Here is a 113,408-nt window from a genome sequence, read left to right on the forward strand (position 1 = left end):
CGAATCCATCCTCGAGAAAGTCGCTCGCGGTCGCGTCGCATTAGCAAAAGTCAAATAATTTGGAGACACACCACTAGTTGGCGATCACGGCCAGCGGTACCAGCGCCAGAGCCGCGGCGTCACGAACACGAGGAGCACTGCTAGGGCCGTGACCACAACCTGGCCGACGCGACCTGCCGTCACACCGTCGGTTAAATCGTGCGGCGGGTAGTTCACGACGGCGTTTGCCGCCGCATCCAAAAGCAGCGTTGTGGCCCCGATCAGCAGTCCGACACGTCTACGTCGAACGATGAGAATCGCTGCGAGCGGATCCAGGACGACGAGCGCAACGAAGAACCACGCGATGGCTGTGGGTACGCCCGGATAGGGGTCTCCTCCTCCGCCGACCAGTTGCACCAGATGAACCACCGTGCCGTAGGTAAAGACGGCAGCGAACAGGTATGTCACTACCTCGACGTGCCGTGGGGCTGATCGCACGAGAACGACGGTACCGTCCATCTACAGTCAGTTCATGCCCGCGTCGCATCGACCCCGAGTCCTGATCGGCATCTCCGGTTGGACGTACGCGCCGTGGCGAGGTGATTTCTATCCGGCGGGCTTGGCGCATCGCAAGGAACTCGGGTACGCATCGGAACACTTGACGTCGATCGAGATCAACGGCACCTTCTATGCGATGCAGAAGCCGTCGAGCTTCACCAAATGGCACGCCGAGACGCCGGACGACTTCGTGTTCTCCATCAAAGGCGGTCGCTACGTCACCCACATCAAGCGGCTCGTCGGCGTCGAGGCGGCACTCGCGAACTTCTTCGCCACCGGAGTGTTGACGCTGGCCGACAAGCTCGGACCGTTCCTGTGGCAGTTGCCCCCGAACCTCGAATTCGACGCGCAGAAGATGTCGGAGTTCTTTTCCATGTTGCCTCGGACCGTCTCTGCTGCAGTCACTCTGGCCCAGTCTCGCGACGACAAGTTGGCCGAGGATCGAGTGTTGTTGCCGCCTCCGTCGTCTCGGGTCCTGCGGCACTGTGTGGAGGCCCGGCATCAGAGCTTCGCCACCGACGAGGCCGTGCACTTGTTGCGAGAGAACGATATTGCGTTCGTTGTCGCCGACACTGCCGGCAAGTACCCGTACATCGACACTCCGACAGCAGATTTCATGTACGCCCGCCTGCACGGCGACGAGGAGCTCTATGCCAGTGGCTACACGGATGCGGCGCTCGATCGGTGGGCCGCGAAGATCTCGGACTGGACGGCCACGGGCCGCGACGTCCACGTGTACTTCGACAACGACATCAAGGGATATGCACCCTTCGACGCAATGAAACTGATCGAGCGAATCGGTAGGTGAGTATTCGGCTCTCTAGCTCCCTTCGTAGATGTGTGGATAGTTCAATGTTCTCGACCTGGCGCAGTCAGCGCCTCTGCCACACGCGACAATCCCTTTGCGGAGGCCAGCACCGTCGCCACCTTCTCTCTCAGGGCATCGCCCTCGAATGTCTCCGCTCGTCCGCCCACGCTGATCGATGCAACGACCGCACCGTCTCGCCCGAGGATCGGTGCTCCGACGGCCGCGACGCCGGTGAGGTAGTCCGAGTTGCTCAATGCGTACCCCTGCGATCGGATCTGTTCGAGGCGTGTCAGCAACTCGTCCGGCGCGGTCGGTGTTCGATCCGTGAACGCGGGTAGGTCCTCGGTGAGCCAGCGGTCGCGAATCCGAGCGGAGAACGCCAGCATGGCCATCGGGCCTGCGGTGGCGTGATACGGGAGAACCGAACCGATCGAAATACCCGCGACCACAAGGGGGTTGCTACCTTCATGGCGATCGATGCAGACGGCTCCCTCGTCCGCAGGGACCATGAGATACGCGGTGTCGCCGAACTTTTCGGCAATCTCCGACAGGTACGGTTGCGCGGCACCGCGGATGTCGAGTTGGGTCAGCGCCGACGACCCGATCTCGAACACGGGCATGGCGATTCGATACGAGCCTTCGGACGTTCGATCCACCCAACCGGCATGGATCAGAGTGGTCATCAGTCTGTGCACGGTCGTCTTGTTCATTCGACTTGCCGTTGTCAGGTCGTTGAGCGTCCACACGGGATGCGTCGTATCGAAGTGATCGAGCAACGTGCAGGCTTTGACGACGGCGCCGACGATGTCGCGGCCGGCGTGGGTATCGGACTCGGTGGGAACTTCCACGTGTTGTTCCTTCCGGTCGGGTCAAGCGTCGACGCCATCCTACGAAGCGATCGGAACCGGTGAGTGCACCGACCGGTATTGACTTGTGATCCGAGCCACTCTAAATTCGGAATACGTTCCGCATTACGAAATGGATGGTGCTCATGACCGCGACACTCAGAGATGTGACCGAACAGGGCCTGGTCTACGCCCCGGGCGTCTGGGACGGACTGACGGCGAAGCTGGCCGAACAGGCCGGATTCTCGGCCCTGTGTGCCTCAGGCTTCGCCGTGTCGGCCGCCCTCGGACTCCCCGACGCCGAGCTGTACACGATGACCGAGAATCTGCAGGCCGTTCGCACCATCGGCGAAGCGTCCTCGCTGCCGCTGGTCGCGGATATCGACACCGGCTACGGCAATGCTGTGAACGCGGCTCGGACCGCAGGCCGATTCGCCGCCGCGGGCGTGCAGGGCGTCTTCATGGAAGATCAGCTCTCGCCCAAGAAGTGCCCGATCTGCGTGGGCGAGCCGGTAGACCTCATCAGCATCGAGGAAGCGTCGGGCAAGGTGCGGGCCGTCCGGGATTCGCTGCCGGACCACGTCCTGATGATCGCCCGGACCGATTCGCGCGGCGACGACGCGATCCGACGCGCCACCGCCTACGTCGACGCCGGTGCCGACATGATCATGCCGGTCACGAAGACCTTCGAGACCGCCGACGAGTGGGCTCGCTGTCACGATCAGGTGGGCGTCCCGCTCATGGCGACGTTGACCGCGTCGACGTGGACCGAGCGCGAGTTCACCCCAGAGGTGTTGCAGCAGATCGGCGTTCGACTCGCTCTCCTGCCCACTCAGGTGCTGATGGCTGCCACCGGAGCCGCTCGTGAGGCTCTGCGCCGACTCGCCGGCGGCGAAGCTCCGGCCGACGTGAGCGCCGACGCGTTGCAGCACCACGAGTTCATCGATCTCATCGGGTTCCCGGAAGTCGAAGCAGCGCAACGTAAGTACCTCCCCGCCGACGCGAAGGTGTGATCGGAATGAGCTCCGACGCACTGACGATGGTCGAGAAGATCCTCGGCCGAACCTGTGATGCCGATGTGGTGCACAACGGGGAGAATCACGCTGTCCGGCCCGCTCGCATGATCGCCTACGACTTCCCCGGCTACACCGACGTGATGTTCCGGCAGATGCGCGAGGACTTCGGCATCACCGAACTCGACGACCCATCCCGGTACGTCGTCTTCATCGATCACATGCTCACCAAGAAGAACGCCAAAGAACAGGAGGTGCACCAGGTCACGCGAGATTGGTGCGAGTTCTACGGCATCGAACTGCACGAGGGACGTGGCATCGGCCACCAGCTCACTGCCGAACTCGGACTCGCGACGCCCGGAGACTTCCTCGTCCACTTCGACGGGCACATCAGCGGAATCGGTGCCTTCGGCGCACTCGGCTGGGGCATCCGGCGCGATCTGATCGAGGCCTGGGTGACGGGACAGCTGTATGTCGACATCCCGGCCACCACGCGGTTCGATCTCGTGGGTGAATTCGGCCCCGGCGTCGACAGTCGCGATCTCGTCCACACGATCATCGACCTGGTCGGTGCGGACGGGTGTGCCCACCAGGTCATGGAATTCGGTGGTCCCGGAGCGCGGTCGATGAAGATCGACCACCGCCAGGGACTGTGCGGAATGGCGATGTTCACCGGAGCGGTCTCGGCGATCTTCGAACCCGACGAACTGTCGCTCGCCTACGCGCATGACGTTGCCCGGCAGGCGTTCACCCCCGTGGTCCCCGACGAGGGTGCCGCCTACGCGGCCCGTCACACCATGGACCTGTCGACCATCGTTCCGCAGGTGGTGCAGCCCGGTTCGGCTCGCGCAGCCAACACGCACACCGCTGCCGATCTGGCCGGAATCCCGATCACGAAGGCATTCATCGGATCCTGTGCCAGCGGCCGTATCGAGGACCTGCGCGCAGCCGCTCTGGTGCTCGACGGGCGAACCGTCGCTCCCGGCGTCGAGCTGAACGTTGTGCCGACCTCCCAGAAGGTGCACGATCAGGCCGAAAGCGAAGGGCTGCTGGATATCCTGCGGTCGGCCGGCGCACACATCGCGGTGTCGAGCTGCGACTTCTGCTTCGGATACCAGAAGCCCCTCGCGGCCGGCGAGAACTGCATTTCCACCGGGGTGCTCAACATCTCCGGGCGAATGGGTAGCTCCGACGCCAACATCTACATGGGTTCGCCCTTCACCGTCGCGGCCAGCGCCCTCGCCGGGACGATCGCGCAGGTGGGGTCGTGAGCGCGTACCCGCCCCCGCCCGACGTCATCGACGGTGCGGTCGCGTGGATATTCGGTGACGACTTCGATATCGATCTCGTCGTGGGCGTGGCCAACATCAAGTCCTACGACCCCGACCACCTGCGGTCGGTCTGCATGACGGCCTACGACCCGGATTTCGTCGATCGAGTTCGACCCGGAGACATCATCGTCGGCGGGCGGAACTTCGGCTACGGACATCCGCACTATCCGCCGATGGTGGCGCTACGCAACCTGGGTATCAGTGCCGTTGTGGCGGAATCGTTCTCGCCCGGATTCTGGCGTGGCGAGACCTTCAACGGTATGCCCCTGATCACCGTTCCCGGAATATCCGACGCGGTGGCCGTCGGTGACGATGTCAGACTCGACTGGCGTCGGGCGGAGGTGTCGAAGCAGGACGGCACCACGATCACCGGCCATCCACCGAATGCCCGAACCGTCGCCGTCATCGAAGCAGGCGGCTCGTACGAACTTCTTCTCACCGAACACCGAAGCACGCAACCACTCACAGAAGGATCAGCGCGATGACGAACACCGAACACTCCCGCGCAGGAGTCGCACCGCCCAAGGCGGACACCACCACTGCGCGTCGAGCTGCGATTGCCGGAGGTGTCGGTACGCTCATCGAGTACTACGACTTCGCGGTCTACGGCTTCCTCGCCGTCATCATCGCGCCGCTGTTCTTCCCATCCACCAGCCCCGGCGTGTCGATTCTCGCGACCTTGGCCGTATTCGGCGTCGCCTATGTCGCCCGTCCGCTCGGCGGAATTTTCTTCGGTCGGCTCGGGGACCGCAAGGGTCGTCGGCACGCTCTCGTCATCACCGTGGTGTGTATGGGTGTGGCGTGCGGCATTCTCGGACTGCTGCCGACACACTCGAGTGTCGGGGTGCTGGCCCCCGTTCTGCTGGTGATCATCCGGCTCGCCCAGGGTTTCTCGGCGGGCGGTGAGATCGGCGGTGCCGCAACCTACATCGCGGAGTCGGCACCGCCGAACCGTCGTGGCTTCTTCGGTTCCTTCACGCCGGTGGGATCGACACTCGGCTTTGCCGTCGCCGCGGCCGTCGTCGGGCTCGTGGCTCTGATCACGACCGACGAGCAGATGTCGTCGTGGGGATGGCGCATCCCATTCCTGCTCGCTCTGCCCCTGGCGTTCGTGTGTCTCCGTGTGCGGCTCGAGCTCGAGGACAGCCCAGAGTTCGAGGAGATGGCAGCCAAGAACGAGGTCGCCAAGAGCCCGTTGAGTGACGTAGTGAAGAAGCAACCGTGGTCGGTGCTCCGCGTCGTCGGTATCGCCATCGCGATGAACGGATCCGGATACATCGGACTGACCTACTTCAGCGTGTATCTGATCAACGACCTCGGGTTCTCGAAGGACTCGGTGTACTGGACGTCAGCGGTGGCAATTGCGCTGGCCTGCGCCACTTTCCCGCTGAGTGGAATGCTGACCGACAGATTCGGCCGCAAACCGGTACTGCTGTTCGGCTATGTGGCCTACGTGATCATCGCACTGCCGGTGTTCATGATTCTCGGTGCCACGTCGAGCATTTTCATCGTCGGCGTCGTCTACTTCGTCTACATGGTGCTCAACGGTGTGGTGCAGGTCCCGGCCTTCCCGCTGTTCACCGAACTCTTTCCTCGGGCAGTTCGCTACACCGGAGTGTCGTTGGGCTTCAACATCGGAACGATCGCGGCAGGCGGAACGGCCCCCTACGTAGCGGCACAGTTGGTAGAATCGACCGGCAATGCCATGTCTCCGGCGTACTGGGTCATGGGCGTGTGCGTCATCGGTGTAGCTACGGTGCTGACCATCAAGGAGACGGGCCACAGCAAGCTTCCTGTGTGACGAGCCGCTCTGCTGTGAGCAGAGATCCGATCAGGCTGGTCGACGGCGGCGAGGACCGCATCCCCGGCACACTGGGTGCATGAAGCTATTGGTCCTCGGCGGCAGCGACTTCGTGGGGCGAACTGCCGTCGAACATGCTCTCGATCTGCAGTGGGATGTCACGGTCCTCAACCGCGGACGAGCTCGTCCGAATCCGCGGGCCACCGCACTCCGCGGGGACAGGCGAGTCGCAGGCGGACTCGATGCACTGCGGAAAGGGCAGTGGGACATGGTGTTCGACACATGGTCATGGGAGCCGAGCGTCGTCGAGCAGTCGGCGGCGATGCTCGCCGGTCGAGTCGATAGCTATATCTACGTCTCGAGCCGATCGGTGTACGACGCGCCGCGAGCGGGAGCGACGGAGACCTGGCAGACGGTGCAGGGGCCTGGCGAGGACTACGCGCGGCAAAAGTTGGGCGGTGAGCGAGCGGCAGTTGGGGCTTTCGGTGATCGAGCGCTGCTGGTCCGGCCCGGGTTGATCCTTGGTCCGTACGAAAATGTCGGCCGACTTCCGTGGTGGCTGAACAGAATTGGGCAGGAGCGGGTCCTGCGGAGTGACCCGAACAGGTGCGCCGGGGAGGTGCTTGCGCCCGGTCCGGTCGGTCTGGCACTGCAGTACGTCGATGCCCGAGATCTCGTCGGCTGGAGTTTGGATGCAGCCGCCCGGGGGCTCGGCGGTCCGTACGACGTGGTGAGCCGGCCCGGTCACACGACGATCGGCGAGCTGTTGCAGTGCTGCATCGCCGTTACCCGGTCCGACGCTCGCCTGCGCTGGGTCGAACCCCATGTCCTCCTCGCGGCCGGTGTGCAGCCGTGGACCGAGCTTCCGATCTGGATTCCGCCCGGTGCAGATCATGATTCGCTGCATGCATCCGACGTATCGAAGGCATTCGCCGCGGGGCTTCGGACGCGTCCGATTCAGGAGACCGTCGTGGACACGTGGGTATGGCTGCAATCGCTGAACGGGCGGACGCCGCCGAGGGCTGACCGCCCGCCCGTCGGACTCTCCGCTGAGCGTGAGGCGGCAATTCTGGCGGGCCGCGGACTCACGTGAGTGTGCGAGGTGCGCGTAGGGAACAGACGCGCGCGGAATTGCCAGACGCGTTCGGAATCGCCAACGGTTCGGTGTCGAATTCGCGCGCGGATGGCAAACGCGCGCGCGTTTGCGGGGAAACCGGCCCGCTACCCCACTATTCGTCACTCTTGTCCGAACGCTAGAGAGTGATAGACAACGCTACGGAGTGCAGAGTTGTCGTACCGCGCCCTCGATGATCGACGCCCGACGCTGGTGTTCCGCGTCGTCGACGGGTCCGCAATCGCTGCCCGGCGCGGTCATCCACGCCGAGGTGATGCCGAAGATCATGGTGAACAGGTCGTCGACGGTGAAGGCGTCGGATATCAGCCCGTCCTGCTGGGCAACTGCCATGGCGCGTCGTCGCTCGGCCATGACCGCATGGATGTCGTCGGCACCCGCGACCGCCATGCCGCCTTGAAGTTGCGTCCACAGCAGCAGTCGGTGTTCCTCGGGATTCGCAGCGAGGTGCATATATTCGCGTGCGGCGTATCCCCCGAGATCGTCGACGGTGAAGGGAACCGACTCCAGGAACCGCGCGAATCCGTCTTCCACTACGGCCCGGAACAGTGCTTCCTTGTCTCCGAAGTACGCGTACAGGCGTTCCTTGCTCGCCTTCGCCGAGGCCGCGATGCGATCCACCCGTGCCCCGGCCAAGCCGTGCTCGGAGAACTCTGCGCGGGCGGCGACGACGATGCGGGCGCGGGTCGCGCTGGCGTCTGGCTTCATGTCGGCCACCCTACCGCCAACCAACTAGTTCGTTTGACACTCGGTGCCGCATCGCCTACGTTTTCGTCGGGACATTTTTCGGGCCCGAGAATCAACGAGTACGAGTGGGGTAGAAACATGTCGCAGGACTCCGAACACGGGGCGCTGGCCGAGAATCCGAACTACGAGCGCCGGTGGTTGGTGCTCTGCATCGTCGCCATCACACAGCTCACGATCGTGCTGGACGGCACCATCGTCAACATCGCCCTGCCGCAGGCGCAGATCGACCTCGGCATCAGTGACACCAGCCGCACCTGGGTGATCACCGCCTATGCGCTGGCCTTCGGTGCGCTGCTGCTGCTCGGTGGCCGCATCGCGGACTACTGGGGACGCAAGCGGTCGTTCATCGTCGGCATGGCCGGCTTCGCCGTTGCCTCCGCAGTCGGCGGACTCGCCCAAGAGGGCTGGCAGCTGTTCATCGCACGCGCAGGTCAGGGCGTCTTCGCTGCACTGCTCGCACCGGCCGCACTGGCCATCCTGACGGTCACGTTCACCGACACCAAGGAACGCGCCAAGGCATTCGGTGTGTTCGGAGCGATCGCCGGTGGCGGCGCAGCCGTCGGCCTGCTCCTCGGCGGAGTACTCACCGAATACGCGAACTGGCGCTGGTGCCTGCTCGTCAACATCCCCGTTGCGATCGTCGCCATCGCAGCCGCTGTCCCGCTGGTCAAGGAGAGCAAGGCGCACGGAGACACCCGCTACGACCTGCCCGGCGCGATCCTGGTCGCCCTCGGACTTGCCTCGCTGGTCTACGGCTTCACCGAGGCCGAAGACGGCTGGGCGACGGTACCCACCATCTCGTTCATCGCGCTCGGACTCGCACTGTTGGCCGCGTTCGTCGTGGTCGAGTCGAAGTCCGCGAACCCGCTCCTCCCGCTCAGTGTGCTGCTCGACCGCGACCGCGGCGCGGCCTACATCGGCTCGGCCGTCATCGGTGCTGCGCTGCTCGGCGGCACGTTGTACCTGACCTTCTACTTCCAGATCGTGCTCGAGATGAGCCCGGTCATCGCGGGTGTGGCGTCACTGCCCATGACCGGCGGAATCCTGATCACCGCCGCGATCGCCTCGGCGCTCGTTCCGAAGATCGGGCCCAAGCCGATGATGGCCGTCGGCCCAGTGGTTTCCGCGATCGGCCTGCTGCTGCTGACGCAGATCGGCGTCGATACCTCCTACTGGACGCACGTCCTCCCCGGCGTCGTGCTGCTGGGACTCGGCCTCGGTCTGCTGATGGTGCCGATGCAGAACGTTGCGCTCATCGGCGTCCCGGATCACGACGCGGGTGCCGCATCCGCTCTGATCAACGCCACCCTGCAGGTCGGCGGTGCGCTCGGTGCAGCGGTGTTCACCACGGTGTACACCTCGTCCAAGACGTCGTACCTGGCTGACAATCCCGCGCCGACTCCGCCCGCAGGAGTGCCCGCCGAGGCCCTCGCCGGCCAGGAAATCCCGAGCGACGAGGTACTGGCCGCGCTGCCGGAGCCGATCCGCGACTTCGTGCTCGCCACCATCGATCACGCCTTCGCAGCGGAGGTATCGGGCTACGCGTGGGCCTTCGGAACCGCCGCAATCCTGGTCGCGTTGGTGTGCCCGGTCGTGCTGGTGCTGGTCCGCGCGAAGAAGGACGACCTGCCCGTCGGAGACACCCCGGTCCACATCGGATAGTTCCACTCCTGCACAGACAAGAACCCCGCTGCTCACCGTCGAGCAGCGGGGTTCTTCGTACGGTGAATGTCAAGCCCGGTCGGGTTCGATCGCCTCGGCCTGCGCACTGAGAAGCATGTGCAGCAGCTCGGGAGGCAAAGCCATGGGCGGCAGAGCGCCGAGAGCGATGGAGTTCTCTGCCTCGCCGCCCAGCTCGACCACCTCGTCGTGCAGACTTTCCATCTTCTCGTCGAGCTTGTTGGCGCTCTCGGCTGCCTCGGTCAGCTCCGCGAGCAGAGTCTCCGGAATCTGCCCGCGGTACTTGTAGAAGATCTTGTGCTCGAGGCTCGCCCAGAAATCCATGGCGATGGTTCGGATCTGCAGTTCGACGAGCACCGGCTGGACACGGTCGGACATGAACACGGGTATCTCGACGAGCAGGTGCAAGCTCTTGTAGCCGTTGGGTTTCGGGTTCGCGATGTAGTCCTTGACCTCGACGACCCGAATGTCGGTCTGACTGCTGAGCATGTCCGCGATGCGGTACGTATCGGAAATGAAGCTGCAGGTGATGCGAACTCCGGCGACGTCGAAGATGTTCTCGCGTATCGCATCGAGAGTCAGGGAACAGTTCTTCCGTTGAGCCTTGTCGAAAATGCTCTCCGGTGTCTTCAACCTCGACGAGACGTGCTCGATGGGGCTGTACCGGTGAATGTGGGTGAATTCCTGCTTCAAGATGTTGATCTTGGTGATCAGCTCGTCGATCCCGAACTTGTAGCTCATCATGAATCGCGTGAAATCTTGTCTCAGTTGACCCAGATCGACGACGGGCTCACTGTTGCTCATGCCGTCGATTGTCCACGACCGGAGGCTGTGTACGCGCGGCGCGGGAATCGAAGCTGGCATCACTGCACGTAGTGCCCAGTTCAGGCGTGAAAAGCACGATGCCGCAGCGTCCGCACTGATGAGTGCGGTGATGTCCGCGGTCGCACGAACACGCTCGCGACCCGACCAGAACCGACCCGGCGACGAGCCGATGACCGTTGCCGCATCGAGCCGGTGCTCGCTCGGCCCACCGATCTCCGACGCGATACAGAGAGCCGGCTGCGGGCTCGGGTTCGAGTGCCATCGCGTGCGACCGCCTTCGAGAATCCCACCGCGTCCGATTTGGACCGCCCGAAGTGGCTCCGCTGGCCGCATCGCCAACTTCGGGGGCCTGCTCAGGTTAGCAGCAATCGAACGTATGTTCTAACGCGTATGTCAGAACCACGTTTTGCGGCCACCGACTGCGCGCCCCATCGAACCGAGCACCGTCAGAACTGCGCCGACGACCACCAAAATGATGCCGATAGTCGTCAAAATTGAAATGCCGGCGAAATAGCCGATGAGGGCGAGAATAATTCCGAGAACGATCATGACTACTCCTGGTGCCAAGGTGAGCCCGCTACCGACGAGTTGCCGATATGACCGAACCTACTCGGGCGCGTGGAGGATTGCTCACAATTGTCCGGTATTTCCTCAGCCCGCCCGCGCGGCCAAGAACGCCTCCGGGTCGATCAGATCCGCCTGTCCGACGATGGACCCGAGGTCGGCGATGCGTTCGATGCCGGTGAGCACCATCTCCTCCTCGACGGTTCCCTCGGCGTAGCCGTAGTAGCAGGTCGACGTCGTGTGGTTGTGGTCCTTGTCTATTCGGTTGGCGCGCCCCTCGATCTGACGAATGTCGATGGGAGTCCAGCGGGGATCGTGGATCAGCGTCACGCGCGGGGCGAGAGTCGACACGCTTCCTTCGGGGAGTAGTAGCTCGTTGGTGTGCAGATTGATCGCACTGGTGGTGGTCGACACGATGACCGACGCGTCGCCGGTCTGAAAACGTCTGATCGACGCCTCCTGATCGGGACTACTCATACTGCCGTCGACGACCGCGACGTCGAGGCCCTCGTCTCGCAGTGTCTGCGCCAGTGCAGCGACCGACTCGCGATAGAACATCGAGACGAACACCTGATTACCTGCCTTGACCCACGTCCGTACCTGATCGGCCGACGCGGGAATGCGCAAGTACGAACACTTCTGGCGGAATCGCAGGGTCGCGGCGCGGGTACTCGGGTTCTTCTGCAGCACCCGCTTCCCGCCGACGGCCTTCCAGATCGGCAAACCCACTTCCTTGCGGTAGTCCACCCACGCCGAGTTGTACAGCCGCTTCTGTGCCGCAGTGAGTTCCTGGCCGAGTGGCTCGCGCGGCGTCGGCGGCGACGGCCGCGAAATCGACCACGGGACAGTGCCTCCCGACAACCACCCGTGCACGGACGCAATATCGCGTTCGCGTCGAGCAGCGTCCTCGGGCTCCCACCGCCACGTCGTCAACCCCGTCGTCGCCTTGCCTGCCTTGACGGCGAACCCGGATTCGATGAGGAATTCGGCCCACTTCATCGTCACCGCATAGCCGAGATACTCCTCGTCGCCGAGGATCTCGACCCCGCGGCTGCGCTCGACAGCGCGAGCCATGTACGCGAAGTGCAACGGTTGATAGCCGGGAGTGGCAGACATCCACACCACCGAGCGGGCAGCCTCCTGATACCGCCACAGAATCTGCGACTGCTGCGATTCGATGTTCATCAGCGCATGCGATTCGTCGGCGATCACCACATCGATGTCGAACCTGAGCTCGCCGAGCGAGATGGTCCGCTTGTTCTGTGTCCGTTTACGTTTGCCCAGGTCGGTCTCGGGCGGAACCGACAGGAGCTTCTTCGTCGACTGGTAGGTGATCAGCAGCCAACGCTTGCGCTCGGACGGCTCGATGTCTGCCTCACTGTCTGCGATGGTTCGACGCCACCCCGGCAACGCACCCTTGGGTGCGACCACCAGCACCGTGCCGATCTCGGCCGCCGACATCTGCCGAACGGCCTCGCACACCGCCAACGTCTTGCCCAGACCCGTCGAATCCATCTGCGCGAAGTACGGGAACCCGGCCTCGAGCGCGGCGAGATGGCGTCGAACGGATTCGAGTTGGGTGTCACGCGGCTGCATCGCCCGCTCCCGCACCACCTCGTCGCGCCAGTTCTCGTTGGCATCGTCCTCGAGCCAACGCTGCAGGCTGTACGGCATCGACTCGTACGGCTGCAGATACTCCGGCAGCTCGGTGCCGTAGTACGCGAACACCCGCGGTCCGGGATACCAGCGCGCCCCGGCAGCGCCCGCCGCCGACCGATCCTCGAAGGGCACGTCCAGCACCCAGACGCGCTCACCGGGATCGGGGACCCGCAGATCAGGAGCAGCGGACTTGCGAGGCGACGTCTTGCGCGGCGCTGCCCGCTTGCGTGGTGCGGCCTTCTTCGGGGCAGCTTTCGTCGTTGCAGGCTCACCGTTCTTGGCGGCCGCAAACTTTCGGGCAGCGCTGCTCTGCCCGGCCTTGACGGTGCGGGCAGTGGTGGATCGGGCTGTGCGTCTACGAGGTGGCATCGGATCCAGTCTGTCGTACGGTGTGCACGAACACCGTAAAGGAGCCCTGTGACATACACGAACGACCCGCGCGCCGTAGTACTCGTCCACGATCAGGACCCGGCCCTCGCGCGACGCGACATCGGCACCCTCGACGCCGAATTACGCACCAGGGGTTTCCAGTTGGACGTGCACTCCTTCGATCACAGCCCCGATCTCGCGCCGCCGCCGCTGTCCGGCGCGCAGCTGTTGCTCGTCATGGGCTCGCCCGACGCCGCGTACGACGACACGCTGACCTGGCTCGCGCCGGAGATCGCTTATGTGCAGGACGCCATCGACGCGCAGGTCCCTATCCTCGGCGTCTGTTTCGGCGGACAGTTGCTCGCTCGGGTACTCGGCGGCACCGTACGCAAGTCCGAGCATCCCGAGTACGGTTTCGTCGACGTCGAGACGTTCGATCCCGAGCTCATCGCCCCGGGCCCGTGGATGGAGTTCCACGGCGATACATTCATCGCTCCCCAGGAGGCGACGGTGATCGCCCGCAACGAGGCCGCGCAACAGGCGTTCGTCCTCGGACCGCACCTCGGACTGCAGTTCCACCCCGAAATCGACCTCGACACCTACGACGCGTGGGCAGCGGCGTGGGACCGCGACGGCGTCGAACATGCGGTGGACGTGCACGAAATTCGCCGAGCCATCGCAGACGCCGAACCTGCAGCTCGGTTTCGTTGCTCGGCTCTGCTGGACGCATTTCTCGCCCGACCCTCGGCGGTGCCCCGGTAGGGTCGAACGATGACCGAGGCCAGGCCCAGCAACTTCAGCGATCACCAACTCGGCATCTACGCCGCCGGGATGTTCGCGCAGCAGACACCGTCGATCACCACCAACCTGGCGCGGCTGGAGGACCAGGCCGCCGAGAAGCTCTCGCCCGAGGCTCTCGGTTACATCGTCGCCAGCGCGGGCAGTGGCTCGACGGCTCGTGCGAACCGGGCTGCCTTCGACAGGTGGGCCATCACGCCGCGGATGCTGCGCAGCTCGGCTGCCCGTGACCACTCGTGCACCGTGCTCGGCACCGATATGCCTGCACCGCTCATGATCGCTCCCGTGGGCATTCAGACTCTCGCGCACCCCGAGGGAGAGCTCGCCACCGTCCGCGCAGCTGCAGAACTCGCTGTGCCGTACATACATTCGACGCAGGCCTCGCATTCGTTCGAGCAGATCGCCGAGGCAGGCGGAGATGCTCCACGCTGGTACCAGTTGTACTGGCCGACGGACGAGTCGGTGTTGCTGAGCTTCCTGCAGCGTGCGAAGGATTCCGGTTTCAGCGCGCTGGTGCTGACGCTCGACACCACCTTGCTGGGTTGGCGGCCGGCCGATCTCGACCGGGGCTACCTTCCGTTCCTGGCCAACCTCGGCATCGAGAACTATCTGACCGACCCCGCATTCCAGGCCGGGTTGGCGCAGCCCGTCGAGGAGAATCCCGTTGCCGCGGCGATGCATTGGGCCCAGATGTTTCCCAACCCCGGTCTGTCGTGGAAGAACCTGGCGTTCTTGCGTGAGCACTGGAGCGGTCCGATCGTGCTCAAGGGTATCTGCACCGTCGGCGACGCCCGAGAGGCTGCAGCGCACGGAGTCGACGGTATCGTCGTCTCGAACCACGGTGGCCGCCAGATCGACGGTGCCAGGCCGTCGCTCGATGCACTGCCGTCCATCGTCGACGCCGTTGGAGACCAGTTGACGATCCTCTTCGATTCGGGTGTGCGGACCGGGGCCGACATGGCCAAGGCGCTGGCCCTCGGGGCCGATGCGGTACTGCTGGGCCGCCCGTTCCTCTACGGTCTCGCGCTCGGCGGGCAGGAGGGGGTGGCCCACGTATTGCGATGCCTGCTCGCCGAATTCGACTTGGTGACCAGCCTGTCCGGTCATACCGGCGCGGGCGAGCTCGGCCGCGACTCGATCGTGGAGTCCTGATGGAGTGGACGAAGCACGCCATCTGGTGGCACCTGTACCCGCTCGGTTTCACCGGCGCGCCGGTGCACGGCTGGGACGGTGAATCGCAGTCGGACCTGCACCGGCTCAACAGAATCGAGAAGTGGCTCGACTACGCACTCGAGCTCGGCGCGTCGGGCATCGCCCTCGGTCCGATCTTCGAGTCCGAGAAGCATGGCTACGACACTGTCGACTACTACCACGTCGACGGCAGACTCGGTACCGACCAGGACATCGATTCGCTGATCGCCGCGGCGCATTCGCGCGGCCTGAAGGTGATGTTCGATGGTGTCTTCAACCATGTGGCGCAAAGCTTTCCGAAGTTCAAGCAGGCTTTGGCCGAAGGTCCGGACTCCGAGGCCGCCGAGTGGTTCCATCTCGACTGGTCCGGGGATGAGCCGACGCATCGAAACTTCGAGGGCCACGACGAACTGGTGGCACTCGATCACGAGAGTCCGCACGTGCAGCAGTACGTCGTGGACGTGCTCTCGCACTGGCTCGAACGCGGCGTCGACGGCTGGCGGCTCGACGCGGCCTACGCGGTGTCGCCGCGCTTCTGGGCCGCGGTACTACCGAAGGTTCGGGAGAAGCATCCGGACGCATACTTTCTCGGCGAGGTCATTCACGGCGACTACGACCGAATCGTCTCGGCCTCCACTCTGGATTCGGTCACCCAGTACGAGTTGTGGAAGGCGATCTGGAGCGGTCTGAGCGAAAAGAACTTCTTCGAGCTCTCCCATGGTCTGGAGCGCCACAACGGGTGGCTCGACGCCTTCGTGCCCGCCACATTCGTCGGAAATCACGACGTCAATCGCATCGCCAGCGTCATCGAGGACGAGCGACATCTGGTGCACGCGTTGGTGGTTCTGTTCACCGTGGGCGGGATGCCGATGATCTACTACGGCGACGAGCAGGCGTTCCGCGGCATCAAGGAAGATCGCGTCGGCGGAGACGACGAGGTGCGTCCCGAGTACCCGGAGACATCCGAAAATCTCGCGCCGTATGGCTGGCCGGTCTTCCGTATTCATCAGGAGCTGATCGGTGTACGGCGTCGAAACCCGTGGTTGTACTCCGCGCGCACTCAGACCTTGGAACTGACGAACACTGCACTCGTCTTCCGAGCTTTTGCCGACGACGAATCGATCACTGTGGCACTGAATCTCGGCGACGACGCGATCCACTACGCGGTCGAGGGTAACGACGTGATAGCCGGCGAGGCACACCTGGACGGCGGCAGTGTCACGGTGCCCGCGCACGGCTGGGCGATCGTCAGCTGAGCGCACTGGCCGCCTTCGCGTCCACGCCGAGGTGATCGACATGCCACCGACAGTGCCCGTCCGATGCGATCCTTACGGCGGCGTCGAACGCCTCGACCGTGCGGTGGTCGAGAACGAAGATGACGTTCTCGTCGAGGCGATACTCCAGGTAGACGCGTTCGGCCATGGCGGCACAGTAACTTGTCACCGATCTATTCGGGTGTCTATCAGCTGAGCTAGAGAACCGTATCGACTGCAGTGCAGCGGCCCACCGAGGCCGGTGGGTACAGTCGAGCGCGACACGGGGTGCCCCCAGGGGCTGAGAACACACCCGTCGAACCTGATCTGGTTAGGACCAGCGAAGGGAATGTCGTGACGTTCGGTATTCCTATCCTCTCGTGACGGTCCCGACCTCCGACGAGAGGCGAGGCGCATGAAATTCGACGAGCAGACGGTGTTGGTCACCGGCGGTGGACGCGGGCTGGGGGCATCGATCGCCGCGGCGTTCGCCGGTCAGGGCGCACGTGTGGTGATCGATTACCGCAACAGCAAAGATGCCGCCGAAGCGCTGGCGGACCGACTGGGCGAGAACGCGATCGCAGTGCAGGGTGACGTCACCGACGAGTCGGCCGTCGCCGGGCTGTTCGGCACTGCACGTGAACACTTCGGCACCCCGATCACCACGGTCGTCAACAACGCGCTGGCCGATTTCTCGTTCGACGGAGATGCGCGGCCCAAAGCCGACACGATCACCTGGGAGCGTTTCGACGCACAGCTGCGTGGCAGCGTCCGCGCGGCCTTGCTCACCACCCAGGCTGCACTGCCGGGTATGCGCGAGTCGGGATTCGGACGAATCATCAACGTGGGCACCAACTTGTTCCAGAATCCAGTGGTGCCGTACCACGACTACACGGCCTCCAAGGCGGCTCTGCTCTCACTGACACGCACCCTGGCCGCCGATCTGGGCGCGGACAACATCACCGTCAACATGGTCTCGGGTGGACTGCTCCGCACCACCGACGCCAGCTCCGCTACCCCGGCCGAGGTCTTCGAGTTCATCGCCGCCTCGACCCCGTTGCAACGCGTCACCACCCCCGAGGAATTCGCCGACGCACTGCTGTTCTTCGCGTCGCCGTGGGCGCGGTCGGTGACCGGCCAGAATCTCGTCGTCGACGGCGGCCTGGTCAAGAACTGACATGCACCTCAACGCTTTTCTCTACGGTTGCGGCCACCACAGCGCCGCGTGGCGTCATCCCGATTCGCGAGTGGAGGATCTCGGCGACATCTCGTACTACGAGGAACTCGCGCAGCTCGCCGAACGGGGCAAGTTCGATGCGGTGTTCTTCGCCGACGGACATTCGGTGCGCGACCCCGCCGGAGCCGGCACCTGGTTCCTCGAGCCGATCACCGCGCTGTCGGCCATGGCCAGGGCCACCACGCACATCGGTCTGGTCACCACGGTGTCGTCGACGTTCTACACCCCGTTTCATGCTGCACGAATGCTGGCGTCGCTCGATCACATCAGCGGCGGCCGTGCCGGCTGGAACGTCGTCACCTCCATGTTCGACGCCGAAGCGCGCAACCACGGGATGGACGTCATCCCGGCTCGTGAGGAACGCTATGCGCGCGCCGAGGAGTTCGTCGATACGGCTCTGGCGCTGTGGGATTCGTGGGACACCGACGCGTTGACGCTCGATCGAAGCGGACACTACGCCGATCCGGCCAAGGTGCACTCCATCGATCACGACGGCAAGCACTTTCGGGTCGACGGTCCGTTGACGGTACCGCGTTCACCGCAGGGTAGGCCGGTTCTGTTCCAGGCCGGGGCATCGGGTCCGGGGCGTGATCTCGCCGCGAAGTACGCCGAGGCGATCTATGCCGTCGCCTACGATCTCGTTGCAGCGCAGAGCTATTACGGCGATGTGAAGTCTCGTATCGACAGTGCCGGTCGCGACAGCGCGACAGTGGGGATCATGCCGGGGCTGGTGACGTACGTCGGCTCGACGATGGACGAGGCCCGACGCAAGAAGGCCGAACTCGATGAGCTGCTGCCCACCGCACAGTCGCTGGCGATGCTGTCCACCTTCACCGGGCAGGACTGTGCTGCATGGGAACTCGATGCTCCAGTGCCGCCCCTGCCCCCGGCGGCCGAGTTCACGGGACCGCAGGGTCGCTACGAAACGATCCTGCGGATCGTCGAGAAGGATGCCCCCACCGTGCGGGGACTGCTCGGCACCCTCGCGGCAGGCGGCGGCCACGCCACCATGATCGGCACACCGGAGTCCATAGCCGACGAGATGCACTCATGGATCGGCCGCGGTGCTGACGGATTCAATCTGATGTGTCCGCGCTACCCGGACTCACTCGGGGACTTCGTGGACCACGTGGTCCCGATCCTGCAGCAGCGCGGTATCTTCCGGACGGAGTACACCGAGTCGACGCTGCGCGGGCACCTGGCGGGGTGATCGGGGCTAGCGTCGTTCGACCGAGTCGATGAACTCCCTCGTCAATCGAGCGATGTCGTCGGCATGGGAGATCGGTGACCAGTGTCCAGCCGGAATGTCGTTGCGGGTCAGGTCTTTCACCCACTTGCCGGTGTCGTCGTAGTGGTACGGCCGCACTGCGACGTCCTCGGTGTTGACGATGAGGTGCACCGGGATGTCGATGTAGCGGTCGCGTGGATTGCCCAGGTGCGGAATGATGTTCGCGCGGTACAGATTGGTGCCGTTGGTTGCATCTGCCCACAGCGTGGGGTTCTGGGTGACGAGCTTCGGGTCGACTCCCGAGAACTCTTCGAGGAACGCAGGCCAACCCTTGGCGAACTGCCGCTTGATCCGCAGCGTGGACAGCCCGGGGATGTGGAAGGTGACGGTGTACCAGGAAGCTCGCACCTGGGCGAGGACCTGCTTGATGCCGGTCGATGTGGGACGACGAAGCCGTGACTGCGACCACTTGCCGAGGTGATCGAGGTTCGGCCCGGAAATCGATGTGTACGAACGAATTCGGTCCTTCGCCCGGGGCTGAGCAGCGGCCTCCCATACCTCGACGGCACCCCAGTCGTGAGCCAGTACGTGTACTGGAGCGTCAGGGCTCACGGCGTCGGCGACAGCATAGAAATCCGAGGCGAGCCGCGCCAGCTTGTACGCCGACTGCTCGGCGGGTACCGAGCTGTCGCCTGCACCGCGGGAGTCGTAACTGATCACTCGGAAGCGGTCTTCGAGTTGCGGCACGATGTGGCTCCACAGCTCGTGAGTATCGGGCCAACCGTGCACGAGGACGATGGGGTCACCGTCCGGGTTACCGCTCTCGAATACCGCGAGGCGGATTCCCTCGTTGACGACCGTCGTGCGAACCGCGTTGCTGCTCAACAGTTTTTCCGTTCTATAGATCGAGTACGAGGCGACCGCTGCGTGCGCGGGAGACGCAGATGAGCATGTGATCGCGTTGCTCCTCCGGCGTCAACCGTGTTTCGAGGTGCTCGGGTTCGCCCGAAAGCACGCGAACCTTGCAGGTGCCACAGAAGCCCTGCTGGCACGAGTAAGCGATGTTGGGTTTCTGCTGCTTTACCGCCGTCAGCACGGAGGCGTCGGCGGCAACGTCGAGTACAGCTCCGTTGCTGATCAGCTGCACCTCGAAGGGCGTGCCGTCGAGAATCGGCGGCGGGCCGAAGCGCTCGAAATGCAGTGCGGTGGAGGGGCATTGGCCAAAGTCGCGGCGGACGGCGTCGAGCATAGGGGTAGGTCCGCAGCAATAGACGGCACCGCCGGCCGGTGCACGCTCGACAAGCTCACCTTCGGTCGGGTACCCGTGTACGTCGTCGGTACGGATGAACACGCGATCTGATTCCCAGCTCTCGATCTCGTCGAGAAAGGGCATCGTGTCGCGGGAGCGACCGCAGTACACGAATTGCCAGTCCATGCCGAGAATCCTTGCGGCACGGACCATCGCGATGATGGGAGTGATACCGATACCACCCGCGATGAACAGGGCGCTGCCCTCACCGACGAAAGGGAACCCGTTGCGAGGGCCGCGGACGGTGACCTCGGTGCCTGGCTCGAGGCCGTGCATCTCGATGGATCCACCTGCGCCGGTGGGGATTCGGCGCACTGCGATGCGATAGGAGCTTCGGTCGGAGGGGTTGCCGCACAACGAGTACTGCCGGCGACGGCCCGAGGGCAGGTGCAGATCGAGGTGACAGCCGGGATGCCAGATCGGCAACTGCTCGCCCGTCGGCGATGCGAGGGTGAGGGCGGCGACATCGTTGTCCTCGGCGACGATCTCCCGATCGGTGACGACCAGCGTCAATGCGGAGTCGGGATTGTGGCCGGCGACGGCGTCGTCGTACTCCGCACGGGCTGCGGCGTGCATGTACCCGTTGAGGAACGTACCGAGCAGCTGCATCGAGCGATCGGGACGTGCTCGTCCGCGCAGGTCGGGCGGCGCATCCTTCGGGAGCAGTCGAGGGACGCGTCGTGAAGTGAGTTTCACCGCGTCGCGGCCTGCGCGGCAGGAGAGGACGCGAGGTACCGGACGGCCTGCGCGGTGGAGCCCTCCTGGCTGGGGTGGTAGGACTTCTTGAGGTAGCGCGACATGCTGCGACCGACGTGCGTCAGCGCAGGCAAGGTGCCACGGCGGACCGATTTTCTCCACAGCGCAGAACGAGGCTTACGGACGGACTTCGGCGCGGTCTGGAGCTCCGGGTCGTTTTTCATCAGGAAGATGATTCCGCGCATCCAGATGTATCCCATCAACGGCACGACCACGACGAACGTGCGCAGCCGACGAACCTCGCGCTTGTCGAAGTACCGCAACGTGTCGTAGGCGACCGAGCGGTGCTCGACCTCTTCGGCACCGTGCCAGCGCAGTAGATCGAGCATGGTGGGGTGGATGCCTGCACGATCGAGGCCGTCGGCGTTGAGTACCCAGTCGCCGAGGAATGCCGTCACGTGTTCGATCGCGGCGATCAGGGCCAGGCGCTCGACCAGATTGTTCTTGGACCGCAGGCTCGTCACCGAATCGGATCCGAGCACCTTGCCGAAGGTCCACTCCATCTGGTCGGTGAACGGTGTGGGGTCTAGCCCGTTGGCACGGAGGTGCACGAGTACCCCGGTGTGGGCCTCGGCATGGACGGCTTCCTGGCCGATGAAGCCGATGACGTCGTCGCGGAGCTTCTCGTCGTCGATGTAGGGCAGCGCTTCTTTGAAGGTGTCGACGAACCAGTGCTCGCCGGCCGGAAGGATCAGGTGCAGCACGTTGAGAACGTGCGTGGTGTACGGATCGCCCGGCACCCAGTGCATCGGCAGATCACTCCAGTCGAACTTGACGTTCCTGGCTTGCAGCATCACTTCGCCGGGATCCGATGCGACGGTCTTCCGTTGGCTCATCGAGTCCACCTCCTCCACATTCGCACGTGTGGCCGATGCCACAGAGCGCGTTTTAGTATAAACATCAGTTACACGTAAAAGGAACCGTGTCGGTCGCGGATGAGACACTGCTGCGATGACCGACCCCTCCCCAGCGGCTGTTCCCCCGAGCACCGTCCCCGTCACGTGGCCTGCCGAGTGGCCGGCCGAGGTTCGCCGGATCGCCGATGCCACGAACGATGCCCTGGCCGCTGTTGCGGCGCGGGATCCGATCGCGTTCGACGACGCCGTCGAACTACTGGGCCGCTCGGACTCGGCGCAAGCCGGTCACGTGCATGCCGAAATGGTACGCACGTTGCTCGAAGAGGTATATAGCGATGGATTGACCGGCGAGAACGTCCAGGAGGTGCTCGGCCGCACCGTGCGAGGCGCGGACTGGCTGCCGAATCTGGACATCGCCGGGTTCGTCGAGGTGCTCACCGGAGCCCTCGGTGTCTCGGACGTCGAAGAACAGTCGCGCTCGAGGCCCCGTCCAGCGCATGCATTGTTGGTGGTCGCGGATCTACTTGCTGTGCGCCGCAGCCGGGCCGACACCTACCTGCGGCGCGCAGTGGCCGAAATCCACCGAGCCGAGACAATCGAGATGCCCTAGCGAGATCTTCGCCTGTATTGAGCAAGTGCTAGACAGGCGAAGAAAGCGCTACCGATGCAGAATGTTCGCTCCGGCGATGACGGCCCGGACGGCCGACAGGGTTGCGTCGGCCTCGATGGCCATCGACCATTCGCGGCGACCGTCGTTCTCGGCCAGGACGAAGGTGGCGGTCTCGTCGCCGATGATCTGCTGGTGGAACGAGAGGATTTCGATGCGGAATCCGGCGTCGTGGAGCATCGACGTCAACGCCTCGATCGGCCCGTATGTCGTTGCGGCACAAGCGATGATCGTGTCACCGATACCGAAGGTGGCGTCGAACTCGATCTTTCCGCCGCTCGTCTTCGTCCCAGTCCACGATCCGAGCCGAAGAGGTCCGGTGGCGGGCGAGAAGCGGTCGGTGAAATTCGCCCACGACATGTGTTGCCAGGTGATCTCGTCGCGCATCGTGCGCGGCAGGGCACAGCCGAAGCGGGCATGGAAAGGATCTGTGGCGAAAGTGGAAGCAAGTGAATTCATGAGGGTGGTCTTCCGAATGTGAAGGGAGGACCGAGAGAGCACGACGACCCGCAGCGAGGGGTCGGTCCGAATCAGACCCCGCTACGGCGGCGTACTACGAGAATGCGCTTCACGCCTCCGAACCTAGCGGCGACGTGGGCTGCGGCGCAAGTATCGAGTGAATACAGATCTCTAGGACACGAACTAGATGTCCGCATATATCGCACGACTCGTTGTAACTTTGGCCCCATGGACCCCGTGCGTAACCCCTACGCTCCCGGCGCCGGCCAGCGCCCACCCGAGCTCGCAGGCCGAAAGAAGCAGCTCGACGCCTTCGACGTCGTGCTCGAACGCATCACCCGCGGCCGACCGGAACGCAGCGTCGTACTCACCGGGCTGCGAGGCGTCGGGAAGACGGTATTGCTCAACCACCTCCGATCCGCAGCCATCGCCCGCGGATGGGGCACCGGCAAGATCGAGGCACGGCCGGACCAGGAACTGCGTCGACCACTGTCGTCGGCGCTGCACATGGCGGTCCGCGGCATCGCGGCCTCGCATCGCGATCCCGAACGCGTCGACGAGTTCCTCGGCGTGCTCAAGGCCTTCGCTCTGCGCTCCACGGCCGACAAGGGCATGCGGGAGCGGTGGCAACCGGGCATCGACGTCCCGGCGAAGACCGGCCGCGCCGACTCCGGCGACATCGAGATCGACCTCGTGGAACTGCTGCTCGACGCCTCCGCGCTGGCCGGCGACGTGGGCGTGGGGATCGCCATCTTCATCGACGAGATGCAGGATCTGGGACCCGCGGACATCTCCGCGCTGTGTGCCGCCTGCCACGAGCTCAGTCAGGACACCGCGCCGCTGATCATCGTCGGGGCCGGACTGCCGCACCTACCTGCCGTGCTGTCGGCGTCCAAGAGCTACTCCGAGCGACTCTTCAGCTACCACCGGATCGGCCGACTCGAACGAGCCGCGGCCGACCTGGCTCTGATCGCCCCGGCCGATCGCGAGGACGTCGAGTTCACCCCCGACGCGCTCGACGCGCTGTATGCGGCCGCCGACGGTTACCCGTACTTCGTGCAGGCGTACGGCAAGGCGACGTGGGATCTCGCGGCCGACACCCCGATCACCGTCGAGGACGTGCGCGTCGCAGCCCCGACGGCGGAAGAGGAACTGGCCGTCGGATTCTTCGGTTCTCGCTACGAACGCGCGACGCCTGCCGAGCGCGAATACATGCGTGCGATGGCCGAACTGTCGGTGGACGACGGCTCGGTGCCGACCTCTGCCGTGGCGACCGAGCTGGGGCGCAAGCCGGCGTCGCTGTCTCCGGCGCGGGACGGACTCATCAAGAAGGGCCTGATCTACTCGGCCGAGCGAGGAACCATCGCCTTCACAGTGCCGCACTTCGGCCGCTACCTGCGGGCGCAGACCGACGAACCTGCGGCGGTCTGACGGCCGCCTAGTGTGCCCGGTCCCGCTCGACGCACAGCTGCTCGAGCTTGCGCACAGCCTTGGGGTCGGAGCGGTCGACGTTGACGAGCTCCGGGTCACCGTCGTAGAAGTCGATCAGACGCTGATCCATGACCTTGCGCCACAGCGGCGGAACCAGCGCGCAGAAGATCATCACCGCGTAGCCGGCCGGTAGTTGTGGGGACTCGTCGACGGTGCGCAGTGCCTGGTATCGGCGCACCGGATTCGCATGATGATCGCTGTGACGTTGCAGATGGTAGAGGAACAGGTTGCTCCAGAGGTGATCGCTGTTCCAGCTGTCCCGGTGGGTCGGCTTTCCGTATCGACCGCTGCGGCGCTTCTGTCGCAGCAATCCGTAGTGCTCGAGGTAGTTGGCCGCCTCGTACAGGACGATGGCGATGGCCGCCTGGACCAGCAGATACGGCACGATCACCGTGCCGAAGACGGCGATCAGTACGCCGAACAGCGACACACTCATGGCACCGGCGTTGAACAGGTGATTCTTGTGGGTCCACCTCGACATGCCCTGCCGCGCGAGGCGTCGGGACTCGAGCTCCCAGGCCGAGCGCAGACCGTGGACGATCGTGCGCGGCAGAAACTTCCAGAACGACTCGCCGAATTTGGCCGACGCCGGGTCGTCCGGGGTCGCCACGCGCAGGTGATGGCCGTGGTTGTGCTCGACGTAGAAGTGGCCGTAGAGCGTCTGCGCCAGCGTCACCTTGGAGAGCCAACGCTCGCGGAGCTCGCGCTTGTGACCCAGTTCGTGGGCGGCATTGATGCCGACGCCACCGACGATACCCACGGTGATCGCGAGGCCGATTCGCTCGGGAACTCCCAGCGGCCCGTGCGCCCACAGATAACAGGCGGCGACGAGCCCCGCATATTGCAGCGGCAGGAACAGGTAGACGCACCAGCGGTAGTACCGATCGTTCTCCAGCGCGGCGATCGCCTCGTCCGGGGGATTGGTGCGGTCCAGTCCGGCGAACTTGTCCACCAGTGGTAGGGCGATGCCCATGATCATCAGGCCGAGGGTCCAGAACGCCCCGGGGCCGAGGAGTGATACCAGACCCCAGGCCAGGAACGGGCTCAGGGGAATGATCAACCCCAGCGGCCACAGGTAGCGCTTCGGGTCGCGCCACCGCAGCGACGTGCTCGTGGCGGACTCATCACGCATTCTGGATTCTTCACTCCTGTTCGGTGCCGTGCCCCGAGGGACGAGGACATTCGGTAGTGGCGTGTCACAACTACATCGCCCGTCCCACCAGGATAGTTACCCAACCAAATATTTGTAGGTTCTCCGATGGGCCGTCGAACGCCCCACTGCCCTTGTACGGTGACCGAATGAAGCATGTCGAGTCGTCGTTCGTCGGAGTTCACGGAACCCGAATCGTCTACGACGTCTGGACCCCCGAGACCACGTCGACCGGGATTGTCGTGCTGGCCCACGGCCTGGCCGAGCACGCCGGCCGGTACCGGCACGTCATCGAACGGCTGGGCTCGCTCGGCCTCGTCGTCTACGCGCCCGACCATCGCGGACACGGGCGGTCCGGTGGCAAACGGGTGTCGCTGGAGAAGTGGTCCGACTTCACCGACGACCTGCACACGCTGTTCGGCATCGCAGCCGCTGAGCATCCGAATCAGCGCACCTTCCTGCTCGGCCACAGCATGGGCGGGGCCATCGCACTGTCGTACGCACTCGACCATCAGGGCGACCTCGACGGTCTGATGCTGTCCGGTCCTGCAGTGGCTCCCAGCGTGGGACAGCCGAAAGCCCTGGTGGCGGTGGGTAAGATCCTCGGACGTTTCCTACCGGCAATTCCCGTACTGAAACTCGACCCCAAGCTCGTCTCGCGCGACAAGAGGGTCGTCGACGCCTACGTCGCCGATCCGCTGGGCTACCACGGCACCGTTCCGGCGGGCCTGGCCGCAGCGATGCTCGGCGTCGGGGAGACCTTCCCCGCGCGGTTGCCCTCGCTGAAGATTCCCGTGCTGCTCCAGCACGGGACAGCAGACGGATTGGCCGATGTCTCGGGCAGCGAACTCATCGCCGAACTCGCCGGATCCGACGACCTGACCCTGAAAACGTACGACGGGCTGTTCCACGAAGTGTTCAACGAACCGGAGAAGGAGCGCGTACTCGACGACCTCGTCGATTGGCTGCGTCCACGTGTACACACCGGCGCTGTAAGTTCCTGACGGATCTTTTCGAAGAAGGGGGTACGACCATGACCAGGCGAGCACTCGTATTGGGCGGCGGCGGAGTCGCAGGTATTGCGTGGCAGACGGGTGTCCTACTGGGATTGGCAGAATCCGGAGCCGACGTCACCGATGCCGAGATGCTGCTGGGAACGTCGGCAGGCTCCTCGGTGGCAGCGCAGATCTCGAGCGGAACCGCGTTGGCCGAGTTGTTCGAGCGTCAAGCAGACGAAGCGAAGCAGGACCACGAACCGCATGCCGAGGCGACCATCGACGAACTGGTCTCCATGTTGGCTCGGGCGGCTCAGAACTCGGACGGCAGTGCCATCGACACTCGCAGGCGCATCGGCACCGAGGCGCTGGCGGCCTCGACGATCACCGAGCGTGAGCGCAGGGCCATCATCGAACGACGGCTGCCGTCGCACTCGTGGCCGAGACGCGATCTGCGGATCGTCACCGTCGACGCGCTGACGGGCCGGCATCGAGTTCTCGATCGTGGCTCGGGCGTTCAACTGGTCGACGCGGTGGCCGCCAGCTGCGCCATCCCGGGAATGTGGCCCCCGGTCACGATCGGCGATCATCGTTACGTCGACGGAGGTATCCGCGCGAGCGAAAACGCGGATCTGGCAGTCGGTTTCGAGAAGGTGCTTGTATTCAGGGTAGGCGCACTCGACCTGGAACACGATCCCTTCGACATCGAACGAGAACGACTGGTCAAGGGTGGCTCGAAGGTGGAAGTGATTGCACCCGATGCAGATTCGGCGGCCGCGATCGGACCCGATGCCACCGACATCGCGGTCCGATCGGCTGCAGCCGTGGCCGGACGAGCACAGGGCAATGCCATCGCGGAACGCATCGCCGAGTTCTGGGTCTAGAGAACCTCTCTAGCCGAACAGCGCAGCGCCGTTTCCCCAACAGACGGCACGAACCCAGTCGTCGCCGAGGTCGAGTCGGCTCACTGCCTGCAGGGCATGTAGATACGGGTACGGGATGTTCGGGAAGTCGCTGCCGAACAGAATGCGACTCTGCAGATCGAGCAGTCGTGGCAACTCGTGTCTCGGAAACGGTGCGCCCGCCTCGGTGAAGTCGGTGAATGCCATCGTGGTGTCCAAGCGCACCTTCTCGTAGCGATCGGCCAGGTCGAGGAAGTCGACGTACTCGGGCATGCCCATGTGCGCGATGATCAACGGAAGCTTCGGAAAGCGTTGCAGCAGATCGGCAATCTGCTCGGGACCGGTGTAGGCACCGGGTGCAGGACCGGAGCCGCAGTGGATCACCACCGGTATCTGTGCGTCGGAGATCGTGCCCCAGACGCCGTCGAGCAGAGGATCGTTCGGGGAGTAGTTTCCGACCTGGATGTGAGACTTGAAGATTCGGGTTCCGTTGGCCACCGCCTGCTCGACGTAGTCGGCCGCGCCTTCCTCGGGGAAGAACGTCGCCGTGTGTAGGCAATCGGGCGTGCGCGCCGCGAAATCGGCTCCCCAGGAGTTCAGCCAGGCAGCCATCGACGGCTTGTGTGGGTAGATCATCGAGGTGAAGTGCCGTACCCCGAATCCTCGAATGACCTGCAGCCGTTCGTCTTCGGCGAATCGGTACGAGATGGGCCAGACGCTGCCGGTCAGCGGACCTGCGCTGTCGAAGTAGCTCCACACCTTGTCCATCACGTTCTTCGGCATGAAGTGCGAGTGGACGTCGAACAGTCCGGGCAGCGACAGCTCGGTCCAGAAGGCGACGATCCGTTCCGTCTCGTCGACGAGTTCGGCGTCGGAGCGCGGCGGCTCAGCGTGCGACATGGGCGTCGAACCACTCGAGAGTCTTGCCCCAGGCGTCGGCGGCGGCGTCGGCGTCGAACACCGCAGGGCGGTCGTCGCAGTGGAATCCGTGCTTGCCGTGGGCGTAGCGGGTGATCTCGGAGTCGACCGGCGCGGTCGCGGTGATCTCGCGTAGCGTCTCGACGTCCTGGAACGGGATGCCCTCGTCGAGGTCTCCGAAGAATCCGTGCCATGGCGTCTGGAGAGCGTCGCCCACCGAGGCCATTGCGGGATAGCCGAAGCGTCCCTTCGTGATTCCGCCGCCGTAGAACGTCGCTGCCGCACCGAGGGGGCGTCGGACAGCGGTCTGGAACGCGACGGTGCCGCCCATACAGAAGCCGACGATCGCGATGGACGAAGGCTCGAATCCCAGTTCGGCGAGTGCGCTTGCCGCTGCGTCCACGTCGGAGTCCACCTCGTCCGCCTCGAGTTTCCCGATGGCCGCCATGGCCGAATCCATGTCCGAGTAGTCGAGCACGGTGACGCCGTCCTGCCGGTGGAACAGGTGCGGTGCGACTGCGACCCATCCGGCGGCTGCGATGCGGTTGCAAACGTCGACGATGTGGTCGGTGACCCCGAAGGCCTCCTGGATGACGATGACGCCGCCGCGGGCATCACCGTCGGGCCGAACGACGGTGAGGGGAGTGGTGTTCATCCCTCGATTGGAGCACATGCCAGTACGGCATGCCGGTAACCACGGTGCGTTCCGCAGTTTTGTACGGTGGCGGGCAGGGAACGATCCCGACCGAGAGGACAACTCATGCGCGCGGTACAGATCTCCAGCCTCGACGGCCCCGATTCGGTGACCGTCGTGGACGTCGACGAGCCTGCTGCGCGCGACGGGTCGGTGGTCATCGAGGTCCATGCCGCGGGCGTCGCCTTTCCCGACGCGTTGCTCACCCGCGGGCTCTACCAGTACAAGCCCGAGTTGCCGTTCGTACCCGGCAGCGAGATCGCCGGCATCGTTCGGTCGGCACCGCCGGAGTCCGGCTTCTCTGCAGGTGATCGAGTAGCCGCCCTGACGGGACTGAGCGACGGTATGGCCGAGGTCGCCGTCGTATCCCCGGACACGGTGTTCGCGCTGCCCGAGTCGGTGTCCCTCTCCGCAGGGGCAGGGCTGTTGTTCAACGACCTGACGGTGCACTTCGCTCTCCGGGAACGTGGCCGGTTGGCACCGGGCGAGACGGTTCTGGTGCACGGCGCAGCAGGGGGCATCGGAACCTCCGCGCTGCGAATGGCTCCGGTACTCGGCGCATCTCGCGTCATCGCCGTCGTGAGCTCGGAGGCCAAGGCCGATGTCGCGCGATCCGCCGGAGCAACCGATGTGGTGCTCGTCGACGGGTGGAAGGACGCGGTCAAGGAACTGACCGGCGGCCGTGGCGTCGACGTCGTCGTCGATCCGGTGGGTGGTGACCGGTTCACCGACAGCATTCGCTCGCTCGCGCCGTCGGGCCGAATTCTGGTGCTAGGCTTCACCGGTGGAGAGATCCCGACGGTCAAGGTCAACCGATTGCTGCTCAACAACGTCGACGTCGTCGGCGTCGGTTGGGGTGCGTGGTGGATGACGCGCCCGGGCTACCTCGCCACCCAGTGGGCCGAGATCGAACCGCTCCTCGCCGACGGATCGCTCAGCGCGCCGGAGCCGTCGGTCTTCCCGGCTGCCGATGCGGCTGCCGCCATCGCGTCGCTGGAGAACCGCACTGCGGCAGGCAAAGTGGTGCTCGACTTCACGCGGTGATGTGCCGTCGAGCTGCCGGGCGTCGACGCCCGAGTCATTCCGGCAGCTCGACGCCTCTCGCCTCGGCCAGTGCCGCGATCTCGGCGGGGAAGACGTTCTTGAACACGAACGGATCGGTTCCGAGCGCCCAGTTCGGAGCGAGTTCGATGGCGTATCTCTCGAAGTAGCCGAGCTGCTTGGCCACCAGGATCAATTCCTCCGGGCTCGACGTCTTGTACTGCTTGCCCATGCCCACCAGCGCTCGAATGAAGTCCGCCAGGCTGAAATGCGCGAGGGTTGCCGAGAGCATCGGAGCGAACACCGACTGTAGGATCGCGCCGACCTCGACGTCCGAACCCATTTGCGGTGCAACGATTCCCAGCCGCTTGACGGTACCCGCGAGCCGGGTGAAGTCGCCATCGATCACGGTGGCGTGAAACAGATCGAGCAGCAGCGCGCGCCACTGCTCGTCCACCTCGCCCATGACTCCGAAGTCGAGGAACGCCACCCTGCCGTCGTCGAGGACCCACACGTTGCCCGCATGTACGTCGCCGTGGAAGAGACCGTGCAGTACAAGGGCTTCCATCCAGACCTTGGCGGCGCGGCGGACGATGAGCTCGGACTGCTCTCCCGGCTCGTAGCGGTCGAGTGGGGAGCCGTGCATGCGCTCCATACAGATGACGCGCCCGCCGCAGTAGTCGAGAAACACCTCGGGCGCGGTGACGTGGGCGTTGTCGCCGAACGTGCCGATGGCCGCGCGAAAGCTGTCCTGACGCTTGGCTTCCACAGCGCTGTCGAGTTCGGTGAAGGTGGCAGCGTGCAGGTCGACGATGATCGCCGACGCGTTGGCCGTGGCGAAGAACGGAATGAACTTCTCGAGTCCGCGGGCGATGAGGTACGCGATACGCAGGTCGATCTTCATGCGGTGGTAGATGCCTCGCCGCTGCACCTTCATGACCACTTCACGGCCGTTGTCGCGGCGCACGCACAGATGCACCTGAGCGACCGAGGCGGACGAGAGCGGCACGTCGTCGAACGAGGAGAACAGGTCGTCGATTCCGCGGCCCAGATCGGCCTCGATCACCGCGCGCGCCTGCGATCCGGGGAACGGTGGCACCTCGTCGAGGCAGCGCAGGCAGGTGTCGGCGAGGACCTTCGGAAACAGCCCGGGCGAGGACCCCATCAACTGCCCGACCTTGACGAAGGTGGGTCCGAGAACGAAGAAGGCGTCGACGACGGCCTCCGAGGCGTGCAGCGGCCACCCCCGCCGTGGCGCGCGTACCCAACGGCCGATCGCGACGAATTGGAAATACGCCAAGACCGAGCCGATGACGATGAGTCGCAGCAGTTCTCGTACCCCGAAAGTCTTCAGCTCGGGTGCAGGCTTGGGTGTCAAGGGATTGGGGGTCATACGTGCGCCCCTGCAGGTACACGCGCGGCCGTGGCTTCCAGGCGCGCCAACAGTCGATCGAACCGCGTTGCATCGTCGGAGGCGCGTGAGAGCACCAGCGCGCCCTGAATGCCGGCCACGATCTCCTCGGCCAGTTCGGCTGCCGATTCGCCGTGTCCCAGACGGCGCAGTACCGGAGTGAGGGCGTCGATCCAGTGGGTGAAATGCGCTGTGACGCGGCCCGAGAACACAGCACGTTCGAGACCGAGTGTGAACGCTCCGAACAGGCACACCAGGCGATTGGACCGGAAGTATCGCGCGGTCTGCTCGAACATCTCGCGGGTGGTCGACGCGGCATCGGTGCCGTGTCGCAACGGCTCGAACACGTTGTGGTGGAACCACTGCTCGACGTCGTCGAGGACGGCCTCGGCCATCTCCTGCTTTCCCCGCGGAAAGTAGTGGTAGAGGCTGCCTTTCCCCAGGCCGGTCTGTTTGCTGATGACCGCGAGGGTCGACCCGTCGAAACCGTGGTCGCGGAACACCCCTGCGAGTACCGGCACCACGTCGTGGCGATCGCTCATGAGCCGGTACTGTACCAATCGGTACACGCCGGGTGTATTCGGGTTCTCGAGATGGGTCATGCAGTCGTGAAGAGAACTACCGTCCTGGCAGCCGGAGCCTTCCTCGTCGGCGGGGTGACCTATCTGGCCGCCGAAGCCGTCGCCGCGCTCGGTTGGACGGACCGGCCGTACAGCTACGCCCGCAACAACATCAGCGACCTCGGAATCCCCGACATCTCGCCGCTGCACGCGGTGATGAACACCGGCTTCGTCGTCGACGGCACGTTGTTCGTCCTGGCGGGGCTGGGACTGTCGGTGCTCTTCGAGGGCCGCGCGCGGTGGATCGTGGCCGGTACCTCCGTTGTGCACGGTGTCGGCAGCATCGTCGTCGGGCTCGCTCACGCCTCGGTCGACGGGGCATCGACGCCCCATGCGGTGGGTGCAGGCATGGCGATCGTCGGCGGCAACCTGGTACTGCTGGCCGCAGGCCGATACGGCGGCCGCCTCGGTGCGCCGCGCTGGTACACCGTGGGCAGTGCGACTGCAGGAGTGGCCGGCCTGGTGGGGCTGGCCCTGTTTCTCGCGGACACGGGAATCCTCGGCGGCGGAACATTCGAGCGCATCTCGGTCTACACCATCATCGGATGGGAGATCGTCACCGGCGCAACGATTCTGGTCAAGCGCCGCCTATCCGAACTCGGGTGATTCCTTGGCGAGAAAGGCGCGTACGCCCTCCTTGCCGTCGGCCGACTCGAACGCCTCCTCGAACACCGGCAATGACCGTCGTGCCGGCAGGCCCGGGGACTCGCCGAACGTGAGAGCGAGGGCGCGCTTGTTCGCCCGAACAGCAGAGCGGGATTTTCGCGCCAGCGCCTGCGCCAAGCCCAGTGCCACCGACAAGGACTGTCCGCGCGGAGCGACCCGATTGATCAGGCCCCACTCCAGAGCAGTCTCGGCCGAGACGGGCTCGCCGAGCAACACCAGTTCGGCGGCGCGTGCCTGACCGACCCGCCGCAGCGCACGCATGGACCCGCCGCTGCTGGGGATCACACCGAGGTCGATCTCTGGGAGTCCCAGTCGAGCCCCCTCGTCGGCGACGACGAGGTCGCAGCACAGCGCCAGCTCGAGGCCGCCGCCCAACGCGAATCCGTCGATTGCCGCGACCGTGGGCAGCGGCAGATCGTCCAGCAACTCGAGGGTGGCGTTCTCGAGAATGCTCTTGCGGGCGAGCACGTCACCGCCGTCCTGCATCTCGGGCATCTCGGATATGTCCGAGCCGGCACTGAACACCCGGTCGCCGGTGAGAACGACTGCCCGAACCGCGGCGTCGTCGGCCAGCTCGAGAAGGACGGCGCGCAGTCGCCGCGTCGCCGGACGGGTCAGCGCGTTGACCGGCGGGTTGCTCAGGGTGATCTGCGCGACGGCCTCGTGCGGAAAAGTCAGGACGGGAGAAAGTGCGGTTGGCATACTTCAGAACCGTAGAGCGTGCGGCTGACCTGGCGATTGGGAGACTGCCGAGATGGCATGTAGCGTGGTGAATACCCGACGCGGGGTGGAGCAGCTCGGTAGCTCGCTGGGCTCATAACCCAGAGGTCGCAGGTTCAAATCCTGTCCCCGCTACTACGCAAGTCAGGCCCGACATCGATGATGTCGGGCCTGACTTGTCTGTGTTGCCGAGGTGTTCGCGGATCAGGGCTGCAGTCTGAATTGCACGACGGCGGTGACATTTTCGATGGCGTCGTCGAGAGCGGTCATGCGTGCTCTGGCGTCGGGCGCAGAGAGGATGTCGAGTCGATCGGACTGACCCATCGGAATCAGAGCTACCAGCGACCAGATCTTCTCGGCGGCCGAGATCGGCAGGCCCAGGAAGTCCGGAACACCGGGTGTGGCAATGCTTTCCGTCGATTCGAGTCGGCCGATCAGCTCGTAGAGATCCTCGACCCGCGCCCAGGTCGCGTCGAATTCGGTGTCGGCGATCACCGCGGCGGTCTCTTCGTCCGGCCACGCTCGAACGTCGGCCAGTGGGTACGGGTCGTCCGGCAGCCAGGCGTCGATCCTGATCCGTTCACCGCCGACGCATTCGAGTAGATATCGGCCGTCGCCGATGGACTCGTGACCGATGATGTGTGCGGTCGTGGCCACATCATGCCGGACGTCGCCGCCGCCGGCCTCGTGACCACGCGCGATGAGTACCACGCCGAAGCTCGGATCGTCCTGCTTCAGGCAGTCGTGCACCAGAGCCTGGTAGCGCGGCTCGAAGATGTGCAGTGGTAGGCGTTCGCCGGGGAGCAGCACGCTGCCGAGCGGGAACATCGGGGTCACGCTCACGGGTGCTGCAGCGGAACAGCCGCCGGGGTGATCGCCGCAGGCGCGCTCTTCTCGGTCGGGTTGGAGTCCAGGAATTCGTCGAGCAGTCGGAAGAAGAAGTCCGGCTCGTCCAGCTGGGGAAAGTGGCCGGCGTCGGGAAAGATCTCGACGCGACTGTTGGGAACCTCGCGTCGAATGTTGTCGGCGTGCTTGGCGGGAATCATCCGGTCCTTGCCGCCCCAGACGAGCAGCGACGGAATCGACTCGAACTTCTCGAAATGTTGTTTGGCGCTGACGGTCTGACCACGCGGGCCCACCACGGCTCGCGTCGACGCCAGAAACGCGCCGCGGGTGGAGCGGTCTGCGACCGACCGGAACGACCGCCAGGTCTCGGCCATGCTTGGTCCCGGCTCGACCGGCAGACCCCATTTGCCCAACTGCGCCAGCGCACTTTCGGTATTCCTACGGAACCAGTCCGATGCGAGCAGCGGCAACACCAGCTCACTGCCGGGTAGCGTCGCGGCCTTGAGCACCAAACTCACCTCCGGACCCAGGCCACCACTGCTGACCAGGGCAAGGCGATCGACTCGCTCGGGAAAGAGATACGTCAGCTGCATGACGATGCCGCCGCCGAGAGAGTGACCGACCATCGGTGCAGAGTCGATGTTCAGGTGGTCCATCAGGTCGCGAATGGTGGCCGCGTGCGAACTCAGCGAGTAGTCGCCGGTCGGCTTGTCGGACTCACCGTGTCCGAACAGATCGGGTGCGATGACCCGATACCTGTGCGACAGACGTTCCAGCTGCGTGCCCCAGGACTGATGCGATCCGAGCAGGCCGTGCACCAGAATCACGGGTGGGCCGTCGCCGATGTCCACGTATCGCAGGACGTCCTTGTGTAGTTCTACCGACTGCAATTCGTACGATGAACTCATGGTCGACCTCCTCGTCGTGTGATTCCCGGATCGTCGCGTGGCTCAGTGAGCCGTTGGCACAAACGTACAAGCTGAGCCGACACTGCGACAGACCCTCGGTCAGCGTGCGAGGCCTGCACCGTCGAAGGTGTTGGCGATCGTCTCGGCCAACTGCTCGGCCATCGGTTCCCGCAACATGTCGATGTGATCTCCGGAGATGTCGACGAAGGTCAGCTCACCACTACCGACCGTCTGCCACGACCTGAGATCTTTCACGTTCTCTGCTGTGCGAACCACGGTCATCGAACCCGACCACGGTGTCGGAACATGCTTGTTCAACGCCACGTACCCGATGCTTGCGAAGACCAACCATTCCATCGTCGTCGGGTACCGCAGCAACCCGGCGAACCGCATCCGTAGCCAGAGGGCAGCGGTGCCGATGCGGCCGAGGTGGAAGCCCGCTTCTTCGCGCGTTCGAGCCGGCGGAGCAGCCGGAACCTCGGCGCCGCCGGGCAACCTGTCCAGCAGATGCCGAAACAGCCGCGTGTCGAGGAGCAGCAGGTGGGGAGATCCGAGGCCGGAGTCGCGGATCTCCTCCGCCATCGCGATGGCAATCCAGCCACCGAGCGAGTGGCCGACCAGATGGAACGGGCCCTCGGGCTGGACTGTGCGAACAGCGTCGACGTAGCGCGTCGCGGTTCGCCGAATCGTGCGGTCCGGGCGGCCGCGCTTGCCGCGGCCGTGCGCCTGCAGCGCATACACCGGGCGGTCGTCGTCGATGTGTCTGACGAGCTCGAGGAATGCCATCGCACCGACGCCTGCACCGCCGACCAGGAAGATCGGTGCCTTGCTTCCCTCCGTGCGCAGCGGCACGAGCACATCGTGTTCGCCGGTTGTGCGCCGACGCGCATTTGCCGCGTCTTCGAGGCGGGCATCGACTGTCACGGCCAGCGCTCGAACAGTGGTCGCCGCGAACACATCCTCCGGCGTCAGATCGATCTTCAGGCTCTCGCGAAGTTGGGCCAGCATTGCCGTGGTGGTCAGCGAGTTGCCGCCCAGGGCCAGGAAATCCTCGTCCCGGCCGATGGTGTCCAGCCCGATCGCGGTGCGTGCGGCCTCGGCCACGATGTACTCGGTGGGACCGACCGCCGCGCGCTCGACGCGTCGATCGGCGGGCTCGGGCAGTGCACCGCGATCGAGCTTGCCTCGTTCGTTTCGCGGCATCGCGTCGAGCGCGACGATGTGGGTGGGCACCATCCATTCCGGCAGCGTCCGGCGCAGCGACGCTCGGATCTCGCCCACGGAGGGTCGTCGCCCGGAACGGGCCGAGCACACATAGGCGACCAGGTCGGTATCGGTGCCGGAGGTCCTGCCGATCACCGCTGCGTCGCCGATCTCCGGCATGGCGCGCAGTGCTGCCTCGACCTCGGCCGGCTCCACCAGGTATCCGCGCACCTTGACGGCGTCGTCGATGCGTCCGGCCAGGTGCAGCGTCCCGTGTTCGTCGAGTCGTCCCAGATCGCCGGTTCGGTACCGGAACAGACCGTCGCCGAGCGCGGCGAATCGTTGGGAGTCCAGACCGGCACCGCCGAGGTAGCCGTCGGCCAAGCAGCTCGACGTCACCCGTACTTCGCCGATCACGTCGGGTGCACACGTCGAACCGTCGGAGGCGACGACTTCGACGAGCTTGCCTGCGATGGGTCTGCCTGCGGGGAGAAAGCCCGACGGCAGCGCTCGTTCGAGCGGATATTCGCTGTAGGCGACGGCACCGGCCTCGGTGGTCGCGTACCAGTTCACCACCGTGGCGCGGCTGTCGAATCGCCGCCGAAAGCCGTCGGCATCGTCGGAGTGCAGGGATTCCCCGTATGTGATGACCACCCGCAGCGTGGGTGCAGCCCCGCGCCCGGTGGGTCCGTGGTCGGTTGCGGAGACTGCACGCAGCAGCGACGACGAGCAGTGCAGCGTGGTCAGGGAATGCGCGGCTGTCCACTCGACGGTGCTGCTGGGGACACCCGATCTGGGGTCGCGGCAGTGCACTGCCGCACCGCTGAGCAACCCCGCGAACAACGTGTTCAAGCCGGCACCGAAGCTGACCGGAAGCGAGTTTCCGACGCGGTCGTGTGGGCCCAGTGCCAACGCGTTGGCAACCTCGTATGCCTTGGTCAGGCACATGCGGTGGCTGAGGATCACGCCTTTGGCGGTGCCGGTGGATCCGGAGGTGTAGTTGATCACCGCGGTGTGGTCGCCCGACAGCGTCGGCAGCGGAACACAGGAGTCCATGGCGGCTGCGACGGTGGCGGAGTCGATCGCCGTCGCAGCTGCTTGGTCGGTGATCGTTGCGCGGCGCTCGGCGGGAAGCATGGGGTCGAGCGGAACCAGGGGATGACCTGCGGCGACGACGGCCAGCATCAGCACGATCGAATCCGTCGTCGCGTCGGTGTCCACGGCGAGCGGCCGAGAATCGGCGGGAAAGAGTGTGGCGATCTTCCGAGCCAGAGAATAGGCGCGGTGGAGGAGCTCGTCGAAGGTCAGCGAGGTTCCGTCGACGTCGAGAGCGACGGCGTGGGGCAGGGCGTGAGCCACCTCGCGGTAGCGGGTCATCAGGGTGTCGCGGCGCTCTGGCCGGCACAGCGGGGCCAGGGAAAGACGGGTCGGCGCATCGATGTCCTGAATCGACATGATTCTCCTTGCACGAGCCCGACCCGCGATGACGGAGTCGGTTTGTAATCCACAAACCGGCTCGAAGACTGTTTTACCGCATCAAAGGTAGACGCGCATGGCCTTTCTACGCAAGCGGAAAACCGGACATTCCGCAACAATCGGGTGACGTTGCGGAATGCCCGGTCGGTTTCGGACCGGTCCTTACAGGTCCGCGATGGCCTCCAGCGGCTTCGTGCGCGCGGCCCGCACCGCAGGCCACAGCGCCGCCAACACGCCGACGACGGCCGATCCGAGCAGCATCGCCACTACCTGGCCCCACGGCACGGTCATGGTGCCCAGGCCCTCGTCGCGCAGAGTCTGCACGAATCCCCACCCGAACGCGATGCCGAGGACGACGCCCACGATCGCGCCGAACAGTGCGATGAGCAGCGACTCGAGATAGATGATGCGACGGACCTGCGGCCGCTGCATGCCTATCGCACGCAGCATTCCGATCTCCCGACGCCTCTCCACGACCGACAGGGCCAGCGTGTTGACGATGCCGAGCACGGCGATGACGACGGCCAGTGCCAACAATCCGTACAACACGGCGAGCAGGGTGTCGATCTGCTGTCCCTGGCTACCCTTGAACTCGTCGACGTCCTGAACCTGGACGACTATGAACGGCTTGGTCGCGGCTTCGAGGTCGGTTCGCAGCGTGTCCGGGTCGGTACCGGGCGTGGCCTTGACCAGAACCAGGATGTCGGACCGGGTGATGGACGGCGTCACCTCCTGGTAGATGTCGCCCGAGACGATCCAACTCCCGATGAGCGGATTGTCGGTGAACACGCCGGTGACGGTCACGGGGACCGACGCCCCGTCCACGGTGTCGAAGGTGACCTCGGTTCCGACCGTCCATCCGCGTTCGGCCGCTTCGGTTTCCGATACCGAGAATCCGTCGCTGTCCAGGTCTGCCGTGCCCTGGACCATCGACAGCTCCAGCAGTCCCTCGGGAGACCCGTCGATGGCGGCGCCGTACTCCTCCTGGCCGGCGATGGTGACGAACACCGGGTGCAGTACCGCTGTGCGGTCCACGCCGGTCACCTGCTGTGCAGCGGTCGTGGCACCGGTCGGAACGCCGATCGACTGCGGACCGGAGAGGATGTAGTCCGCCTCGACGCCGGTGTCGACGAGTGAGTCGACGCTGGCCTTGGCAGTGGATCCGAGCACGCCGATGACGGTGACGAGCATGAGGCCGAGCATCAGGGCGAAGGCGGTGGCCGCGGTGCGTCGCGGGTTGCGTACCGAATTGGTCCTGGCCAAGCGTCCGATCGCTCCGAACGGACGGGTGATGACGGCACCGAGCGCGCCGACCACCGGCCGTGACAGCGACGGTGCGGCCAGTGCGGTGGCGACTATCAGTGCGACGGCTCCCGCGCCGACTGTGGCAGCGGCCGCGCCGCCGGTCGACTGCGCTCCGATGATCAGTGCGGCCGCGCCTGCGATTCCCAGGCCGACGCCAACGAACGTCCGAGTGCGCAGGGTGTCGCCTGCAGAGGCGAACTCCTCGCGCATCGCGGCGACCGGTGGAATCTTGGCCGCTCGTCGGGCCGGTGCGTACGCGCTCAGCACGGTGACGACGATGCCGACGGCGAAGGCGACGACAACGGTGCGCGGCTCCAGTGCCAGCGGTCCCGACGGCAGGCCCAGGTCGAAGGCGTTGAGCAGTGCCCGTAGCCCGTAGGCCAGCCCTACTCCGCCGACGAAGCCGAGGACGCTGCCGATGACGCCTACGACGAGAGCTTCGAGAACGACCGATCGGCTGACCTGGCCGCGGCTGGCCCCGATGGCACGCAGCAACGCCAGCTCGCGGACTCGCTGAGCGACGATCATCGAGAACGTGTTGTAGATGATGAAGGTGCCGACCAGGAGTGCGATCCCACCGAAGGCGAGCAGGAAGTAGTTGATGAACGACAGTGCCGATTCGACCTCGGCCTGAGTCTCGGCCTGTACGTCCGCGGCGGTCTGGACCTTCAGATCGGGAAACGCCGCGGCGATCTCGTCGCGAAGATCGCTCTGAGTCAGCCCTTGCGCAGCGAGATCGTTGCCCGCGACGTCGATGTACTGCACGTGGGCACCGTCGGTGAACAGCTCGTTCGCCTGGCTCTGCACGAATTGGATTCCGATGTAGCCACCGGATTCGGTTGCTGTGGAATAGATTCCGCTTATCGTGACGTCGGTGATGCCCTTGGACGGCACGAGGACCTGGGTGGCGTCGCCCACCTTCAGTCCGGCGCGCTCGGCACCACCTTCGTTGATCGTGACCTGACCGGGAGCGATGGGAGCCGAACCGTCGACGAAGGTGGTCGGGTCACCGAGTCGTTGGTCGTCGGGGAGGTACGACTCACCGATGGTCGGTGCGCCGCCGGACTGTACGGCGGCACCGTCCGACCCCAGCAGCACCAACTGCCCGCCGACGTACGGCGACACGGCGCGCACATTCGGCAACGCCGAGATCGCCGCTATGTCCTCGTTCGGCACGCCGGAAGAGCGTGCGTCCTCGGGGCTCACTCGAACGTCCGCACCCTGCGCGGTATCGGCGAACAGTGAGGAGAAGGTGCGCTGGAGGGTGTCGGTGAACACGAACGAACCCGCGACGAATGCCGTGCCGAGCACGACTGACAGCACGGTCAGGGCTAACCGAACCTTGTGTGCAGCAAGGTTTCTCAGTGACACCTTGCGCATGGGATTGCCCGACGCGGCCCGACGTGGGGCCTTGTCGGCGACCGAGTGATTGGAGGCCGAGTGCGCCATTATCGGACCGTCTCCAGCTTCTTCATCCGCTCGAGTACGGCGTCTGCCGTGGGCGAGTTCAGCTGATCGATGACTGCGCCGTCGGCGAGGAACACGACGCGGTCGGCGTAACTGGCCGCGCGTGGATCGTGCGTGACGATGACGACGGTCTGCTCGAATTCGTCTGCGGCAGTGCGCAGAATCGACAGCACCTCGCCGGACGAGCGGGAGTCCAGGTTGCCGGTGGGCTCGTCGCCGAACACGATGTCGGGTCGGCCTGCCAGTGCGCGGGCGCACGCCACTCGCTGCTGCTGTCCGCCCGAGAGCTCGCTGGGGCGGTGATCGAGGCGGTCACGCAGTCCGAGTCGGTCGACCACGGTGTCGAGCCATCCCTGATCCGGTGTGCGGCCGGCGATGTCGAGAGGCAGAGTGATGTTCTCGAGCGCGGTGAGCGTCGGCACCAGATTGAAGGCCTGGAACACGAATCCGATTCGATCCCTGCGTAATCCGGTCATCTCCTTGTCGGAGAGTGCCGTCAACTCGGTGTCGCCGATGGTCACCGTTCCCGAGGATGCATTGTCCAAGCCGGCCAGGCAGTGCATGAGCGTGGACTTGCCCGAACCCGATGGGCCCATGATTGCGGTGAATTCTCCGCGAGCGAATTCCACGCTCACCCCGGACAGTGCGTGGACCTGGGTGTCCCCTGATCCGTAAACCTTCGATACGTTGACCGCACGTGCGGCGATGTCGCTCATGGGTGCCAGTGTTCCAGCGTTCTGCGCCCGTCGCTATCAGGGGAGACCGAAGAACACCACACCTATGATGGGCGTCATGCGCATCGGAGCCCACGTCCGCGACAGCAGCGACCCTCTCGGTACGGCCGAGGCGCTCGGCGTCGACCTCGTCCAGATGTTCCTCACCGATCCGCAGAAGTGGAACAAGCTCTCCCCGCACCCTCAGGGCGAGGCGTTGCTGACCGGCGATGTCGACGTGGTGGTGCACTCGTCCTACGTTCTCAACGTGGCGAGCTTGAACAATCGGATCCGTATTCCGTCGCGCAAGGCCGTCGTCGAGCAGGCTGCTGCTGCGGGCGAGATCGGGGCCATCGGGTTGGTCGTCCACGGCGGCCACGTCCGTGAGGGTGAGGATACTGCCAAGGGAATCGACAACTGGCGCAAGCTGTTCGAGCGCCAAGCGGAGCAGGGCGGCTTCGCCGTACCGATCTTCGTCGAGAACACCGCGGGCGGAGACTCCGCGATGGCGCGCCACTTCGACGACATCGCCCGGTTGTGGGACGCGATCGGTGAATTCGGTGCCGGATTCTGTCTGGACACCTGTCATGCGTGGGCCGGGGGCGAGGATCTGGTCGACGTGGTCGACCGAATCAAGGCGATCACCGGACGAATCGATCTGGTGCACCTGAACAATTCGCGCGACGAGTTCGACTCGGCGCGAGACCGGCACGCGAACCTCGGCACCGGAACGATCGACGCCGAGATTCTGACCGCCGTCGCACTGGCTGCCGACGCGCCGGTGATCCTCGAGACTCCGCCCGAGGGGATCGAAGACGACGTCAGGCTGCTGAAGAGCCTGTAGTCGTGAGAGCGAGGTCGTGCACGGCCGCCGACCACAGCCGGATCAGTTCGTCGATGCCGTGCAGATTCGCAGCCCAGGTGATGCGCGCCAGCGCGGTACCTGTACCCGTCATGGTGATCCCGATGTCGATGGCGTGATCGCGGCTGGGCTCCGCCGACGCATCCTCGCGCACGATGATCTGAGCTCCTGCGCGCGAGGCCAGCGCGGGATAGTTGCGAGTCAGTGCGTAGTCGCGGCCGCCGTTCGGCACCGAGCCCAGTCGCCTCGAGACCTCGTCGACGAGGTGCTCGCGGAGAGAGGGAACGGCGAGAGCGTCGGTGCGAAGCGCGGGGAGCCGGACCGGGTGCACCGCACCGGTGTTCTCGAGATCGAGGTCGACCAGCACACCGGCCGAGGAGCCGCGGTGGTTGTTCGCCTGCCACGTGGACACGGCCGAGCCCAGGGCGGCGAGCAGCAGAACGCGGCGGCGGTGTGAGCCGCCGGGCAACGCGAACGTCATCGACGACCGCTCGAATTCCGCGGACTGTTCGGTGAGCAACGGTCGCTCCGCCGGGGTCAGGACGGCGACCCAGTACGGAACCTGTTCGGCTACCTCGGTGCAGAGAGTGCGTCCGAGCTGGGCCGGGCTGATCGTCTCGCGATGCACGAGTCTCAGCGGTGCGAACACGGTCACGACGACGAACCCCACTTCCGATGCAGATTGTCCTAGCCTTACCTAATCTTCCCCAGGCTAGCTCGAGCCGGAATCGCACGCCAGGACGCCCCCGTCGGGATCGGTTCAGTCGGTAACGCGCAGCGCAGGAATGCCGGGAGCGACCGGCAACCTTCCGGTTTCGAGCTCGCCGAGCAGGCCCTCCGACCAGGTCAACAGGCCGGTGACGTCGAGATGATGCGGAGGGTCGCACTCGAAACCGATGAGCCGGTCGTGCCCCTGCCGGAGGAGCGATCCAGCACCGACGCGGTTGCCACGCATCAGATGGGTCAACCCGACGGCGAGTTGGGCGAGGCCCTGCCACAACGGACGCTCGTCGGGCGAGCAGCTCTTCCACGTGCCTTCCAGTACCTCGTGCGCATGGAACGGCATGTTCGCGTCGAGGAATCTCTGCGCTTCGACGAGGGCGGCGGTGGGAGGAAGCCGGAGGTCGTCGGGCACCCGTGGGGTTCCGTTGCCACCGCGCGCGAGGGGCCGCCCGAGACCGTCACGAGGCCTGGCGTTGAGGGGTTTACCGTGCGCATCACGTTCGCGTTCGGCCATGGCGGAAACCCTAGTGTGTGGTGGCCCGCACCGAGCTCATGGCCGCCGAAGACGAGCGCGCGGTGATGACACCCAGTGCTGCCAGCGCGGCGGCAGAGGTCACGACCATCGTGGTGGACACGGCCACCGCGTCGTTTCCGAGTGCGCCGACGATCGGCGCGACGATGGCACCGAGCCCGAATTGAGCTGCTCCGAGGAGGGCCGCGGCGCCGCCTGCGGCCTCACCGTGCCTGGACAGGGCGAGCGCAGGCGCGTTGGGCATCACGAATCCGACGGCTCCGAGCACGAACCAAAGCGGGACGACGAATCCGGCCATTCCGCCGACCCCGGTGATCGCCAGGACCGTCATGACAACACCCGCGAACACGGCGAAGGACAGCGCTGTCAGCACGATCTGCACCGGTGCGAAGCGTCCGAGCAGAAGGACGTTGAGCTGGGACGCCCCGATGAGGGAGATGGCACCGGCGGCGAAGACGATCGCGAACTGCTGCTCGTCGAGGCCGAACTCCTCCTGCAGCACGAACGACGATCCGGCGATGTAGGCGAACAGCGAGGCCATTGCCAGTGCGGCGACCAGGACGAGAACGACGAACTGGGCATCACGCAGCAGAGAGCGGTAGGTGCGCAACACCGGCATGACCCCGCTCGCACGGCGACGCTCGGGCGGCAGCGTCTCGCGTAGCGACACGATCGCCAGTGTCATCAGGGCGACACCCATGATCGCCAGCGCGGCGAAGACGAGACGCCACGATCCGACCAGCAGCACGGCACCGCCGAGCGAGGGAGCCAGCACGGGAGCGACGCCCATGACCAGCATCAGCCGAGACAGGACGGTTGCGGCCGCGCGTCCGCTGAACAGGTCTCGCACGATGGCCATCGCGACCACGGCAGCAGCGGCAGCACCGAGACCCTGCACGACGCGTAGGCCACCGAGAACGGCGATGTTGGGAGCCACGATGCACGCGACCGACGCCAGGATGTGCACTCCGGTGCCGACGATCAGGGGTAAGCGCCGGCCGACGATGTCCGAGAGCGGCCCGATGATCAGCTGACCGAGGGCAAGGCCGACCAGGGTGCCTGCCAGGGTGAGCTGCACGGCGGACGAGGACGTGTTCAGGTCGTCGGCGATGGCCGGAAGGGCCGGCAGATACATGTCGATGGTCAGTGGACCGAGCGCGATGAGCGCTCCGAGCACCAGGATCACCCGCAGGCGTTCCTTCGACGTCGGCTCGGGGGACGTGTTCGTTGCTTGTGCTTGGGCTACGGCTGTCTCGGCTGTTGACGTGTTCGGTGCTTGGGCCACCCGAGGTTCAGCAACCGGGGCACTCGTTCTGTTCCCGGTTGCTGACTACAACTTTCGTGTTCTATGCCACCGCGTCGGACAGTACGGTCAGCTTCTCGACTTCCTCGCTGTTCAAAGCCAGTGCCGGTGCGTCCAGCAGGGCAGGCAATTGAGAAAGCTTGCTCGCACTGGCGATCGGCGCGGTGACGCCCGGTCGCGCGAGCAGCCATGCGAGGGCCACGCTCGACATCTCCGCCGAGCGTGATTCGGCGATCTCGCGTAGGCCCTGCACCACGGCGAGACCGGCGTCCGAGAAGTACCCCGTGGTCAGACGTTCGCGTTGCGTGCCGGCCACGTCCTCGCGGGTGCGGTACTTGCCCGTGAGGAATCCGGCGGCGAGGGAGAAGTAGGGAAACACTCCGAGATCGTTCTCGACGGCCAGATTCTGCAGTTCGCCTTCGTAATCACGGCGGGCGACCAGGTTGTAGTGCGGCTGCAGTGCGATCGGAGCCGCGAAACCGTTGTCTCTCGCGAGGTCGAGCCATTCACGCACGCGCGCCGGGGTGTAGTTCGAGATGGCCACGTACCGCACCTTGCCTGCCCGGACCAATGCGTCGAACGCTGCGAGGGACTCGACCAGCGGAGTCTTCTCGTCGTCGTAGTGCGCGTAGTAGACGTCGATGCGGTCGGTGTGCAGCCGAGCCAGCGACGCGTCTACGGCGGCACGGATGTTGTCCGGGGCCAGTCCTCGGAACTCGGGATGTTGGCTGACCTTGGTGGCGATGACGACATCGTCCCGGTTGCCGCGGGCTCTGGTCCAGTTGCCGACGATCGTTTCGGATTCGCCGCCGGAGTTGCCGTCGGCGAATGCCGAGTACGAATCTGCGGTGTCGACGAAGTTGCCTCCGCCCGCGATGAAGGCATCGAGAATCTCGAAGGACGCAGCCTCGTCGCTGGTCCAGCCGAAAGTGTTCCCGCCGAGAGCGAGCGGAAAGATGTCCAGATCTGAACTACCGATACCAACCACAGACAAACCCCTTACGTTGGCGAACAACTCGACTGTACGAGCAGCGAGGGCTCAGTGCCACGTGTGATCCACCAGCGCGGTTCGAGGACCGAACTTGGGCTTGGTGGCCTTGCCGCTCAGATACAGCAGCCGAACCGCGCGATGCCTGTGCGGTGCCAAGGGTTGCAGATACTCGACCATCTCCGCGTCGTCGATCGGCCTACCCAGCAGCGACCAGCCCACCACCGACGCCAGGTGATAGTCGCCCACCGACAATGCGTCGGGATCCCCGAGGGCGCGTTGCGCGGTCTCGGCCGCAGTCCAGACACCGACGCCCGGGATTGCCCGCAGCCTGCGCTGCGCGTCCTCGGGTGTCATTCCCGACGCCTCTTCCAGGCGCCCGGCCGCACAGGCAGCGCGGACGATGGTCTTGGACCGAGCCGGATCGACGTTGGCGCGGTGGTACTCCCACGACGGGATGCGGCGCCACACGTCGGGTGACGGGAAGACGAACATCGGCTTCGGCGTCGGGCCCGGTGCCTTCTCGCCGAACTTGCTCACCAGGTAGCGCCACGATCCGAATGCCGAAATTCCGTGTACGCGTTGCTCGATGATCGCCGGAATAAGGGCCTCGAGCACCAGCCCGGTTCTACCCAGGCGCAGGTGCGGCAGCTGCCGATGGGCTTCCTGGAGAATCGGGTGCTCGGGCGCGAACGTGGTGGCATCGTCGTTCAGGCCCAGCAGGGCGGGCGCCGCGTCCAGCAACTCGGGTGCGCCGGGGCCCCACGCTCGTACTCGAACGCCGGTCGGCGAGGCCTGGGTCAGGCGGTACGTCACCGGCCCCGAACTCATCCTCGACGTGCGCCAGATCCCGCCGTCCGGCGTCGACTCGTAGGTGGGATCACCGCGGCCCCGACGCAGGGGCGACACCGACATCCGTACGTCGAGCCGTAGCTCGCACGTGACCAGGCGGGCCAGCCCGTCGGAACCGGCGTCGTCGGGCATCGGTTCTTCACCTCCGAACGGTCGTGGCCATGCGGACCGAGTGGGTCCCCTTCATGGCGTCGGTCGACACTTTTGCAGCGCCGACGGCAAGATACATAGTGCCTCGCGGAGCGCAGGAGTACCGCACGGACTCTCTCGCCGTCTCTGGTCAGGTCGACAGCATCAGGAGGATCTTCAGTGGCTCGATCGAGCGCAGCATCGTTCGTCGGAGTCGCCTACGCGTTCGTCGTGGCGATGATGGGTACGACCATGCCGACGCCGCTCTACGCGTTGTACGAGGTCGAATTCGGCTTCTCGGTATTCGTCGTCACGCTGGTGTTCGCCGCATACGCGGTGGGTGTGCTCGGAGCGCTGCTGGCCTTCGGGCGGTGGTCCGATTCGCTCGGTCGACGGCCGATGCTGTTGGCGGGCATCGCGTTCGGCCTGATCAGTGCCGTGGTGTTCGTGACTGCGGACTCGCTCACGGCCCTGGTGATCGGGCGAGTGCTGTCCGGGCTGTCGGCCGGCATCTTCGTCGGAACCGCAACGGTGACACTGATCGAACTGGTACCGGACGCGTGGCGGGATCGAGCTCCGGCGATCGCCACGGCGGCCAATATCGGCGGCCTCGGCCTGGGCCCGCTGGTGGCCGGGTTGCTGGCCGAATACCTTCCGCAACCGCTACGCCTGACGTTCTTCGTCGACATCGGCCTGCTCGCGGTGGCCGCCCTTGCGGTGTTTCTCGCTCCCGAGACCGTTCGGGTCGCAGCGGGGGCACGCCCGCAGATGCAACGACTGTCGGTTCCGGCGGACGTCCGTGGCACTTTTCTGCGCGCGTCGATCGGTGGTTTCGCCGGGTTCGCGGTGCTCGGCCTGTTCACCGCGGTATCGCCGGGTTTCATCGCGGGTGTGCTGCAGATCGACAACCATGCCGTCACCGGCGTCGTGGTGTTCGCGGTCTTCGCTTCATCCGCGACCGCGCAGATATCGATACGCCGGGCCGATCCGACGTCGGCGCAACGCTGGGGTTGCTTCGTTCTGACGGTCGGGCTGGTGGTCCTGGCACTGTCGCTGTTACTGACGTCGCTGCCGGTCCTGGTGATCGCGGCGCTGCTGTGCGGCATCGGGCAGGGCGTGACGTTCAGCAACGGTATGGCCGCTATCGCCGCTGGGCTTCCGCCGGAACGTCGAGCAGAAGTGACTTCGACGTTCTTCGTGGTGCTGTACGTCGCCATCTCGGTGCCGGTCATCGGGGCCGGTGCCGTGGCGAACGCATGGGGATTGGTGACTGCGGGACTGGTGTTCTCCGCGCTCGTCGCAGCGCTCGCGGCGGTGGCGTTCGTGCTGCTCACCCTCGACGGCAGGAAGGCGAGGGCGTCCCACTACGCCTGACCCGGTCGGCGGTGCGCCGGAATCGATTCGCGCTGCCGCGCAGTCGATTGCCAAGTCCACACGGTGTTCGTGCGCGAGTCACCCGGAGTTTGTCGGTGCCCCGAAGTAGGGTCTGAGACCGTGATCATCGTGAGTACGGACGGCTCGTGTCTGCGTAACCCCGGCGGAGCAATCGGGTGGGCGTGGGTCAACCACACGGGGCCGAGCAACTCCGGCGGTGAGCCCTCGGGTACCAACCAGGTCGCAGAGCTCAGGGCCTTGCTGGAGGCGGTGCTGGCCCACCCCGGCCCCGAGCCGCTGTTGATCGAGTCCGATTCGCAGTACGCCATCAAGTGCGCGTCCGAGTGGCTTGCGGGCTGGAAGCGCAAGGGCTGGAAAACCGCGGGCGGTACCCCGGTGCGCAACCTGGAATTGGTGCAGAGCATCGAGCGAGCCATCACAGAACGTGAAGGTCCGGTCCGGTTCCGGTGGGTCCGCGGACACGTCGGTAATCACTTCAACGAAGCAGCCGACGCCTTGGCGGGGGAGGCCGCGCGAGCCGTGGCTGCCGCCGGTTCCCCGGCAACGACAACCCCCGCGAAGACTGCACCAGCCCCGGCAGCTGTTGCCCCTTCCGCACCGGCACCGGTGACACTGCCTACGTCGATGTCCGACGACGCGGTTCCGACGCTGTTCTGATCGCTCATCCTGCTTGACGTCCCTTTGTGACGCGTAGGACGGTGTTCAGCCGCGCGGTTGCATCCGGCTGTTGGGTAGCGGAGGTGCGTGCAGTCGAGATCCCGGATAGCCATCGACGGTGCCGAACTGCTCGCTGCCGCGCTCGTAGGCGGCCCGATACTCGACGACGTCCTCGTGGCTCCGGCCGACGAAGTTCCACCACATGACGATCTGCTCACCGAACGGCGGTCCACCGAGCAGCAGCATCCGCACCGGCTCTCGGGTCGGATTGTGCAGATCGAGCGTCGAACCGCCCGGTTCACGGTAGCCGAGATCGGCTGCGGCGAGGACGGTCTCGTCCATCGTCACGCTGCCCTGATCGACGATGACGCCGTGCTCGAACGTCGGGTCGACGTCGAAGGTGACGCGGGCTCCGGCGTCGAGCACGATCTCGGCTCCGAGGAGTGGGGTGAACGTGGCCACCGGCGAGGTCTCGCCGAGCAGTGAGCCGAGGAACACTCGTGCGGTCAGCCCCTGGCTCGTGTGGGTCTGTGGCACGTAGTGCTCGAAAGTCGGTGCGGTGAAACGAGATCGAGCCGGAAGTGCAACCCACAGTTGCATGCCGTGCAGAATCTCGGTCTGCGGGGTCGAGGTCTCGGAGTGACTGATGCCGTGGCCGGCCGTCATCAGGTTCAGCTCGCCCGGCCGCACCATGGCGTGTGATCCGACGCTGTCCCGGTGTTCGATCTCGCCGGAGAACAGCCAGCTGACGGTCTGGAGTCCGGTGTGCGGGTGCGGCGGCACGTCCATCGGTGAGGTGTCGGGACCGTAGTGGTCCGCGAAGCACCACGCGCCGATCAGTGAACGCTGCCGCTGGGGGAGCGTGCGCCGAACCTTCAGTGCACGTGGACCGCCGAGTGGAACCTCGCGTGGGGTGAGAATCTCGATCGTCATTCGATGCCTGCCTGTGTGTTTCGGAGCCCTGCCTGTGTTCTTCGGAGCTTGGTGCAGAGCCGGTCGAGCTCGGCGAGTTCGACCTCGTCCAGTGCGCCACCGACCAGTCGCGCGATCTGTGTCGCGTGCTTGCGACCGATCGACCTCTGCAGGTCCGCACCTGCCTCGGTCAGGCAGATCACCGTCCCGCGTCTGTCGGACGGATCACTCTGTCGAACAACGTAACCCATCGCCGTCAGCCGGTCGCACATCCTGCTCAGGGACGGTTGGCTGAGGAGGATCTCCTCGTTGAGTTCGTGCAGTCGGAGTGCGCGAGTGGGGCTGCTGCTCAAGGTGAACAACACGTCGTACTCGCGCACGCCGATCGGCTTCCAGATGTCCTCGGCGGTGAAGCGTCGCATCAGCGTCACCTGGGAGCGAAAGAGTGCCTCCCAGGCATCCACTGCCGCTTCGGTTCTAGATCGAGACACGAGCGTTTCGTTTTGCCAGGGTGTCAGCGTGAGTCGGAGGGTTCTCCGGAACACCCTCCGGGCGTCGGGCAGCGAATTCCTTGCGCAGCACCGGCACCACATCCGCGCCCAGGATGTCGAGCTGCTCGAGCACGGTCTTCAGCGGCAGTCCGGCGTGGTCCATCAGGAACAGTTGGCGCTGGTAGTCGCCGAAGAAATCCGCGAACGCCAGGGTCTTCTCGATGACCTGCTGGGGAGATCCGACCGTCAGCGGAGTCCGTTCGGTGAACTCCTCCATGCTCGGGCCGTGGCCGTACACCGGAGCGTTGTCGAAGTACGGCCGGAATTCCGTCACTGCGTCCTGGCTGTTCTTGCGCATGAACACCTGTCCGCCCAGGCCGACGATCGCCTGGTCCGCGCGCCCGTGGCCGTAGTGTTCGTAGCGTTCGCGGTAGAGGTCGATCAGCGCGATGTAGTGCTCTTTCGGCCAGAAGATGTTGTTCGCGAAGAATCCGTCACCGTGATACGCGGCGATCTCGGCGATCTCCGGGCTGCGAATGGAGCCGTGCCAGACGAACGGCGGAATGCCGTCGAGCGGTCGCGGCGTCGAGGTGAACCCGTCGAGCGGGGTGCGGAAGTTGCCCTTCCAGGTCACGACATCCTCGGTCCACAGGCGCCGGAGCAGTTGGTAGTTCTCCAGCGCCAGCGGGATCCCCTGACGGATGTCCTGGCCGAACCACGGATAAACCGGGCCGGTGTTGCCGCGGCCCATGATGAGGTCGACGCGCCCCTCGGCGAGATGCTGAAGCATCGCGTAGTCCTCGGCGATCTTCACCGGATCGTTGGTGGAGATCAGCGTGGTCGACGTCGAGAGAATCAACTTCTCGGTCTGCGCGGCGATGAAGCCGAGCATCGTCGTGGGAGAAGACGGCACGAACGGCGGGTTGTGGTGCTCGCCGGTTGCGAAGACGTCGAGCCCGACGTCTTCGGCGTGCTTGGCGATGGTGACCATCGACCGGATGCGCTCGTGTTCCGTGGGCGTCACTCCCGTCGTGGGGTCGGTGGTGACGACTCCGACGGTGAAAACTCCGAACTGCATGGCGCGCTCCTACCCGAACAAAAATTCATGCGTTTGCATCGATTACGTCCTACAACCGGAGCTCGACGCGGGCTATTCCGGACACGCCGGCCAACACTTCTAGCCGACGTGCGACGCGGTTCCGCTGAGCAGCCGCACGTCGTAGGACTCGGCCACACCGTGCACCTCGGTCGATCCACCGTGGACCGTGTACAGCACCGCGTACGAGGTGAAGGTGACAGGTTGGCCGTCGTCTGAGTCGATGGTGACGCGCGGTAACACGACCAGCAGGTGGGTCCGGTTACCGTCCGAAAGATTGTCGACGACGGTACGAACCTCGAAACCCAGGTCCGATCGGGTGACGTCGGTGGACTCCAGCGTCTGTCCGCTCAGAACGAGCTGCGCCGCCCAGACGCCTGCGGATCGATGGGCATCGACGGTCCCGGTGATGTCGTCGCCGGTGAAGTCGTAGTGATTCGCTGCTGTGAAAGGCATGGTCACAGGCTATTCCTCGGGTCGAAGAAAATCTTCGGAAAAATCTTTCATCCGATACCCATCCACCTCGAGAGGGGCTGCGAATGCACAATGAGACACCCGCTACTGCTGTCGCCCCCGACCGCCGTCAGTAGTGGGTGTCTCCCTTTGTTCGGACACTGCCTAAGCTGCGTCTGTGTCCACACGAGACAGTGAAGCGTCGGCGGAATTGCAGGCCCTGCTAAGGCAGGATCGCAGGGAACTCGCCGCCGGTTTGTTCGCATCCGCCTTCGTCCCCCTCATCGACGATCCGTATCCGATGGTCACCGGGGCTCGCCTGGGCGAGACGCTGGCACGCGACGCAGGAGTTCGCGTCAGCAGTTGGTCGTGGAGTATCGGCCGCAATCCCGACGCCACGCTTGCGCGCCTGATCCTCGAACTCGTGCTGTTGTGGGAACGGGCAGGGCTGGCGTGTCGGGGACTCGCGCTCGACGGCAACGAGGTCGTACTTTTCGCGTACGGCGAGGAACTGCTCCGAACCGGCGGCATCGACGCTGTTCGCCGCGCGCTCGGCTGAGAGAGCCATCTCTCGGGTCGATCGCTTCGAAGGCTGGGCGAGACCGGATTCCCCAGATTTCGGGCGAGCCGAAACGGTGATAGCTACGCTCTCAGGCCGGGGCAGATGTTTTCACAAGGGAGCCCTCATGCACGAAGACTGTCGATTGCCCGAATCGCGGCACGGCGCGCGATCGAATGCGTCCCTGAAACCACGTTCGATGCGGTCTCACGGCAAGGAACGTAGTCGCCACCGCAAACGGTCGACCACGCTCTCGCCGCCGAGGTCGATTTCGAGTATCACCGTTCCGCCGCTCGGACCCCAGCCAAGTGCGGCTCAGGTTCTCCGCCACTGGTTCGCTGCTCCACACGACTTCGACTGGATTTTCGTACACAAGTCGACTCGTCCTCTGCACCGATTGATCCGAGTCGTGTTCGCTAGCTGTGTGGCTCTGTACGCCGCCGTGTCGATGCTGATGTTGGCCTCGCCGAACGGGCCGTCCGGATCGGGTCCTGTTGCCTACGTGATCTTCATCCTGCTTCTGCAGTTCGCCACGATTGTGTTTTTGCTGGTCGGTCCGCTGCCGGACCGGAAGTGGCAGGTGGTGACCTTTCTGGTGTTCGGCGATGTAGGTCTTGCGTCGGTGAGCCTTCTCGACGTCCCCACATCAGCGCTGATCGGCACGTTCCTCTTCGCGTTGACGGGCTCGATGTGCACCTTCTTTCTCGGACCGAAACTGCTTGTCGCCCACCTCGTGTTCGCCAATCTGGTGATCGTCTACATCGGCGCGGCCGCGTATGTGCAGGGTTTGTGGGGTCCGTGGGATGCGATCGCCGCAGTGCTGGTAGCCGGGGGCGCGACGTCGGGTGTCCCGATCTTCGCCCAGATCGCCTGGTCGTTGGTGTGCGAGGATGCACGACAGTCCGAGATCGATCCGCTGACCCGAATGAAGAACAGACGCGGACTGCAGAATGCCATCGAAGATCTGCTGATGGTCGCTCACCGCGAGCAGTTGGCATTCGTTCTCGTTCTGGTCGACATCGATCGGTTCAAGAGCGTGAACGACCGCTACGGACACGACCAGGGCGACGCCGTCATCGTCCTCGTTGCCGACCGTCTCTGCGATCACCTCGGAAAGGTGGGGGTGGTGGCGAGAACAGGGGGTGAGGAGTTCGTAGCCGTCCTCGTCGGCGATGCAGAACAATTGTGTGAACTGGTGCTCGAGGTGAGCGGCACTCTGACGGATCGCTCGGATCCGGTACCGGTCACAGTGAGCGCAGGCGCAGTCGTGATCGCTCCTGATTCCGACGTGTGGACATCAGGGGTCGATGTGGTCAACGACGCGACGCGCGCGGCGGACTCCCTCATGTACCGAGCGAAGGCAGGCGGTGGAAATCGAACGATGCTCGAGACGATGTAGACGGCGATCGGTACGCGACACACGATTTTCGTTGGCTACGATCAAGGAAACGATGTGGCCGGAGCCATGGGAGTACTCGCAGGAGGGCCCAATTCACTGAGCCTGCTGACCAATCGATCGGTGTCGAGACCCGAACATCCAGCGGCGAATTCATCCAGCGAGACGCGGGCGTGGAAGTCGACCCGCACGTCGCGGTCGTAGGCGACGTCCACGAGATTCGCGAACCGCTGAGCGGCGAACTCGTCGACACTCGACAGAGCCGGAACCTCGGTGACGGTCAAGCTCGTTGCCTCCTCGAACATCCGGAGGTAATCGCCCGTCGAACGAGCGGCGCAGCACAAATCGGCAAAGGTGCGACCCCCTACCCCTGGCTGCGGTCCAATCTGGTCACTCCGCAGGCTCCGCTCCTGCTCTTTCTGGTCACTCCGCAGGCTCCGCTCCTGCTCTTTCTGGTCACTCCGCAGGCTCCGCTCCTGCAGACTCCAACTCCCCGACGCGAATCGCGACCCGGTGCCGGCGGAACGGTAATCGACGGGACCGTCGACGCAGATCACCTGGAGATTCTTCTTCAGCTTCTCGATCGTCGGAACGAACGTCGGGTGGAACAGCGGATTGGGCAGCAGGTCGTCGGGGGCGTAGTTGGAGGTGACGACCAGAGTGACCCCGCGGGCGAAGAGGGCGTCGAGCATGCGTGTGATGAGCCGGGCGTCGCCGATGTCGTGGACGTGGAACTCGTCGAAGCACAGCAGTTCGGCCTGCCGGCCGGTGTCGTCCGTCGAGAGGATGTCGTCGATGGCCACGTCGATCGAGAAGCGGTGACGAAAGTACGCAGCGTGCAGGTCGCGGAAGAAGGTGTGGAAGTGGACGCGCTTCTTCGCGGTGGTCGCGGCACCGGCGAAGGAGGCGTCGAGCAGCCAGGTCTTGCCGCGGCCGACCGGACCCCACAGGTAGACGCCCCCGGTGCCGGGGGTCGAGAGTGCGTCGGCGGCCGATGCTTGAGCCCCGTCGAGGGTGAAGTCGGTGTCGAACGTGTGTCGCGGGGCGATCGGCCTCATGGATCGAACCGTACGCCGCCGTCCTCTACTTTTGTAGAGTGGGTGTGTAGGGTCACGATCATGGATCGCCGAACCGCCATCGCAGATGCGGCGCTCGAGGTCATCGCGCGCGACGGCCTGCGCGCACTGACGCATCGGGCGATCGATTCCGCGCTCGACTACCCGGCAGGGTCGACGTCCTACTACTTCCGCACCAAGTCCGATCTGTCGGCGGCGGTTGCCGCCCGCCTCGTCGAGCGTTCGCGCGCGACGTTCGCGGATATTGCCGGCACCGAGAGTGATGTTGCCACGGTCATCGCGCGGTATCTCCACGATGTGCTCACTCATCGCATGATCGAGCTTCGGGCCCGCTACGCGCTGATGCTGGATCCAGCTGTCGCGCAGGATGTTCGGGACATGCTGGCTCGATCGTTCTTCTCGCTCGAACGGGCGCAGGCGTTGTTCACCGAACCCGAGCGCGGAGACGGCCTGGTCTCGCTGTGCGAGGGTCTGGTGGCCGACGTCGTGTTCGGGCGGCGCTCGTCGAATAGTGTTGCAGCGCTACGACTTCCGATCTCCGTCTACCTGCAGGGTGCCGGGAGTTCACTGCGAGGGGCCCAGGTGGACACCGACCTTCCGTAGCCTCGTCGAGCATGCGATTCGGTAGGTACTTGCCCCTGGTGTGCGTTCCCCTCGCGGTGTCGATGGGGTGCGGAACCGACTCGACAGCGGACCGAGCGTTGCCGGAAGAGTCGTTCGATCTGCAGGCGCATCGCGGTGGCCTCGGCTTGGTAACCGAGAGCACCATCGAATCGTTCACCAATGCACTGCAGCTCGGGGTGAGCACCCTCGAATTGGACACTCAGATCACCGAGGACGGCATCGCGATCGTCACCCACGACCGCAAGGTCTCGGACAGTAAGTGCGTCGATACCGGTGCGCTCACACCGGGAGACCCCGAGTTTCCGTATGTCGGGAAGTTCGTGAACACACTGACACTCGCGCAGATTCGCACTCTCGATTGCGGAGCCCTACCGCTCACGGACTACCCGGAGCAACGACGCGTCCCCGGCGCTCGCATGCCGACCCTCACCGAGGTGTTGGATCTGGTGAAGTCGGCCGACGCACCGGGCGTGAAGCTGAACGTCGAGACCAAGGTCGAGGCGGGCAGCCCAACCGAAACCGCTCCGCGCGAGCAATTCGTCGACACGGTTCTGGGGACCGTTCGAGACGCAGGCATGCTGGACCGGATCACCGTGCAGAGTTTCGACTGGGGCGCACTGCAACTGGTCCGCGACGCCGAACCCGAGGTGCCGGTGGTGGCGCTGACCAACGGCGACTTCCTGCAGGTGGGCCAGGACGGGGCGTCTCCCTGGCTGGGCGGGATCGGCATCGACGATTTCGGAGGGGACGCGATTGCCGCCATCGATTCGTTCGGCGCGTCGGCGTACTCGCCCGTGCAGGGGACCCCGCAGAGCGGCAAGGTCGGCGACCCCGACTTCGAGCTCTACGTCACCCAGGACATGGTGGACTCCGCCCACGAGCGCGGAATACGAGTCATCCCGTGGACCGTCGACGATCCCGACACCATGCGTGCACTGATGGACCTGGGGGTCGACGGCCTGATCACCGATTACCCCGACCGGTTGCGTGCCGTCATGAGCGAGCGCGGACTTCCCCTGCCCGAACCCGCCCGATGACGGTCCCCGGTCAGAACGGGTAGTCGACTCCGGTCAACTTCTCGCTGGCGTCCCACAACTGCGCGGCCAGAGCCGGGTTCTGTGCGGTCTTGGTCATGCTTGCCGGGCCCGGTTTTCCGCGCGTCTCGAACAGGGACTTGGGGCCGCTGTACGTGCCGCCACCCGCTACGTCGACTGCGTAGAGCGTGGGACGTGCTCCGGCACTGGCAGATTGCGAAAAGATCTTCAGTCCGATCGGAGCGAGAGTGGACAGGATCTTGTTGCTGCCCAGACCGTCGGGGCTCGAGTACAGCTCGGTGGCCGAGATTCCGGGGTGCGCGGCATTGCTGGTGATCTTCAGTCCGGCCTTGTCGATCCGGCGCTGGAGTTCCAGCGCGAACAGGATGTTCGCAAGCTTGGAGTTCGCGTATCCGCGCTGGGGGTTGTACCCACGCTCGAGCTGAAGATTGTCGAAATCGAGCTTGGGGCCCTGCCGGTGCGCGACCGAAGCGATGGTGGTGATCTTGGCGTCCGCAGCGAGCTTGGGGAACAGCAGGCCGGTCAGGGCGAAGTGGCCGAGGTGATTGGTGCCGAGCTGGAGCTCGAACCCGTCCGCCGTCTCGGTCCGCAATGCAGGCATCATGACGCCCGCGTTGTTGATCAGCACGTCGATCGACTCCGGTGCCGACGCGGCGTACTCACGCACCGAGGCCAGGTCGGCGAGGTTCAGGGTGGCGGTGTCGACGGTTCCGTTGGGTGCCGCTGCCGAAATTTTGGCCGCGGCGGCATCGGCCTTGTCCTTGTTGCGGCACGCCAGCGTCACATGGTCGCCTCGCTTCGCCAACTCCAAGGCGGTGTAGTAGCCGATACCGGTGTTCGCACCGGTGATGACAACGCGTCTCTGCTTGGTTTCGGGCACGCCGCCAGGCTACCGGTCTGTTTTGGACTTTGCCCGTGAGCACAGCAGAAGCCGACGAACATCCGGACTTTCCGGAGTCTCAGGCCCAGTGACTGGGACGCGTCAAGGATTGCGGGAGTCGCGTCGAACCGTCACCGTTCGCCGCATCGATCTGGAACTGCGTCGCGAAGATGCTGCCGCGGAGGTCCGCACCTCGTAGGTCGGTACCCCGGAGGTCTGCGCCGATCAGGTCCGCCAGGCGCAGGTCGGCACCACGCAGGGTGGCCCCGATGAGGTACGTGCCGCGCAGGCTCGCGCCGCGCAGGTCCGCTCCGGCCAGTCGTGCGCCGATCAGGTCGCGGCCGCGGTAGTTCTTCTTCTTGCCCTTCACTTCGGCGCGAACCAGATCGCTTGCCTCGAGCAGCAACTCGTTGATCCGCGACCGCAGACCGGAGACGTCGACCGACAGCAGAACTTCGGGTGCCGACTCGGTCAGCGCGTCCAGTTCTGCGTATTCCCCGGACAGTCGATCGTGCAGTGTCGCAGCCGAATCCCGGTCACGCGCATCCGCCAGGTACCAGAGCAACTCGTGCAGATCACGCATGATCGGGAACACCGCGAACATCTCCGACGAGTTCGACGGCTGCTGCCGCCAGTCCCGTCCAGCGAACGTGGACTGCGACACTTTCTGGCCCGCACCGAAGCAGTCGTACACCGTGCACCCGGGAAAGCCTTTCTCCCGCAGCGTCGAGTGAATGCCGCACCGCGAGTCCTGCCGAAGATTGCGGCACGGCTCACCGGCGGCCTTGTCGACGGCGAAGTCCGAGGACTTCGCGAAGGGCAGAGCGACGCAACAGAGTCCGAAACAACTGCCGCAATCGGCCAGCAAGTTCTCGGGCGCGCGCATGCGTCCACTCTGTCCCTCGACGCGTGGCAGCGTCAAACGAGATTGTTCGCGGTAGTCACTCCGGTCGATCGAGAAGTGCGATGAGCTTTGTCGGCAGGAGCGAAGCCTGGTGCCGTCGAGAATCTCGAGAACGTGGGCGAAGGTGCGCCCGCGAATCCGCCAGCGCGCGCCGACCCAGGCCTGCTCCTCGTAGGTCTCGGGCAGGGCCAGGCACATCCGACGGACGGCGGCTTCCCAGTTCGTCCTGTCGTGCGACATACCGCGCTACAGTATTTCAGCGAGCGGGTAGGTGGGCGAGAAGCACTCGGAAGGCACGATCGATGTGGGAACTCGAGTACGACGAGGTGGTGTCCTCGCTGCGTAGCGCCGGGTGCGTGTTCGCCGAAGAGGAAGCCGACATCCTCGTCGAGTCCGCGTCGACCACGGCAGAGCTGACCGAGATGCTCGCACGCCGCGTCGCCGGCGAACCGCTCGAGCATGTCGTCGGCTGGGTCGCCTTCTGTGGTCGACGCATCGCCGTCGAGCCGGGTGTGTTCGTACCTCGCCGGCGAACCGAGTTTCTCGTCGAATGTGCTGCAGCGCTGCGTCCTTCGGTGTTGCTCGACCTGTGCTGCGGTTCCGGGGCGATAGGCCTGTCGGTAGATGGCGTCACCGAGTTGCATGCTGCCGATGTCGACGCGGTGGCGGTGGAGTGTGCATCTCGCAATCTCGCTGACGTCGGGGGCACGGTGCCGGTCGGTTACGTACATTGCGGCGACCTGTACGACGCGGTGCCGCCGGACATGCGCGGCAGATTCGATGCGATCGTCGTCAACGCGCCCTATGTCCCGACGGGCGACATCGGGCTGATGCCACGAGAGGCGCGTATCCACGAGCCGAACATCGCGCTCGACGGCGGTACGGACGGGGCCGGGATTCATCGTCGTGTCGCTGTCGGCGCGCCGCAATGGCTGGCCCCCGGCGGCCACCTCCTCATCGAAACCAGTGCAGCACTTGCACATTCGACGCTGCGAGCCGTGGTCGACGCCGGATTCACCGGACGAATCGACGAATCCGAGGCACTCGATGCCGTCGTGGTGATCGGTTCGCCACCGAGTCGGTGAGGGTTTCGATCGGGCGCGTGCGTGGCATGCCTGACCTGATACCGACGACGAGAGGTTGTTTCACCATGACGACATTGCTGTTCGCAGTCACCGCTGCCGACCACTGGACCTTGAACGACGGCACGAAGCACCCCACCGGGTACTGGGCCGAGGAGCTCGTCGAGTCCCATCGCACGTTCGTCGACGCAGGCTGGGACATCACGGTCGCGACGCCGGGCGGTAAGGCTCCGGTCGTCGACGAGGGCAGTTTGGCCGTCGATGCCAACGGCGGCGACGAGGAGAAGGTAGCGGATCAGAAGAGCTACCTCGCCTCGATCGAGGCGATCCTGGCCTCGCCCGCAAAACTGGAGGATCAGAAGGCGTCCGACTTCGACGTCGTCTTCGTGCCCGGTGGTCACGGGCCGATGGAAGACCTCGCCGTGTCCGAGAGCTTCGGGGCACTGGTGGTCGACTTCCTCGACTCGAACAAGGTGGTCTCCGCGGTATGTCACGCGCCTGCCGCCCTGCTCCCGGCCGTCCGCAGCGACGGAACCTGGGCGTTCGACGGGTACGAGCTCACCGGATTCACCGACGAAGAGGAGACCCAGGCCGGTCTGGCCGACAAGGCCCCGTGGTTGCTCGAGTCCCGGTTGCGCGAGAACGGCGCGAAGTTCGATTCCACCGATGCGTGGGCACCGAACGTCGTCGTCGACCGAAACCTGTACACCGGTCAGAACCCGGCGTCGACGCGACCCCTCGCGGAGAAGCTGGTCAGCGCGCTGAAGTAGCGAGAGAGGGCGGTCGGCGTTCTGCCCACGGAGAACAACGGACATCGACGGGAACATCACTACTGCTTTCGAAGTTGAGCCCCTATAGCTCAATCCTTTGGAGGAGAAGTGACCGAAATCGTTCGTGTCCCCGTACTTTTTCTGACCGACCCGATCGTCCTGCCCGGAATGGTGGTGCCCGTCGAGCTCGACGAGGCCGCACGTGCCGCCGTCGACGCCGCCCAGGCGAGTGACGGCGGCACGCTGCTCGTTGCCCCGCGTCTCGAAGACCGCTACGCCGCGTACGGCGTCCTCGCCACGATCGTGCAGATGGGACGCCTGGCCGACGGGCGACCGGCCGCCGTCATCAAGGCCACGCGCCGCGCGCACATCGGCCACGGAGTCAGCGGTCCCGGGGCCGCCCTGTGGGTCGAGGCCGAGCCGGTTTCCGACGAGACCGTCGACGATGGCCTGAAAGCTCTTGCTGCCGAATACAAACAGCTCGTGGTGGCGATGCTGCAGCGCCGGGATGCGTGGCAGGTGATCGACTCGGTCAACAAGCTCACCGACCCGGGCGCGATCGCCGACACCGCCGGCTACGCGTCGTATCTCACCGACGTGCAGAAGCGGGACCTTCTCGAGACCCCGGATGTGGCGACGCGTCTGACGTCGCTCATCGAGTGGACCAAGGCTCACCTCGCCGAAGTCGAGGTCAACGACAAGATCTCCGGCGACGTCCGCGAGGGTATGGAGAAGACCCAGAAGGAGTTTCTGCTCCGGCAGCAGTTGGCGGCCATCCGCAAAGAACTCGGCGAGGACGAGCCCGACGGTGCCGACGACTACCGTGGCCGCGTCGAGGCTGCGAACCTGCCCGAGAAGGTGCGCGAACAGGCGCTGCGTGAGGTCGGCAAATTGGAGCGGGCCAGCGATCAGAGCCCGGAGTCGGGCTGGATTCGCACCTGGCTCGACACCGTGCTCGATCTGCCGTGGAACAACACCACGACCGACAACAACGACATCGATGCTGCGCGTGCAGTTCTCGATGCCGACCACCACGGACTCGACGACGTGAAGGATCGCATCGTCGAGTACCTGGCCGTGCGGGCGCGTCGCTCCGAGCGTGGCCTGCAGTCGGTCGGTGGGCGTGGGTCCGGTGCCGTCATGGTGCTCGCAGGTCCGCCCGGAGTCGGCAAGACCTCGCTCGGCGAGTCGGTTGCCCGGGCCCTCGGGCGACAGTTCGTGCGCGTCGCTCTCGGCGGCGTCCGCGACGAGGCCGAGATTCGTGGGCACCGTCGTACCTACGTCGGCGCATTGCCCGGTCGGATCGTGCGGGCCATCGGTGAGGCGGGATCGATGAATCCTGTTGTCCTACTGGACGAGATCGACAAGGTCGGCTCGGACTATCGCGGCGACCCCAGTGCCGCTCTGCTCGAGGTGCTCGACCCGGCGCAGAATCACACGTTCCGTGATCACTACCTCGATCTGGATCTCGACCTGTCCGACGTGGTCTTTCTCGCTACCGCCAATGTGATAGACCAGATTCCTGGGCCGCTGCTCGACCGCATGGAATTGGTGACCATCGACGGCTACACCGAAGACGACAAGGTCGTCATCGCCCGGAACTACCTGCTCCCTCGTCAGATGGACAGGGCGGCAATCACATCCGAGGAGGTGACGGTCACCGACGCCGCTCTGCGCAAGATCGCGGCCGATTACACCCGAGAGCCGGGAGTGCGGCAACTCGAGCGATTGCTGGCCAAGGCGCTTCGCAAGGTCGCGACGAAGTTGGTGGGCACCACGGATGTCCTGAAGGTCGACGAGCCGGACCTGGTGGCGTACCTCGGTCGCCCACGGTTCACCCCAGAGGCGCATGAGCGAACCGAAGTACCAGGCGTGGCAACGGGTCTCGCGGTCACCGGACTCGGCGGAGATGTGCTGTTCATCGAGGCTGCGGCGACCGAAGGTGATCCCGGACTCACGCTCACCGGCCAGCTCGGCGACGTGATGAAGGAGTCCGCACAGATCGCACTGTCCTACGTGCGCTCGCACGCAGCACAGTTCGGCGTCACGCAGGAATCTCTCGATCGCAGCATTCACGTGCACGTTCCGGCGGGCGCGGTGCCGAAGGACGGTCCTTCGGCCGGTGTGACGATGGTGACGGCACTGGTGTCGATGGCTACCGGGCGTCCGGTGCGCTCGGATGTCGGCATGACCGGTGAGGTCACGTTGAACGGTCGGGTGCTGCCGATCGGCGGGGTGAAGCAGAAGTTGCTGGCTGCGCAGCGTGCGGGACTGAAGACGGTGTTCATTCCGGCGCGCAACGAACCGGATCTGGACGACGTACCCGCAGAGGTGTTGGAGGCGTTGGTTGTTCGACCGATGACAGACGTCGCAGACATCCTGGCGCTCGCGCTGGAGCCGGTGAAGGCGACTGCTGCGGCGTAGTACCGCGGTGATCGCCCAGGGAGGGCGGATGGCATCGGCCGCCTGCCCCTCCCGTCGGTCTCGGGTGCCGCGCTTGACCTCGAGCTATGTCGAGGTTCTACGTTGGTGGGATGAGTATGGAGATGACCGCCTGGAATCAGATGTATCGCACGATGAACAGGCCCGACACCCAGTCGTCGTTCTCGAAGGAGACGGCCCGCAGGATTCTGACGTTCGCGGCACCGCATCGCCGCGCACTCGGCGGGTTTCTGGTGCTCAGCGTGGCTCTGGCCGTTCTTGCGGTGGCCACGCCGGTGTTGGCCGGGCGGGTGGTCAACGCGATCGTCGACGGACGAGAGCTGCGCGTGGTGGTGCTGCTGGCACTGGCGATCGCGGGCATCGCTCTGGTGGATGCGGTGGTCGGTCTGATCAACCGATGGCTCTCGGCGAACATCGGCGAAAGCCTGATTCTGGATCTGCGGACGGCAGTGTTCGACCATGTGCAGCGGATGCCGATCGCATTCTTCACGCGAACCCGCACCGGTGCGTTGGTGAGCCGACTCAACAACGACGTGATCGGAGCGCAGCGCGCATTCAGCACCACCCTGTCCGGTGTCGTCAGCAATCTCGTGACCCTGGTGCTGACCTTGGTGGTGATGATCGGAATCTCCTGGCAGATCACCCTTCTCGCACTCGTCCTGCTGCCGGTGTTCGTGCTTCCTGCGCGTCGGATGGGTCGACGCCTCGCGCGGTTGCAACGTGAAGCGGCAGCACATAATTCGGCGATGAGTACGCAGATGACCGAGCGTTTCTCGGCACCGGGAGCAACGCTGGTGAAACTGTTCGGTCATCCCGAGCAGGAATCGGTCGAGTTCGCGGTGCGGGCGGCCAGGGTGCGCGATATCGGAGTGCGCAGTGCCATGGTGCAGACGGTGTTCGTGACGGCGCTGACGCTGGTCTCGGCACTGGCGCTCGCTGTGGTGTACGGATTGGGCGGCTTCTACGCCCTCAGTGGGAGCCTGGACCCGGGTTCGGTTGTGGCACTGTCGCTTCTGTTGGCGCGGCTGTACTCACCGCTGACCGCGCTTGCCAGCGCCCGCGTGGAGGTCATGAGCGCGCTGGTGAGTTTCGAGCGAGTCTTCGAGGTTCTCGATCTCGTTCCGTTGATCACTGACAAGCCCGACGCGAAAGTTCTACCGCCAGGTCCGGTGGCCGTCGAACTCGATGATGTTCGGTTCGCGTACCCGTCTGCGGACAAAGTGTCGCTCGCCTCGCTAGAGGAGGTCGCGACCCTCGATACGCGCGGGGGAGAGGAGGTTCTGCACGGTGTGTCGTTCCGAGCCGAGCCCGGCCAGATGGTCGCGCTGGTCGGTACGTCCGGTGCGGGCAAGTCCACGATCGCGCAGTTGATTGCACGGCTGTACGACGTCGATGGCGGTGCGGTCCGGCTCGGCGGCATCGACGTGCGGGACCTGACGGCCGAATCCGTCCGCGGCACAGTGGGAATGGTGACCCAGGACGGGCACCTGTTTCACGAGAGCATCCGGTCGAATCTGCTGCTGCCGCGGCCCGACGCCACCGACGACGAACTGTGGGATGCCCTCTCGCGGGCGCGGCTGGCGGACCTCGTTCGTTCCCTGCCCGACGGCCTGGACACCGTCGTCGGCGAACGCGGGTATCGACTTTCCGGTGGAGAGCGTCAGCGACTGACGATCGCACGGTTGCTGATCGCGCAGCCTCGGGTCGTCATCCTCGACGAGGCAACGGCATCGTTGGATTCGACGTCGGAGGCCGCGGTGCAGTCCGCGTTGGCCGAGGCTCTGGAGGGTAAGACGTCGGTGGTCATCGCGCACCGGCTGTCGACCATCAGAGCTGCGGACGTGATCCTCGTGATCGAGGACGGGCGAGTCGCCGAACGCGGCACACACGACGAGCTCCTCGCGGCGGGAGGCCGCTACGAGGAGTTGCACCGGACGCAGTTCGCACAGGCGGAGTGACCCTTATGAAGCGGCCGGGAGCGCAGCCTGCGGAGTGACCTCATGAAACCGGGAGCGCAGCCTGCGGAGTGACCTCATGAAACCGGGAGCGCAGCCTGCGGAGTGACCTCATGAAGTTGGGTCCGGGACCACGGTCGCTGGATCGTTGTCGGTTGCGGCGGCGAGCATCGGTGTGAATCCGTCGATCGCGTAGTCCAGCGACAGCGGGCTCGAGTAGCCGAGGGCAGAGGGTAGGTCCGTACTGAAGGAGCCGATGTAGACGGTGCGGTCCTGCTGAACGACGTCGAGGGCGGCGAGTAGTGGGTTGGTCTGCAGCTGCTCGCGGCCCTGGCCGGCGATGACGAGGACGTCGGTGTCGAGTCGGTCGAGGTTCTCGGGACTGATGGTCTCGGAGGCGTCGGGAATCTCGAAGCCGAGGTCGGTGAAGAACAGCGCGCGGATGTCGTCCTTGCCGAGCAGGAGGTAGCTGCCGTCGTCCATGACGAAGGCGAGAGACAGTGACTTACCGGTGAATTGGGGGTTCTCGGCTTCGGTGTTTGCGAACTTCTGCTCCAGCTCGGCCGTCTGGTCCTGGGTTTCCTGCGACTTGCCGAGGGCTTCGCCGACCACGGCGAACTCCTGCTGCCAGGTCGATGCGGGTACGTCCTCGTAGCCGCCGATGTCGGCGATCGTGGGGGCTATTCCGGAGAGGGTGTCGTACTGGCCCTGGTCGATGAAGGAGTACGGGCCGAGGATCAGGTCGGGTGCTTGCGCCGCGATCTGCTCGAGCTCGAGGTCGGTACTGCCGACTTCGGGAATCTCGGTGCCGCCCAGCGCCTCCTGCGCCCAGGGGCGCTGCCGGTAGTCGTAGCTCAGGTTGCCGCGCGTTGCGACGGGCTTGACGCCCAGCGCGAGTGCGAAGTCCTGTTCGTTGAACCCGATCGTCACGACGCGGGTTGGCTCGGTGTCGATGACCGTCTCACCGAATCGGTGATCGATCGTGACCGGGAAGCCGGCGGCGCTACCGGGGCTACCGGACGCGTCGGTGTCGGCGTCGGACGAACAGCCGGCTGTCAGTGCCAGAACGGAGGCACCGGCGGCGACGAGCTGGACGGTCTTCTTCATGTGGTCTCCTCGCAACAGAACTTAGCGAGGTTAGCCTAACCGACCCTTTGAAGCTGTGATCATCTGCCAGGGGTCGGGTTACCCGATCAGCAGTTGGACGTAGCCGGTACTCCGGCGAATCGCTGGTCGATCCACTCGAGCGCCTGAGGCAGGCCGAGCACTGCAGCAGTCAGGTGATCGTTGCTGGGTACCTTCACCTCGGTCACCAGGACTCCGGCGCGGCAGTAACGGGCAATCGTGTTGTCGATGGCGCTGACCGGGATCAACGCATCGGACGGGCTGTGCCACTCGAAGTACGGTGCCTTCGGTACGCCGGGGTACAGCTCGACGCTGTTGTCGTTGACTGCGGCGATCGCTTCCGGGCTGCTGATCAGGTCCAGCGTGCCCGCGACCTCCATGGCACTCTTGCCCGCGCCTGCCGCGATGATGTCGTTGGTGCACCCGTTCTGGATCTGGCTCTCGATCTGCTTACCGAGCGGGTTGAGCTGAGAGCTGATCGGGATGCGGGTGGGGTACTCGCGCTCGATACCGAGCGCGGCAGCGAACGCCAGACCGAACATGGGGTGCGGGGCGAAACCGAGATCGCGGGCCATACGCTCGAGGTTCATCGGAGCACCACCGTTCGCGCTGCCGACGATGTTCAGCTCGGGTGCGTAGTCGTTCTGAAGCGCAGCTGCCCATGCCGTGGCCATTCCGCCGCCGGAGTAGCCGGCCAACGCAACCGGGCTCTGCTGAACCTGGATGGGATCGAAGCGCTGAGTGGCGCGAATGCTGTCCAGTACGATCTGCCCGCCGAGCTTGGCGGCACCGTAGGCGCTGTTGGGTCCGAGGTGATCGGCGATCACGACGGTCCAGCCGCGCTGCAGTACTGCATTCAGAGCGGGAGCTTCCCGAATCTGGAGATTGGGGTCGCTCGACCAGAGCGCTTGTGAAGGTGCACATTCGAGACCGAGAGCATTGATGATGTGTTGGTAGGAAAGCACCGGCCCATTCGGCGCTTTGTTTTGCGGAACCAACACGGTATTGATTGCGGCGATGGGATCGCCGGCCGAATTGGTGGAGCGGAAATTCAGCTGCCACACGTCGACGCCGAAGAATCCGGGGGGCGGGGGCATCGGGCGGCTGGAGATCACGTCGCCCGGTGCCAGTGCGTCGAGATCCACAGGCGGAGAGTAGAAGCCGTCCGCGATGGGCGACGGAAACAACGGCGCCGCAGCTGCTTGACCTGCGCCGACGAGTGACGAACACAGAACTGCAACCGCCGTCATGCTGACAGCGCCTGCCAACTTGAGAACCCGCATGTGAAAACCCCTCCGTGCCTGAACCGAAGCGACGAGCGCTGCGGCGATCTGGCAAGCCCCCGTAGAGCCGGCCCGCAAACCGTTATAGCTGATGATGCGTGACTTGTTTCGCTCCCCCGGAAACGATGGGCGCAACGGTACGCATCCGCTCATTTTATGGCAACCGAACGTTACCTATCCTCGTTTCTTCGATCGGATTCAAGTTTTTCGCCCGAGGCATTCTCGTCATTCCTCACGCACCGCCTTCGGTTCCTTGTCCGGGCGCAGGCCGCGCCAGCTCGGGTGTCGCAGATGGCCGGATTCCGTGGCCTCGTAGAACCGCACCTCGCCGACGAGTACAGGCTCCACCCATACCGCTCCGTTCCGATCGGCCGCGGGCAGCACCGAGGAGAAAGGACTGTCCGACGCCTCGAGGGGGGCGAGGAGGGCAGCGAGGGTATCGAGCGCACGGTCGTCGAACCCGGTTCCGACGCGTCCCACGTAGCGCAGTCGGTCCCCGTCGGGAATGCCCATCAGTAGTGAGCCGAACCCGCCGGAACGACGACCCTGCCCCCGACGCCACCCGCCGATGACGATCTCCTGGGTCCGCCAGTTCTTGAACTTGATCCAGGTGTTGGCGCGTTTGCCGGGTTGATAGATGGAGTCCGTTCGTTTGGCGACGACGCCTTCCCAGCCCCGTTCTCTGCTTTCGGCGATGGCGTCCGCAGCGGTCCCGGTCAGCCGCGGCGGCACCAGTACCGAGTCGAGTCCGGTGGTGAGTAGTTCGAGCAGTCGTCGTCGATCCGAGTACTTCTTGCGCAGCAGTGACGTGCCGTCGAGGTGGAGCAGATCGAAGGCGATGAATCGGATGTGGTCACGGGTGGCGTTCTGCAGTTTCTCGAAGCTGCTGACGCCGCTGTCGTCGAACACCACGACTTCTCCGTCGACGACGGCGTCGTGATCGGCCAGATCGTCCGCCAGCGATTGGAGTGCCCCGAACTTCTCGGTGTAGTCGTTGCCGCTTCGCGTCCGCAGCGTCATCGAACCGTGCGTCAGTTCGGCGACGATCCGGAACCCGTCCCACTTGCCCTCGAACGACCACTCGTCGTCCGGAAGATCGAGGATGTCGCCGGCGGTGGCGAGCATCGGTGAGATGTTCTTGGGCGTGGGTTTATCCGGCGTGGGTCGGTCGGGGGTTGCACTGGTGTCGGGTGCTTCTTTCATCAGGTGCATCAACCACTGGCTGCCCTTGGTGCGGATCAGCGCGAACCGCCCGCGCGCCTTCTTTCCGTGCAGGACGACGATGACCTCGTCGTCTCGCCACTTCTCGAGTTCGTAGGTTCCGCTGTCCCAGATCGAGACGTCACCGCCGCCGTACTCGCCCTTGGGTATCCGACCGGAGAATGTTGCGTATTCGAGTGGGTGGTCCTCGGTGTGTACCGCCAGCCGGTTCTGCTTCGGGTCCACCGGGAGGTTCTTCGGGACGGCCCACGAGACCAGGACGCCGTCGTGTTCGAGTCGGAAGTCGTAGTGCAGCCGTCGGGCATGATGTTCTTGAATCACGAATGTGTCGTTGTCGCCCTGGGGTTCGGTGGTGGTCGGTATCGGCTCGGGGGTCTTGTCGGCGCTGCGCATGCTGCGGTACTTGACGAGTTTGTCCGTGGTGCTGCTGATTTCGGGGTTCTTCTCTGCAGAGTCCATGGCGGGGTCGAGATCGGCGAGCAGATCGCCGATGTCCGCGAAGCGCTCCAGGACCTCCTCGAACCGAAGCTGTTGCAGGCCGGTCGCTTCCAGCTCGCCCCAGGTGCGTGGTGCTGCGACGGTGGGAAGTGTGCGCCCGCGTAGCGAGTACGGTGCGACCGTCGTCTTCTTGCCGTTGTTCTGGCTCCAGTCGACGAACACGCGCCCGGTTCGTTTCGCTTTCGCCATCGTTGCCGTAACCCTGTCCGGTGATCGTTCTTCGAGCAGGGTGGCAACACGTTTGGCGACGGTGGACGCGCCGGAGGTCGACAGCGGTTTCTCCAGCGGGACGTACAGGTGAATACCTTTGCTGCCGCTGGTGACCGGATATGCGGTCATGCCGATGTCGCCGATCAGATCCCTTATCTCGCAGGCGACTTCGGCGCATCGGGCGAGATCCACGTCGTCGCCGGGGTCGAGGTCGAAGACCATGCGGGTGGCCGGTCCGGGTTCGGTGCCGTCGAACCGCCACTGTGGCACGTGCGCTTCGATGGCCGCTTGTTGACCGAGCCATGCCAGATCGGCTGCAGTGGAGAACAGTGGGTAGGCGACGACGCGGTCGGAGTGTTGCATCGAACGCCGATCGAGCCAGTCGGGTGCAGACGCGGCGAGGTTCTTCTCGAAGAAGGAGGACTGATCGACGCCGTTCGGCCAGCGCTTACGGGTCACCGCGCGGCCCACGAGGTGAGGAAGCATCGCAGGTGCGATGGTGGTGTAGTACTCGATGATGTGGCTCTTGGTGGTGCCGGTTTCGGGGAACAGCACTTTGTCGAGGTTGGTGACGGAGACCTTCCGTCCTTCGATCTCGAGCGTGGCCATCGTCTCAGGTTAGTGGCCGACGTCAGAACCTGCGGGCAAGTTGTGACAGGCTCGATCTCATGGCGACGATCAGTGTCTCGGTGCAGATGCCCGAAAATCCGCAGGGCGCGTGGGACAAGGCTTCCGCGCTCGATCGGTTCGACGAGTGGATGACCATTCACGGTGGGTGGTGCAGCCCACCACCCAAGAAGGTCGGCAAGGGCACCGAAGTCGAGTCGCTGGTGAAGGTGAAGGGTTTCAAGAACACGATCAACTGGACCTTCACGCAATACGACGAGCCCAAGCTGATCGAGATGTCCGGCCGCGGCAAAGGCGGGGTGAGAATCTCGCTGACCGTCCATGTGCGTGAGGCCGAGGGCGGATCGGAGCTGACGCTCGACGCGAAATTCGGTGGGGGTGTGCTGTTCGGTCCGGTGGGATCGGTGGTGGCGCGCGCTCTCGATACCGATGTCAAGAAATCCGTTGCGAACCTGGCGGCGTTGAAGTGATAGTTCTTCGCTGAAGTAGCTGCACGACAACCTCTTCCAGCCCCGCACCGTTGTTTCGGTGCGGGGCTGGTGTCGGTTTCGATGGTTATGCGATGTGGGGGCCTGCTCGGGCGTGGGATTGTCTGGGTTGTCGGTAGGGGTCGACGGTTGCCGGTGGGATGAACCAGGGGTGGCCATCGGTGCCGATGAACACTTCCCAGTCGGAATGGTGCATGAGTCGGTGGTGGAATCCGCAGAGCAGGACGAGGTTGTTCATGTCGGTGGGGCCGCCGTCGCCCCAGTGCCAGATGTGGTGTCCTTCGGTCCAGGCGGCAGGTTTCCCGCAGCCGGGGAATGCGCAACCGTGATCGCGGGCGGTGAGGGCTTTGCGTTGTTTGGCGGTGACGGTGCGTGCGGTGCGGGCGAGGTTGATCGGGGAGCCGTGTTCGTCCATGACGATGGCAGTGAGGACACAATCGCAGGCGAGTTGGCGGGAGGTGTTGCGGGAGAGTGGTCCCATCCACGGGAGCCAGCCGACCGTGGTGCCGTCGCCGAACAAGTCGCGATACGCGCCGCGATCAGCGGCAGCACCGCCCTCACCGCCAGTGCCGCTGCCGCTGCCGTCTTCGTGGTCCGGCTCGGTTGTTGCGTCAGGGGTGATGGGGTGTCCGGTGTTGATGTCGACCGGATCGACGGTGTCGGTGTCGGATTCGGCTGCTACGCGTGAGTTTTCGTCGTCGGTGATGTCGTCGGCGTCGGCACTGTCTCGGAGGTCGGTGAGATCGCGGAGGCTGATGTGCAGGTTGAGGTGGGGTCGTTCACCACCTTCGATGGGCCGGTCGCTCGAGGCGAGGTATTGGTCGAGGATGTGCCCGAAGGCGTCGGCTCTGCGCCTGGCGGGGCTGCGATCGTCTTGGGTGCCGTCGGCTGCCGGTCGGGGTTCGGTCAGCGGTGAGAGTGCGGTGAGGAGTTCTTCTCCGGTGATCGCATCGAAGTCTCCTTTGAGTACCAACCGGCCGTTCAAGGTCTTGGAGGCGAAGAATTCGTTGCGGTCGGTGTCCTCTGGAGGTGGTTTGTTGCCGCCGAATCTGTCGTTGAGTTTGGTGATCGCTTCGCGGATGCGGCCGGTGCGCGCTTGGGGTCCGGTCGCAGCGGTGATCATGGCTTTACGGGCGATGTCCAGCCCGGCTTGCGGCAGGTTCTTCGGGGGTGTTTCGGCGAAGGTCAGAATCAAGGCTGCATGGTCGATGGTCATGACGCCGGTGTTGACGGCGTCGGCGATGTCGGGGAAGTTCTTCAGTCCGCGGCCCAGGGCGACGATCTTGTTCGCTTTGGAGGGCGAGAGCAGGGTGGTGGAGGTGAGCCAGCCTGCGGGTCCGGGGAAGCCGAGTTTTTCGCGGGAGACGCGGGTGTCGATCTCGCCGACGAGGGCGATCCGCCGGGCTTCGAGCAGTTGGATTTTGTGGGAGACCGCAGCAGCGTCGGCGAGGAGTTCGCTCTCGCTCAGTTGCCAGATCGCTGCGGTCATGCCATGAAGTGTATCGAACGTGCGTTCGATAAGCAATGATGATCAAATCGAAAACTATTGCGCTGCATAACTATTCGCCAAAGAAAGCCTGTCGGAGGCGTGTGATAGGAGCGGCTGCGCGCGTTTCGGGATGATGGTCGCCGCAGTCCCGGTCCCAGTTCCGATCACGAGCAACGCGGCAAGTATCTCGACGTCCCACCTGAAGTCGACGAACAGCGGTGCTTAACTCGAGCGCATCGGCCGGCCTCCTGCGCCGTCATGAACGGCCGACTTCGCGGCACGGGCGTCCCACGAGCCGGTGGGGGAGCGTCCCGCACGTTTGTCAGCTGCGCGAACGGAAATGCCCCAAGGTGACGGTTATGCCTCGCGTGTCCGCGATGTCGTCGGTGGCGAGGCTGATCGTCGTGCAAGTCCTGAGCGGAGAGCGAAACCGTGGCGCGTCGAAACTTCAGCCAATAGGGCTAAATCAGAACAGACCCCTACCGCTGTCGAGTCTTTCGCAACCACCACAGTCCCGCGATGGGGAGTATCACCGGGATGAAGACGTATCCGGATCCGAAGTGCGACCACACCGTTGGCTCCGGGAAGTCCTGGGGCTGGATGTAGCTGAGGGTGCCGATGCCGATCACCCCGACGAGTTCGATGATGCAGGAGACCGTCACCACTCGTCGCGATGCTTCGGTTGCTCGGGCCAGTCCTACCGTGGCGATGATGTAGACCACCGCCGCGAAAGCCGACAGCAGATACGCCACCGGTGCGTCGTCGAATCGTGTGGTGAGCTGCACGATCGAGCGTGAGGTCGCGGCGACGGCGAACACGGCGTAGACGGCGATGAGGAAGCGCCCGAATCCGGTGCGCGTCGCTTGCTGGAGGTTGTCAGGCATATCCGGCCCAAATCTGACTCAGGCGCAGCACCATGGCCGCGAGGGTGAGGACGGCAACGAGGAGCACTGCTGTGCCGCCGCGGGAGCGGTCGCCCAGGGACCACCACGTGCCGAGGGGGAGCAGGAACAGCAGTCCGACGAGGTAGGACCCGAATGTCAGCCGGTGTATCTCGCGATCCGAGGTGAACATCATGACGAACCCGATGACGGTCTGCAGCGCAACGACGGCCTCGGTGGCGGCGATGGTCCAGAACAGTGCTCGATCGGACTTGTTCTTCAGCAGAACCGGTCGGTTCATGACGAGCTTCGCGAGTACCCAGACGCCTACGACCAGGGACAACGCATACAACAAGCCGGTGACGGCGCCGATCATCGAGTTCCTCGTCAGGTTCGTGGTGGATGGGTGGTGCGGCCTCCACACTATCCGCGTAACGCCACGTCAACACTGTGAGGCCCTCGAAACACGGCGTTGTTCCGGGTGTGACCAATCGGAAATGGATGGGGCTTGTACTTGTCCTATGGCCGCAGAGGATCTGCTCTCTCGCCGGACATGACCTCTCTTCCTCAGGTGGCCATCGGTGTCCACCGCATCTCGAGTAGTTGCCCACTGCATTCAGCCAGCTCTGCGAACCTCAGGAGACACCCGTGTCAGACCTCGACCAGTCCATCGCCGAGAACATCAAGAAGTCCCTCGAAGAGATCCCGCACCCGTCACTTCCCAAGGGCAGCAACATCTACGGCTCCACCAAGATCTTCCCCGACTACAAGGCCGAGAACGGCGAGAGCTACTTCACGCTGGTGCACGGCATCGCCCACGAGTCGTCGGTCTCCTTCGTCGCTGTGCTCCAGGCAACGCGCGCTCTGCGCAAGGGTTTCGAGTCGGCCATGTACTTCTACGGTCCCGGCGCTATCAATTGCCTTGCTACTCGGGGCTTTCCGACGACCGGCGACTCCGGCTTCCCGGGCGAGCAGAACATCAACGATTCGCTCGCGACGTTCATCGCCGAGGGTGGCACCGTGTTCTGTTGCCGCTTCGGGCTCGCATTGCACGGTGGCCGCGAAGAGGACCTCATCGAGGGCGTCATCCCGGCACACCCCCTGGACGTGCAGGATGCGTTGATTCACTACGCACGCAAGGGTGCCATCATCAACTCGACCTACATGGTCTAGGAGCGAACCATGTCGGTCAGTACGCGTGTAGATCTGGCGTTGCTCGGTATCCGAGGATACACGCCGGTCTCGAGAACGGCAGGCGCCGGGCCGAGCGACGACGGGCATGTCACGATCGATGGCCTCGGCGCAGCCATCCCCCGCAATCCGCTCAGCCCGTACGTTCTCGAAGAAGGGCGAGTGTTGTTCGACGGCAACGACATCGGTCTCGATGTTCAGGCCGTCGACCGTCCGAAGTTCTACGACCTCTTCACTGCAGACGGTATCGCCTACGAGAAGATCGCCAAGCTCCACGGCTCCAGCGTTCTCGCGACCACCGTGGTGCAGACCTGCATCCGCTACGACGCCGATCAACGCTGCCGCTTCTGCTCCATCGAGGCCTCGCTCGAGGCCGGCGACACCATCGCCGTCAAGACCCCGGCGCAGCTCGCCGAGGTGGCCGAGGCGGCGGTACGGCTCGACGGCGTCACGCAGATGGTCATGACGACCGGCACCTCGGCCGCGAAAGATCGCGGTGCCCGTCACTTGGCCCGATGCGTGCGAGCCATCAAGGCTGTGGTTCCGCAGCTGCCGATCCAGGTGCAGTGCGAACCCCCTGGCGACCTGCAGACGATTACGGATCTGTACGACGCCGGAGCCGAATCCATCGGCATCCACGTCGAATCTCTCGACGACGACGTTCGACGCCGGTGGATGCCGGGCAAGGCCTCGGTCTCGATGGACGAGTACCGCGCTGCGTGGAAAGAAGCGGTTCGTGTCTTCGGACGCAACCAGGTCTCGACGTACATCCTGGTGGGGCTCGGCGAGGATCCCGACGAATTGATAGCCGGGGCAGCAGAACTCATCGAGATGGGCGTCTATCCTTTCGTCGTTCCGTTCCGTCCGCTCGCCGGAACGTTGGCGGTGGACGTCGACCGAGCGACGGCCCCCAGCCGAGACGTTCTCGAAAACGTCACCCGACGCGTCGCCAAGGAACTCCAGGCCGCGGCGATGCTCGGATCCGAACAGAAGGCAGGCTGCGCGGCATGTGGTGCGTGCAGCGTTCTGCAGAACGCGGGAGGCTGACATGTTCGGTGTCGTAGAAGCGGGCGACCTTGCCGGATTGTCCGGTACTGCAACCACTGTCGTCGAGCCTCGGTTCATCGTCCAACCGTGCGGAAGCACAGCGCAGCTCGACGCCTATCGTGCGCTCCGGAGAGCGACCTTCGTTGCCGAACAGGGCTTGTTCGCCGGCACCGATCACGACGACGTCGACGACGATCCGCGGGCAGTCGTGCTGGTCGCCACCGATCGGGATGGCGCAGTGCTCGGCGGAGTGCGGCTGGCACCCTGCACCGCAACGGATCTGGGGTGGTGGGCCGGAAGCCGCCTCGTGGTCTCTGCCGCGGCACGCACTTCCGGCGTCGGGCCTGCCCTTGTTCGGGCAGCCTGCGCCCATGCCGAGAGTCGAGGGGTACTTCGCTTCGACGCGACGGTGCAGAAGAGCAACGAGCAACTGTTCACCCGCCTCGGGTGGATTCGCCGCGGTGACGTCGAGGTGGCCAACACCCCGCACGTGGCGATGTACTGGCCGATCGACCGCATCGAACGGCTCGTGTCTTCGACCAAGGCGATGCTCGCCGGGGTACTCGCACCTCTCCGTGCGCAGCCACTCGGGCTCGGTGCCAAAGGCTTTCGCGGCGACGACGGCGTCCCGGTACCAGGTAGCGACATGATCGCCGCGTGCGATGCCATCATCCCCTCCATGGTCGATCGTGACCCGGAGTGGGCCGGGTGGTGCGCGGCGCTGGTCAATCTGAACGACCTCTCGGCGATGGGAGCACGAGCTGTCGGAATGCTCGATTCCGTCGGAGCCCCCACGCAGAGTCGGCTGACCCGCATCATCCGTGGTCTCGCCAATGCCTCTGCGGCATGGCAGGTTCCGGTGCTCGGTGGTCACACCCAGGCCGGGGTGCCGTCGTCGCTGTCGGTCACCGCACTCGGCCGGACCTCGCGACCGGTACGTGCGGGCGGCGGAAGCGTCGGCGATCGGTTGACGCTCACCGCAGACATCGAAGGCGAGTGGCGGCGCGGATACCATGGTCAGCAATGGGATTCGTCCTCTCGCCGAAACTCCGACGAACTGACGGCAATGGCGTCGTTCGTCGCCCGCACCGCACCCAAGGCCGCCAAGGACATCTCGATGGCGGGCCTGGCCGGCACCACCGGAATGCTCGCCGAGGCGAGCGGAACCGGTGCCGTACTCGACATCGCCTCGATACCGAAGCCCGACGCATCGTCGATGGGCGAATGGATCACGTGTTTTCCAGGGTTCGCGATGATCACCGCGGACCGTCCCGGTGCACCTACTGCACCGTCCGGACCTGCACTGTCCGCAGTCTGCGGAGAGCTCACCGACATTCCGGGTGTCGCACTGCGATGGCCCGATGGAATCACCACTCGCGCGGTCACCTCCACCGTGACCGGATTGGGAGAAGCATGACCACCCACCCGAAGCCCGTCACCATTTCTGTCGCCGCAGCCGAGTTCGGTCGCGACATGGAACAGGGTTACGCCACCATCGCCGCGTTGCTCGAGGAATCACGCAACCGCGGCAGCCAACTACTCGTCCTGCCCGAGGCCTGCCTCGGTGGCTACCTGCCGAGCCTCGGCGGCGGCGACGAGACCGAGGAGTCGCGGCAGCGTCGTTTGAAGGCACTGCCCCCGGCCCTCGAACTCGACGGCCCCGAGATCAGACGCGTCATCGACATGGCGGGCGATACCGTCATCACCTTCGGCTTCTGCGAGAAGGACGGTGACACCCGCTACAACGCCGCCGTGACGGTCGACGGTAGCGGCATTCTGGGTTCCTACCGCAAGGTGCACCAGCCGCTGGGTGAAAATCTCTGCTACGACGCGGGAGACAGCTACTCCGCTTTCGACACTCCGATCGGCCGCATGGGCATGCAGATCTGCTACGACAAGGGATTCCCAGAGGCGGCAAGGGAACTGGCGCTCGACGGTGCCGAGATCGTCGCATCCATCTCCGCCTGGCCGACGGCCCGCACCGCGACTGTCGAGAACATGGAAGAGGACCGGTGGAAGCAGCGGTTCGACATCTACGACAGAGCCCGCGCTCTCGAGAACCAGATCATCTGGGTCGCAGCCAATCAGGCAGGTACCTTCGGATCTCTTCGATTCGTCTGCAGCGCGAAGATCGTCGGGCCCGGCGGAGAGATCCTCGCCGGAACGGGCGTCGAACCGGGCTTGGCCACGGCCACAGTCGACGTCGCTGCCCTCATCGGCGCGGCACGCGGCGGCGGCATGTACAACCTTCGCGATCGTCGACCGTCCGTGTACCGGACCATCACGAAGGAGCCGATCCATGCCTGAGATGTCGTTCCTCGTTCGGTGGCCCGACGGACGCGAACAGTCCTGCTATTCCCCTTCGTTGGTGATGCACGACTACCTGACGCCCGGCCAGGAGTATCCGGTGGCGGAGTTCGTGCAGCGGACGTCGGAGGCACTGACGATCGCCAGCGATCGAGTGCTTGCCAAGTTCGGCATGCGGTGCACCTCGGCCGCGCAGCAGATGGAGGAGATCCACGGTGTCAGTACCTCGTACGAGGCCGGTGCCGTTCGCGTACTGAGCATGTCGGGAGCTGAATTGTTATGAATCCGAACAGTGGGACCGAGAACGTCGTCGAACATCATCGAGTGATCGTCATCGGCGGCGGCCAGGCCGGCCTGTCCATCAGCTGGCATCTGACCCAGCGCGGCATCGAACATGTCGTGTTGGAGCGCGACACCATCGCACACGAGTGGAAGGACTCCCGGTGGGACAACTTCACTCTCGTCACGCCGAATTGGCAGTGCGCACTTCCCGGATACTCCTACGACGGTGACGATCCCGACGGATTCATGCAGCGCGACGAGGTCCATGCCTTCGTGCGCCGCTACGCCGAGAGCTTCGATGCGCCGGTGCAAGAGCGTGTTTCGGTGGATCAGGCCTTGCAATCTGCGGATGGTGGCTTCGACCTGCAGACCTCCGCCGGCCCCATGTATGCCGACCAGATCGTCGTCGCTGTCGGTGGGTATCACATCCCCACCATTCCGCGGTTCGCCGAGAAGCTATCGCGCGACATCGTCCAGATACACTCGTCCGATTACCGCGGGTCACACCAGTTCCCGGACGGAGACGTGCTGGTGGTCGGCACCGGACAGTCCGGTGCCCAGATTGCCGAGGACCTGCACCTCGACGGCCGACGCGTCCACCTGGTGGCCGGCACCGCTCCCCGCGTCGCACGCTTCTATCGCGGACGCGACTGTGTCGCCTGGTTGCACGACATGGGGGTCTACGATGTCTCCATCGAAGATCAACCCGGTGGCGTCGGCAAACGCGAGAACACGAACCACTACGTCACCGGACGTGACGGTGGTCGAGACATCGACCTGCGCGCGTTCGCCACCGAGGGCATGAAGCTCTACGGCCGACTGCTCGGCGTCGAGGACGGCATTCTGCAGTTCGCACCCACTCTCGGGGCATCTCTCGATGCAGCCGATCGGGTGGCCGAAAGCATCAAGGACAACATCGACGCCTACATCGAGCGCGAGGGAATCAGCGCCCCCACCGAGGATCGCTACGTGCCGGTGTGGCGTCCGGAGACCGAGACCACCGAACTCGACCTCGCCGCCGCCGATGTCAAGGCCGTCGTCTGGTCGGTCGGCTTCCGCACCGACTACCGGTGGCTCAAGGTCGGAGCCTTCGACGGCGAGGGTCACCCGACACACAACCGCGGCGTCACCTCGGTGCCGGGCCTGTACTTCCTGGGGCTGCCGTGGCAGCACACCTGGGGTTCGGGACGCTTCGCCTCGGTGGCGCGGGACGCGCAGTTCCTCGCCGACCAGATCGGCCTCGAGATCAGTGCAGTGCAGTCTCGAAACTCGGCGCAACCGCAGAGTCAGATGGTCTGAGTTTCCGGTGGCCCCCATCAAGATCGGAGCGCTGGCAGCGCATTTCGGGAGAGACGTCGACCGGGCGGTACTGAAGATCACCACGATCATCTCCAGTGCGGCCCGAGAAGGTATCGATCTCCTGGTGCTGCCCGACGCGTCCCTCGGGGGCTACATCAACAGCCTGAGCAATCCGGATCCCGCGGAACTGCCGCCCACCCTCGATCCCGACGGTCCAGAACTGGCGGCGATCATCGCCGCGGCCGGAGACATGACGATCTGCATCGGGTACACCGAGCTGTCGAAAGGATTGCGGTACAACGCTGCTGCTTGTCTGACGGGAGACGGCATTCTGGGTAGTCACCGCAAGGTGCACCAGCCGCTCGGGGAGTCGCTCGCCTACGCGGCCGGTGACCACTTCGAGGCCTTCGATACCCCGGTGGGGCGGATGGGGATGCTGATCGACTACGACAAGACGTTTCCGGAGTCGGCGCGGACGTTGGCACTCGACGGTGCGAGAATCATTGCGGCGCTGTCTGCGTGGCCTGCAAGCGTCACAGATCGGGCGTCCTCGCTGCCGAACGATCGGCAGTCCCGTCTGTTCGACCTGTACGACGCGGCCCGGGCGGCCGAGAACCAGGTGGTGCTGGTTTCGTCCAATCAAACCGGAGTGATGGGTTCCCTGCGCTTTCTCGGGCAGGCGAAGATCGTCGGCCCGGGTGGCGACGTCCTGGCGCGGACCTGGTCCAAAGGGGGTCTTGCGGTGCACGAGATCGATGTCGACGCCGAGGTCGACCGAGCCCGCCGAGGGCTGCATCACCTGGCGGAGCGTCGAGTCGACGCATATCCGAATCTGCTGCAGGAGAAGGCGGGTCAGTGAAGATCAGCTTGTCGACCTACTCGTCCAAGCCCCGCGGTGGAGTGGTGCACACGCTTGCGCTGGCCGAGGCACTGGCGCGCGCCGGGCATGACGTTTCGGTGTGGTCTCTGGGCCGCGGTGGCGACAGTGAGTTCTTTCGTGATGTCGACCCAGCCGTGACCGTGCGCATGGTGCCGTTCGAGCAGCGCGAGAACGAGAGCGTCGGTGAACGGATTCTGCGGTCCATAGATGTTCTGCGGCAAGCCTTCACACCGGACGAGTACGACATCGTCCATGCGCAGGACTGCATCTCCGCCAATGCCGTCGGCCGCTGCGTCAGGACCATCCATCACCTGGACGAGTTCACCACGCCCGAGCTGGCCGCGTGCCACGAACGCGCGATCATTGCCCCGTATGCGCGCATCTGCGTGTCGGCAGCGGTGGCGAGCGATGTGCAACGCGGATGGGGATTCGAGCCCACGGTCATCCCCAACGGCGTCGACGCCGAGAGGTTCACCGCAGCTGCGCAATCGGGCCGATCACACTGGCGCGAGAAGCTCGGCCGGTACGTGCTTGCAGTCGGAGGTATCGAACCGCGCAAGGGCAGTCTCGATCTACTCGACGCCTTCGCCCGACTGCGTGCACTCGATCTGCGATTGGTCTTCGCCGGCGGCGAGACGCTGTTCGACTACCGCGACTATCGTGCGGAATTCGACCGCCGCGCAGCCGAACTCGGTATCGAGCCGGTGATACTCGGTACCGTCGACGACGACGAGTTGCCGCACCTCGTGGCGCAGGCCGCCGTGCTGCCGTTCTTCTCCACCAAGGAGGGCTTCGGACTGGCCGCCATGGAGGCACTCGCCGCGTCGACTCCCGTCGTCGCGCGAGATCTACCGGTACTGCGGGAAGTGTTCGGAGACAGCGTTACCTACGCTTCCACATCGGCGACCATGGCAGCCGAGCTAGAACGCGCCGTGCGAGAACCGCGGAATCCACTACCGGGCCTGACGCTCGCACACGGCCTCACCTGGGACGAGGCCGCGCGTCGACATGTGGAGTTCTACTCCTCGATCCGGTGACCGCTGCGCTTGTTGCGCTCGAGTCGATGGGGCTTGAGCTTGTGGAAGCCCTTGACCCGCAGTGAGCGAATCGATTTGAGGTAGAACTCGGAATCGTGACTCAGTTCCTCGGTCATGACGGTGTCGACGAGTGTCGTTCCCGGATTGGCCGAACTGGTAAGGCGCGCAGCGATGTTGACCACCGACCCGTACAGGTCACCGTAGCGGGCCAGTACGGGGCCCCAGGCCAGCCCGACCCGCAGGTCCGGCATGTCCTCCTGCTCGGCGAAGGCGTCCTGCAGGTCGAGGGCGATGTGGGCGGCGTCCTCGGGGGTCTGGGCGCTGAACATGACCTCGTCGCCGACGTTCTTGATCACCGAACCACGTCCGCGCGCAATGATATTGGTGGCGAGTGACTCGAACTCCTCGAGGAGCGTAGTCAGTTCTCCGATGTCGAGTCGACGCGTCAGACTGGTGTAGCCGACCATGTCCGCGAAGCCGACGGCCATGACGGGACTGTCGGTGGCGTCGTCGGGAGCGGCGATGGACCGGCCGGCCGCCGCGGCCAAGTGCCGTCGCCAGGTATACGCCTGGAGCGCTTCGAGGGTGGGGACCGTCTCGGCGGCGATGTCCCTGGCGTTGCGCCGGATCGCGTCGATGTCGTTCTTGTCCTCGTCGATACTGGTGATGCGCTCGAGTATGTGAGAGTTCACCACGCCCACTTGCCATTCCGCGAGCCTGGACATCGACTGGCCGAGGGTGCGCGCAATCGCGACCTCCATCTCGGGCTTGATGACCTTCTGCTCGGTGAGTCCGGTGATCAACTTCAGTGCCTCGAGGTCCGCGTCGGTGTAGACGACCGCCTCGGTGTCGGTGTGGATGGGAAAGCCCATGCCGATCCACAGCGCGATGACCCGTTCGAGCGGTAGCCCCGACTTGCTGACGATGTCGGAACGGGTGTACCTCGGCGTGCCCCCCAGGAGATTGCGTTCGATCTCCGCTTGCACCACCGAGTTGATCTGGTTCTCAGGCATATCCCAACGTTCTGTCGAAATAGGAACGGACATCGTCCACGTACGCGTCGATCTTGTCGGGCTCCCAGTCCGTGGTGGGAATGGGCTCGCCGATGGTGACCCTGACGGTACCGGAATGGACGGTGAAATCCTTTTTCCACATCACGTCGCCCGCATTGTGGATGACGATCGGAACGATGGGCACTCCGGCCTGCATCGCCAGGTGGAAGCCGCCCTTCTTGAATCGGCCGAGACGCGACGTCGGCATCCGCGTGCCCTCGGGCGCGATGGCGACCGAGATGCCACTGTGCAACTTCTCGATGGCCGGACGCATCGCCTCACGCGCCTGAGATGGATCGCCACGGTCGACGTAGGCGACATCGAAGATCCTGCCCAGCAGTGCGAATCGTGGGTCGCGTTCGAGTTCTCGCTTGGCGACCGCGGTGATGTCCCGTCGGAGAATGGAGGTGACGATGATCGAGTCGGCGGTGCTCTGATGGTTGAACATGAACACAGCCGGCCGCGCCGACCATGCGTTCTCGGTGCCGGTCACGTCGAGTTTCACTCCGGCGATGGTCAGCGCGATGTCCGGCGCAATAGTGCTCGTGATGTTCGCTCCGTTGCGGCGGCTGCGCGTCAGGAGCCCCAGGCCGAGGCCGATCGACGCGCTGGCCAGCACCGAGCCCAGAGCGGCGGTGCTGCGCACGGCGGAGGTCAGATCGGTGCCGCGCTTGGGACTCTCCAACGTCAGCGACGGCCACTGCTTCTTCGCCGCGTACCGCTGTAGTTCCGGATCCGGGTTCAGAGCGATGGGGCGGCCGACGGCCTCGAGCAGTGGCACGTCCTCTCCGCCGTTGGAATAGGCGAAGCAGCCGGCGAGAGCGATTCCCTCACGTTCGGCGTAGTCGATCGCGGCCTGTGCCTTGCGTGGTCCCCACAGCGAATCGCCGACCAGCTCGCCGGTCAGGATGCCGTCGGTGACCACGGGAGTGGTGCACAGCAGTGTCTCGAACATCATGTCCTGCTGTACGGGCAGCGCCTGGTACGGCGTGGCCGAGGTGGCCATCACCAGTCGATGGCCGGCGTGGCGGTGGGCTTCGACGAGGGTACGGGCCTGCGGGTAGATCATCGGCGCGATCTCGTTGCGGAACAACGTGTATGCCTGTTCCATCAGATCGTCTTCCCGACGGCCCTCCAGACCGCGGACAGCCTTGCCCATCAGGTTGTCGACCGGGGAGTTGCGCATCCGCATCTCGACGACGGCGCTCGATATCTCCCACAGTTCCTTGACCGTCACGTCGAGGGTCTTGAGTCGTTCGAGAAACACTGCACGGGCCGAGAATCCGTTGATCAGGGTGCCGTCGAGATCGAAGAACGCAACGGTGTCTCGGCCGGGTGGAGCGGCGGCGATCGCGATCAGTCGATCGTCGAACTCGGTCATGAATTGTTCTCCTCGGGGGCCGAGATCGGTTCCACAGCGCGCAGCATGCGGTGGGCCATGTCGCGGATCGTGCGCACCTTGCGTGCCCATTCATCGATCTCGAGTGCGAAGTCTCGGCGTCGGTGTGCGATACCGTCGGAGCTGGAATCGACGAGATCGCGATTCTCCGCCAATTGCAGTGCAGTATCGAATAATTCGCCGGAGATCGACTCGCTGTGATCGAGCTGCTGCCGAAGCCGTCTGGCCTGAGCGGCACCGAGGCACTCCGCGATGAACTTCTGCTTGTCGAACTCACCGCTCTGAGGCAGCAACATCAGCTGATCGGCAACCACCTGGTACGCCTCGAAGATCGGCTGCAACACGCGGTGCGCCAGATGCAGATCCTGTGACTGAAGTTGTCGCGCAGCGTAATCGGGGTCGCTGATGTTGGCGCGCCAGTCCGGGTCGATGAGATCGACCTCGGATTCGAGCCGTTCGCCGAAGTCCTTCTTGTCGCCGAAGAAGAACTCGAACTTGAGCAGATCACGCAGCTGCAATGCCGACTCCCACAGGGATTCCTGGGTCAGTGGCGTCGATTCGCCGCTGGTCGGCAGAACGACCAACTCGCCGATGGCACGCATGACGAAGAAGTGGATAGCGTTGTTGCGGAAGAACGCTGCCACCAGATGCTTGTCCTGAGCCAGATAGAACAGAGGCTCGGGGCCGTCGTCGAAACGCTTGACGACGTTGGCGTTGACCTGTGCGATGACGGCCGAGCGCACGACGTCGACGTCGGCGATGTCCACGCCGCCCGCGGTGGGCAGGTTGCGGCGTTTGATGTAGCGCGCGAGCGGGGCGATGATGGCCCACATCTCGTTGACGTTGAGGGCGCGATCCTCGATGCCGAGCAGTGCCATGGTGACCAACGCCGCCGGCGTCACCGGGGTCGCGTCGTTGATCGCGTGAGAGACACCGAGCGCGATCTTCTGTACGGCCACTCGCTTGTCGGGGTTGTCGGCGACGATCGACGCCACCGACATCGGCTCACCGAAGTTGAGGTACACGTTGCCGCGCAACGTGCCCTGCGCGCGGATGTAGCCGATGGCCATCCGAATGCCCTCGGCCTGCTTCTTCGCTCCGTGCGATTCCTCGGCCATCGCGCCCACCTCGTGCAGGCGGTCGTAGGTGATGGACGTCGGAACCAGATAGACGTCCTCTGCATCGCTGGTCTCGAGTGCGTCGACCAGATAGGTCAACAGGCCGAACCGCGGCGGGCGGAGCTTTCCGGTGCGGCTACGGCCGCCCTCGATGTACCACTCGAGGTTGAATCGCTTGCTCAGCAGGAAGCTCATGTACTGACGCAGCGTCCACTTGTAGATCGCGTCGGAGAACTTGCGCTGAATCAGCACGACGCCACTGCGTTTGGCGATCGGACCCAGCGGCCAGAAGCCGACGTTGATGCCGCCCATGACGTGATTGAGTGGCAGCCCCTCGGCCAACAGCGCCGGACGCAACACGAGCGGATCGAGATACGAACGGTGATTGGGCAGGAACACCAACGGATAGTTCTTGTTGAGTTCGCGTACCTTCTGCAGCTGATCGCGGTCCACGTCGACCTTGTACGCCCGTGAGAAGTACGCCCCGAGGGTTCCCCACATCTCGACTGCCCGGCGGGTCTCGGTTGCGACCATCTCGCCGAGGATGTCCTGGACGCGCTTGTCGACGGCCGCGCGATCCTGGCCGACCTGCTCCGCGAGTTCGGTGATTCCGTCCCGGAACTTCTTCTGCTCCGTCATGTCCTCGACTACGAAGCGCGGGATCTTGTACTCGGAGCCGATGACGCCGCGCTCGGCCTTGTCCAGAGCCAGACTGGCCTGACGCAGAATGAACGACGACAGGGATGTGCCGCCGCCGCGCTCGAACCGATCCTGTAGGTCACTGAGCGTCGCGGGCTCGCCGACGAGAACTGCGGAGTGGTCGGGATCGTCTCCCGCCACCCATCGCTGCCACACCTGCGTGGGCTTGGAGCGCCCGCGCGGAGCGAAGATTCGGTGCAGAATGCCGTTCTTGCGATCGGACAGCGTCACCCGCAGCGGGATCAGCAGCGGATCGTCGGCGTATCCGCGAACACTGTCCGACAGTGACGTTCTCGCCTCACCGGAGAGCACCACCGAGGGTGGTCGAGGTTCCCCGTCCGGCGTGGTGGCGTCGATCCACTGATTCAGAGCCTGAACCTCGAGGGTGGATTTGGCATCGAGCAAATACACGTGCGGACCGTCGCTGAGCGACTGTTCGTCCGCGTCGAGGTGGTACATCGAGACTCCTGTTCCGTACCTTCGTAAGAAGGCACGCCGCCAGGCTACGCGGCAGAAACCGTGTGCGAGGGTGGTTCGGTGAGGTGGTTCCGGGACGCCGATACCGCCGAGAGTCGTGCGGCTGGGTGGGGGTCGACGGCACATCGAGTGGACCCGAAGCGCGCGCGCCGGGTCTGTCGTATAGAGTTGAAGGCATCGGCCTTCTCGGCCACCTCAATCTAAGTGTTAATCCAAGTAACAGTTACTTGCGGTTACAGTTACTTGGATTAACAGACAGCCTCGCCTCGACGAGTCGATCCGACGCGCCCTGCGCCGCCCCGGCCACATCTCACCTGCATCTGTGCGACAGTATTCGCAAACACTTTCGAGAAAGGCCGGTAGTCGATGCCACCCCGTGGGCGTGCAGTGAACGATTCGTTGACTCCCGAGAATCTGACCACACTGGCCGCGGCGCTCGCCGAGGGACGTCGGGCCACCGTCTATCTCCGTGAACCGAACCCGAGCCTCGGCCTGCCCGACGGCACCTCGGCGAAGGTCGTGTCGATCGACGGCAACACGGTCACGATCAGCCCGAAGGGCGTCAACGACGAATTGCCCTACGAGGCCGAGGAACTGCGCATCACCCGCAATCCCGCCACACCGCCCGCGCCGGCGAAACGAGTGGCCGCCAAGCGAATCCCGCCGTCCGTGCCGGCGCAGCCGCAGGTGCCCGCCCCGGCCCCGAAGCGACCGGCCGCGGCCGTTACACCGAAATCACCTGCAGCACCGACTGCATCCACTCTCGCCGCTTCGACGGGCTCGGCGGTACCCGCGCCGAGCCAGGCGTCGCGTCGACCGAAGAAGGCACCGGGCGGAATCAGCGTCACCATTCATGCCGGGGCCGACAACGATTGGTCGGTCACGGTCACCCAGGGCGCAAAGCGGCCCACCAAAGCTCAACCGGTGAGCCCCGAGTCGGTGAGTCGCGCTGTTCGAGAGTTGGGCGATCCCACTGCACGCGACGCAGTCGAAGCAGTCATTTCCCACGCGCGCGACGAGGCCGCCCGACGCGTTGCAGAACTGAGCCGCCAACTCGAGGAGGCGCGCACGACGCTTGCCGCCCTCGAGCAGGACGTATGAGCGACTCGCTCGTGTTCGTATACCTGTTGTTGCTAGGGTTCTGCCGACACCGCTGAGAGGGAGTACATGTTCAAGAAATTCATGCTCGTCGTCGTGGGGGCGGCTGCAATCGTAGCCAGCGTCGGCGTGGGGACCGCATCCGCGGCCACTCCAGCTGCTCTCGGCGGCGGCTCGGGAATCATCGTCGGCGGCCAGGCCGAGTGCACGCTGACGACGATCGGTAACGACCGCAACGGAAACCTGGTCGGCTTCACCGCCGGCCACTGTGGCCAAGCGGGTGCCTCCATCGTCCCCGAGTACGACACCTCCCTCGGCGAGGTCGGCCGCATCGCGTTCTCCAACCCGGAATACGACTACGCCCTCATCGAATTCCAGCGTGACAAGGTCGCACCGATCAACCGCGTAGGCAACGTGACCATCTCTCAGGTCGGCCCGCCGACGGCGTTCCCGAACATCGTCTGCAAGGAAGGCCGTACCACCGGCAACACCTGCGGACTCGCCTACGGCGACATCCTGCAGTCGCAGGAGACCTGGGCTCAGCTGTGCGTCGTCGAAGGTGACTCGGGCAGCCCGGTCGTCGTCGGCAACACCCTCGTCGGCATGGTCAACGCCTACCTCGGCGTGGCGTGCTTCGGACCCGAGGTCGGCACCAACTTCGACGCGATCCTTCGCAACGTCGATCAGGGCAACGGACTCGGCGCAGGATTCGTCCCCGCTCCCTAGATCCACACCGTTTCGGCCGAAGGCCCCGTTCGCGCACTACATCGCGCGAACGGGGCCTTCGCCGTTCGCGGGGTCAGTGCTGCTCTCAGCGGGCGCGGGCGGACGAGTCGGACGACCGAACGTCCGCGACGATGCGTTCCGCGTCGTCCGGCGCGACTCCCAGCAGCACCAGGCTCGACGTCGTCGCCGCTCCCGCCGGGTCGCCGATCAATCCGGCGTTGGTGGCGTCGAGGATCGACAGCGCAATGGCCTCGATGTTGAGAATCAGTACTTCTGCCGCGAGGTACGAGGAGAACACACCCTCGCGTTGTCCTCGCCGGATGACCGCGGCGGCCGACTCGCGCATCGGAGTCAGGAGATCGTGAATGCTGTTGTGTCCCAGATCGGATCGTGCGACCGCGAGCAATAGCCGGTACTGATCTCCGACGCGTGCCAGGGCCAGCGTCTGCCGAACGAACACCGTCACCGCCGATTCGTCTGCGGCAGGAATTCGAGTGAGCGCAGCCGAAATTCGGTCCGCTGCCTCCAGGGCGATACCGTCGATCAGAGCTTCGCGAGAGGCGAAGTGGGCGTAGACGGTTCGCCGGACCACTCCCGCAGCGGCGGCGACGTCGTTGATGGTTGCATCAGGATTGTCCGCCAGGACCCCTTGTGCAACATGCAGAATTCGCGCTCGGTTGGACCGGGCGTCACGTCGTTGCACGGGCGGCGCTGCTGCGTCCCGTGCATTCGAACTCGACTCCGTCGTCTTACGCACAGGACAACATCTAGCACGATCTCGGGCGGAGAGTGTGGCTGCCGCCACAAAAGATTGCCGATCCTAGCCGATGCTTCGTAAGCTGCACAGCACTGTGCAAGGTGTGTCTCGCACTTTGCCAACGGGGGGGAACACACGATGACACTGCTTGCGATGACGCCTGTCCAAGAAATGCCCAAGCCGTACCCGCGACGCTGGTCGGCGCTGGTGGTGTTGTGCCTGAGCCTGTTGATCGTGGTCATGGCCAACACATCCCTGTTGGTCGCCGCACCGTCGATGACACTCGACCTGAGTCTGACGAGCAGCGACCTGCAGTGGGTGATCGACGGCTACACCGTCCCCTACGCGTCGTTGATGTTGCTGTGCGGTGTGATCGGAGATCGCTACAGCCGCCGCGGCGCTCTGATTCTCGGCCTGATCATCTTCGTGGCCGGTTCTGTGGCCGGAGCACTCACCGATGCCACCCTCGGGGTGATCCTGGCCCGCATCGTCATGGGTGTAGCCGCTGCCATCGTCATGCCCGCCACACTGTCGCTGCTGGTGGCGACCTTCCCGAAGCGAGAGCGCGCTACTGCTGTCACCGTCTGGGCGGCCACCTCGGGACTCGCGATCGCAGCCGGGCCGCTGTTGGCGGGCTGGCTTCTCGAGAGTTTCACCTGGCATTCGACGTTCTTGATCAATGTTCCGATTGCGTTGGCCGCCATCGTCGGAGCCGTCGTGCTCGTCCCGCCGTCACGGGCCGTCGACCCGGGTGCGATCGACTGGATCGGTGGACTGCTGTCGGTGCTGGCCGTGTCGACCATCGTGTACGCCATCATCGAGGGGATGCACTTCGGCTGGACGGTCGGGCCGTTGTACTTCGCGCTCGTCGGGCTGCTGTCGGTCCTGGGCTTCGTGGGATGGGAACTGCGCCATCCCAATCCGTTGCTCGACGTCCGAATGTTCTCTTCCCGCATCCTCAGCGGTGCCACCCTCGCGGTGCTGATCTTCTTCCTCGTCACCTTCGGTGCGATCTATTTCGTCGCCCAATACCTCCAGTTCGCTCTCGGATACGGTCCGGTGTCCACCGGCGTTCACCTCCTGCCTTTGGCCGGCGCAGTCTTCGTCGGATCCGGAATCACGATGTGGCTCACGCCGAAACTGGGACCGCGCATCACCGTTACCGCAGGCATGGTCGTGGGAACGCTGTCGGTCGTCTCGCTCATCGGGATCGATTCGGCGGCAACGTACTCCGACTTTCTTCCCGTGCTGACGCTGCTCGGTCTCGCAATCGGCCTGTCCGTCTCGCCCTGCACCGACTCCATCATGGGCGAGTTCCCGGACAGCAAGCTCGGGGTGGGCGGCGGCCTCAACGACACCGCCCTCGAACTCGGCGGATCGCTCGGCATCGCTGTGCTCGGATCGGTGCTCGCCGCGTCCTACCGTCAGGGAATCGAAGGATTTCTGCAGACCTTCCCCGGCAAGCAACCGAACGGCCAGTACACCGGGCAGGCGGCGGAAGGACTTGCTGCATCGCAGGATTCGCTGGCAGGTGCGGTGATCGTCTCCGACGTCATTCGCTACCAGAACGCATTCCTCAGTGGGTTCGCCGACAATCTCGAAGCCAATGCCGTCGCGGCGTTCGGTGACGCGGTGGTGCACACGAGTGTCGTTGCCGCCGTGGTGTTCGGCGTCGGCACCGTGATCGTGGCGCTGCTCATCCCGTCCAAGAACGCGACTCCGGCGACGTCGTCGGAGAAGATCGCGTTCGAGCCGATCGTGCCCTTCGTCGCACCGCAGGCCAAGGACCCGGCAGCAGATCGGGAGGTCGCCGAGCTCGAGCAACTACTGGAGCGGCCGTCGGCGAAGCCCCACAAATCCGGCGCACGGCACGCATTGCGAACCGCGGAGGAGACCGCGCCGGCATCTGCGCGCACCGTGGCCGAGCCGGCTCTGGTGGACGCCGAGCTCGAGCGTCCCAGCCCCTATCAGCTGGCCTCGAAGGTGTACGAGCTCGACGCCTCCGTCGCCCGACAGGCCACGGTGGACAGCAAGTCCGGTGACCGCGTGACGATCCACCAGCTCGCCCTGTCCAACCTGGCGCGCACCCGACGCGTCGAGGCCGAGGAAGCTCTCGACGCTGCGCTCGAACTGAGCGACCTTCCGGTTGCGCCCGCACCGATCGCGCCGCTGCAGACCTTCTACCAACGGGCCAGCAAGCAACACGCGAACTGCACCGCATTCAAGGAGCGTTCGAGCTCCATGTGGGCAATGCCGCTGTAGTTCCGCCCCGCCCCGCCCGCCGCCCCCGCCGCCCACTGGCGTCAATGGACCATTGCACCGCCGAGACGTATGCAAAGTGCCATTGACGCGCACGGTGTCCTCGCGTGAATGGACCATTGCACCGCCGAGACGTATGCAATGGTCCATTGACGCGGCAAGGGGGCAGGCGGGCAGGGCCCGGCAGGGGGGCGGGCGGCGGTCAGTGGGGTGCTATATCAGCACCGCACCGTTCGATGCCGATCCGACCAGCTTGGAGTATTTGGCCAGTACTCCTCGGGTGTAGCGCGGCGGCAGTGGTGCCCAGCCCTGTGCGCGGGAGTCCAGTTCGGCTGCGTCGACGAGCAGGTCGAGGGTGCCCTTGCCGACGTCGAGTCGGATCTGGTCACCGTCGCGGACGAAGGCGATGGGGCCGCCGTCGACTGCCTCGGGTGCCACGTGTCCGACGCAGAGGCCGGTGGTGCCGCCGGAGAATCGACCGTCGGTGAGCAGCAGGACGTCCTTGCCGAGTCCCGCGCCCTTGATGGCTCCGGTGATCGCGAGCATCTCGCGCATCCCTGGCCCGCCCTTGGGTCCCTCGTATCGGATGACCACGACGTCGCCCGCTGCGATGGTGCCGTCCTCGAGGGCGTCCATGGCCGCGCGTTCACGCTCGAAAACTCGTGCGGTGCCGACGAACACGTCGGAGTCGAAGCCCGCGGACTTGACGACGGCTCCGCCCGGGGCGAGTGAGCCCTCGAGGATGGTGATGCCGCCCGTCGGGTGGATCGGCTTGTCGAGGGCGCGCAGTACCTTGCCGTCGGGGTCCGGGGGTGCGATGTGCGCGAGGTTCTGCGCCACGGTCTTTCCGGTGACCGTCATGCAGTCGCCGTGCATCAGGCCGGCGTCGAGCAGAGCCTTCATGACCACCGGAACTCCGCCGATCGCGTCGACGTCGGTCATGACGTGCTTGCCGAAGGGCTTGACGTCGGCCAGGTGCGGCACCTTCGCGCCGACGCGGGTGAAGTCGGCGAGGGTCAGCTCCACCTGAGCTTCGTGCGCGATGGCCAGAAGATGCAGCACGGCGTTGGTGGAGCCACCGAAGGCCATGACAACGGCGATGGCGTTCTCGAAGGCTTCCTTGGTGAGGATGTCGCTGGTGCGGATGCCGCGTCGCAAGAGATCGACGACGGCCTCGCCGCTGGCGTGTGCGAATCCGTCGCGTCGGCGATCGGGAGCGGGGGGAGATGCGCTGCCGGGCAACGACATTCCCATCGCTTCGGCTGCGCTGGCCATCGTGTTCGCGGTGTACATTCCGCCGCAGGCGCCTTCTCCGGGACAGATGGCGCGTTCGATGGTGTCGACGTCGGCGCGTGACATCAATCCGCGCGAACAGGCACCGACTGCCTCGAAGGCGTCGATGATCGTCACCTGGTGCTCGCTGCCGTCGGACAGGGTCGCGAACCCGGGCAATGTGGAGCCCGCGTACAGGAAGACGCTCGCCAGGTCCAGACGTGCTGCGGCCATGAGCATTCCGGGCAGCGACTTGTCGCAACCGGCGAGCAGGACGGAACCGTCGAGACGTTCTGCGCTGATGACGGTTTCGACGCTGTCGGCGATCACCTCACGTGAGACCAACGAGAAGTGCATGCCCTCGTGACCCATCGAGATACCGTCGGACACCGAAATGGTACCGAACTCCAGCGGGTAGCCGCCGGCGGCATGGACGCCCTTCTTGACGGCCTTCGCCAGACGTTCGAGCGAGAGGTTGCACGGGGTGATCTCGTTCCACGAGGACGCGACACCGATCTGGGACTTGCCCCAGTCTTCGTCGCCCATTCCGACGGCGCGGAGCATGCCGCGAGCGGCGGTCTTCTCCAGTCCGTCGGTGACGTCGCGACTGCGCGGTTTGACGTCGATGCCTTCTTGGGGGTTCTGCGGGGTCGTCATGACACTCCTGAGCGGTCGGCGAATATGGATCCTCGGTCGCGTCCTGGAGGTTCCGCTCCTGAGGTCGCATTCACTGTCAAGCCTAAACCTGTGGGTTCGGCGCATCACGGGGAGTGTTCGTCCGGGTGCATCCTCGGCCGGATTTATTCACCGCAAGTTCCCACCCGACAGTGACCAATGGCCCTGTCGTGCACTGCTCACGTGGGTCGACAGTGGTGGGCAGCCATCGCCTCGCGGTGGGAGGTCGAGGAGAGACGATGAACGATCAGCCGGATTCTGCCGTGGTGGAGATGTTGGTGGAGCTCGCGTGTCGCGCTCCGTCGGTGCACAACAGTCAGCCGTGGAGGTGGGTCCACTCCGAACACGGACTCGATCTGTTCACCGATCGGTCCCGACTGCTCGGAGCGATAGACCCGACCGAGCGACAGATGGTGCTCAGCTGTGGGGCAGCGCTGGACCATCTGTGTACCGCAGCCGCGGCCTTTCGGTGGACGGCCGATGTCGAAACGATGCCGACGGCCGGTGCGCCGGACCATCTCGCGCGTGTTCGATTGAGCCACGACGCGCACCCTCGATCGCACGAGTTCGACCTGTTGGCGGCGATCAATCGCCGCCACTCGGATCGTCGGGCGTTCGGTCCGGTGCCGGACAACCGCATTCCGGCGCGCTATTTCGGGCGCGTCGACGGAGCCGACGACATCCGAACGACGTTCCTGTCCGCCGAATCCAAGGAGACGCTGGCCACGGCATCGAGGCTGAGCGCGAGCGTTCGAAAGTACGACGCGACGTATCAGGCCGAGATCAGGTGGTGGGCCGGACACTCGTTCCGATCGGGAGGAATTCCGCCCGAGGCCCTCACCGATCGGGCGGAGTCCTCCAGGGTGCAGGTGGGCCGAGAATTTCCCGAACCGCACCGAGTCGGCAGAACGGACACACGAGAGCCGGTGGCCGACGAGTCCACGGTGGTGCTTCTCGGTACTGCGTCCGATGAACGCCTGGACTGGTTGCAGTGCGGGCGGGCCATGTCCGCCTTCCTGCTGGCCGCAACCGCCGATGGTCTGGCGACCTGCCCTCTCACACATATGACAGAGCAGTCGGGCAGTCGACGCCTGGTCGAGTCCTTGGCCCCCGGCCGGGGTGTTCCGCAGGTGTTGATTCGGATCGGTGCGCCGATGATCGGCTCGCCTCTCGCCCCGACCCCGCGGCGATCGGTGTCGTCGGTGCTGTCGGTGGTCGCCCGCAGTACGGCACCGGGGTCACGCAGAACCACGCCGCTGTGACCGGGTATCACGGACCGGAAACTGGGGACCAAATGCTCTGTGGCGCGGCCGCTGTCGAGTTGTCCAATGGGAGACGAGCATCCGACAACGGATGACCGTCGACGGGCCCGGCCGTGTGGTCCGCCCAGACCGAGGACAGGAGATGGCCATGGTTCTGGCGCATCATCAGAAAATCGTTGTGGGCGTCGATGGTTCGCCGAGCAGCATCTGCGCTGCACTCTGGGCGGCAACCCTGGCCGAGCGCTTGAAGGCCCCGCTGCACATCGCCGGGGCGGTGCAGCATCCCGCGTTCTACTTGGGCGAGTCCGCATCGGTTGTTCCCCTGGACATCTGGGATGAGCAGCGTCGCGCGGCAGAACGTATGGTCACCGACGTTGCCACCTCGGTGCTGGCCCGGCATCCGCACAGCGCCGTGACCACCTCCGTGGAGGAGATGCCTGCATGCTCCATGATGGTCGAGCTCTCTCGCACCGCGCGCATCCTCGTCGTCGGCAATTCCGGTTCGGGGCCGATCGTGTCGGCGCTGTTCGGGAGCACAGCACAGAGGACATCGACCACGGCGTGGTGCCCGGTGATCGTGTGGCGCGAGGGAATCGACGCCGTCGACGCACCGATCCTCGTCGGTATCGACGGCAGTGCGACGAGTGAAGCAGCGGTCGAGCAGGCCTTCGATCTTGCCTCGCGGTTCGACGTGCCGATGATCGCCGCACATGCCTGGAGCTCGTTGTCCCAGGGAGCCGCTCTGTCCATGCCCGGATCGCCCGACGACACCGAGATCGAGCGCGAACAGCAGCTGTTGCTGTCCGAGTGCCTCGCCGGGTGGAGCGAGAAATACCCGGATGTCACCGTGGAACATGTTGTACAGCAGGGTAACCCGGCACACCTGCTGGTAGAGCAGTCCAAGCGGGCCGGCATCATGGTTGTCGGCAGCCGCGGGCGAGGAGTCGTCGCCAGTGCCCTGTTCGGATCGACCAGCAGCAACCTCACCCGGCATGCGCATTGCCCGGTGATGATCTGCAGGGACCGATGACCAACCGGACGGTGCCGAATCGTTTTCGCCACAACGAAGAACATCGGCGCATACTCGACGCGAGCACGGCGAATCGGCTCGCGCACAGCGCAACGCTGGCTCGGTTGATCGGCCACGATCACTTCGGACCCACCGTAGACGTCGTGCCCTGCATCTGGATCGGGAGTCGGGTGTACTTCTACGCCGAGGGGCGGTCGCAGTTGGGGCGTAGCATGCTCGACTCGTCGGTCGTGCTGGAGTTCGACGCCGAGAATTCCGCTCGCGCAACAGTCTCCACCGTCGTCGTGCACGGTATCGCGCGTGCCGTCCTCGACGTGCGAAGAGAGTTACTCGAACAGGCTCTGCCGCGGCCGCATTCGGAGGAACCGCCGATGCACCGACTGGTCGAAGTGGCCCCGACGTCGGTATCGGGCGTCGAACTGACATGCCCCGACCGCAGCGCCCATCCGAAAACGGACGATGCACTGCGGAGGACCACGACGATGACCGACGACGAGGCAGCAGGGGTGCCGGGGGCGGTGGTGCTGGGGTCCGAGTCCATCACCGTCGACATCCCGACGGACACGGGACCGAGAGTCTTCCCGGTGACCACAGCCGCGATCGGGGGCGTGGTCCATGCGGTGATGATCGCGGAGTACGGACCGATCGGCGGAGTCTCACCGGACGGGCATGTTCTCGCAACGGCCGTGCTCGACCGATGGCCGCATGCACGAGTGTTCGAGCGGCGCAGTACCGGTGACCGGGGTGCCGACCCGCGCGGTTACGAAAGCTTCTACGTCGAACTGGACTCGAGCGGTAGCCGATCCGATGCCGATCTCGAAGCGGTATCCGCGCTGTTCCGCTGACCGCCCCCGGGTTTCAGCGCCGGCGACTGTCACCGGAACCCTGCACGGCCACGGGGCTCGGCTGCGCGTCATCGCCTCGTAGACCTGCTTGGTGGCGTCGGACACCGACGATCGGCGAGTGGCGATGCGCTGCAGGGTCGTCGAGGCCAGTCGTGACGCATGCACAGTGCCCGGTGCTGCTCATGCAACGCCGAAGACAGTGCCGCCGTCGGTAGACCGATCGTGGTCGGGGTCGACGGAAGTGAGCAGTCGGATCGGGCGCTCGGTGCTGCGCTCGAGATCGCCCACACCCTCGGCATGCCGAGGGTCGCGGTGAACTACTGGGGATTCGCCGCTCAGGCAGGTCTGGGAACAGGATTCGAAGACGTCGATTGGGTGAGTGTTCGTGCACACGAAAAGCATTGGCTCGAAACGCATGTGGAGACCATCCGCGAGAAGTACCCGGATGTTGCGCTGAGCACTGTGAGCGCGCAATCGAGCCCGACGCGTGGCCTGCGTGCGATGTCCGCGTCGGCGTCGATGCTCGTGGTGGGGCGCCGAGGCCGGGGTGCATTCCTCGGAGCGATTCTGGGATCGGTCGGTCAGAATCTCGTCCACCATCCCGACTGTTCGGTGCTGATCGTGCGGTGAGTCAGGCGCTCCGACGCGGGGCAGGCGGTGGTGAGCCGATGTCGCAGTGTGGTGGGCAGTTCGACGCGTCGTCGCCGGTGCCGCGGATCAGTACTGCCGCGATGGCGGCACCGATCACCAGCAGTCCGGCGCACATCAGCATCGCGGTGTGGAAGCCGTCCGAGAACACCTCCGGCGCAGAGTAATCGGACCCTGCGATACCGGCGAGCGCCGGCAGCGCAGCCACGGCGAGCAGTTGACTGGTGCGGGCCACGGCATTGTTGACGCCCGACGCGATTCCGGCGCGATCGGTGGACACCGCGCCGAGAACCGCTCCGGTCAGCGGGGCCACCAGAGCGGACAATCCGAGTCCGAAGACGAGAACCGCGGGCAGAATGTCTGTGGCATAGGTGGATCCGGGCCCGATGCGCAACATCAGCAACAGTCCCAGTGCCGAGAGCAGCGGCCCGACGGTCATCGGAACACGTGGTCCGACGCGTCCGGCGATTCTCCCCGCGCGGGCGGACAGGACGAGCATGAGCGCGGTGATCGGCAGCGTGGCGACTCCGGCCGCGATGGGTGAGTAGCCCACGGCGAACTGCAACTGCAACACCAGAAGAAAGAACACGCCGCCCAGGGCCGCGTACACCGCGAAGGTGACGAGGTTGGCCGCCAGGAACACTCGTGAGGCGAACAGCGACGGCGGTACCAGTGGATCGTGCGAGCGACGCTCGATCACTACGAATACCCCGGCCACGACGACACCCAGAGCGAGGGTCAGGGTGTGTGACTCGATCAGACCGTACGTGAGCAGACCCAGGGCCGCCGCGACAGTCACCGCGCCCGGCACGTCGAGTCGGCCGGACGCGTGCGGATCTCGGCTTTCGGGAACGTGTTTCGCCGCCACCCAGACCACCACGACGGCGAGTGGGATGTTGATCAGGAACACCGAACGCCACCCGACGGCGTCGACCAACCAGCCCCCGAGCAACGGACCGAGCGCCGACGCGACGCCGCCCAGTCCCGACCACAGACCGATGGCAGCGCCTCGATCCTCGGCCCGGATGGAGGCCGATATCAGCGCGAGGGAACCCGGCGTCAGCAAGGCCGCACCGACGCCCTGAAGTAGTCGCGCCGCGATCAGCACCTCGATACTGGGGGCGAGCCCGCACAGCACCGATGCGGCCGCGAACCAGACGGTGCCCCAGACGAACACCCGCCTGCGCCCCAGCCGGTCACCGAGGGAACCGCCCAGCAGAATCAGCGACGCCAGCGTCAAGGTGTATCCGCTCAGCGTCCACTGCAGACCGGTGACGCCCGAACCGAGATCGCGACCGATCGCAGGTAACGCAATATTGACCACGGTGGCGTCGAGCATCGCCAGAGCCGAACCGAGCACCGTGGCTGCGACGATCCAGCGCCCTCTGGCGCTGGAGACCGCGATGTCGGTGGTGGTCACAACCGTTCGACGCAGACGACGAAGTTGCGTGAGTCCTTCTCGAATCCGTACAGCGCCGGGTCGGGGCAGTCGTCGACGGACGAGGTGCCCTGCAGGATGGTCACGACGCGGCGGGTGTCGGCACCGGGGGTGGCGCAGTCGATCCGCTGAGCGAATTCACCGACGATGTCCATACATCCGCCTACCTGCCAGTCGATGTCGAGGCACAGGGCTCCCTGTTCGATGTCGAAGTAGGTCTCGTAGTAGTACTGATCGGCGTCCTCGGGGCACTCGGCCGAGGTGGGCGTCTTGGCGAAAACGACGTAGTTGGACTGCGGGGATCCGCAGGTCGCGTTGGCAATGTCCGCCTCGTCGACGGTGCCGCCCAGGCTGACGCACTCGCCGATCTCCACGTCGATGTCGACACTGCTGCCGTCGTCGATGTCGGTGGTCGGTGCGGTGGTGGGAGGGTTGGTGGTCGTGGTGGCGGGAATGGTGGCACCGGAGATCGCGACGGCGGTACCGGACACCTCCGAGGCGCACCCGCCGAGTACGAGCGCCGCGCACGACGACAGCGCGAGAACGAGAGCGCGAACCGAACGGTTGGATGACGCCATGGTGAGTCCTGCCCTCGTAGGTTCTAGCGCGCCGTGTCCATCGACCGTGCTCGTGTAGAAAATATCCGACTCGCTCGTCGGCTGCATGAGGCAGGATGAACTGCGTGGATCTTCCTGTTGCCGTGCCGGTCGCGCCGATGCTCGCCAAAGCCGCAAAAGTGGTGCCCGCCCAGCCCGAGGACGGGCCTGCGGTGTGGTCGTACGAGCCGAAATGGGACGGGTTTCGCGCCATCGTCTTCCGTGACGGAGACGAGGTGGTGCTGGGGTCACGCGGCGGCAAGGACCTGGCCCGCTATTTCCCGGAGTTGGTGGAGGCGATCAAGGCCGAGCTGCCCGAGAAGATCGTCGTCGACGGCGAGATCGTCGTACCCCGCGAGAAGGACGGTTCCACTCGTCTCGACTGGGAGTCGCTGTCAGAACGAATTCATCCCGCAGCGAGTCGGGTGACGATGCTTGCGGAGAAGACTCCGGCGCAGTTCATCGGCTTCGATCTGTTGGCCTTCGGCGACGAGGATCTGACGGGGGAGCCGTTTTCGACTCGGCGAGCGAGACTGCTCGACGCGGTCGGTACGGACGGGCCGAGCTGCTTCGTCACCTCCGCCACCGATGATGCTGCGGTGGCCGAGGATTGGTTCGAGCGATTCGAAGGTGCCGGTCTCGACGGCGTGGTGGCCAAGAAGCTCGACGGGCTCTATCTGCCGAACAAGCGTGAGATGGTCAAGATCAAGCATGCCCGCACCGCGGACTGTGTGTTGATCGGATATCGAATCCACAAGTCCGGCAACGGTATCGGATCGCTGCTGCTCGGTCTGTACGACGGCGACGACCTGCGGATGATCGGCGGTGCATCGGCGTTCACCGACAAACGGCGGTTGGAATTGCTCGAAGAACTCGAACCGCTCCGACTCGGCGACGACGTCACGTACGACGGTGAAGCGACCCGCTGGAATTCGTCGAACGACCGCAACTGGATTCCGGTGCGCATCGAGCGGGTCATCGAGGTGGCCTACGACCAGATGGAAGGGGCACGGCTGCGGCACGTGGCGCGCTTCCTGCGATGGCGACCCGATCGTGATCCGCGCTCGTGCGCCTACGACCAACTCGACGTTCCGGTGCGCTACGACGTTGCCGACGTCATCGCCGGGGGTCGATAGACATGGCCGCGAAAACGCCACCGGCATTCGTGCAGGCCGGCGAACGCGAAGTGCGAGTATCGAGCCCCGATCGCGTGATCTACGAGGCGACCGAACGCACTCCGGAGATCACCAAATTGCAGGTGTGCGAGTACTTCGCGGCGGTCGGGGAGCCGCTGATGCGGGCGATCGGTGACCGCCCCACCGCGATGGAGCGGTGGCCCGACGGCTATCGCGAGGGCATGCGATTGGCGCTCGGACCCCAGGACAAGGAGGGCGACGGCTTCTACCAGAAGCGGTTGCCCAAGGGTGCGCCCGAGTGGATCGAGACGGTGAAGATCGCGTTCCCCAGCAAGCGCACCGCCGAAGAGCTGTGCCCGTCCGAATCTGCGTCGCTCGTGTGGGCGGCGCAGATGGGCACGCTGACATTTCATCCGTGGCCGGTGCGTCGACCGGACGTCGACCATCCCGACGAGCTGCGGCTCGATCTCGATCCGCAGCCCGGGACCACGTTCGCGGACGCCCTGCGCGTCGCCGACGTGACCCGAGAGCTGTTGGAGCAGTTGGGCTTACGCGGCTACCTGAAGACGAGCGGTAATCGGGGTATCCACATCTACGTTCGGATCGAGCCGCAGTACACCTTCGAGCAGGTGCGCCACGCGGCAATCGGTCTGGGTCGAGAACTCGAACGGCGCGACGACGGGGTGACCACCAACTGGTGGAAAGAGGAACGCGGAGAACGCATCTTCATCGACTACAACCAGAACAACCGAGACCGAACCATCGCCAGCGCGTGGAGTCTGCGGGCCCGACCGGGCGCGACGGTGAGCACCCCGATGACGTGGTCGCAGTTGGCCGACGTCACCGATCCACGTGAATACAACCTCGTCACGGTGCCGGACTACCTATCCGACGGAGACCCGTGGGCCGATATGGACGAGCAGGCCTACTCCCTCGAACCTCTTCTGCAGCTGTGGGAGACACTGCCGGGCGGGGAGCTGAACTTCCCGCCGGATTACCCCAAGATGCCCGGAGAACCGCCACGAGTGCAGCCCTCGAAAAAGGTTGCCGAGCACTGGGATGCGGAGGGGAATCGCACTGACAGCTAGTCGAGTCGCGTCAGCTGGGCAAGGATGCACACTACGGGGTCGAATCGACGGGATCCGGTCGATTCAGCCGTGTTCAGTGCAATCTTGCCCGGGATGAACGTTGCCCGGAGTGTGTCGCGGTGCCGCGCGCTCGTCGACGAAGTGGTCCCCATGGCGATTTCTCCTTCGCGACTGCCTGCACGAAATATTCATCACCCAACGCGCGCATGTCTTTTCGCTTCGCGATCGGCCTTGATTCCACTCATGGTCAGCATGACGCCGGCCCCGAGAGCCAAGGCCACCGACAGCGTCAGCATCGCTGTCGCGGGGACAAAGCCCAGGACCAGTAGCCCTGCGATCAACACCGCTGATGCTAGGCAATGGGCGGCACCCGCCATCATGTACGGGTATGCAACACGGTGACCGGCGATCCAGGCTTGCTTGCTCGATTTGGTCGCCCGCGTTTTGATGCCGATCAGCGAATTCGGTTCCTGATCAGGTCCTTTGGTCACCAGCGCTGTGACGAATACCGTCAGCGACAACACGAACAGTGTCAGCGCGATCGCTCCCGTTATCGCGCGCGCGGATTCCGCGTCCACAGTCGATCCCTTCTACCTCGGTTGCCATACGCCTCACTACAGCATACCGGCCGGTCGGCTTCGGCGGGAGTGCACATTCTTCCAGCTTCGAGACGTTGAACGACGACGCACGTGCCCGGTCGCCGGGCAGGTATGCACACTACGGAGCCGTATCGACGGGATGCAGTCAGCGCGGGCCGGTTACGTGCAACTCTGCCCGCGCTCACATGGATTCGAGTTCACGGATCAAGGTCGCCGCATCGTATGGTCCGATGTGTCTGGTCAAGTTCTTGTCGCCGCGTCCCAGGTAGAACGTCGGGGTGCCGTCGACGTCGGAGGACGAGGCGTCGAGTTCGTCGTCCTCGACGCGTACGACGTAGTCGCCGGTGCGGATGTCGTCCTCGAACTTGTCCATGTCGAGGCCGAGTTCGCGTGCGTAGCCGTCGATGTCGTCGGGTTCGAGAGCATCGCTGTTGCGGAACAACACGTCGGCCATCTCCCAGAACTTGCCCTGCGCTGCGGCGGCCTCGCTGGCGTATGCGGCGTAGCGGGCGTGTGGGTGGTAGTCGTCGAGCGGCAGGTGTCGGTAGACGTACCTCAGATCGTCACCGAAGTGCTTACGCACTTCTGCGACGCTGCCGGTTGCCTTGCTGCAGAACGGGCACTCGAAATCCGCGTACTCCACGATGGTCAATGGTGCGTCGACCGGACCGCGGATGTGATCGCGCTTGGCGCTGACCGGACGCAGAATGCGCAGGGACGCTTCGGCTTTCGGAGGGTGGATCTTCGCGTCGATGCGGAACAGGATCCAGCCGAGCAGCGCGGCGATGACCGACGCCGCCAACACACCGACACGTGCCTCGTCGGCCAGCAGTTCGTCGTCGAGGGCGAGATCGATGATGAACAGCGAGATCGTGAACCCGATTCCCGACATCGCAGCACCACCTGCGATGTGCGACAGCGTCAGTCCGGGAGCCAGGGACGACGGTCTCAGTTTCGCGAAAATGGCGGATGCAGCGGTGATTCCGACGAGCTTGCCGAGGACGAGACCGGCGATGATGCCCCAGGTGAGCGTCGAGGTCGAGGCAGCTTTCAGAGTGTCCGAGCTCAGCACCACTCCAGCGTTGGCGAGCGCGAAGATCGGCACGATGATGAACGCCGTGTACGGCTGATAGAGCCGCATGAGACGTTCGTTGACCGACACCGCGCGATCGAGTCCGAGGCGGGCCGCGCGGGCGTATTCAGGATTGGGCGACTGTCGGAACGCGCGCGTCAGGTCCGACGCGCGTTCCACCTCGGTGCGTCGCGGCGGGTAGACCGGAAGGATCAGCGCGATCATCACTCCCGCAAGTGTGGGGTGAACTCCGGACTCGTACATCGCAACCCAGGTGAACAGTGCGACGACGAAGTACCCGACTCCGCGCCACACCTCGAGCCGGCGCAGCAGGAAGATCAGCCCGAGACCGACGAACGCCAGAATCAGCGGCACCACGTCGAGGTTGTCGGTGTAGAAGAACGCGATGATCGCCAGTGCGCCCACATCGTCCGCGACAGCGAGAGTGAGCAGGAAGATCCGCAGCCGCGCTGCCTTCTTCGGTCCCAGGACGGCGAGTGCCCCGAGCAGGAACGCGGTGTCGGTGGAGATCACGACGCCCCACGCCTGAGCCGCGGGCCCGGACGGATTGAAGGCGAGGAACAGCAACGCCGGTGCGGCCAGGCCGGCAACGGCAGCGACAATCGGTATCGCGGCACGGGATCGGTCGGTGAGCTCACCCATCGCGAACTCACGCTTGACCTCGAGTCCGACGACGAAGAAGAACAACGCCATGAGTCCGTCGTTGACCCAGTGGGCGAGGTCGAGGGAAATGCCGTGTTCGCCGATCGTGATGGACAGTTCGGTGTGCCAGAACGACTGGTAAGTCTCACCGAGGGGTGAGTTCGCCCAGATCAGCGCGATCAGAGTTGCTCCGAGCAGGAAGCCCGCCGCCAGAGTCTCGCTGTTCTTCTCGCCGCGAGCCCGCGAAATCCGTTCGACGAACCGTGCCATCGGCCGATTCGTCGGCGTGATCTGATCTGCCATCTTCCGGCCCGCGTCCTTCCCTGGAGTGTGTCGTGAAGCAGTCTGTACCAACACGAGTGTCGCCGGTTTGCTTCCATGCAGGTGGGAGCTCGCAGAGTAACGTTATTGCGCTGTCGAATCCGCCGCACGACGAGAGATGTGCACGACATATCCGGGATTCGGTATTAGTCAGCACATAAACGGGAATACCAGTTCGTCTCACCCCTGCCACGAAGGAACATCCATGCGTGATTTCATCTGCCGCAAATGCGGACAGAAGCTGTCGTTCGAGAACTCACTGTGTCTGAGCTGCTCGAGCGCACTCGGCTTCCATCTGCCGAGCAGAGCCCTGCTGGTGCTCCCCGACAAGGCCGACGACGGTGTCGCCGAGGCAGAGGTGGACGGGGCCACGTGGAAGATGTGTGCCAACCTCAATACTTCGCGCTGCAACTGGCTCGTCGACACCGCTGATACCGACGAACTCTGCGTTTCTTGCCGGCTCACGCGCACACGCCCCGCCGACGACGACGTCGACGCGATGGCCGCCTACGCCGACGCCGAGACCAACAAGCGTCGCGTCGTACTCGAACTGACCGAATTGGGACTGCCCATCGTCGGCCGCGACGAGGACGACACGACCGGATTGACCTTCGATCTGCTCTCCAGCGCCGAGGAGCAGGTGATGACCGGCCACGACAACGGCCTGATCACCCTCGACCTGGCCGAGGGCGACGATGTGCACCGCGAACAGCTGCGCGTGGCGATGTCCGAGCCGTACCGCACGCTCGTCGGGCACTTCCGGCACGAGATCGGTCACTATTACCAGATGGTGCTGGTCGGAAACGGCGAGCACCGCGCAGCGTTCGAGGAACTGTTCGGCGACCCGGATTCCGATTACCAGGCCGCGCTCGATCGCCACTACAGCGAGGGTGCGCCGGCCAACTGGGAGGACGACTACGTCTCGTCCTACGCCACCATGCACCCCGCCGAGGACTGGGCCGAGACGTTCGCGCACTACCTCCACATCCGCGACACCCTCGACACGGCCGCTGCGTTCGGCATGGCACCGGCCGGTTCGACGCTGGAGAGCCCGCTGCCGGGTGATGTCGGCTTCGATCAGATCATCGAGTGGTGGCTGCCGTTGTCGTGGGCGCTGAACCAGATCAACCGATCGATGGGCCACCAGGACCTCTACCCGTTCGTGCTGCCGGCGACCGTCGTGAAGAAAATCGGGTACGTGCACTCCCTGATCGCCCCCAGCACACTCTGATGCTCGGCTAACGGTCATCGCGGTTTTCTACCCGGGGCGTATCCTGTGGTGTCGGCACTTCGCCGATACCGGGATACGTCCCGGTGCAGCAGGACGAGGTGACCGCCATCAGCGAGCAGACACTGGACTCGACCACCCGTTCGCGCGTCACGGACTTCGAGCTGAGTAGACGACTGGCCGAGGTTGCCGAGAAGTTGCGACGTCAGCATTCCGATCCCGATCGGGTTCTGGTCACGATCACCGAGGCGGCGGTGGCCAACGTGCCGTCCGCTGAGTTCGCGTCCATCACGACGGTATTGCAGGGCAAGTTCGTGCACAGCGCGGCGCTCTTCGGCGAGACGGCAGGCCACTGCGACAAGATTCAGGAGCAGCTGGGCGAAGGTCCCTGCCTCGAATCTGCGATCGAACAGACCACCATCAGAATCGACGACATGGACAGCGATCCTCGCTGGCCACAGTTCACCGACGCTGCGTCCGCGCTCGGTGTCAAGAGCATGATCTGCTTCCAGCTCTACGTCGAGGGTTTCAACTTCGGCGCGCTGAACCTTCACTCGACCCGAACGAACGCCTTCTCGGCCGAGGCAGAATCGATCGGGTCGCTGTTCGCGGCGCACGCGGCCATCGCGTTCTCCAGCGCCCGCGAGGAACAGCAGATCCGGGCGGCGCTGACGAGCCGAGATCTGATCGGCCAGGCCAAGGGCATGCTGATGGAACGCTACAACCTGAACTCGCAGGCGGCATTCGCGTTGCTGGCCAAGCTGTCTCAGGACACCAACGTCAAGCTCGCGGACCTCGCTGAGCAGCTGGTCGCCGACGCGGCGAAATCGACCGGCTGATCGGTTCAGCGCACGTCGAGGCCGTCGGTGGTCGCGACCGACACCGCCGGACCGTCCGACGCGACGAAGACCTCGATCCGGACGTCCTCGTCCAGGTAGCGACTGAGCAGCGCCAATCCTGATGTCGCGGCGATGATCTCGTGCACCTGATCGCCGGCGAGCGGGTAGTCGTCCACCGCGTGTCGCCAGTGCGCAGCTACCAGGGTGCCTCCGGCCTCCAGATGCTCGACGACGCGCGTCGTCGCCGACGTCAGGTCGGCGGCATCGAGGTAGTAGCCGACCTCGCTGATGACGATCAGATCGAACGTCGCCTCGGGTGTGGGCAGGGCCGACCAGTCGTCGGACAGTGACCACAGCGCGAATTCGACTGCAGCAGTGTCACCTACGCGCTTGCGTGCGGAATCGAGGGCGCTGGCCACCACGTCGGTCGACACCACGTGATCGCACCGGATCGCCAACTGTTCGGTGAGGACCCCGATGGAGCAGCCGGGTTCGAGTGCGCGCCGATAGTGCGGCTTCGGCAGCGACGCCAGGGTCAGGGCGTATTTACGACGCTCGTACCACTTGCTGTCGAGCATGAACGGATCGTCCTTCGCCGCATACACGGTGCGGAAGTACTCGGCACCCAGACTCGTTCGAGAATCGTGGCTTGTTCGAGAACTGTGGCTCATGCGAACACCACCTCGAACGGACGCCGATACCGGGCGAGTACATGGGGTGGCAACACCGCTCGGTCCGCAGGGTGATCGGACAGTGGACGTATCTGGGAATCGAACTGCTCGATCGATGCTCGCTTGGCGTCGAGGGTGTGCGGCGGAAGATCGATACGGCGTCCTCGCGTCCACGGCACTGCAGGATGATTCGGACTTGCCCAGTGCCACATCCAGATCGGATACTCCACCACGGGAATGCCGACGGCGTTCGCCGCGGTGAGACAGGCACGTGCAGTCGCTTCGTGGTCGGGATGGCCTTCCCCGCGCCACGGCGTCAGACACCAGGTGCCGGGGGTGGCGTCGAGCAGCGGCATCAGCGCATCGGCCACCGCACCCTCGTGGTTCTCGACCGCACCGTCAGCGATCTGCAGACGTGTCGGAGAGTGGTCGATTCCCAACTCGGCCAGGGCACGCTCGGACTCGACAGGGCGACGCGCACGCAGATCCTCCGCCGTCACGGTGGGGGAACCCGGATGGGAGCCGTCGCCGTCGGTGACGGCGACCACCCGAACATCGACACCCGCTGCCGCAGCCAGGGAAAGCAGGCCGCCGACGCCGAGTACCTCGTCGTCCGGGTGCGGAGCGACGACGACCATGGTGACGACGTCCTTCCACTGAAGACCGGGGATGGACCAGTCGGCCGACATCCAGTCCGATTCGGCGGTGCCGACATCGACTTCGGCGTCGAATGCGTTCTCTACCATGGGTTGTCCTCCTCGGCGATGTCGTGCCCGAGCGCTTCGAGATCCCGTTCGGCGTGGCTCTGCCTCAGATAGACGGTGAGATCTGCGACGCGCTGCGCGTGCTCGGCATCGCTGCACAGCGGGCCGGCACCGAGAGCGCGACCGACGCGGTCGATGCACTGGGTCGCCGCGTCCTCGACCACTGCCCGCACGATGCGGGCTCGGGTTCGGGCTCGACCGGAGCGATCGAACGGATCCGCGTCCACCTCGGCTGCAGCGGTGGTCAGTGCGCTCGACGCCGCACCGAGTGCCGCCGCAATGGCACCGAGATGCGCTGCACGGTGCGGGTCCGGCCTGTCGCGGACGGCGGCATGAAGCGTGTCCGCCACCGCGCACGCGCTCCCGAACCAGGCCGCCGACACCCCGATGGCCCCGTGCCAGAAGCCCGGCCGGGTGAGGTAGTCGGTCGGTCCACCGACCGCAACGGCCGGGACGCTGTCGAATGCAACCGAGCCGGAATCGCTCTCGCTCATCCCCACCGCATGCCACGTGTTCGGTACCGGAGTTGCGCCCGGATGCGTCAGATCGACGGCGAACAGCCGAGGACTGCCCTCCACGCGCGCGGTGACCAGAGCGTGCGTGCACAGTGACGCACCCGAGCACCACGGTTTCGTTCCGCTGAGAACCCAGCCCGAATCCTCCAGCACCGCTTCGAGAATCGGCGCAGGCGGTTCCGCCGCCCATACTCCCCAGATCTGCCCGCGCTGCGGCGTCGGGCCGTCGAGTTCGTGCAGGATCGCGATCGCGTCGGTATGCGCTTCGGACCACCGGCCCAGCACCGTGTTGTGTCGGCTCAGAGCGGCGAGCGACTGCCAGCGCAGATCGGTGTATCCCGAGCCGGGCAGCGCGAGGTCGAGACGACCGTCCGCCTCGAACGCCAAGAACGCGGCGCGCAGCCCGGTGTCGATGTCTGCTCGGTCGGTGGATTCGAGAAAACCGGTCTCGCTCATGCGGTGGCCTCCAGGGAACGTAGGAATCCGGCCATGCCGTCGGGGGCTCTGCCGCGCAGTCGACCCGACGTCGCGACTGGAATGTCACACACCCGACGGCATTCGATACCGCCGAGCTCGAGGCGTCGGACCAGATCGTGGTCCTCGCCGGTGGCCAGAGCTGCAAATCCGCCGACGGAGAGGTACTCCGCCGCTCGGACACCGAGGTTGGCGCCGTGCACGTGTGGGTGGCCGAACTCGTTGCGGTAGTGCGCGTCGTACGACGATCGCAACCCGAGGTTCTCGTCGACGTGGCCCTCGAAATCGACTGCCACCGTTCCGGCCACTGCTCGAGCGCCCTCGGCGGCATGCCGGAGATGGCCGAGCAGCCAGTCGTCACCCACCCGGGTGTCGGCATCGGTGGTGGCGAACCAGGTGGCGTCCGGTCGACTGCCGTCTCGGGAGCCGCTCGCGAATCCTGCTGCTCTGGCCGCTCCGACGTTGCGATGCGCCACCTCGATCGCCGACACGGACGGGTGACGTGCTGCGATGCTCGCGGAGTCGTCGGTGCACGCATCGAGCACGACGATTGTCGAGACGGATACCGAGGCCACATCCACGACGCGGCGTTGCGCTCGGGCCAGGGCGGTCAGGCAGGCGTCGAGCAGATCCTGCTCGTTGTGCGCTGGTACGACGACGACGATGTGGCTGACAGGGGTACGGGGGAAAGCATCGGAGATCACGGTCCACCCTTTTCGGACACCGGACGAAGAAGAGTCCGTTTCGGAAACCGCCGGTGTCTGGACGGGATGTGCTCCCCTCGCACATACCCGTTCCCCGGCTGCCGACACATCCGCCCCGGCCTGCAGGGACAGTGCTCGAGACCGGTTGCGGGAAGATACTCGTACTCGCGGTTTCTTTCGTCCGTTTCACAAATATCCGATTAGCAAATGTCGGGGCGGTATGTGTTAATGGGCTTTGCTCACGCACAGCTCTGTCGGTGGGCATCGCGACGCAGTACGAAGGATGGTCGGGTTACATGGCATCACCGGTTCGCACACGCAGATTCGCCCGTATCGGCGCGATCGTTGCAGGTACAGCCCTTGCTGCGTCCGCCGCATTCGGTTCGGCGCAGGCCGCGCCACTGTGGCCGGGCGGCCCGGACGTCTCCATCCCCGGAATGCCGGGGTCCTCGGATCCGGCTGCACCCGCTCCGCAGCAGCTCGTTCCGCAGCTCGCACCTGCGAACTTCGCCGATCCCAGCATCAGCCCGTCCGGCGGCGAGGTCGTCGGAGTTGCGCAGCCCATCGCCATTCGCTTCGACGAGGCAATCGGCGATCGTGATGCCGCACTGCGGGCCATTCGCGTCACCACGAACCCGTCCGTCGACGGCCACTTCTACTGGATCAACGACACTCAGGTGCGGTGGCTGCCGAACGAGTTCTACCCGGCGCACACGCAGGTGACCGTCGAGGCAGGCGGAGCGAAAGCCGAATTCTCCACCGGCGACTCCATCATCACCACGGCCGACGACAACACCAAGCAGATCACCGTCACCCGCAACGGTGAGGTCGTCAGGACCATGCCGACCTCGTTGGGCAAGGTCGGACACGAGACGCCGAACGGCACCTACATCGTCGGCGAGCGTTTCCGCGACATGTACATGGACTCGTCCACCTACGGCGTCCCGGTGGATTCCGAGGAGGGCTACCGCACATACGTCGAGTACGCCACCCGCATCTCCTACAGTGGCATCTTCGTGCACGCGGCCCCGTGGTCGGAATCGCAGCAGGGCTACTCCAACGCCTCGCACGGCTGCCTCAACGTCAGCACCGAAGACGGCAAGTGGTTCTTCGAGAACGCCCAGAAGGGTGACCCCGTCATCGTCGTCAACACCGGCGGCGGCACCCTGAGCGGATCCGACGGACTCGGAGACTGGAACCGCTAGAGCGGCTTCGCCGCATGTGAGCGGAACTTCGTAGCCCACTACGAAGTTCCGCTCACATAGGTTGGCCTGAGCGTCAGGAGACGTTGAGGCTGAGTTCACCGTTCGTTAGCCGAGGCTGAGCACAGTCCTCGCGGTGAGTGCAACAACCGAACGAGTGCTGCCCACGGCAAGGAAGAAGAGTTTCTTCTCGCGGCCGTGGACCGATTACGCACTCTTCCTGATTCTGGTGGGCCCCAACCTGGTTCTGTTGGGCGTATTCACGTATCGGCCGTTGGTCGAGAACTTCCAGTTCTCGTTCTTCGACTGGAACCTGTCCTCGCCCACCTCCACGTTCGTCGGCTTCGACAACTACCGCGAGTGGGCGTCTCGCGAGGACACCTGGCAGATCGTCGGCAACACCGTCGTGTTCACGGTCGCCGCAGTGGTGGGGTCACTGGTTCTCGGCCTGGTGCTCGCACTGCTGCTCGATCGAAAGCTCAGGGGCCGCAACTTCGTTCGCTCCGCGGTTTTCGCACCGTACGTCATCTCGGGTGCGGCGATCGGCATCGCGTTCCAGTTCGTCTTCGACCCCAACTTCGGGCTGGTCCAGGATCTGATGCGACGCCTCGGCCTCGGCGCGGTTCCGGACTTCTATCAGGACCCCAAATGGGCGATGGTCATGATCACCGTGACGTACCTGTGGAAGAACCTGGGCTACACCTTCGTCATCTACCTCGCGGCCCTGCAGGGTGTGCGTAAGGAGCTGATGGAAGCGGCCGAGATCGATCAGGCGAGCCGCTGGACCACGTTCCGCAAAGTGCTTCTGCCGCAACTACGTCCGACGACGTTCTTCCTGTCGATCACGGTGTTGCTCAATTCGCTTCAGGTTTTCGACATCATCAACGTCATGACGCGCGGTGGCCCTTTGGCCACCGGAACCACCACGATGGTCTACCAGGTCTACGAGGAGACGTTCCGCAACTTCCGGGCCGGCTACGGTGCCACCGTCGCGACGATCCTCTTCCTCGTGCTGTTGATCGTCACTCTCGTGCAGGTACGAATCATGGATCGGGACGATCAGCGATGACTGTGACCAACAAGCCTCGGATGGCCACGCCGGAGAAGGTGCCCGGGCCGCGCGACCAGCAGCGTGCACGTCGTGGCGCGAATATCCTCGGATATGCGGCCATGGTCGCCGTCCTGCTGATGATCGGGCTGCCACTGTTCTGGATCCTGATCACCTCCTTCAAGGATCGACCGGACATCTACGTCCAGCCGGTCACGTGGTGGCCCAGCGTGTTTCATCCGCAGAACTACGACGAGGCGACGACGGAGGTGCCGTTCTTCACGTATCTGCGCAACTCCATCATCATCACCACGGCCGTGTCGTCCATCAAATTCGTCCTCGGGGTTCTCAGCGCCTACGGTCTGGTGTTCCTGCGCTTCCCGGGCAAGAACATCGTCTTCCTCGTCATCATCGCCGCGCTCATGGTGCCCAATCAGATCACCGTCATCTCCAACTACTCGCTCATCTCCGAGTTGGGATGGCGAAACTCGTTCCAGGGCATCATCATTCCGCTAGCCGGTGTCGCCTTCGGTACCTTCCTGATGCGCAATCACTTCCTGTCGCTGCCGCCGGAGATCATCGAAGCCGCGCGTATGGACGGTGCCGGACCGGTACGGCTGATGTTCCGGGTGATCCTGCCGCTGTCGGGCCCGACCATGGTGGCCTTCGCCATCATCACGATCGTCACGGAATGGAACGAATACCTCTGGCCGTTCCTGATGTCCGACGACTCGTCGGTCGCACCGCTTCCGGTCGGGTTGACTCTGCTCCAGAACAGCGAGGGCTACACCAACTGGGGCGCGGTGATGGCCGCGACGGTGCTGACCATTCTGCCGATCCTTCTCGTCTTTCTCGTCCTGCAACGCCACATGATCAAGGGCCTCACCTCCGGTGCGGTCAAGGGCTGATTCACCTCACTATCAGGAGTCGAACACCATGGCACACAGCATCAATCGGCGTGGCTTCCTCACGCTCACCGGCGCAGCTGCGGCCGCCGCAGCCCTCGCGGCGTGCAGCGGTCCCGGATCGGGTGGGTCGGGCGGCGAGGCTGTCGAAGGCGATGCGAACACCATCAATTTCTGGTCGAACCACCCGGGCAAGTCCCAGGAGTTCGAGAAGGAACTGATCTCGCGCTTCCAGGCCGAGAACCCAGGCCTGACGGTCAATCTCATCGACGGTGGCAAGAACTACGAGGAGGTGTCGCAGAAGTTCAACGCGGCGCTGTCCGGCAACGATGTGCCCGACGTGGTCGTGCTTTCGGACGTCTGGTGGTTCAACTACGCGCTCACCGGTGCGATCGAGCCGCTGGACAAGCACTTCTCCGCAGCAGGCGTCGACCAGTCCGATTACGTGGATTCGCTGCTGGCCGACTACAACTGGAACGGCAGCCACTGGGCATTGCCGTACGCGCGCTCGACGCCGCTGTTCTATTACAACAAGGCCGTCTGGCAGCAGGCCGGACTGCCCGATCGCGGACCGGCCACCTGGCAGGAATTCGACGAATGGGGCCCGCGCATCCAGGCCGTCGTCGGAAACGGCAAGCTCGCTCACGGTTGGGGTAACGCCGTCGACTACCTCGGGTGGACGTTCGAGGGACCGATCTGGACGTTCGGTGGATCGTATTCCGATCAGTTCCAACTGAAGTTCGACGACCCCAATACCATTGCGGCAGGCAAGTTCTTGCAGGACATGATCCACACGAAGAAGTACGCGGCGGTGTCCAACGACATCGCCAACGACTTCGCCGCGGGCATCCTCGCGTCCACCATCGCCTCCACCGGCGACCTGTCCACCATCAAGGCCGGTGCCGCGTTCGAGTTCGGTACTGCCTTCCTTCCGGCCACCGAAGGCACCCCCGGCTGCCCCACCGGTGGTGCGGGCCTTGCCATCCCGGCGAAGATCTCGGACGAGCGAAAGGTGAACGCGCTCAAGTTCATCGACTTCGTCACCAATGGTGCCAACACCGCCTACTTCTCCCAGAACACCGGCTACATGCCGGTCCGCAAGTCGGCGCAGCAGGACCCGTCGGAGATCGCATTCCTCGAGGCGAACCCCAACGCGAAGACGGCCGTGGATCAATTGGCGCTGACCCGCTCGCAGGACTACGCCCGCGTATTCGTCCCCGGTGGCGACAAGATCATCGGTAGTGGACTCGAGCAGATTGCGCTGCAAAATGCCGATGTTGCAACGACGTTCGCGTCCATCTCGGATCAGCTGCAGCAGATCATCGACCGCCAGATCACCCCGAAGCTCCCGAAGTAATGGCCGCCGTTCACTACGCCGGTGTCTCGCATCGGTACCCGGGTGCCGATTCGCTCGCTGTCGACAACCTCGAAATCGACATCGCGGACGGTGAATTCATCGTTCTCGTCGGACCTTCGGGCTGTGGGAAGTCGACGAGTCTGCGGATGCTCGCCGGTCTCGAGTCCGTCGAAAGCGGTCACATCGACATCGGCGGAGTGGACGTCACCTCGCTGGCTCCGCGGGCCAGGGACGTCGCGATGGTCTTCCAGAACTACGCGCTGTACCCCAACATGACCGTCGGCGACAACATGGGCTTCGCGCTGCGTAATGCCGGAATGAGCAAGTCCGACACCGCAGCACGAGTACTCGATGCGGCGAAGATGCTCGAGCTCGAGCCGCTGCTGGGTCGCAAGCCCGGCAAGCTCTCCGGCGGGCAGCGTCAGCGAGTGGCCATGGGGCGCGCCATCGTGCGTCAGCCCAAGGTGTTCTGCATGGACGAGCCGTTGTCCAACCTCGACGCCAAGTTGCGGGTGTCGACCAGGGCCCAGATCGCAGGTCTGCAGCGACGATTGGGCACCACGACGGTGTACGTCACCCACGATCAGGTCGAGGCCATGACCATGGGTGATCGTGTCGCAGTTCTGCTGGACGGCAAGTTGCAGCAGATCGCCGCTCCGCGGGAGTTGTACGACAATCCCGTCAACACGTTCGTCGCCGGATTCATCGGGTCACCCGGTATGAATCTCGTCGACGCCCCCGTGGAGGGTGGCGCTGCCGTAGTCGGCGAGCTGCGCATTCCGGTCCCGTCCTCGGCGGGCGAGCGAGTGGTCGTCGGTGTACGCCCGGAATCGTGGGACCTGGTGGGCGACAGTACCGGCCTGCAACTGACCGTCGAG

At 64.9% G+C, this 113,408-nt stretch carries 107 protein-coding genes, 1 tRNA gene and 1 riboswitch (1 of these 109 running past the window's edge); of the genes, 55 read left to right on the forward strand and 53 right to left on the reverse strand.

The features are described 5' to 3' along the window. Window positions 1–84: 84 nt before the first annotated feature. Window positions 85–477: a hypothetical protein gene (locus R4P57_RS25090; RefSeq protein WP_317805579.1), complete on the reverse strand. Its 393-nt coding sequence runs from the start codon at window positions 475–477 to the stop codon at window positions 85–87. 34 nt (window positions 478–511) lie between these two features. Between R4P57_RS25090 and R4P57_RS25095 the strand changes: the two genes are divergently transcribed. Beyond that, on the forward strand, window positions 512–1,345 hold the full coding sequence (locus R4P57_RS25095; RefSeq protein ID WP_317805580.1) for a DUF72 domain-containing protein: 834 nt from the start codon (window positions 512–514) through the stop codon (window positions 1,343–1,345). A 41-nt stretch (window positions 1,346–1,386) separates the two neighbouring features. On the opposite strand, the gene R4P57_RS25100 is transcribed toward R4P57_RS25095, so the two are convergent. Beyond that, entirely contained in the window at window positions 1,387–2,193 is an 807-nt protein-coding gene (locus tag R4P57_RS25100) for an IclR family transcriptional regulator (protein WP_317805581.1), read from the reverse strand. A 134-nt stretch (window positions 2,194–2,327) separates the two neighbouring features. On the opposite strand from R4P57_RS25100, the gene R4P57_RS25105 reads away from it, so the two are divergent. The 5 genes from R4P57_RS25105 (at window position 2,328) to R4P57_RS25125 (ending at window position 7,428) form a co-directional block, all read left to right on the forward strand. After that, window positions 2,328–3,203 carry an oxaloacetate decarboxylase gene (locus tag R4P57_RS25105; protein WP_411742440.1) on the forward strand — a complete coding sequence of 292 codons (876 nt, stop codon included), beginning with the start codon at window positions 2,328–2,330 and terminating at the stop codon, window positions 3,201–3,203. 5 nt (window positions 3,204–3,208) lie between these two features. Next, entirely contained in the window at window positions 3,209–4,474 is a 1,266-nt protein-coding gene (locus R4P57_RS25110) for a 3-isopropylmalate dehydratase large subunit (protein WP_411742441.1), read from the forward strand. Then, window positions 4,471–5,019, forward strand: coding sequence for a 3-isopropylmalate dehydratase (locus tag R4P57_RS25115; RefSeq protein ID WP_317805583.1), 549 nt, complete (start codon window positions 4,471–4,473; stop codon window positions 5,017–5,019). The genes R4P57_RS25110 and R4P57_RS25115 overlap by 4 nt, the downstream gene beginning before the upstream one ends. After that, window positions 5,016–6,335 carry an MFS transporter gene (locus R4P57_RS25120; protein WP_317805584.1) on the forward strand — a complete coding sequence of 440 codons (1,320 nt, stop codon included), beginning with the start codon at window positions 5,016–5,018 and terminating at the stop codon, window positions 6,333–6,335. Before R4P57_RS25115 ends, R4P57_RS25120 begins: the two co-directional genes overlap by 4 nt. Before the next feature lie 79 nt (window positions 6,336–6,414). Beyond that, window positions 6,415–7,428: an NAD-dependent epimerase/dehydratase family protein gene (locus tag R4P57_RS25125; RefSeq protein WP_317805585.1), complete on the forward strand. Its 1,014-nt coding sequence runs from the start codon at window positions 6,415–6,417 to the stop codon at window positions 7,426–7,428. A gap of 180 nt (window positions 7,429–7,608) precedes the next feature. On the opposite strand, the gene R4P57_RS25130 is transcribed toward R4P57_RS25125, so the two are convergent. After that, a complete protein-coding gene (locus tag R4P57_RS25130) occupies window positions 7,609–8,175 on the reverse strand; it encodes a TetR family transcriptional regulator (RefSeq protein ID WP_317805586.1) in 567 nt (188 codons plus the stop codon). A 117-nt stretch (window positions 8,176–8,292) separates the two neighbouring features. Between R4P57_RS25130 and R4P57_RS25135 the strand changes: the two genes are divergently transcribed. Continuing rightward, window positions 8,293–9,876: an MFS transporter gene (locus R4P57_RS25135; protein WP_317805587.1), complete on the forward strand. Its 1,584-nt coding sequence runs from the start codon at window positions 8,293–8,295 to the stop codon at window positions 9,874–9,876. A gap of 69 nt (window positions 9,877–9,945) precedes the next feature. Here the strand turns inward: R4P57_RS25135 and R4P57_RS25140 are convergent, their stop codons facing one another. The 3 genes from R4P57_RS25140 to R4P57_RS25150 all read right to left on the reverse strand — a co-directional run bounded on the left by R4P57_RS25140 (window position 9,946) and on the right by R4P57_RS25150 (window position 13,311). After that, window positions 9,946–10,698: a GTP pyrophosphokinase family protein gene (locus R4P57_RS25140; protein WP_317805588.1), complete on the reverse strand. Its 753-nt coding sequence runs from the start codon at window positions 10,696–10,698 to the stop codon at window positions 9,946–9,948. A gap of 414 nt (window positions 10,699–11,112) precedes the next feature. Further along, window positions 11,113–11,268, reverse strand: coding sequence for a DUF6131 family protein (locus R4P57_RS25145; protein WP_317805589.1), 156 nt, complete (start codon window positions 11,266–11,268; stop codon window positions 11,113–11,115). A gap of 102 nt (window positions 11,269–11,370) precedes the next feature. Continuing rightward, window positions 11,371–13,311, reverse strand: coding sequence for a helicase-related protein (locus tag R4P57_RS25150; protein WP_317805590.1), 1,941 nt, complete (start codon window positions 13,309–13,311; stop codon window positions 11,371–11,373). Between the two features lie 48 nt (window positions 13,312–13,359). On the opposite strand from R4P57_RS25150, the gene R4P57_RS25155 reads away from it, so the two are divergent. From R4P57_RS25155 to R4P57_RS25165, 3 genes are read left to right on the forward strand one after another with little or no spacing between them, the layout of a single operon-like run. Then, window positions 13,360–14,073 carry a type 1 glutamine amidotransferase gene (locus R4P57_RS25155; RefSeq protein ID WP_317805591.1) on the forward strand — a complete coding sequence of 238 codons (714 nt, stop codon included), beginning with the start codon at window positions 13,360–13,362 and terminating at the stop codon, window positions 14,071–14,073. Between the two features lie 9 nt (window positions 14,074–14,082). Next, entirely contained in the window at window positions 14,083–15,261 is a 1,179-nt protein-coding gene (locus R4P57_RS25160) for an alpha-hydroxy-acid oxidizing protein (protein WP_317805592.1), read from the forward strand. Further along, a complete protein-coding gene (locus R4P57_RS25165) occupies window positions 15,261–16,556 on the forward strand; it encodes an alpha-amylase family protein (RefSeq protein WP_317805593.1) in 1,296 nt (431 codons plus the stop codon). Before R4P57_RS25160 ends, R4P57_RS25165 begins: the two co-directional genes overlap by 1 nt. On the opposite strand, the gene R4P57_RS25170 is transcribed toward R4P57_RS25165, so the two are convergent. Continuing rightward, complete coding sequence (locus tag R4P57_RS25170; RefSeq protein WP_317805594.1) at window positions 16,549–16,722, reverse strand: hypothetical protein; 174 nt, start codon at window positions 16,720–16,722, stop codon at window positions 16,549–16,551. The two genes, R4P57_RS25165 and R4P57_RS25170, sit on opposite strands and share 8 nt — an antisense overlap. A gap of 105 nt (window positions 16,723–16,827) precedes the next feature. Continuing rightward, window positions 16,828–16,920, forward strand: a riboswitch (TPP riboswitch). A gap of 48 nt (window positions 16,921–16,968) precedes the next feature. Here R4P57_RS25170 and R4P57_RS25175 point away from each other — a divergent pair. Together R4P57_RS25175 and R4P57_RS25180 are read left to right on the forward strand one after the other, a co-directional pair. Further along, window positions 16,969–17,730, forward strand: a complete 762-nt coding sequence (locus tag R4P57_RS25175; protein WP_317805595.1) for a 3-oxoacyl-ACP reductase — start codon at window positions 16,969–16,971, stop codon at window positions 17,728–17,730. Window position 17,731: 1 nt separating this feature from the next. After that, window positions 17,732–19,000 carry an LLM class flavin-dependent oxidoreductase gene (locus tag R4P57_RS25180; protein WP_317805596.1) on the forward strand — a complete coding sequence of 423 codons (1,269 nt, stop codon included), beginning with the start codon at window positions 17,732–17,734 and terminating at the stop codon, window positions 18,998–19,000. 6 nt (window positions 19,001–19,006) lie between these two features. Here the strand turns inward: R4P57_RS25180 and R4P57_RS25185 are convergent, their stop codons facing one another. From R4P57_RS25185 to R4P57_RS25195, 3 genes are read right to left on the reverse strand one after another with little or no spacing between them, the layout of a single operon-like run. Beyond that, window positions 19,007–19,903 carry an alpha/beta fold hydrolase gene (locus R4P57_RS25185; protein ID WP_317805597.1) on the reverse strand — a complete coding sequence of 299 codons (897 nt, stop codon included), beginning with the start codon at window positions 19,901–19,903 and terminating at the stop codon, window positions 19,007–19,009. Window positions 19,904–19,916: 13 nt separating this feature from the next. After that, the gene (locus R4P57_RS25190; RefSeq protein ID WP_317805598.1) at window positions 19,917–21,023 is read right to left on the reverse strand and encodes a PDR/VanB family oxidoreductase; all 1,107 of its coding nucleotides are present in this window, start codon (window positions 21,021–21,023) and stop codon (window positions 19,917–19,919) included. Further along, window positions 21,020–21,919 carry a metal-dependent hydrolase gene (locus R4P57_RS25195; RefSeq protein ID WP_317805599.1) on the reverse strand — a complete coding sequence of 300 codons (900 nt, stop codon included), beginning with the start codon at window positions 21,917–21,919 and terminating at the stop codon, window positions 21,020–21,022. The genes R4P57_RS25190 and R4P57_RS25195 overlap by 4 nt, the downstream gene beginning before the upstream one ends. Before the next feature lie 115 nt (window positions 21,920–22,034). On the opposite strand from R4P57_RS25195, the gene R4P57_RS25200 reads away from it, so the two are divergent. Next, window positions 22,035–22,550, forward strand: coding sequence for a hypothetical protein (locus R4P57_RS25200; protein WP_317805600.1), 516 nt, complete (start codon window positions 22,035–22,037; stop codon window positions 22,548–22,550). 48 nt (window positions 22,551–22,598) lie between these two features. On the opposite strand, the gene R4P57_RS25205 is transcribed toward R4P57_RS25200, so the two are convergent. Next, a complete protein-coding gene (locus R4P57_RS25205) occupies window positions 22,599–23,066 on the reverse strand; it encodes a 2-isopropylmalate synthase (protein WP_317805601.1) in 468 nt (155 codons plus the stop codon). 228 nt (window positions 23,067–23,294) lie between these two features. Here R4P57_RS25205 and R4P57_RS25210 point away from each other — a divergent pair, with 228 nt between their 5' ends. After that, complete coding sequence (locus R4P57_RS25210) at window positions 23,295–24,497, forward strand: ATP-binding protein (protein ID WP_317805602.1); 1,203 nt, start codon at window positions 23,295–23,297, stop codon at window positions 24,495–24,497. A 7-nt stretch (window positions 24,498–24,504) separates the two neighbouring features. On the opposite strand, the gene R4P57_RS25215 is transcribed toward R4P57_RS25210, so the two are convergent. Continuing rightward, window positions 24,505–25,689 carry an alkane 1-monooxygenase gene (locus R4P57_RS25215; protein WP_317805603.1) on the reverse strand — a complete coding sequence of 395 codons (1,185 nt, stop codon included), beginning with the start codon at window positions 25,687–25,689 and terminating at the stop codon, window positions 24,505–24,507. 167 nt (window positions 25,690–25,856) lie between these two features. Between R4P57_RS25215 and R4P57_RS25220 the strand changes: the two genes are divergently transcribed. Beyond that, complete coding sequence (locus tag R4P57_RS25220; protein ID WP_317805604.1) at window positions 25,857–26,711, forward strand: lysophospholipase; 855 nt, start codon at window positions 25,857–25,859, stop codon at window positions 26,709–26,711. 29 nt (window positions 26,712–26,740) lie between these two features. Continuing rightward, a complete protein-coding gene (locus tag R4P57_RS25225) occupies window positions 26,741–27,586 on the forward strand; it encodes a patatin-like phospholipase family protein (RefSeq protein WP_317805605.1) in 846 nt (281 codons plus the stop codon). A 9-nt stretch (window positions 27,587–27,595) separates the two neighbouring features. Here the strand turns inward: R4P57_RS25225 and R4P57_RS25230 are convergent, their stop codons facing one another. After that, window positions 27,596–28,504 (reverse strand): amidohydrolase family protein, encoded by a 909-nt coding sequence (locus tag R4P57_RS25230; protein WP_317805606.1) that lies wholly within the window; start codon window positions 28,502–28,504, stop codon window positions 27,596–27,598. Further along, window positions 28,491–29,177 (reverse strand): dienelactone hydrolase family protein, encoded by a 687-nt coding sequence (locus R4P57_RS25235; RefSeq protein ID WP_317805607.1) that lies wholly within the window; start codon window positions 29,175–29,177, stop codon window positions 28,491–28,493. The genes R4P57_RS25230 and R4P57_RS25235 overlap by 14 nt, the downstream gene beginning before the upstream one ends. 105 nt (window positions 29,178–29,282) lie before the next feature. Here R4P57_RS25235 and R4P57_RS25240 point away from each other — a divergent pair, with 105 nt between their 5' ends. After that, window positions 29,283–30,260: an NADPH:quinone oxidoreductase family protein gene (locus R4P57_RS25240; RefSeq protein WP_317805608.1), complete on the forward strand. Its 978-nt coding sequence runs from the start codon at window positions 29,283–29,285 to the stop codon at window positions 30,258–30,260. 34 nt (window positions 30,261–30,294) lie between these two features. Here the strand turns inward: R4P57_RS25240 and R4P57_RS25245 are convergent, their stop codons facing one another. Then, entirely contained in the window at window positions 30,295–31,650 is a 1,356-nt protein-coding gene (locus tag R4P57_RS25245) for an ABC1 kinase family protein (protein WP_317805609.1), read from the reverse strand. Beyond that, window positions 31,647–32,210 carry a TetR/AcrR family transcriptional regulator gene (locus R4P57_RS25250; RefSeq protein WP_317805610.1) on the reverse strand — a complete coding sequence of 188 codons (564 nt, stop codon included), beginning with the start codon at window positions 32,208–32,210 and terminating at the stop codon, window positions 31,647–31,649. The genes R4P57_RS25245 and R4P57_RS25250 overlap by 4 nt, the downstream gene beginning before the upstream one ends. Before the next feature lie 66 nt (window positions 32,211–32,276). On the opposite strand from R4P57_RS25250, the gene R4P57_RS25255 reads away from it, so the two are divergent. Further along, entirely contained in the window at window positions 32,277–32,894 is a 618-nt protein-coding gene (locus R4P57_RS25255; RefSeq protein ID WP_317805611.1) for a DUF998 domain-containing protein, read from the forward strand. Here R4P57_RS25255 and R4P57_RS25260 read toward each other — a convergent pair. Then, window positions 32,877–33,656 carry an enoyl-CoA hydratase/isomerase family protein gene (locus tag R4P57_RS25260; protein WP_317805612.1) on the reverse strand — a complete coding sequence of 260 codons (780 nt, stop codon included), beginning with the start codon at window positions 33,654–33,656 and terminating at the stop codon, window positions 32,877–32,879. The genes R4P57_RS25255 and R4P57_RS25260 overlap by 18 nt on opposite strands. Window positions 33,657–33,735: 79 nt before the next feature. Here R4P57_RS25260 and R4P57_RS25265 point away from each other — a divergent pair. Continuing rightward, window positions 33,736–33,809, forward strand: a tRNA-Met gene (locus R4P57_RS25265). Between the two features lie 69 nt (window positions 33,810–33,878). On the opposite strand, the gene R4P57_RS25270 is transcribed toward R4P57_RS25265, so the two are convergent. The 5 genes from R4P57_RS25270 to R4P57_RS25290 all read right to left on the reverse strand — a co-directional run bounded on the left by R4P57_RS25270 (window position 33,879) and on the right by R4P57_RS25290 (window position 41,595). Next, window positions 33,879–34,517 carry an LON peptidase substrate-binding domain-containing protein gene (locus R4P57_RS25270; RefSeq protein ID WP_317805613.1) on the reverse strand — a complete coding sequence of 213 codons (639 nt, stop codon included), beginning with the start codon at window positions 34,515–34,517 and terminating at the stop codon, window positions 33,879–33,881. Next, entirely contained in the window at window positions 34,514–35,428 is a 915-nt protein-coding gene (locus R4P57_RS25275; protein ID WP_317805614.1) for an alpha/beta fold hydrolase, read from the reverse strand. Before R4P57_RS25275 ends, R4P57_RS25270 begins: the two co-directional genes overlap by 4 nt. Before the next feature lie 99 nt (window positions 35,429–35,527). Next, the gene (locus R4P57_RS25280; RefSeq protein WP_317805615.1) at window positions 35,528–38,086 is read right to left on the reverse strand and encodes an alpha/beta fold hydrolase; all 2,559 of its coding nucleotides are present in this window, start codon (window positions 38,084–38,086) and stop codon (window positions 35,528–35,530) included. Between the two features lie 183 nt (window positions 38,087–38,269). After that, complete coding sequence (locus R4P57_RS25285) at window positions 38,270–40,792, reverse strand: ABC transporter permease (RefSeq protein ID WP_317805684.1); 2,523 nt, start codon at window positions 40,790–40,792, stop codon at window positions 38,270–38,272. A gap of 68 nt (window positions 40,793–40,860) precedes the next feature. Continuing rightward, window positions 40,861–41,595 carry an ABC transporter ATP-binding protein gene (locus R4P57_RS25290; RefSeq protein WP_317805616.1) on the reverse strand — a complete coding sequence of 245 codons (735 nt, stop codon included), beginning with the start codon at window positions 41,593–41,595 and terminating at the stop codon, window positions 40,861–40,863. A 76-nt stretch (window positions 41,596–41,671) separates the two neighbouring features. Between R4P57_RS25290 and R4P57_RS25295 the strand changes: the two genes are divergently transcribed. After that, window positions 41,672–42,436, forward strand: a complete 765-nt coding sequence (locus tag R4P57_RS25295) for a deoxyribonuclease IV (protein WP_317805617.1) — start codon at window positions 41,672–41,674, stop codon at window positions 42,434–42,436. On the opposite strand, the gene R4P57_RS25300 is transcribed toward R4P57_RS25295, so the two are convergent. From R4P57_RS25300 to R4P57_RS25320, 5 genes are all read right to left on the reverse strand, one after another. Next, window positions 42,414–43,109 carry a hypothetical protein gene (locus tag R4P57_RS25300; RefSeq protein WP_317805618.1) on the reverse strand — a complete coding sequence of 232 codons (696 nt, stop codon included), beginning with the start codon at window positions 43,107–43,109 and terminating at the stop codon, window positions 42,414–42,416. The two genes, R4P57_RS25295 and R4P57_RS25300, sit on opposite strands and share 23 nt — an antisense overlap. Before the next feature lie 105 nt (window positions 43,110–43,214). After that, window positions 43,215–43,691, reverse strand: a complete 477-nt coding sequence (locus tag R4P57_RS25305; RefSeq protein WP_317805619.1) for a DUF309 domain-containing protein — start codon at window positions 43,689–43,691, stop codon at window positions 43,215–43,217. Window positions 43,692–43,701: 10 nt separating this feature from the next. Further along, window positions 43,702–44,994 carry a multidrug effflux MFS transporter gene (locus R4P57_RS25310; RefSeq protein ID WP_411742442.1) on the reverse strand — a complete coding sequence of 431 codons (1,293 nt, stop codon included), beginning with the start codon at window positions 44,992–44,994 and terminating at the stop codon, window positions 43,702–43,704. 61 nt (window positions 44,995–45,055) lie between these two features. Next, a complete protein-coding gene (locus tag R4P57_RS25315; protein WP_317805686.1) occupies window positions 45,056–46,000 on the reverse strand; it encodes an aldo/keto reductase in 945 nt (314 codons plus the stop codon). 51 nt (window positions 46,001–46,051) lie between these two features. Beyond that, window positions 46,052–46,984 (reverse strand): DNA-3-methyladenine glycosylase 2 family protein, encoded by a 933-nt coding sequence (locus R4P57_RS25320; RefSeq protein ID WP_317805620.1) that lies wholly within the window; start codon window positions 46,982–46,984, stop codon window positions 46,052–46,054. 177 nt (window positions 46,985–47,161) lie between these two features. Here R4P57_RS25320 and R4P57_RS25325 point away from each other — a divergent pair, with 177 nt between their 5' ends. Both R4P57_RS25325 and R4P57_RS25330 read left to right on the forward strand, forming a co-directional pair. Then, the gene (locus R4P57_RS25325; RefSeq protein ID WP_317805621.1) at window positions 47,162–48,355 is read left to right on the forward strand and encodes an MFS transporter; all 1,194 of its coding nucleotides are present in this window, start codon (window positions 47,162–47,164) and stop codon (window positions 48,353–48,355) included. Window positions 48,356–48,475: 120 nt separating this feature from the next. Continuing rightward, entirely contained in the window at window positions 48,476–49,033 is a 558-nt protein-coding gene (locus tag R4P57_RS25330; protein ID WP_317805622.1) for a ribonuclease H, read from the forward strand. A gap of 45 nt (window positions 49,034–49,078) precedes the next feature. Here R4P57_RS25330 and R4P57_RS25335 read toward each other — a convergent pair whose 3' ends face one another. The 4 genes from R4P57_RS25335 to R4P57_RS25350 all read right to left on the reverse strand — a co-directional run bounded on the left by R4P57_RS25335 (window position 49,079) and on the right by R4P57_RS25350 (window position 51,988). Continuing rightward, window positions 49,079–49,966: a pirin family protein gene (locus R4P57_RS25335; protein ID WP_317805623.1), complete on the reverse strand. Its 888-nt coding sequence runs from the start codon at window positions 49,964–49,966 to the stop codon at window positions 49,079–49,081. Continuing rightward, window positions 49,963–50,436: a MarR family winged helix-turn-helix transcriptional regulator gene (locus R4P57_RS25340; protein WP_317805624.1), complete on the reverse strand. Its 474-nt coding sequence runs from the start codon at window positions 50,434–50,436 to the stop codon at window positions 49,963–49,965. Before R4P57_RS25340 ends, R4P57_RS25335 begins: the two co-directional genes overlap by 4 nt. Next, window positions 50,423–51,514: an LLM class flavin-dependent oxidoreductase gene (locus R4P57_RS25345; RefSeq protein ID WP_317805625.1), complete on the reverse strand. Its 1,092-nt coding sequence runs from the start codon at window positions 51,512–51,514 to the stop codon at window positions 50,423–50,425. The genes R4P57_RS25340 and R4P57_RS25345 overlap by 14 nt, the downstream gene beginning before the upstream one ends. A 99-nt stretch (window positions 51,515–51,613) precedes the next feature. Further along, window positions 51,614–51,988, reverse strand: coding sequence for a hypothetical protein (locus R4P57_RS25350; protein WP_317805626.1), 375 nt, complete (start codon window positions 51,986–51,988; stop codon window positions 51,614–51,616). Window positions 51,989–52,163: 175 nt separating this feature from the next. Here R4P57_RS25350 and R4P57_RS25355 point away from each other — a divergent pair, with 175 nt between their 5' ends. Both R4P57_RS25355 and R4P57_RS25360 read left to right on the forward strand, forming a co-directional pair. Beyond that, window positions 52,164–52,544: a hypothetical protein gene (locus tag R4P57_RS25355; protein ID WP_317805627.1), complete on the forward strand. Its 381-nt coding sequence runs from the start codon at window positions 52,164–52,166 to the stop codon at window positions 52,542–52,544. 424 nt (window positions 52,545–52,968) lie between these two features. Beyond that, the gene (locus R4P57_RS25360) at window positions 52,969–53,943 is read left to right on the forward strand and encodes a GGDEF domain-containing protein (protein ID WP_317805628.1); all 975 of its coding nucleotides are present in this window, start codon (window positions 52,969–52,971) and stop codon (window positions 53,941–53,943) included. 41 nt (window positions 53,944–53,984) lie between these two features. Here R4P57_RS25360 and zapE read toward each other — a convergent pair whose 3' ends face one another. Continuing rightward, complete coding sequence (zapE, locus tag R4P57_RS25365; RefSeq protein WP_317805629.1) at window positions 53,985–54,998, reverse strand: cell division protein ZapE; 1,014 nt, start codon at window positions 54,996–54,998, stop codon at window positions 53,985–53,987. 60 nt (window positions 54,999–55,058) lie between these two features. On the opposite strand from zapE, the gene R4P57_RS25370 reads away from it, so the two are divergent. Both R4P57_RS25370 and R4P57_RS25375 read left to right on the forward strand, forming a co-directional pair. Continuing rightward, on the forward strand, window positions 55,059–55,619 hold the full coding sequence (locus R4P57_RS25370) for a TetR/AcrR family transcriptional regulator (protein ID WP_317805630.1): 561 nt from the start codon (window positions 55,059–55,061) through the stop codon (window positions 55,617–55,619). 62 nt (window positions 55,620–55,681) lie between these two features. Continuing rightward, window positions 55,682–56,677, forward strand: coding sequence for a glycerophosphodiester phosphodiesterase family protein (locus R4P57_RS25375; RefSeq protein ID WP_317805687.1), 996 nt, complete (start codon window positions 55,682–55,684; stop codon window positions 56,675–56,677). Window positions 56,678–56,687: 10 nt separating this feature from the next. Here R4P57_RS25375 and R4P57_RS25380 read toward each other — a convergent pair whose 3' ends face one another. Both R4P57_RS25380 and R4P57_RS25385 read right to left on the reverse strand, forming a co-directional pair. Continuing rightward, window positions 56,688–57,575 (reverse strand): oxidoreductase, encoded by an 888-nt coding sequence (locus R4P57_RS25380; RefSeq protein ID WP_317805631.1) that lies wholly within the window; start codon window positions 57,573–57,575, stop codon window positions 56,688–56,690. A gap of 79 nt (window positions 57,576–57,654) precedes the next feature. Next, on the reverse strand, window positions 57,655–58,719 hold the full coding sequence (locus R4P57_RS25385) for a pentapeptide repeat-containing protein (protein ID WP_317805632.1): 1,065 nt from the start codon (window positions 58,717–58,719) through the stop codon (window positions 57,655–57,657). Window positions 58,720–58,781: 62 nt separating this feature from the next. Here R4P57_RS25385 and R4P57_RS25390 point away from each other — a divergent pair, with 62 nt between their 5' ends. The 4 genes from R4P57_RS25390 to R4P57_RS25405 all read left to right on the forward strand — a co-directional run bounded on the left by R4P57_RS25390 (window position 58,782) and on the right by R4P57_RS25405 (window position 64,731). Further along, window positions 58,782–59,564, forward strand: a complete 783-nt coding sequence (locus tag R4P57_RS25390; protein WP_317805633.1) for a putative protein N(5)-glutamine methyltransferase — start codon at window positions 58,782–58,784, stop codon at window positions 59,562–59,564. 65 nt (window positions 59,565–59,629) lie between these two features. Beyond that, a complete protein-coding gene (locus R4P57_RS25395; protein WP_317805634.1) occupies window positions 59,630–60,331 on the forward strand; it encodes a type 1 glutamine amidotransferase domain-containing protein in 702 nt (233 codons plus the stop codon). A 108-nt stretch (window positions 60,332–60,439) separates the two neighbouring features. Continuing rightward, the gene (lon, locus tag R4P57_RS25400; protein WP_317805635.1) at window positions 60,440–62,755 is read left to right on the forward strand and encodes an endopeptidase La; all 2,316 of its coding nucleotides are present in this window, start codon (window positions 60,440–60,442) and stop codon (window positions 62,753–62,755) included. A 110-nt stretch (window positions 62,756–62,865) separates the two neighbouring features. Next, a complete protein-coding gene (locus R4P57_RS25405; RefSeq protein ID WP_317805636.1) occupies window positions 62,866–64,731 on the forward strand; it encodes an ABC transporter ATP-binding protein in 1,866 nt (621 codons plus the stop codon). 108 nt (window positions 64,732–64,839) lie between these two features. Here R4P57_RS25405 and R4P57_RS25410 read toward each other — a convergent pair whose 3' ends face one another. The 3 genes from R4P57_RS25410 to R4P57_RS25420 form a co-directional block, all read right to left on the reverse strand. Further along, entirely contained in the window at window positions 64,840–65,835 is a 996-nt protein-coding gene (locus tag R4P57_RS25410; protein WP_317805637.1) for an iron-siderophore ABC transporter substrate-binding protein, read from the reverse strand. An 86-nt stretch (window positions 65,836–65,921) separates the two neighbouring features. Beyond that, window positions 65,922–67,136: a lipase family protein gene (locus tag R4P57_RS25415; protein WP_317805638.1), complete on the reverse strand. Its 1,215-nt coding sequence runs from the start codon at window positions 67,134–67,136 to the stop codon at window positions 65,922–65,924. A gap of 225 nt (window positions 67,137–67,361) precedes the next feature. Further along, window positions 67,362–69,674 carry an ATP-dependent DNA ligase gene (locus tag R4P57_RS25420; protein WP_317805639.1) on the reverse strand — a complete coding sequence of 771 codons (2,313 nt, stop codon included), beginning with the start codon at window positions 69,672–69,674 and terminating at the stop codon, window positions 67,362–67,364. A 59-nt stretch (window positions 69,675–69,733) separates the two neighbouring features. Here R4P57_RS25420 and R4P57_RS25425 point away from each other — a divergent pair, with 59 nt between their 5' ends. Continuing rightward, window positions 69,734–70,162 (forward strand): SRPBCC family protein, encoded by a 429-nt coding sequence (locus tag R4P57_RS25425; RefSeq protein ID WP_032378553.1) that lies wholly within the window; start codon window positions 69,734–69,736, stop codon window positions 70,160–70,162. An 85-nt stretch (window positions 70,163–70,247) separates the two neighbouring features. Here the strand turns inward: R4P57_RS25425 and R4P57_RS25430 are convergent, their stop codons facing one another. The 3 genes from R4P57_RS25430 to R4P57_RS25440 all read right to left on the reverse strand — a co-directional run bounded on the left by R4P57_RS25430 (window position 70,248) and on the right by R4P57_RS25440 (window position 72,926). Then, window positions 70,248–71,669, reverse strand: coding sequence for an HNH endonuclease signature motif containing protein (locus R4P57_RS25430; protein ID WP_317805640.1), 1,422 nt, complete (start codon window positions 71,667–71,669; stop codon window positions 70,248–70,250). Window positions 71,670–72,148: 479 nt separating this feature from the next. Further along, entirely contained in the window at window positions 72,149–72,553 is a 405-nt protein-coding gene (locus R4P57_RS25435; protein ID WP_317805641.1) for a hypothetical protein, read from the reverse strand. After that, entirely contained in the window at window positions 72,546–72,926 is a 381-nt protein-coding gene (locus R4P57_RS25440; protein ID WP_317805642.1) for a hypothetical protein, read from the reverse strand. The genes R4P57_RS25435 and R4P57_RS25440 overlap by 8 nt, the downstream gene beginning before the upstream one ends. A 272-nt stretch (window positions 72,927–73,198) precedes the next feature. Between R4P57_RS25440 and R4P57_RS25445 the strand changes: the two genes are divergently transcribed. The 8 genes from R4P57_RS25445 to R4P57_RS25480 are packed head-to-tail and all read left to right on the forward strand — an operon-like array spanning window position 73,199 to window position 80,593. Then, window positions 73,199–73,723 (forward strand): MSMEG_0572/Sll0783 family nitrogen starvation response protein, encoded by a 525-nt coding sequence (locus tag R4P57_RS25445; RefSeq protein ID WP_027495238.1) that lies wholly within the window; start codon window positions 73,199–73,201, stop codon window positions 73,721–73,723. 9 nt (window positions 73,724–73,732) lie between these two features. After that, the gene (locus R4P57_RS25450) at window positions 73,733–74,788 is read left to right on the forward strand and encodes an MSMEG_0568 family radical SAM protein (RefSeq protein ID WP_317805643.1); all 1,056 of its coding nucleotides are present in this window, start codon (window positions 73,733–73,735) and stop codon (window positions 74,786–74,788) included. A 1-nt stretch (window position 74,789) separates the two neighbouring features. Further along, window positions 74,790–76,205, forward strand: coding sequence for an MSMEG_0567/sll0787 family protein (locus tag R4P57_RS25455; RefSeq protein ID WP_317805644.1), 1,416 nt, complete (start codon window positions 74,790–74,792; stop codon window positions 76,203–76,205). Continuing rightward, window positions 76,202–77,095, forward strand: coding sequence for a carbon-nitrogen hydrolase family protein (locus tag R4P57_RS25460; protein WP_128645387.1), 894 nt, complete (start codon window positions 76,202–76,204; stop codon window positions 77,093–77,095). Before R4P57_RS25455 ends, R4P57_RS25460 begins: the two co-directional genes overlap by 4 nt. Next, window positions 77,088–77,378, forward strand: coding sequence for an MSMEG_0570 family nitrogen starvation response protein (locus R4P57_RS25465; RefSeq protein WP_032396776.1), 291 nt, complete (start codon window positions 77,088–77,090; stop codon window positions 77,376–77,378). Before R4P57_RS25460 ends, R4P57_RS25465 begins: the two co-directional genes overlap by 8 nt. Beyond that, entirely contained in the window at window positions 77,375–78,676 is a 1,302-nt protein-coding gene (locus tag R4P57_RS25470) for an MSMEG_0569 family flavin-dependent oxidoreductase (RefSeq protein ID WP_317805645.1), read from the forward strand. The genes R4P57_RS25465 and R4P57_RS25470 overlap by 4 nt, the downstream gene beginning before the upstream one ends. Window positions 78,677–78,683: 7 nt before the next feature. Then, window positions 78,684–79,535 (forward strand): carbon-nitrogen hydrolase family protein, encoded by an 852-nt coding sequence (locus R4P57_RS25475; protein WP_317805646.1) that lies wholly within the window; start codon window positions 78,684–78,686, stop codon window positions 79,533–79,535. Then, window positions 79,532–80,593, forward strand: coding sequence for an MSMEG_0565 family glycosyltransferase (locus R4P57_RS25480; protein WP_317805647.1), 1,062 nt, complete (start codon window positions 79,532–79,534; stop codon window positions 80,591–80,593). Before R4P57_RS25475 ends, R4P57_RS25480 begins: the two co-directional genes overlap by 4 nt. Here the strand turns inward: R4P57_RS25480 and R4P57_RS25485 are convergent. The 3 genes from R4P57_RS25485 to R4P57_RS25495 are packed head-to-tail and all read right to left on the reverse strand — an operon-like array spanning window position 80,575 to window position 85,320. Continuing rightward, entirely contained in the window at window positions 80,575–81,606 is a 1,032-nt protein-coding gene (locus R4P57_RS25485) for an adenylate/guanylate cyclase domain-containing protein (RefSeq protein WP_317805648.1), read from the reverse strand. The two genes, R4P57_RS25480 and R4P57_RS25485, sit on opposite strands and share 19 nt — an antisense overlap. Then, window positions 81,599–83,026: an HAD-IB family hydrolase gene (locus R4P57_RS25490; RefSeq protein WP_317805649.1), complete on the reverse strand. Its 1,428-nt coding sequence runs from the start codon at window positions 83,024–83,026 to the stop codon at window positions 81,599–81,601. The genes R4P57_RS25485 and R4P57_RS25490 overlap by 8 nt, the downstream gene beginning before the upstream one ends. Next, window positions 83,023–85,320: a glycerol-3-phosphate 1-O-acyltransferase gene (locus R4P57_RS25495; protein ID WP_317805650.1), complete on the reverse strand. Its 2,298-nt coding sequence runs from the start codon at window positions 85,318–85,320 to the stop codon at window positions 83,023–83,025. The genes R4P57_RS25490 and R4P57_RS25495 overlap by 4 nt, the downstream gene beginning before the upstream one ends. A 384-nt stretch (window positions 85,321–85,704) precedes the next feature. On the opposite strand from R4P57_RS25495, the gene R4P57_RS25500 reads away from it, so the two are divergent. Together R4P57_RS25500 and R4P57_RS25505 are read left to right on the forward strand one after the other, a co-directional pair. Further along, window positions 85,705–86,439: a DUF6319 family protein gene (locus R4P57_RS25500; RefSeq protein WP_317805651.1), complete on the forward strand. Its 735-nt coding sequence runs from the start codon at window positions 85,705–85,707 to the stop codon at window positions 86,437–86,439. Window positions 86,440–86,505: 66 nt separating this feature from the next. Beyond that, window positions 86,506–87,162, forward strand: coding sequence for a serine protease (locus tag R4P57_RS25505; protein ID WP_121871385.1), 657 nt, complete (start codon window positions 86,506–86,508; stop codon window positions 87,160–87,162). 85 nt (window positions 87,163–87,247) lie between these two features. On the opposite strand, the gene R4P57_RS25510 is transcribed toward R4P57_RS25505, so the two are convergent. Continuing rightward, window positions 87,248–87,865 carry a TetR/AcrR family transcriptional regulator gene (locus tag R4P57_RS25510; RefSeq protein WP_317805652.1) on the reverse strand — a complete coding sequence of 206 codons (618 nt, stop codon included), beginning with the start codon at window positions 87,863–87,865 and terminating at the stop codon, window positions 87,248–87,250. 192 nt (window positions 87,866–88,057) lie between these two features. Here R4P57_RS25510 and R4P57_RS25515 point away from each other — a divergent pair, with 192 nt between their 5' ends. Then, window positions 88,058–90,181 carry an MFS transporter gene (locus R4P57_RS25515; RefSeq protein ID WP_411742443.1) on the forward strand — a complete coding sequence of 708 codons (2,124 nt, stop codon included), beginning with the start codon at window positions 88,058–88,060 and terminating at the stop codon, window positions 90,179–90,181. Between the two features lie 210 nt (window positions 90,182–90,391). Here R4P57_RS25515 and ilvD read toward each other — a convergent pair whose 3' ends face one another. Further along, complete coding sequence (ilvD, locus tag R4P57_RS25520; protein WP_317805654.1) at window positions 90,392–92,107, reverse strand: dihydroxy-acid dehydratase; 1,716 nt, start codon at window positions 92,105–92,107, stop codon at window positions 90,392–90,394. A gap of 257 nt (window positions 92,108–92,364) precedes the next feature. On the opposite strand from ilvD, the gene R4P57_RS25525 reads away from it, so the two are divergent. The 4 genes from R4P57_RS25525 to R4P57_RS25540 all read left to right on the forward strand — a co-directional run bounded on the left by R4P57_RS25525 (window position 92,365) and on the right by R4P57_RS25540 (window position 95,892). Continuing rightward, on the forward strand, window positions 92,365–93,387 hold the full coding sequence (locus R4P57_RS25525) for an Acg family FMN-binding oxidoreductase (protein WP_317805655.1): 1,023 nt from the start codon (window positions 92,365–92,367) through the stop codon (window positions 93,385–93,387). A gap of 142 nt (window positions 93,388–93,529) precedes the next feature. Then, window positions 93,530–94,417 carry a universal stress protein gene (locus tag R4P57_RS25530; protein ID WP_317805656.1) on the forward strand — a complete coding sequence of 296 codons (888 nt, stop codon included), beginning with the start codon at window positions 93,530–93,532 and terminating at the stop codon, window positions 94,415–94,417. Then, window positions 94,414–95,262: a hypothetical protein gene (locus R4P57_RS25535; RefSeq protein ID WP_317805657.1), complete on the forward strand. Its 849-nt coding sequence runs from the start codon at window positions 94,414–94,416 to the stop codon at window positions 95,260–95,262. The genes R4P57_RS25530 and R4P57_RS25535 overlap by 4 nt, the downstream gene beginning before the upstream one ends. Before the next feature lie 222 nt (window positions 95,263–95,484). After that, complete coding sequence (locus R4P57_RS25540; protein ID WP_317805658.1) at window positions 95,485–95,892, forward strand: universal stress protein; 408 nt, start codon at window positions 95,485–95,487, stop codon at window positions 95,890–95,892. A gap of 1 nt (window position 95,893) precedes the next feature. Here the strand turns inward: R4P57_RS25540 and R4P57_RS25545 are convergent, their stop codons facing one another. Both R4P57_RS25545 and R4P57_RS25550 read right to left on the reverse strand, forming a co-directional pair. Continuing rightward, window positions 95,894–97,330: an MFS transporter gene (locus R4P57_RS25545; RefSeq protein ID WP_317805659.1), complete on the reverse strand. Its 1,437-nt coding sequence runs from the start codon at window positions 97,328–97,330 to the stop codon at window positions 95,894–95,896. Next, complete coding sequence (locus R4P57_RS25550; RefSeq protein ID WP_317805660.1) at window positions 97,327–97,926, reverse strand: hypothetical protein; 600 nt, start codon at window positions 97,924–97,926, stop codon at window positions 97,327–97,329. The genes R4P57_RS25545 and R4P57_RS25550 overlap by 4 nt, the downstream gene beginning before the upstream one ends. A 104-nt stretch (window positions 97,927–98,030) precedes the next feature. Between R4P57_RS25550 and R4P57_RS25555 the strand changes: the two genes are divergently transcribed. Both R4P57_RS25555 and R4P57_RS25560 read left to right on the forward strand, forming a co-directional pair. Beyond that, window positions 98,031–99,080 carry an ATP-dependent DNA ligase gene (locus tag R4P57_RS25555; protein ID WP_317805661.1) on the forward strand — a complete coding sequence of 350 codons (1,050 nt, stop codon included), beginning with the start codon at window positions 98,031–98,033 and terminating at the stop codon, window positions 99,078–99,080. Window positions 99,081–99,082: 2 nt separating this feature from the next. Beyond that, window positions 99,083–100,168 (forward strand): DNA polymerase domain-containing protein, encoded by a 1,086-nt coding sequence (locus tag R4P57_RS25560; RefSeq protein ID WP_317805662.1) that lies wholly within the window; start codon window positions 99,083–99,085, stop codon window positions 100,166–100,168. 191 nt (window positions 100,169–100,359) lie between these two features. Here the strand turns inward: R4P57_RS25560 and R4P57_RS25565 are convergent, their stop codons facing one another. Next, window positions 100,360–100,746, reverse strand: a complete 387-nt coding sequence (locus R4P57_RS25565; RefSeq protein WP_317805663.1) for an SdpI family protein — start codon at window positions 100,744–100,746, stop codon at window positions 100,360–100,362. Between the two features lie 202 nt (window positions 100,747–100,948). Further along, window positions 100,949–102,805 carry a Na+/H+ antiporter NhaA gene (gene nhaA / locus R4P57_RS25570; protein ID WP_317805664.1) on the reverse strand — a complete coding sequence of 619 codons (1,857 nt, stop codon included), beginning with the start codon at window positions 102,803–102,805 and terminating at the stop codon, window positions 100,949–100,951. 223 nt (window positions 102,806–103,028) lie between these two features. On the opposite strand from nhaA, the gene R4P57_RS25575 reads away from it, so the two are divergent. Continuing rightward, entirely contained in the window at window positions 103,029–104,054 is a 1,026-nt protein-coding gene (locus R4P57_RS25575) for a putative zinc-binding metallopeptidase (protein ID WP_317805665.1), read from the forward strand. 98 nt (window positions 104,055–104,152) lie between these two features. Next, window positions 104,153–104,890, forward strand: coding sequence for a GAF and ANTAR domain-containing protein (locus R4P57_RS25580; protein WP_317805688.1), 738 nt, complete (start codon window positions 104,153–104,155; stop codon window positions 104,888–104,890). A 5-nt stretch (window positions 104,891–104,895) separates the two neighbouring features. Here the strand turns inward: R4P57_RS25580 and R4P57_RS25585 are convergent, their stop codons facing one another. Genes R4P57_RS25585 through R4P57_RS25600 form a run of 4 tightly spaced genes read right to left on the reverse strand, consistent with a single transcriptional unit; the run spans window position 104,896 to window position 108,018 of the window. Continuing rightward, window positions 104,896–105,561: a class I SAM-dependent DNA methyltransferase gene (locus tag R4P57_RS25585; protein WP_317805666.1), complete on the reverse strand. Its 666-nt coding sequence runs from the start codon at window positions 105,559–105,561 to the stop codon at window positions 104,896–104,898. Beyond that, complete coding sequence (locus R4P57_RS25590) at window positions 105,558–106,307, reverse strand: PIG-L family deacetylase (protein ID WP_317805667.1); 750 nt, start codon at window positions 106,305–106,307, stop codon at window positions 105,558–105,560. Before R4P57_RS25590 ends, R4P57_RS25585 begins: the two co-directional genes overlap by 4 nt. Then, complete coding sequence (locus R4P57_RS25595; RefSeq protein WP_317805668.1) at window positions 106,301–107,296, reverse strand: acyl-CoA dehydrogenase family protein; 996 nt, start codon at window positions 107,294–107,296, stop codon at window positions 106,301–106,303. Before R4P57_RS25595 ends, R4P57_RS25590 begins: the two co-directional genes overlap by 7 nt. Continuing rightward, on the reverse strand, window positions 107,293–108,018 hold the full coding sequence (locus tag R4P57_RS25600; protein ID WP_317805669.1) for a glycosyltransferase family 2 protein: 726 nt from the start codon (window positions 108,016–108,018) through the stop codon (window positions 107,293–107,295). The genes R4P57_RS25595 and R4P57_RS25600 overlap by 4 nt, the downstream gene beginning before the upstream one ends. 296 nt (window positions 108,019–108,314) lie before the next feature. Between R4P57_RS25600 and R4P57_RS25605 the strand changes: the two genes are divergently transcribed. The 5 genes from R4P57_RS25605 to R4P57_RS25625 form a co-directional block, all read left to right on the forward strand. After that, entirely contained in the window at window positions 108,315–109,223 is a 909-nt protein-coding gene (locus R4P57_RS25605; protein WP_317805670.1) for a L,D-transpeptidase, read from the forward strand. Window positions 109,224–109,356: 133 nt separating this feature from the next. Further along, window positions 109,357–110,289, forward strand: coding sequence for a sugar ABC transporter permease (locus tag R4P57_RS25610; RefSeq protein ID WP_317805671.1), 933 nt, complete (start codon window positions 109,357–109,359; stop codon window positions 110,287–110,289). Next, window positions 110,286–111,176, forward strand: coding sequence for a carbohydrate ABC transporter permease (locus R4P57_RS25615; protein WP_317805672.1), 891 nt, complete (start codon window positions 110,286–110,288; stop codon window positions 111,174–111,176). Before R4P57_RS25610 ends, R4P57_RS25615 begins: the two co-directional genes overlap by 4 nt. Window positions 111,177–111,204: 28 nt before the next feature. Further along, on the forward strand, window positions 111,205–112,530 hold the full coding sequence (locus R4P57_RS25620; protein WP_317805673.1) for an ABC transporter substrate-binding protein: 1,326 nt from the start codon (window positions 111,205–111,207) through the stop codon (window positions 112,528–112,530). After that, on the forward strand, window positions 112,530–113,408 hold the 5' portion of the coding sequence (locus tag R4P57_RS25625) for a sn-glycerol-3-phosphate ABC transporter ATP-binding protein UgpC (RefSeq protein WP_317805674.1). It continues 201 nt past the right edge of the window; only the first 879 of its 1,080 coding nucleotides appear in the window; the start codon lies at window positions 112,530–112,532; the stop codon falls past the right edge of the window. The genes R4P57_RS25620 and R4P57_RS25625 overlap by 1 nt, the downstream gene beginning before the upstream one ends.

The organism is Rhodococcus sp. IEGM 1330 (genome assembly GCF_033142445.1).
Taxonomy (GTDB): Bacteria; Actinomycetota; Actinomycetes; order Mycobacteriales; family Mycobacteriaceae; genus Rhodococcoides.

Coding starts and splice junctions, on each gene's coding strand:
- R4P57_RS25095 (WP_317805580.1), top strand. CDS start 512: ATGCCCGCGTCGCATCGACCCCGAGTCCTGATCGGCATCTCCGGTTGG.
- R4P57_RS25105 (WP_411742440.1), top strand. CDS start 2,328: ATGGTGCTCATGACCGCGACACTCAGAGATGTGACCGAACAGGGCCTG.
- R4P57_RS25110 (WP_411742441.1), top strand. CDS start 3,209: ATGAGCTCCGACGCACTGACGATGGTCGAGAAGATCCTCGGCCGAACC.
- R4P57_RS25120 (WP_317805584.1), top strand. CDS start 5,016: ATGACGAACACCGAACACTCCCGCGCAGGAGTCGCACCGCCCAAGGCG.
- R4P57_RS25125 (WP_317805585.1), top strand. CDS start 6,415: ATGAAGCTATTGGTCCTCGGCGGCAGCGACTTCGTGGGGCGAACTGCC.
- R4P57_RS25130 (WP_317805586.1), bottom strand. CDS start 8,175: ATGAAGCCAGACGCCAGCGCGACCCGCGCCCGCATCGTCGTCGCCGCC.
- R4P57_RS25135 (WP_317805587.1), top strand. CDS start 8,293: ATGTCGCAGGACTCCGAACACGGGGCGCTGGCCGAGAATCCGAACTAC.
- R4P57_RS25140 (WP_317805588.1), bottom strand. CDS start 10,698: ATGAGCAACAGTGAGCCCGTCGTCGATCTGGGTCAACTGAGACAAGAT.
- R4P57_RS25145 (WP_317805589.1), bottom strand. CDS start 11,268: ATGATCGTTCTCGGAATTATTCTCGCCCTCATCGGCTATTTCGCCGGC.
- R4P57_RS25150 (WP_317805590.1), bottom strand. CDS start 13,311: ATGCCACCTCGTAGACGCACAGCCCGATCCACCACTGCCCGCACCGTC.
- R4P57_RS25160 (WP_317805592.1), top strand. CDS start 14,083: ATGACCGAGGCCAGGCCCAGCAACTTCAGCGATCACCAACTCGGCATC.
- R4P57_RS25165 (WP_317805593.1), top strand. CDS start 15,261: ATGGAGTGGACGAAGCACGCCATCTGGTGGCACCTGTACCCGCTCGGT.
- R4P57_RS25170 (WP_317805594.1), bottom strand. CDS start 16,722: ATGGCCGAACGCGTCTACCTGGAGTATCGCCTCGACGAGAACGTCATC.
- R4P57_RS25175 (WP_317805595.1), top strand. CDS start 16,969: ATGAAATTCGACGAGCAGACGGTGTTGGTCACCGGCGGTGGACGCGGG.
- R4P57_RS25180 (WP_317805596.1), top strand. CDS start 17,732: ATGCACCTCAACGCTTTTCTCTACGGTTGCGGCCACCACAGCGCCGCG.
- R4P57_RS25195 (WP_317805599.1), bottom strand. CDS start 21,919: ATGAGCCAACGGAAGACCGTCGCATCGGATCCCGGCGAAGTGATGCTG.
- R4P57_RS25200 (WP_317805600.1), top strand. CDS start 22,035: ATGACCGACCCCTCCCCAGCGGCTGTTCCCCCGAGCACCGTCCCCGTC.
- R4P57_RS25205 (WP_317805601.1), bottom strand. CDS start 23,066: ATGAATTCACTTGCTTCCACTTTCGCCACAGATCCTTTCCATGCCCGC.
- R4P57_RS25210 (WP_317805602.1), top strand. CDS start 23,295: ATGGACCCCGTGCGTAACCCCTACGCTCCCGGCGCCGGCCAGCGCCCA.
- R4P57_RS25215 (WP_317805603.1), bottom strand. CDS start 25,689: ATGCGTGATGAGTCCGCCACGAGCACGTCGCTGCGGTGGCGCGACCCG.
- R4P57_RS25220 (WP_317805604.1), top strand. CDS start 25,857: ATGAAGCATGTCGAGTCGTCGTTCGTCGGAGTTCACGGAACCCGAATC.
- R4P57_RS25225 (WP_317805605.1), top strand. CDS start 26,741: ATGACCAGGCGAGCACTCGTATTGGGCGGCGGCGGAGTCGCAGGTATT.
- R4P57_RS25230 (WP_317805606.1), bottom strand. CDS start 28,504: ATGTCGCACGCTGAGCCGCCGCGCTCCGACGCCGAACTCGTCGACGAG.
- R4P57_RS25235 (WP_317805607.1), bottom strand. CDS start 29,177: ATGAACACCACTCCCCTCACCGTCGTTCGGCCCGACGGTGATGCCCGC.
- R4P57_RS25240 (WP_317805608.1), top strand. CDS start 29,283: ATGCGCGCGGTACAGATCTCCAGCCTCGACGGCCCCGATTCGGTGACC.
- R4P57_RS25245 (WP_317805609.1), bottom strand. CDS start 31,650: ATGACCCCCAATCCCTTGACACCCAAGCCTGCACCCGAGCTGAAGACT.
- R4P57_RS25250 (WP_317805610.1), bottom strand. CDS start 32,210: ATGAGCGATCGCCACGACGTGGTGCCGGTACTCGCAGGGGTGTTCCGC.
- R4P57_RS25260 (WP_317805612.1), bottom strand. CDS start 33,656: ATGCCAACCGCACTTTCTCCCGTCCTGACTTTTCCGCACGAGGCCGTC.
- R4P57_RS25275 (WP_317805614.1), bottom strand. CDS start 35,428: ATGAGTTCATCGTACGAATTGCAGTCGGTAGAACTACACAAGGACGTC.
- R4P57_RS25280 (WP_317805615.1), bottom strand. CDS start 38,086: ATGTCGATTCAGGACATCGATGCGCCGACCCGTCTTTCCCTGGCCCCG.
- R4P57_RS25285 (WP_317805684.1), bottom strand. CDS start 40,792: ATGCGCAAGGTGTCACTGAGAAACCTTGCTGCACACAAGGTTCGGTTA.
- R4P57_RS25290 (WP_317805616.1), bottom strand. CDS start 41,595: ATGAGCGACATCGCCGCACGTGCGGTCAACGTATCGAAGGTTTACGGA.
- R4P57_RS25295 (WP_317805617.1), top strand. CDS start 41,672: ATGCGCATCGGAGCCCACGTCCGCGACAGCAGCGACCCTCTCGGTACG.
- R4P57_RS25305 (WP_317805619.1), bottom strand. CDS start 43,691: ATGGCCGAACGCGAACGTGATGCGCACGGTAAACCCCTCAACGCCAGG.
- R4P57_RS25320 (WP_317805620.1), bottom strand. CDS start 46,984: ATGCCCGACGACGCCGGTTCCGACGGGCTGGCCCGCCTGGTCACGTGC.
- R4P57_RS25335 (WP_317805623.1), bottom strand. CDS start 49,966: ATGACGATCGAGATTCTCACCCCACGCGAGGTTCCACTCGGCGGTCCA.
- R4P57_RS25345 (WP_317805625.1), bottom strand. CDS start 51,514: ATGCAGTTCGGAGTTTTCACCGTCGGAGTCGTCACCACCGACCCCACG.
- R4P57_RS25350 (WP_317805626.1), bottom strand. CDS start 51,988: ATGCCTTTCACAGCAGCGAATCACTACGACTTCACCGGCGACGACATC.
- zapE (WP_317805629.1), bottom strand. CDS start 54,998: ATGAGGCCGATCGCCCCGCGACACACGTTCGACACCGACTTCACCCTC.
- R4P57_RS25370 (WP_317805630.1), top strand. CDS start 55,059: ATGGATCGCCGAACCGCCATCGCAGATGCGGCGCTCGAGGTCATCGCG.
- R4P57_RS25375 (WP_317805687.1), top strand. CDS start 55,682: ATGGGGTGCGGAACCGACTCGACAGCGGACCGAGCGTTGCCGGAAGAG.
- R4P57_RS25385 (WP_317805632.1), bottom strand. CDS start 58,719: ATGTCGCACGACAGGACGAACTGGGAAGCCGCCGTCCGTCGGATGTGC.
- R4P57_RS25390 (WP_317805633.1), top strand. CDS start 58,782: ATGTGGGAACTCGAGTACGACGAGGTGGTGTCCTCGCTGCGTAGCGCC.
- R4P57_RS25395 (WP_317805634.1), top strand. CDS start 59,630: ATGACGACATTGCTGTTCGCAGTCACCGCTGCCGACCACTGGACCTTG.
- R4P57_RS25405 (WP_317805636.1), top strand. CDS start 62,866: ATGAGTATGGAGATGACCGCCTGGAATCAGATGTATCGCACGATGAAC.
- R4P57_RS25410 (WP_317805637.1), bottom strand. CDS start 65,835: ATGAAGAAGACCGTCCAGCTCGTCGCCGCCGGTGCCTCCGTTCTGGCA.
- R4P57_RS25415 (WP_317805638.1), bottom strand. CDS start 67,136: ATGCGGGTTCTCAAGTTGGCAGGCGCTGTCAGCATGACGGCGGTTGCA.
- R4P57_RS25420 (WP_317805639.1), bottom strand. CDS start 69,674: ATGGCCACGCTCGAGATCGAAGGACGGAAGGTCTCCGTCACCAACCTC.
- R4P57_RS25425 (WP_032378553.1), top strand. CDS start 69,734: ATGGCGACGATCAGTGTCTCGGTGCAGATGCCCGAAAATCCGCAGGGC.
- R4P57_RS25430 (WP_317805640.1), bottom strand. CDS start 71,669: ATGACCGCAGCGATCTGGCAACTGAGCGAGAGCGAACTCCTCGCCGAC.
- R4P57_RS25435 (WP_317805641.1), bottom strand. CDS start 72,553: ATGCCTGACAACCTCCAGCAAGCGACGCGCACCGGATTCGGGCGCTTC.
- R4P57_RS25440 (WP_317805642.1), bottom strand. CDS start 72,926: ATGATCGGCGCCGTCACCGGCTTGTTGTATGCGTTGTCCCTGGTCGTA.
- R4P57_RS25450 (WP_317805643.1), top strand. CDS start 73,733: ATGTCGGTCAGTACGCGTGTAGATCTGGCGTTGCTCGGTATCCGAGGA.
- R4P57_RS25455 (WP_317805644.1), top strand. CDS start 74,790: ATGTTCGGTGTCGTAGAAGCGGGCGACCTTGCCGGATTGTCCGGTACT.
- R4P57_RS25460 (WP_128645387.1), top strand. CDS start 76,202: ATGACCACCCACCCGAAGCCCGTCACCATTTCTGTCGCCGCAGCCGAG.
- R4P57_RS25465 (WP_032396776.1), top strand. CDS start 77,088: ATGCCTGAGATGTCGTTCCTCGTTCGGTGGCCCGACGGACGCGAACAG.
- R4P57_RS25470 (WP_317805645.1), top strand. CDS start 77,375: ATGAATCCGAACAGTGGGACCGAGAACGTCGTCGAACATCATCGAGTG.
- R4P57_RS25485 (WP_317805648.1), bottom strand. CDS start 81,606: ATGCCTGAGAACCAGATCAACTCGGTGGTGCAAGCGGAGATCGAACGC.
- R4P57_RS25490 (WP_317805649.1), bottom strand. CDS start 83,026: ATGACCGAGTTCGACGATCGACTGATCGCGATCGCCGCCGCTCCACCC.
- R4P57_RS25495 (WP_317805650.1), bottom strand. CDS start 85,320: ATGTACCACCTCGACGCGGACGAACAGTCGCTCAGCGACGGTCCGCAC.
- R4P57_RS25500 (WP_317805651.1), top strand. CDS start 85,705: ATGCCACCCCGTGGGCGTGCAGTGAACGATTCGTTGACTCCCGAGAAT.
- R4P57_RS25505 (WP_121871385.1), top strand. CDS start 86,506: ATGTTCAAGAAATTCATGCTCGTCGTCGTGGGGGCGGCTGCAATCGTA.
- R4P57_RS25515 (WP_411742443.1), top strand. CDS start 88,058: ATGACACTGCTTGCGATGACGCCTGTCCAAGAAATGCCCAAGCCGTAC.
- ilvD (WP_317805654.1), bottom strand. CDS start 92,107: ATGACGACCCCGCAGAACCCCCAAGAAGGCATCGACGTCAAACCGCGC.
- R4P57_RS25525 (WP_317805655.1), top strand. CDS start 92,365: ATGAACGATCAGCCGGATTCTGCCGTGGTGGAGATGTTGGTGGAGCTC.
- R4P57_RS25530 (WP_317805656.1), top strand. CDS start 93,530: ATGGCCATGGTTCTGGCGCATCATCAGAAAATCGTTGTGGGCGTCGAT.
- R4P57_RS25535 (WP_317805657.1), top strand. CDS start 94,414: ATGACCAACCGGACGGTGCCGAATCGTTTTCGCCACAACGAAGAACAT.
- R4P57_RS25550 (WP_317805660.1), bottom strand. CDS start 97,926: ATGGCGTCATCCAACCGTTCGGTTCGCGCTCTCGTTCTCGCGCTGTCG.
- R4P57_RS25560 (WP_317805662.1), top strand. CDS start 99,083: ATGGCCGCGAAAACGCCACCGGCATTCGTGCAGGCCGGCGAACGCGAA.
- nhaA (WP_317805664.1), bottom strand. CDS start 102,805: ATGGCAGATCAGATCACGCCGACGAATCGGCCGATGGCACGGTTCGTC.
- R4P57_RS25575 (WP_317805665.1), top strand. CDS start 103,029: ATGCGTGATTTCATCTGCCGCAAATGCGGACAGAAGCTGTCGTTCGAG.
- R4P57_RS25585 (WP_317805666.1), bottom strand. CDS start 105,561: ATGAGCCACAGTTCTCGAACAAGCCACGATTCTCGAACGAGTCTGGGT.
- R4P57_RS25590 (WP_317805667.1), bottom strand. CDS start 106,307: ATGGTAGAGAACGCATTCGACGCCGAAGTCGATGTCGGCACCGCCGAA.
- R4P57_RS25595 (WP_317805668.1), bottom strand. CDS start 107,296: ATGAGCGAGACCGGTTTTCTCGAATCCACCGACCGAGCAGACATCGAC.
- R4P57_RS25605 (WP_317805670.1), top strand. CDS start 108,315: ATGGCATCACCGGTTCGCACACGCAGATTCGCCCGTATCGGCGCGATC.
- R4P57_RS25615 (WP_317805672.1), top strand. CDS start 110,286: ATGACTGTGACCAACAAGCCTCGGATGGCCACGCCGGAGAAGGTGCCC.
- R4P57_RS25620 (WP_317805673.1), top strand. CDS start 111,205: ATGGCACACAGCATCAATCGGCGTGGCTTCCTCACGCTCACCGGCGCA.